General features: G+C 41.4%; 103 protein-coding genes, 6 tRNA genes and 1 other RNA gene (2 of these 110 cut by a window edge). 81 read left to right on the top strand and 29 right to left on the bottom strand.

The window, feature by feature from the left end; all coding sequences use genetic code 11:
* Positions 1–13: the start of a cryptochrome/photolyase family protein gene (locus tag L1264_RS03030; protein ID WP_199527852.1), read on the bottom strand. It extends 1,541 nt beyond the left edge of the window; 13 of the gene's 1,554 nt are visible here — the first part of the coding sequence; its start codon is at positions 11–13; its stop codon lies beyond the left edge, outside the window.
* Between the two features lie 129 nt (positions 14–142).
* Between L1264_RS03030 and L1264_RS03025 the strand changes: the two genes are divergently transcribed.
* Positions 143–922 (top strand): DUF4124 domain-containing protein, encoded by a 780-nt coding sequence (locus L1264_RS03025; RefSeq protein ID WP_199527851.1) that lies wholly within the window; start codon positions 143–145, stop codon positions 920–922.
* Here the strand turns inward: L1264_RS03025 and L1264_RS03020 are convergent.
* Complete coding sequence (locus L1264_RS03020; RefSeq protein WP_135923954.1) at positions 917–1,378, bottom strand: globin; 462 nt, start codon at positions 1,376–1,378, stop codon at positions 917–919. The two genes, L1264_RS03025 and L1264_RS03020, sit on opposite strands and share 6 nt — an antisense overlap.
* Positions 1,379–1,623: 245 nt before the next feature.
* On the opposite strand from L1264_RS03020, the gene L1264_RS03015 reads away from it, so the two are divergent.
* The 22 genes from L1264_RS03015 to purF all read left to right on the top strand — a co-directional run bounded on the left by L1264_RS03015 (position 1,624) and on the right by purF (position 25,454).
* Positions 1,624–1,700 (top strand) — tRNA-Met (locus L1264_RS03015).
* Between the two features lie 295 nt (positions 1,701–1,995).
* On the top strand, positions 1,996–2,451 hold the full coding sequence (rimP, locus tag L1264_RS03010; protein WP_062569821.1) for a ribosome maturation factor RimP: 456 nt from the start codon (positions 1,996–1,998) through the stop codon (positions 2,449–2,451).
* Between the two features lie 38 nt (positions 2,452–2,489).
* Entirely contained in the window at positions 2,490–3,989 is a 1,500-nt protein-coding gene (gene nusA / locus L1264_RS03005; protein ID WP_135923955.1) for a transcription termination factor NusA, read from the top strand.
* A gap of 25 nt (positions 3,990–4,014) precedes the next feature.
* Positions 4,015–6,672: a translation initiation factor IF-2 gene (gene infB / locus L1264_RS03000; RefSeq protein WP_135923956.1), complete on the top strand. Its 2,658-nt coding sequence runs from the start codon at positions 4,015–4,017 to the stop codon at positions 6,670–6,672.
* A 110-nt stretch (positions 6,673–6,782) separates the two neighbouring features.
* Positions 6,783–7,187, top strand: coding sequence for a 30S ribosome-binding factor RbfA (rbfA, locus tag L1264_RS02995; RefSeq protein WP_036969898.1), 405 nt, complete (start codon positions 6,783–6,785; stop codon positions 7,185–7,187).
* On the top strand, positions 7,187–8,131 hold the full coding sequence (truB, locus tag L1264_RS02990; protein WP_135923957.1) for a tRNA pseudouridine(55) synthase TruB: 945 nt from the start codon (positions 7,187–7,189) through the stop codon (positions 8,129–8,131). The genes rbfA and truB overlap by 1 nt, the downstream gene beginning before the upstream one ends.
* A gap of 108 nt (positions 8,132–8,239) precedes the next feature.
* Positions 8,240–8,509, top strand: a complete 270-nt coding sequence (gene rpsO, locus L1264_RS02985; RefSeq protein ID WP_036969894.1) for a 30S ribosomal protein S15 — start codon at positions 8,240–8,242, stop codon at positions 8,507–8,509.
* A gap of 243 nt (positions 8,510–8,752) precedes the next feature.
* Positions 8,753–10,882, top strand: coding sequence for a polyribonucleotide nucleotidyltransferase (pnp, locus tag L1264_RS02980; protein ID WP_138557813.1), 2,130 nt, complete (start codon positions 8,753–8,755; stop codon positions 10,880–10,882).
* A gap of 128 nt (positions 10,883–11,010) precedes the next feature.
* The gene (gene nlpI, locus L1264_RS02975; RefSeq protein WP_199527849.1) at positions 11,011–11,889 is read left to right on the top strand and encodes a lipoprotein NlpI; all 879 of its coding nucleotides are present in this window, start codon (positions 11,011–11,013) and stop codon (positions 11,887–11,889) included.
* A 226-nt stretch (positions 11,890–12,115) separates the two neighbouring features.
* A complete protein-coding gene (locus L1264_RS02970; RefSeq protein ID WP_135923960.1) occupies positions 12,116–13,075 on the top strand; it encodes a hypothetical protein in 960 nt (319 codons plus the stop codon).
* Between the two features lie 212 nt (positions 13,076–13,287).
* Entirely contained in the window at positions 13,288–16,080 is a 2,793-nt protein-coding gene (locus L1264_RS02965) for a monovalent cation/H+ antiporter subunit A (RefSeq protein WP_199527848.1), read from the top strand.
* A complete protein-coding gene (locus L1264_RS02960; RefSeq protein WP_135923962.1) occupies positions 16,080–16,424 on the top strand; it encodes a Na+/H+ antiporter subunit C in 345 nt (114 codons plus the stop codon). The genes L1264_RS02965 and L1264_RS02960 overlap by 1 nt, the downstream gene beginning before the upstream one ends.
* Positions 16,421–17,938: a monovalent cation/H+ antiporter subunit D gene (locus L1264_RS02955; RefSeq protein ID WP_199527847.1), complete on the top strand. Its 1,518-nt coding sequence runs from the start codon at positions 16,421–16,423 to the stop codon at positions 17,936–17,938. Before L1264_RS02960 ends, L1264_RS02955 begins: the two co-directional genes overlap by 4 nt.
* The gene (locus tag L1264_RS02950; RefSeq protein WP_135923964.1) at positions 17,938–18,474 is read left to right on the top strand and encodes a Na+/H+ antiporter subunit E; all 537 of its coding nucleotides are present in this window, start codon (positions 17,938–17,940) and stop codon (positions 18,472–18,474) included. Before L1264_RS02955 ends, L1264_RS02950 begins: the two co-directional genes overlap by 1 nt.
* Entirely contained in the window at positions 18,468–18,737 is a 270-nt protein-coding gene (locus L1264_RS02945; protein ID WP_135923965.1) for a K+/H+ antiporter subunit F, read from the top strand. The genes L1264_RS02950 and L1264_RS02945 overlap by 7 nt, the downstream gene beginning before the upstream one ends.
* An 8-nt stretch (positions 18,738–18,745) precedes the next feature.
* Entirely contained in the window at positions 18,746–19,078 is a 333-nt protein-coding gene (locus tag L1264_RS02940) for a Na+/H+ antiporter subunit G (RefSeq protein WP_135923966.1), read from the top strand.
* A 102-nt stretch (positions 19,079–19,180) separates the two neighbouring features.
* A complete protein-coding gene (truA, locus tag L1264_RS02935; RefSeq protein WP_135923967.1) occupies positions 19,181–19,975 on the top strand; it encodes a tRNA pseudouridine(38-40) synthase TruA in 795 nt (264 codons plus the stop codon).
* 158 nt (positions 19,976–20,133) lie between these two features.
* A complete protein-coding gene (accD, locus tag L1264_RS02930; protein WP_135923968.1) occupies positions 20,134–21,009 on the top strand; it encodes an acetyl-CoA carboxylase, carboxyltransferase subunit beta in 876 nt (291 codons plus the stop codon).
* A 25-nt stretch (positions 21,010–21,034) separates the two neighbouring features.
* Positions 21,035–22,300 carry a bifunctional tetrahydrofolate synthase/dihydrofolate synthase gene (folC, locus tag L1264_RS02925; protein ID WP_235403618.1) on the top strand — a complete coding sequence of 422 codons (1,266 nt, stop codon included), beginning with the start codon at positions 21,035–21,037 and terminating at the stop codon, positions 22,298–22,300.
* An 11-nt stretch (positions 22,301–22,311) separates the two neighbouring features.
* Positions 22,312–22,965 carry an SPOR domain-containing protein gene (locus L1264_RS02920; RefSeq protein WP_199527845.1) on the top strand — a complete coding sequence of 218 codons (654 nt, stop codon included), beginning with the start codon at positions 22,312–22,314 and terminating at the stop codon, positions 22,963–22,965.
* A 449-nt stretch (positions 22,966–23,414) separates the two neighbouring features.
* On the top strand, positions 23,415–23,909 hold the full coding sequence (locus L1264_RS02915; protein ID WP_135923971.1) for a CvpA family protein: 495 nt from the start codon (positions 23,415–23,417) through the stop codon (positions 23,907–23,909).
* 18 nt (positions 23,910–23,927) lie between these two features.
* On the top strand, positions 23,928–25,454 hold the full coding sequence (purF, locus tag L1264_RS02910; protein WP_135923972.1) for an amidophosphoribosyltransferase: 1,527 nt from the start codon (positions 23,928–23,930) through the stop codon (positions 25,452–25,454).
* A gap of 77 nt (positions 25,455–25,531) precedes the next feature.
* On the opposite strand, the gene L1264_RS02905 is transcribed toward purF, so the two are convergent.
* Positions 25,532–26,131: a Yip1 family protein gene (locus L1264_RS02905; protein WP_135923973.1), complete on the bottom strand. Its 600-nt coding sequence runs from the start codon at positions 26,129–26,131 to the stop codon at positions 25,532–25,534.
* Between the two features lie 230 nt (positions 26,132–26,361).
* On the opposite strand from L1264_RS02905, the gene miaE reads away from it, so the two are divergent.
* The 3 genes from miaE (at position 26,362) to L1264_RS02890 (ending at position 31,514) form a co-directional block, all read left to right on the top strand.
* Positions 26,362–27,120, top strand: coding sequence for a tRNA isopentenyl-2-thiomethyl-A-37 hydroxylase MiaE (gene miaE / locus L1264_RS02900; protein WP_199527928.1), 759 nt, complete (start codon positions 26,362–26,364; stop codon positions 27,118–27,120).
* Positions 27,121–27,366: 246 nt separating this feature from the next.
* Positions 27,367–29,586, top strand: coding sequence for an EAL domain-containing response regulator (locus L1264_RS02895; RefSeq protein ID WP_199527844.1), 2,220 nt, complete (start codon positions 27,367–27,369; stop codon positions 29,584–29,586).
* Entirely contained in the window at positions 29,586–31,514 is a 1,929-nt protein-coding gene (locus L1264_RS02890) for a sensor histidine kinase (RefSeq protein WP_199527843.1), read from the top strand. The genes L1264_RS02895 and L1264_RS02890 overlap by 1 nt, the downstream gene beginning before the upstream one ends.
* On the opposite strand, the gene L1264_RS02885 is transcribed toward L1264_RS02890, so the two are convergent.
* From L1264_RS02885 to ppiB, 3 genes are read right to left on the bottom strand one after another with little or no spacing between them, the layout of a single operon-like run.
* Positions 31,515–32,300, bottom strand: a complete 786-nt coding sequence (locus tag L1264_RS02885) for a substrate-binding periplasmic protein (RefSeq protein ID WP_235403616.1) — start codon at positions 32,298–32,300, stop codon at positions 31,515–31,517.
* A 57-nt stretch (positions 32,301–32,357) separates the two neighbouring features.
* Positions 32,358–33,089 carry a UDP-2,3-diacylglucosamine diphosphatase gene (locus L1264_RS02880; RefSeq protein ID WP_199527841.1) on the bottom strand — a complete coding sequence of 244 codons (732 nt, stop codon included), beginning with the start codon at positions 33,087–33,089 and terminating at the stop codon, positions 32,358–32,360.
* Positions 33,090–33,145: 56 nt separating this feature from the next.
* Positions 33,146–33,637 carry a peptidylprolyl isomerase B gene (ppiB, locus tag L1264_RS02875; RefSeq protein ID WP_135923978.1) on the bottom strand — a complete coding sequence of 164 codons (492 nt, stop codon included), beginning with the start codon at positions 33,635–33,637 and terminating at the stop codon, positions 33,146–33,148.
* Positions 33,638–33,814: 177 nt separating this feature from the next.
* Between ppiB and cysS the strand changes: the two genes are divergently transcribed.
* Positions 33,815–35,194, top strand: coding sequence for a cysteine--tRNA ligase (gene cysS / locus L1264_RS02870; RefSeq protein WP_135923979.1), 1,380 nt, complete (start codon positions 33,815–33,817; stop codon positions 35,192–35,194).
* Positions 35,195–35,329: 135 nt separating this feature from the next.
* Positions 35,330–36,214, top strand: a complete 885-nt coding sequence (locus tag L1264_RS02865) for a DMT family transporter (RefSeq protein WP_199527840.1) — start codon at positions 35,330–35,332, stop codon at positions 36,212–36,214.
* Between the two features lie 212 nt (positions 36,215–36,426).
* Here L1264_RS02865 and folD read toward each other — a convergent pair whose 3' ends face one another.
* Positions 36,427–37,281 (bottom strand): bifunctional methylenetetrahydrofolate dehydrogenase/methenyltetrahydrofolate cyclohydrolase FolD, encoded by an 855-nt coding sequence (folD, locus tag L1264_RS02860; RefSeq protein ID WP_135923981.1) that lies wholly within the window; start codon positions 37,279–37,281, stop codon positions 36,427–36,429.
* Positions 37,282–37,622: 341 nt separating this feature from the next.
* Between folD and L1264_RS02855 the strand changes: the two genes are divergently transcribed.
* From L1264_RS02855 to L1264_RS02800, 12 genes are all read left to right on the top strand, one after another.
* Positions 37,623–37,699: transfer RNA gene (locus L1264_RS02855), tRNA-Pro, on the top strand.
* Positions 37,700–37,749: 50 nt separating this feature from the next.
* Positions 37,750–37,826, top strand: a tRNA-Arg gene (locus L1264_RS02850).
* Positions 37,827–37,849: 23 nt separating this feature from the next.
* Positions 37,850–37,925 (top strand) — tRNA-His (locus L1264_RS02845).
* Between the two features lie 15 nt (positions 37,926–37,940).
* Positions 37,941–38,017, top strand: a tRNA-Pro gene (locus L1264_RS02840).
* A gap of 42 nt (positions 38,018–38,059) precedes the next feature.
* Positions 38,060–38,136: transfer RNA gene (locus L1264_RS02835), tRNA-Pro, on the top strand.
* A gap of 492 nt (positions 38,137–38,628) precedes the next feature.
* Positions 38,629–39,933 (top strand): trigger factor, encoded by a 1,305-nt coding sequence (gene tig, locus L1264_RS02830; protein WP_135923982.1) that lies wholly within the window; start codon positions 38,629–38,631, stop codon positions 39,931–39,933.
* 275 nt (positions 39,934–40,208) lie between these two features.
* On the top strand, positions 40,209–40,826 hold the full coding sequence (gene clpP, locus L1264_RS02825; protein ID WP_135923983.1) for an ATP-dependent Clp endopeptidase proteolytic subunit ClpP: 618 nt from the start codon (positions 40,209–40,211) through the stop codon (positions 40,824–40,826).
* A gap of 135 nt (positions 40,827–40,961) precedes the next feature.
* A complete protein-coding gene (gene clpX, locus L1264_RS02820; RefSeq protein ID WP_135923984.1) occupies positions 40,962–42,245 on the top strand; it encodes an ATP-dependent protease ATP-binding subunit ClpX in 1,284 nt (427 codons plus the stop codon).
* Between the two features lie 143 nt (positions 42,246–42,388).
* The gene (lon, locus tag L1264_RS02815) at positions 42,389–44,749 is read left to right on the top strand and encodes an endopeptidase La (protein WP_199525858.1); all 2,361 of its coding nucleotides are present in this window, start codon (positions 42,389–42,391) and stop codon (positions 44,747–44,749) included.
* Between the two features lie 196 nt (positions 44,750–44,945).
* Positions 44,946–45,236 (top strand): HU family DNA-binding protein, encoded by a 291-nt coding sequence (locus L1264_RS02810; protein WP_175580427.1) that lies wholly within the window; start codon positions 44,946–44,948, stop codon positions 45,234–45,236.
* 197 nt (positions 45,237–45,433) lie between these two features.
* Positions 45,434–47,335, top strand: a complete 1,902-nt coding sequence (gene ppiD / locus L1264_RS02805; RefSeq protein ID WP_135923986.1) for a peptidylprolyl isomerase — start codon at positions 45,434–45,436, stop codon at positions 47,333–47,335.
* A gap of 89 nt (positions 47,336–47,424) precedes the next feature.
* Positions 47,425–47,823, top strand: a complete 399-nt coding sequence (locus L1264_RS02800) for a GNAT family N-acetyltransferase (RefSeq protein ID WP_199525859.1) — start codon at positions 47,425–47,427, stop codon at positions 47,821–47,823.
* A 119-nt stretch (positions 47,824–47,942) separates the two neighbouring features.
* On the opposite strand, the gene L1264_RS02795 is transcribed toward L1264_RS02800, so the two are convergent.
* From L1264_RS02795 to pspF, 6 genes are read right to left on the bottom strand one after another with little or no spacing between them, the layout of a single operon-like run.
* The gene (locus L1264_RS02795) at positions 47,943–48,704 is read right to left on the bottom strand and encodes an ATP-binding cassette domain-containing protein (RefSeq protein ID WP_135923989.1); all 762 of its coding nucleotides are present in this window, start codon (positions 48,702–48,704) and stop codon (positions 47,943–47,945) included.
* The gene (locus L1264_RS02790; protein ID WP_135923990.1) at positions 48,704–49,696 is read right to left on the bottom strand and encodes a peptide ABC transporter ATP-binding protein; all 993 of its coding nucleotides are present in this window, start codon (positions 49,694–49,696) and stop codon (positions 48,704–48,706) included. Before L1264_RS02790 ends, L1264_RS02795 begins: the two co-directional genes overlap by 1 nt.
* Before the next feature lie 2 nt (positions 49,697–49,698).
* A complete protein-coding gene (locus tag L1264_RS02785; RefSeq protein WP_135923991.1) occupies positions 49,699–50,592 on the bottom strand; it encodes an ABC transporter permease subunit in 894 nt (297 codons plus the stop codon).
* Positions 50,579–51,613, bottom strand: coding sequence for an ABC transporter permease (locus L1264_RS02780; protein ID WP_199525860.1), 1,035 nt, complete (start codon positions 51,611–51,613; stop codon positions 50,579–50,581). The genes L1264_RS02785 and L1264_RS02780 overlap by 14 nt, the downstream gene beginning before the upstream one ends.
* Positions 51,613–53,220, bottom strand: coding sequence for an ABC transporter substrate-binding protein (locus L1264_RS02775; protein ID WP_135923993.1), 1,608 nt, complete (start codon positions 53,218–53,220; stop codon positions 51,613–51,615). The genes L1264_RS02780 and L1264_RS02775 overlap by 1 nt, the downstream gene beginning before the upstream one ends.
* Before the next feature lie 15 nt (positions 53,221–53,235).
* Positions 53,236–54,312: a phage shock protein operon transcriptional activator gene (gene pspF / locus L1264_RS02770; RefSeq protein WP_135923994.1), complete on the bottom strand. Its 1,077-nt coding sequence runs from the start codon at positions 54,310–54,312 to the stop codon at positions 53,236–53,238.
* Between the two features lie 188 nt (positions 54,313–54,500).
* Between pspF and pspA the strand changes: the two genes are divergently transcribed.
* From pspA to L1264_RS02720, 10 genes are all read left to right on the top strand, one after another.
* Positions 54,501–55,163, top strand: coding sequence for a phage shock protein PspA (gene pspA / locus L1264_RS02765; protein WP_135923995.1), 663 nt, complete (start codon positions 54,501–54,503; stop codon positions 55,161–55,163).
* A 57-nt stretch (positions 55,164–55,220) separates the two neighbouring features.
* Positions 55,221–55,454, top strand: coding sequence for an envelope stress response membrane protein PspB (pspB, locus tag L1264_RS02760; RefSeq protein ID WP_036969793.1), 234 nt, complete (start codon positions 55,221–55,223; stop codon positions 55,452–55,454).
* A complete protein-coding gene (gene pspC, locus L1264_RS02755; protein ID WP_135923996.1) occupies positions 55,451–55,852 on the top strand; it encodes an envelope stress response membrane protein PspC in 402 nt (133 codons plus the stop codon). The genes pspB and pspC overlap by 4 nt, the downstream gene beginning before the upstream one ends.
* A gap of 62 nt (positions 55,853–55,914) precedes the next feature.
* Positions 55,915–57,327 (top strand): YcjX family protein, encoded by a 1,413-nt coding sequence (locus L1264_RS02750; protein ID WP_199525861.1) that lies wholly within the window; start codon positions 55,915–55,917, stop codon positions 57,325–57,327.
* On the top strand, positions 57,324–58,358 hold the full coding sequence (locus L1264_RS02745) for a TIGR01620 family protein (protein ID WP_199525862.1): 1,035 nt from the start codon (positions 57,324–57,326) through the stop codon (positions 58,356–58,358). The genes L1264_RS02750 and L1264_RS02745 overlap by 4 nt, the downstream gene beginning before the upstream one ends.
* Positions 58,359–58,492: 134 nt before the next feature.
* Positions 58,493–59,674, top strand: a complete 1,182-nt coding sequence (gene megL / locus L1264_RS02740) for a methionine gamma-lyase (RefSeq protein ID WP_199525863.1) — start codon at positions 58,493–58,495, stop codon at positions 59,672–59,674.
* Positions 59,675–59,900: 226 nt separating this feature from the next.
* Entirely contained in the window at positions 59,901–60,698 is a 798-nt protein-coding gene (gene phhA, locus L1264_RS02735; protein ID WP_054553132.1) for a phenylalanine 4-monooxygenase, read from the top strand.
* Positions 60,699–60,707: 9 nt separating this feature from the next.
* Positions 60,708–61,052, top strand: coding sequence for a 4a-hydroxytetrahydrobiopterin dehydratase (locus L1264_RS02730; protein WP_199525864.1), 345 nt, complete (start codon positions 60,708–60,710; stop codon positions 61,050–61,052).
* A gap of 278 nt (positions 61,053–61,330) precedes the next feature.
* Complete coding sequence (locus L1264_RS02725) at positions 61,331–61,846, top strand: DUF6795 domain-containing protein (protein WP_199525866.1); 516 nt, start codon at positions 61,331–61,333, stop codon at positions 61,844–61,846.
* 113 nt (positions 61,847–61,959) lie between these two features.
* Positions 61,960–62,529: a hypothetical protein gene (locus L1264_RS02720; protein ID WP_199525868.1), complete on the top strand. Its 570-nt coding sequence runs from the start codon at positions 61,960–61,962 to the stop codon at positions 62,527–62,529.
* Between the two features lie 212 nt (positions 62,530–62,741).
* Here L1264_RS02720 and L1264_RS02710 read toward each other — a convergent pair whose 3' ends face one another.
* Positions 62,742–62,984, bottom strand: coding sequence for a type II toxin-antitoxin system Phd/YefM family antitoxin (locus tag L1264_RS02710; protein ID WP_199525982.1), 243 nt, complete (start codon positions 62,982–62,984; stop codon positions 62,742–62,744).
* A 305-nt stretch (positions 62,985–63,289) separates the two neighbouring features.
* Between L1264_RS02710 and L1264_RS02705 the strand changes: the two genes are divergently transcribed.
* The 5 genes from L1264_RS02705 to L1264_RS02690 all read left to right on the top strand — a co-directional run bounded on the left by L1264_RS02705 (position 63,290) and on the right by L1264_RS02690 (position 65,666).
* A complete protein-coding gene (locus L1264_RS02705) occupies positions 63,290–63,712 on the top strand; it encodes a hypothetical protein (protein WP_199525870.1) in 423 nt (140 codons plus the stop codon).
* Positions 63,713–63,893: 181 nt separating this feature from the next.
* Complete coding sequence (locus tag L1264_RS21530) at positions 63,894–64,067, top strand: RHS repeat-associated core domain-containing protein (protein ID WP_199525983.1); 174 nt, start codon at positions 63,894–63,896, stop codon at positions 64,065–64,067.
* A gap of 96 nt (positions 64,068–64,163) precedes the next feature.
* Positions 64,164–64,532 carry a hypothetical protein gene (locus L1264_RS02700; protein ID WP_199525872.1) on the top strand — a complete coding sequence of 123 codons (369 nt, stop codon included), beginning with the start codon at positions 64,164–64,166 and terminating at the stop codon, positions 64,530–64,532.
* Positions 64,533–64,646: 114 nt separating this feature from the next.
* Complete coding sequence (locus tag L1264_RS02695) at positions 64,647–65,198, top strand: phosphoglycerate mutase family protein (RefSeq protein ID WP_199525874.1); 552 nt, start codon at positions 64,647–64,649, stop codon at positions 65,196–65,198.
* A 123-nt stretch (positions 65,199–65,321) separates the two neighbouring features.
* The gene (locus L1264_RS02690; protein ID WP_199525876.1) at positions 65,322–65,666 is read left to right on the top strand and encodes a 5-carboxymethyl-2-hydroxymuconate Delta-isomerase; all 345 of its coding nucleotides are present in this window, start codon (positions 65,322–65,324) and stop codon (positions 65,664–65,666) included.
* A gap of 84 nt (positions 65,667–65,750) precedes the next feature.
* Here the strand turns inward: L1264_RS02690 and L1264_RS02685 are convergent, their stop codons facing one another.
* From L1264_RS02685 to map, 5 genes are all read right to left on the bottom strand, one after another.
* Positions 65,751–66,842: an efflux RND transporter periplasmic adaptor subunit gene (locus tag L1264_RS02685; RefSeq protein ID WP_425343229.1), complete on the bottom strand. Its 1,092-nt coding sequence runs from the start codon at positions 66,840–66,842 to the stop codon at positions 65,751–65,753.
* Positions 66,839–69,949 (bottom strand): efflux RND transporter permease subunit, encoded by a 3,111-nt coding sequence (locus L1264_RS02680; protein WP_199525878.1) that lies wholly within the window; start codon positions 69,947–69,949, stop codon positions 66,839–66,841. The genes L1264_RS02685 and L1264_RS02680 overlap by 4 nt, the downstream gene beginning before the upstream one ends.
* A 288-nt stretch (positions 69,950–70,237) precedes the next feature.
* Positions 70,238–71,065, bottom strand: coding sequence for a 2,3,4,5-tetrahydropyridine-2,6-dicarboxylate N-succinyltransferase (dapD, locus tag L1264_RS02675; RefSeq protein ID WP_063706839.1), 828 nt, complete (start codon positions 71,063–71,065; stop codon positions 70,238–70,240).
* A gap of 9 nt (positions 71,066–71,074) precedes the next feature.
* Positions 71,075–73,693, bottom strand: coding sequence for a [protein-PII] uridylyltransferase (gene glnD, locus L1264_RS02670; protein WP_135924003.1), 2,619 nt, complete (start codon positions 73,691–73,693; stop codon positions 71,075–71,077).
* Positions 73,694–73,705: 12 nt separating this feature from the next.
* On the bottom strand, positions 73,706–74,515 hold the full coding sequence (gene map / locus L1264_RS02665) for a type I methionyl aminopeptidase (protein WP_268833789.1): 810 nt from the start codon (positions 74,513–74,515) through the stop codon (positions 73,706–73,708).
* A gap of 246 nt (positions 74,516–74,761) precedes the next feature.
* On the opposite strand from map, the gene rpsB reads away from it, so the two are divergent.
* The 14 genes from rpsB to L1264_RS02595 all read left to right on the top strand — a co-directional run bounded on the left by rpsB (position 74,762) and on the right by L1264_RS02595 (position 88,146).
* Positions 74,762–75,490 (top strand): 30S ribosomal protein S2, encoded by a 729-nt coding sequence (rpsB, locus tag L1264_RS02660; protein ID WP_054562046.1) that lies wholly within the window; start codon positions 74,762–74,764, stop codon positions 75,488–75,490.
* Between the two features lie 103 nt (positions 75,491–75,593).
* A complete protein-coding gene (gene tsf / locus L1264_RS02655; RefSeq protein ID WP_135924005.1) occupies positions 75,594–76,445 on the top strand; it encodes a translation elongation factor Ts in 852 nt (283 codons plus the stop codon).
* Positions 76,446–76,596: 151 nt separating this feature from the next.
* Complete coding sequence (gene pyrH / locus L1264_RS02650; RefSeq protein WP_135924006.1) at positions 76,597–77,346, top strand: UMP kinase; 750 nt, start codon at positions 76,597–76,599, stop codon at positions 77,344–77,346.
* 14 nt (positions 77,347–77,360) lie between these two features.
* Positions 77,361–77,918, top strand: coding sequence for a ribosome recycling factor (gene frr / locus L1264_RS02645; RefSeq protein ID WP_135924007.1), 558 nt, complete (start codon positions 77,361–77,363; stop codon positions 77,916–77,918).
* Between the two features lie 105 nt (positions 77,919–78,023).
* Positions 78,024–78,803, top strand: a complete 780-nt coding sequence (locus L1264_RS02640; RefSeq protein WP_135924008.1) for an isoprenyl transferase — start codon at positions 78,024–78,026, stop codon at positions 78,801–78,803.
* A gap of 22 nt (positions 78,804–78,825) precedes the next feature.
* Positions 78,826–79,692, top strand: coding sequence for a phosphatidate cytidylyltransferase (locus L1264_RS02635; protein WP_135924009.1), 867 nt, complete (start codon positions 78,826–78,828; stop codon positions 79,690–79,692).
* The gene (gene ispC / locus L1264_RS02630) at positions 79,689–80,888 is read left to right on the top strand and encodes a 1-deoxy-D-xylulose-5-phosphate reductoisomerase (protein ID WP_199525882.1); all 1,200 of its coding nucleotides are present in this window, start codon (positions 79,689–79,691) and stop codon (positions 80,886–80,888) included. Before L1264_RS02635 ends, ispC begins: the two co-directional genes overlap by 4 nt.
* A gap of 1 nt (position 80,889) precedes the next feature.
* Positions 80,890–82,242 (top strand): sigma E protease regulator RseP, encoded by a 1,353-nt coding sequence (gene rseP / locus L1264_RS02625; protein ID WP_199525883.1) that lies wholly within the window; start codon positions 80,890–80,892, stop codon positions 82,240–82,242.
* 106 nt (positions 82,243–82,348) lie between these two features.
* Positions 82,349–84,820, top strand: coding sequence for an outer membrane protein assembly factor BamA (gene bamA, locus L1264_RS02620; RefSeq protein WP_199525885.1), 2,472 nt, complete (start codon positions 82,349–82,351; stop codon positions 84,818–84,820).
* A 12-nt stretch (positions 84,821–84,832) separates the two neighbouring features.
* Positions 84,833–85,351, top strand: a complete 519-nt coding sequence (locus L1264_RS02615) for an OmpH family outer membrane protein (RefSeq protein ID WP_138558148.1) — start codon at positions 84,833–84,835, stop codon at positions 85,349–85,351.
* A gap of 9 nt (positions 85,352–85,360) precedes the next feature.
* Positions 85,361–86,401 carry a UDP-3-O-(3-hydroxymyristoyl)glucosamine N-acyltransferase gene (gene lpxD / locus L1264_RS02610; RefSeq protein ID WP_135924014.1) on the top strand — a complete coding sequence of 347 codons (1,041 nt, stop codon included), beginning with the start codon at positions 85,361–85,363 and terminating at the stop codon, positions 86,399–86,401.
* 10 nt (positions 86,402–86,411) lie between these two features.
* Complete coding sequence (gene fabZ, locus L1264_RS02605; protein WP_135924015.1) at positions 86,412–86,864, top strand: 3-hydroxyacyl-ACP dehydratase FabZ; 453 nt, start codon at positions 86,412–86,414, stop codon at positions 86,862–86,864.
* A gap of 2 nt (positions 86,865–86,866) precedes the next feature.
* Positions 86,867–87,637: an acyl-ACP--UDP-N-acetylglucosamine O-acyltransferase gene (lpxA, locus tag L1264_RS02600; protein ID WP_199525887.1), complete on the top strand. Its 771-nt coding sequence runs from the start codon at positions 86,867–86,869 to the stop codon at positions 87,635–87,637.
* A gap of 140 nt (positions 87,638–87,777) precedes the next feature.
* The gene (locus L1264_RS02595) at positions 87,778–88,146 is read left to right on the top strand and encodes a septal ring lytic transglycosylase RlpA family protein (protein WP_199525889.1); all 369 of its coding nucleotides are present in this window, start codon (positions 87,778–87,780) and stop codon (positions 88,144–88,146) included.
* Here the strand turns inward: L1264_RS02595 and cydC are convergent.
* The 5 genes from cydC to L1264_RS02570 are packed head-to-tail and all read right to left on the bottom strand — an operon-like array spanning position 88,143 to position 94,512.
* Positions 88,143–89,882: a thiol reductant ABC exporter subunit CydC gene (gene cydC, locus L1264_RS02590; RefSeq protein ID WP_199525890.1), complete on the bottom strand. Its 1,740-nt coding sequence runs from the start codon at positions 89,880–89,882 to the stop codon at positions 88,143–88,145. The genes L1264_RS02595 and cydC overlap by 4 nt on opposite strands.
* Positions 89,875–91,635 (bottom strand): thiol reductant ABC exporter subunit CydD, encoded by a 1,761-nt coding sequence (gene cydD / locus L1264_RS02585; protein ID WP_199525892.1) that lies wholly within the window; start codon positions 91,633–91,635, stop codon positions 89,875–89,877. Before cydD ends, cydC begins: the two co-directional genes overlap by 8 nt.
* Complete coding sequence (gene cydX / locus L1264_RS02580) at positions 91,625–91,777, bottom strand: cytochrome bd-I oxidase subunit CydX (RefSeq protein WP_036969707.1); 153 nt, start codon at positions 91,775–91,777, stop codon at positions 91,625–91,627. Before cydX ends, cydD begins: the two co-directional genes overlap by 11 nt.
* 12 nt (positions 91,778–91,789) lie before the next feature.
* Positions 91,790–92,929, bottom strand: coding sequence for a cytochrome d ubiquinol oxidase subunit II (cydB, locus tag L1264_RS02575; RefSeq protein ID WP_135924020.1), 1,140 nt, complete (start codon positions 92,927–92,929; stop codon positions 91,790–91,792).
* Complete coding sequence (locus L1264_RS02570) at positions 92,926–94,512, bottom strand: cytochrome ubiquinol oxidase subunit I (protein ID WP_235403614.1); 1,587 nt, start codon at positions 94,510–94,512, stop codon at positions 92,926–92,928. The genes cydB and L1264_RS02570 overlap by 4 nt, the downstream gene beginning before the upstream one ends.
* 422 nt (positions 94,513–94,934) lie before the next feature.
* Here L1264_RS02570 and lpxB point away from each other — a divergent pair, with 422 nt between their 5' ends.
* The 6 genes from lpxB to L1264_RS02540 all read left to right on the top strand — a co-directional run bounded on the left by lpxB (position 94,935) and on the right by L1264_RS02540 (position 102,890).
* A complete protein-coding gene (gene lpxB, locus L1264_RS02565; RefSeq protein WP_199525894.1) occupies positions 94,935–96,092 on the top strand; it encodes a lipid-A-disaccharide synthase in 1,158 nt (385 codons plus the stop codon).
* The gene (gene rnhB, locus L1264_RS02560; protein WP_199525896.1) at positions 96,082–96,687 is read left to right on the top strand and encodes a ribonuclease HII; all 606 of its coding nucleotides are present in this window, start codon (positions 96,082–96,084) and stop codon (positions 96,685–96,687) included. The genes lpxB and rnhB overlap by 11 nt, the downstream gene beginning before the upstream one ends.
* Positions 96,687–100,178 (top strand): DNA polymerase III subunit alpha, encoded by a 3,492-nt coding sequence (gene dnaE, locus L1264_RS02555; RefSeq protein WP_199525898.1) that lies wholly within the window; start codon positions 96,687–96,689, stop codon positions 100,176–100,178. The genes rnhB and dnaE overlap by 1 nt, the downstream gene beginning before the upstream one ends.
* A gap of 16 nt (positions 100,179–100,194) precedes the next feature.
* Positions 100,195–101,151 (top strand): acetyl-CoA carboxylase carboxyl transferase subunit alpha, encoded by a 957-nt coding sequence (gene accA, locus L1264_RS02550; protein ID WP_135924025.1) that lies wholly within the window; start codon positions 100,195–100,197, stop codon positions 101,149–101,151.
* A gap of 91 nt (positions 101,152–101,242) precedes the next feature.
* Entirely contained in the window at positions 101,243–102,553 is a 1,311-nt protein-coding gene (gene tilS, locus L1264_RS02545) for a tRNA lysidine(34) synthetase TilS (protein WP_199525900.1), read from the top strand.
* On the top strand, positions 102,546–102,890 hold the full coding sequence (locus L1264_RS02540; protein ID WP_199525901.1) for a hypothetical protein: 345 nt from the start codon (positions 102,546–102,548) through the stop codon (positions 102,888–102,890). The genes tilS and L1264_RS02540 overlap by 8 nt, the downstream gene beginning before the upstream one ends.
* A gap of 25 nt (positions 102,891–102,915) precedes the next feature.
* Here L1264_RS02540 and L1264_RS02535 read toward each other — a convergent pair whose 3' ends face one another.
* Entirely contained in the window at positions 102,916–103,812 is an 897-nt protein-coding gene (locus tag L1264_RS02535) for a GGDEF domain-containing protein (protein ID WP_135924028.1), read from the bottom strand.
* A 139-nt stretch (positions 103,813–103,951) separates the two neighbouring features.
* Between L1264_RS02535 and L1264_RS02530 the strand changes: the two genes are divergently transcribed.
* A complete protein-coding gene (locus L1264_RS02530; RefSeq protein WP_199525903.1) occupies positions 103,952–105,925 on the top strand; it encodes a monovalent cation:proton antiporter family protein in 1,974 nt (657 codons plus the stop codon).
* Here the strand turns inward: L1264_RS02530 and L1264_RS02525 are convergent, their stop codons facing one another.
* Positions 105,926–107,071: a patatin-like phospholipase family protein gene (locus L1264_RS02525; RefSeq protein WP_135924030.1), complete on the bottom strand. Its 1,146-nt coding sequence runs from the start codon at positions 107,069–107,071 to the stop codon at positions 105,926–105,928.
* A 130-nt stretch (positions 107,072–107,201) separates the two neighbouring features.
* On the opposite strand from L1264_RS02525, the gene L1264_RS02520 reads away from it, so the two are divergent.
* Together L1264_RS02520 and ffs are read left to right on the top strand one after the other, a co-directional pair.
* Positions 107,202–108,065, top strand: a complete 864-nt coding sequence (locus L1264_RS02520) for a DUF3014 domain-containing protein (RefSeq protein WP_235403613.1) — start codon at positions 107,202–107,204, stop codon at positions 108,063–108,065.
* 138 nt (positions 108,066–108,203) lie between these two features.
* An RNA gene (gene ffs / locus L1264_RS02515) (signal recognition particle sRNA small type) lies at positions 108,204–108,300 on the top strand.
* A 164-nt stretch (positions 108,301–108,464) separates the two neighbouring features.
* On the opposite strand, the gene L1264_RS02510 is transcribed toward ffs, so the two are convergent.
* The 3 genes from L1264_RS02510 to L1264_RS02500 form a co-directional block, all read right to left on the bottom strand.
* Complete coding sequence (locus L1264_RS02510) at positions 108,465–109,841, bottom strand: alpha-amylase family glycosyl hydrolase (RefSeq protein ID WP_235403611.1); 1,377 nt, start codon at positions 109,839–109,841, stop codon at positions 108,465–108,467.
* 244 nt (positions 109,842–110,085) lie between these two features.
* Positions 110,086–110,286: a hypothetical protein gene (locus L1264_RS02505; RefSeq protein ID WP_135924033.1), complete on the bottom strand. Its 201-nt coding sequence runs from the start codon at positions 110,284–110,286 to the stop codon at positions 110,086–110,088.
* A gap of 229 nt (positions 110,287–110,515) precedes the next feature.
* On the bottom strand, positions 110,516–112,300 hold the full coding sequence (locus L1264_RS02500; RefSeq protein WP_199525907.1) for an ATP-binding protein: 1,785 nt from the start codon (positions 112,298–112,300) through the stop codon (positions 110,516–110,518).
* Between the two features lie 278 nt (positions 112,301–112,578).
* Here L1264_RS02500 and L1264_RS02495 point away from each other — a divergent pair, with 278 nt between their 5' ends.
* The 3 genes from L1264_RS02495 to L1264_RS02485 all read left to right on the top strand — a co-directional run.
* Positions 112,579–112,878, top strand: coding sequence for a hypothetical protein (locus tag L1264_RS02495; RefSeq protein WP_135924035.1), 300 nt, complete (start codon positions 112,579–112,581; stop codon positions 112,876–112,878).
* Between the two features lie 179 nt (positions 112,879–113,057).
* Positions 113,058–113,903: an HDOD domain-containing protein gene (locus L1264_RS02490; protein WP_199525909.1), complete on the top strand. Its 846-nt coding sequence runs from the start codon at positions 113,058–113,060 to the stop codon at positions 113,901–113,903.
* 564 nt (positions 113,904–114,467) lie between these two features.
* A protein-coding gene (locus L1264_RS02485) for a TonB-dependent receptor (RefSeq protein ID WP_199525911.1) crosses the window boundary here: on the top strand, positions 114,468–115,343 show its start. 1,743 nt of this gene lie beyond the right edge of the window; the window shows 876 of its 2,619 coding nt (coding positions 1–876); it begins with the start codon at positions 114,468–114,470; its stop codon lies off the right edge, out of view.

The raw sequence follows: 115,343 nt of genomic DNA, 5'->3' as shown, positions 1-115,343 counted from the left end.
TAGAAAATTGCACGCTGTCTATACCCAGTCTGAGGTAAATTATTCTTTACGACGTAAACCTGAATATCGATCTATTATAGAGTATGAATAGCTATTAGGGTGTTACCATTTAATTGATGTACACCACTACGGAAGGTGAAATATGAACAATAATGTCATTCAATTAGTAATTGCCATCACAGGGGTGTTGGCAAGTTCAATTGCAAATGCGGCCATTTACAAGTGCGAGCATGATGGTACTGTTGAATTTAGTCAGCAACCATGTGGTGTTGATGCAAAGCTGATAGTTATCGAAGACCATCAGCTTCAAACTAACCCTAACTCAGTACCTAAACCTGTCGCACTTGCTAAGCAAAATGATGAGCTTGATAGATATATTCGTTTGAAACAAATCGCTGTGAAAAAGGCTGAGCATTTCGATAAGATAGATACCTATACCGCGCGATTAAATAGTGAAATAGCTGCATTGAATAATCAGGCAGATGAGTACTTTCGCTCTTCATTTGGAGCAAAAAAGGCAGCCGCAGTTGCTGAACAAATGACTGCTGTTTCAGAGCGTTATAATTTATTAATCGATAATGAACAACGTAATATTGATAGATTAAATGCAGAGCAAGCTAGCTTAGAGTCAACGCTATCAAAGACTGAAAACACCGAGATTGATAGCTATATTCGCAGTGAACAGATAAAGCGAAAAATGACTGAACACAAGAACAAGATAGACAGCTATTACGATGAATTGAATCAACAGATAGCCAAATTACAACAGCAAGCTGATAAACAGGCAATTAATCTTAGTACTGAGAATAAAGATTATGCGTTGTCCGCCAAAATGAGTGCAGTAACTAAAAAGTACAATACTCTAATTGCGGTAGAACAACGCCAATTAGACAGATTGAGTAATGAGCTGGTTAAATTATGAAGTTCTTCTTACTGCGAAATTATCTTGCAGTGGTATGACATTGCTGTATGAAAACAAATAGCACTTAACGATATTTGCAAAAAGGCGAGTTGCTAATTGCCACGCATCTTTAAGTTGTTCACTCATAGGTTCTTGCATTGATTCAACGGTTTTCATAAAAGCATTCGTTAAATTATCTATATCTTGACTTGTTACGTTTAAAAAACTGAGGTTGTTGGCTAAGTATTCTATGAAAGGTGTTACTTGTTTCAAATCATCTAAGTGCATGACAACTTTATTCAAAGCACAAAAAAGCAGATAACTACGCCTATTAATACTTTCTTGACTGGGCAGGGTCATGTGTAAACTGTGCTTATTTGCCAGTGTGTGGAACTGTAAAGTAAATTGATGGAAATTAGGTTTTAAATGTTTAATGTTTTGCTGTAAAAGCCTTTTTTGTGCAGTGGATAAACTCATCGCAGCTCACTTATATAGTCTTGGCTATAGGTTGTTCTTATTATATGACTTAATATAGACCAGATTTAATAAAACAATAAATTTTATGACAATGCTGTCATAAAATTTTTAGGTAAAAAATAGTCTAACTAATTCATGCTGGAAGGTTGCTAATTGAGCGCTACATGCTTATAATGGCCGCCATTGAATTGAGGTGTTAATACTCGATTAGATGATATTAAGTAATTTACTTTAATATCGATTGGCGCGGGATGGAGCAGCCTGGTAGCTCGTCGGGCTCATAACCCGAAGGTCGTCGGTTCAAATCCGGCTCCCGCAACCAACTACATACTAAGGCATTTAAAATGCGCTTAGTGTGCTCAGTAATTAATTTACTGTATGAAGTCGCGCATTCTGGGTAATGCGCGTTTTGCGTTTAGGCTATCTAGTTTAATTTAGTCAGATATTTGACTCGCAACCAAGCTTGGCCCTAGGCCACACAGTTTTATGCTTTAGGTGTGACGCCCCGCTTGGTTCGGGGCGTTGTTGTATCTGGTCTAGCATGATGTGTTTTAATCATCATTAAACTCAGTATTTCAGGGCTTTATGCCCTTTTTTTGTTTGTATGGAGGATTTTCGTGACAAAACTTGAGCAAGATTTAGTAACCATGCTCTCACCAGCCGTAGAAATGTTAGGCTTTGAGTTACATGGTCTTGAGTTTGTGCAAGCTGGTCGCCACTCTACATTACGTGTTTATATCGATCACGATGCAGGGATTACGGTTGACAATTGTGCCGACGTAAGTCGTCAAGTTAGCGCAATTTTGGATGTCGAAGATCCAATTACAAATGAATATGATTTGGAAGTGTCGTCTCCTGGTGTTGATCGTCCATTATTCAAACAAGATCATTACGAGAAGGCGCAAGGAGAAGAAGTACGCGTGCGTACTAAGCTTCCACAAGATGGTCGTCGTAACTTTAAAGGCGACTTAGTATCAGTTAGCAGTGATATGATCACACTTTCGGCAGATGGCACTGAGCATATGATTATGCTTAGTAATATCGAACGTGCGAACATCATCGCAAAGTTTTAATTCGAGTGCGAAGGAATAGGGCAAGCGAGGCATAACCCATGGCAAAAGAAATATTATTGGTTGCTGAAGCCGTCTCCAATGAGAAAGCGGTTCCAAAAGAAAAGATTTTTGAAGCGTTAGAGTTCGCATTAGCGACTGCTACAAAGAAAAAACACGATGGCGAAATTGATGTTCGCGTAGCAATTGATCGTAAAACAGGTAATTACGATACATTCCGTCGTTGGAAAATTGCAGAAGTTCTTGAAGATGGTTCATTAGAACATCCTTACAGCGAAATCACATTAGAAGCAGCACAAGTTGAAGACCCGTCTTTACAACTTGGTGATTACGTTGAAGAGCAAATCGAATCAATTAAATTTGACCGTATTACAACGCAAATGGCGAAGCAAGTTATCGTACAAAAAGTACGTGAAGCTGAGCGCGCACTTGTTGTTGAAGAATATAAAGATCAACAAGGTGAATTAGTAACAGGTGTTGTAAAAAAAGCAACACGTGATGCTATTATCCTTGACCTAGGTAACAATGCTGAAGCGGTTATTTACCGTGACGACATGCTACCGCGTGAAAACTTCCGTCCGGGTGACCGTATTCGTGGTTTACTTTACGAAGTAAAACCAGAAGCACGTGGAGCACAATTGTTCGTTACACGTTCTAAGCCTGAGATGCTAATGGAGTTATTCCGCATTGAGGTGCCAGAGATTGGCGAAGAAATGATTGAATTACGTGCTGCGGCGCGTGATCCTGGTTCTCGTGCAAAGATCGCTGTTAAATCAAACGACAAACGTATTGACCCTGTGGGTGCGTGTGTTGGTATGCGTGGTGCACGTGTACAAGCTGTTTCTACAGAGCTTGGCGGTGAGCGTGTTGATATCGTTCTTTACGATGACAACCCAGCTCAATTCGTTATTAATGCGATGGCACCAGCAGAAGTTGCGTCAATCGTAATGGACGAAGACACGCATTCAATGGATATCGCTGTAGAAGCAGATAACCTAGCGCAAGCAATCGGTCGTAACGGTCAGAACGTACGTCTTGCTAGCCAATTAACTGGCTGGGAATTAAACGTAATGACAGTTGATGAAATGCGTGAAAAGAATGAAGCTGAGTCTGATAAACTAATCAACTTATTCACTGAGTACCTAGATATTGATGATGAGTTTGCAACATTACTTATCAACGAAGGTTTCTCAACACTTGAAGAAGTTGCTTACGTTCCAGCATCAGAATTCTTAGAAATCGACGGTTTAGATGAAGAAACAGTTGATATCTTACGTTCACGTGCAAAAGACGCGTTAACAACAAAAGCGCTTAAGACAGAAGAAAGCCTTGAAGGTGCAGAGCCTGCAGAGGACTTACTTGCACTTGAAGGTCTTGAGCGTCACCTTGCATTTGTTATGGCAAGTAAAGGTGTAGTAACACTAGAAGATTTAGCAGAGCAAGGTATTGATGAGTTAGTGGATATCACTGAACTTTCAGAAGAAGAAGCTGGCAAGCTAATTATGGCTGCGCGTAACATTTGTTGGTTCGCAGAAGAGTAATTTATTAACGGAGGTATTACACACTATGGCAGAAGTAAATGTTGAAAAACTAGCCGGAGATATTGGTACAACTGTTGATAAACTACTACAGCAGCTTGAGCAAGCCGGTATTTCTAAAAAAGCAGGTGATATGGTAACTGAGTCTGAAAAGTCGACGTTACTTGACCACTTGAGCAAGCAGCATGGCGGTACGGGTTCTGAAGGCCCAGCCCGCATGACTTTGCAACGTAAAAGCAAAAGCACGCTTAGCGTGACTGGCTCAACAGGTAAAGCAAAGTCTGTCCAAGTTGAAGTACGTAAAACTCGTACTTATGTTAAGAAAAGCGCCATTGAGCAACAGCAAGAAGAAGAGCGTTTAGCTGCAGAAGAAGCTGCCCGTAAGGCAGCAGAGCTTAAAGCCCAGCAAGAAGCTGAGGAGCTTAAAGCGAAACAAGAGGCAGAACGTAAAGCGAAAGAAGAAGCTGACCGTAAAGCCAAAGAAGAGGCTAAACGCAAAGCTGAAGCTGAGCGTAAAGCGAAACAGAAGCAGATGACCCCAGAGCAAAGTGCTAAGTCTGAAAAAGATCGCGCCGAAGCTGAGCGTCTGCAAAAAGAAGCAGAAGAGGCCGCATTGAGAAAAGCTGAAGAAGAAGCGAAACGTCAAGCAGAAGAGGCAAGAAAGCTAGCTGAAGAAAATGAAGCTCGCTGGAAAAAGGAAGAAGAAGAGCGTAAGCAGCGTGAAGAAAACGCTGATCACCACCTTACAACTTCAACTTACGCACGTGAAGCAGAAGATGAGTCTGATGCACGTGAAGAGCAAAGCGCTCGTCGTAAGAAAAAGAAAAAAGGACCTCAAAAAGAGAAAATGCCTGTTGGTCCTAAAGGCAAAAAAGGCAAGCTTAAAGCACCAACGTCTTTACAACATGGTTTCCAAAAACCAACGGCTGACGTGAAAAACGAAGTTCGTATCAGTGAAACAATCACTGTTGCAGAGCTTGCATCACGTATGGCGGTTAAAGGTGCTGAAGTTGTTAAAACAATGATGAAGATGGGTGACATGGTTACCATCAACCAAGTGATCGACCAAGAAACAGCACAACTAGTTGCTGAAGAAATGGGCCACAAGGTTATCATCGTTAAAGAAAACGAATTAGAAGAGAAAGTACTAAGCGACCGTAGCGAAGAAGGTAAAGCCATTCCTCGTGCACCGGTTGTGACAGTAATGGGTCACGTTGACCACGGTAAAACGTCAACACTTGATTACATTCGTTCAGCAAAAGTTGCTTCTGGCGAAGCCGGTGGTATTACTCAGCACATTGGTGCATACCACGTTGAAACAAATGGTCACATGATCACATTCTTAGATACTCCGGGCCACGCCGCGTTTACATCAATGCGTGCTCGTGGTGCGAAAGCAACAGATATCGTTATTCTAGTTGTTGCTGCGGATGATGGTGTAATGCCACAAACTAAAGAAGCGGTTCAGCACGCCCGTGCTGCAGGCGTTCCTTTAATCATCGCAGTTAACAAGATGGATAAAGAAGGTATCGACCCAGATCGCGTTAAGAACGAGTTAGCTCAGTTAGACGTTATCCCTGAAGAGTGGGGCGGTGATACGCAATTTGTACACATCTCTGCAAAAACTGGTTTAGGTATCGATGACTTACTTGAAGCTGTATTAATGCAAGCTGAGATCTTAGAACTTACTGCACCAGCAGAAGGCATGGCGGCAGGTGTTGTAATTGAGTCACGTCTTGATAAAGGCCGTGGTCCAGTTGCGTCAATCCTAGTTCAGTCTGGTACGCTTAACCAAGGTGATATCGTACTTTGTGGTCTTGAATATGGCCGTGTACGTGCGATGAAAGATGAGAACGGTAAAGACATCAAGTCTGCAGGTCCATCTATCCCAGTTGAGATTTTAGGTCTATCTGGTATCCCTGCTGCGGGTGATGAAGCTACTGTTGTTAAAGATGAGCGTAAAGCGCGTGAAGTAGCACTTTATCGTCAAGGTAAATTCCGTGAAGTGAAGCTTGCTCGTCAACAAAAAGCGAAGCTTGAAAACATGTTTACTAACATGACGGAAGGCGATGTTTCAGAAGTTAACATCGTACTTAAAGCTGACGTACAAGGTTCGATTGAAGCGATTGCTGATTCACTAACTAAGCTTTCTACTGATGAAGTTAAAGTGAAGATTGTTGGTTCAGGTGTAGGTGGTATCACTGAAACTGATGCAACGCTTGCTGCGGCATCTAACGCAATCGTTGTTGGCTTTAACGTACGTGCTGATGCTTCAGCTCGTAAAGTGATTGAGTCAGAAAACCTAGACTTACGTTACTACAGCGTAATCTACAGCCTGATTGAAGAAGTTAAACAAGCGATGTCAGGTATGCTTGCTCCAGAATTTAAGCAAGAGATCATTGGTCTTGCTGAAGTTCGTGACGTGTTCAAGTCACCTAAGATTGGTGCAATCGCAGGTTGTATGGTTACTGAAGGTATCGTTAAGCGTAGCGCGCCTATCCGTGTACTTCGTGATAACGTGGTTATCTATGAAGGTGAACTTGAGTCACTACGTCGCTTTAAAGATGACGTACAAGAAGTACGTAACGGTATGGAATGTGGTATCGGCGTTAAGAACTACAACGATGTTAAAGTTGGCGACCAAATCGAGGTATTCGAGACGGTTGAAGTACAACGTTCACTTTAATTTCGTTTAAGTCACTATTTTAAATGGGGGCCTAGCCCCCATTTGTGTATTCGTAATTAAATTAACTTATTGTTTAACATCAATAAGTTATTATTTTAGAGTGAAATGAAATGAGAGAATTTTCTCGCACTGATCGTGTTGCTCAGCAAATTCAAAAAGAGATTGCTGTTATTCTTCAACGCGAAATCAAAGATCCACGCTTAGGCATGGTGACAGTGTCTGCGGTTGAGGTATCTCGCGACTTATCTTATGCAAAAGTATTTATCACAGTGTTTAATACTGATGATGAAGATAAAGCCAAGCAAAGCGCTAAAATCTTAAATGAAGCAACGGGTTATATTCGTTCTTTATTAGGTAAACGCATTCGTGCGCGCATCATGCCTGAGTTACGATTTGTAATCGACAACTCGCTAATGGAAGGTATGCGTATTTCAAACTTGGTTGACTCAGTTATTCGTGAAGATAATGCCAAGCATGTAAACGAAGATGATAGCGAAGAAGGCACTAAAGACTAATGGCTAGACGCAGTAAAGGTCGTGCTATTGACGGCATTTTATTACTTAATAAGCCGCAAGGTATTTCATCAAACAAAGCATTGCAGCAGGCAAAGGGTATTTACTTTGCACAAAAAGCAGGCCATACAGGTGCGCTTGATCCGCTTGCAACGGGTATGCTGCCAATTTGTTTTGGTGAAGCGACTAAGTTTACCCAGTTTTTGCTTGATACAGACAAAACTTATGTTGTACGCGCAAAACTTGGCGAGCGAACTACCACCTCTGATTCAGATGGTGAAATCGTTGAGACGCGTGAAGTATCAGTTACGCGTGAGCAATTAGCTGAGCAAATTGCCAGTTTTATAGGTGAGTCGGATCAATATCCTTCAATGTATTCAGCGCTTAAATATCAAGGTCAGCCTTTGTATAAATATGCGCGAGAGGGCATTGAAGTGCCACGCAAGTGTCGAAAAATTAATGTATTTAGTTTAACGCTTGATGAGTTTGACGAAGCGAACAACGAAGTGCAAATGACGGCGCATGTGTCTAAAGGTACCTATATTCGTACAATTGTTGACGACTTAGGTGAAAAGCTAGGCTGTGGTGCACATGTTATCATGTTACATCGCAGTGCTGTGGGCCATTATCCTAGTGAGAAAATGGTCACTCTTGAGCAACTTGAAGAAAAGCTACAGCAAGCAAAAGCAGATGATGTGGCACCTTCAAGCTACCTAGATGAGCTACTTTTGCCAATGGATACCGCACTGGTTGATTTACCTGTGATTGAAATTACACAAGAGCAGGGTGTGGCGTTTAGCCATGGTCAAACGGTGGTAATTGGTAAACCTGTGCCTGATGGCGTGGTAAAAGTTATGGCTGATGGCGTGTTTATTGGCACTGGTGAGCGTCATAAAGATGGGCACCTAAAATCAAAGCGCGGTTTATCAAATCAATTGCCTGAGTAAAGATTACCTTGTAGTTATTACTAAAGCTGGTAGAATACGCCCGCTCAATCGTTTTGGCTGAATTAGTGATCGGCTAAAACACAATTTAAATTAATTTTTGGAGTTACTATGTCACTAAGCAATCAAGAAAAAGTTGAAATCATCGCTAAATTTGCACGCGCTGAAGGCGACACTGGTTCACCTGAAGTACAAGTTGCACTTCTAACTTTCGATATCAACAAGCTTCAAGGTCACTTTGCTGATCACAAGCACGACTTCCACTCACGTCGTGGTCTTTTACGCAAAGTAAGCCAACGCCGTAAACTGCTTGATTACCTTAAAGGTAAAGACATTGCACGTTACACTGCGTTAATCCAAGAGCTTGGCCTACGTCGCTAAGAACTAGATTACGAGAAAAGGGGCTATATAGCCCCTTTTTTTGTGCGCTTATGAAAGGTATACTAGCGCACATCTTAGTAGGCAAATCTGCTAAGTGATTGAAAAAACATCATTGCCAATTGTAGTACTTAATTAATTTTTCTTAAGTTTAATTAAGTACTGTAATTGGTACTTTGATGGACTATTTTTTACCAATTCGGAGCACTGCTCTGAGTTGCTTTTACATTTAAAGGACATTTTTAAGTGCAAGCAATTATTAAAGAATTTCAACTAGGTCAACACACTGTGACTCTAGAAACAGGTGCTATCGCTCGTCAAGCTGACGGCGCAGTACTAGCAAGCATTGGCGACACTTCAGTATTAGTTACTGTTGTTGGTAAGCGTGATGCACAACCAGGTCAAGACTTCTTCCCACTAACAGTTAACTATCAAGAGCGTATGTACGCTGCGGGTCGTATCCCTGGTGGTTTCCTTAAGCGTGAAGGTCGTCCAAACGATGGCGAAACACTTATCGCTCGTCTAATCGACCGTCCGATTCGTCCACTTTTCCCAGACGGTTTCGTAAACGAAGTACAAGTAATCGCGACAGTTGTTTCTGTTAACCCAGAAATCCAACCTGACATGGTTGCTATGATTGGTACTTCAGCAGCACTTGCTATCTCTGGTATTCCATTTAATGGTCCTATCGGTGCAGCACGTGTTGGTTTCATCAACGGTGAATACGTACTTAACCCAACACTAGCTGAGCTTGAAGAAAGCCAATTAGACCTAGTTGTTGCTGGTACTGATAACGCAGTACTTATGGTTGAATCAGAAGCTGAAACACTATCTGAAGACGTCATGTTAGGTGCGGTTGTTTATGGTCATGAGCAATCTCAAGCTATCATAAACGCAATCAACGAGTTCAAAGCAGAAGCTGGTAAACCAGCTTGGGATTGGACTGCACCAGAGAAAAACGTAACTCTTGCTGAGAAAATCTCTGCAATCGCTGCTGAAAAAGTAGGTGAAGCTTACCGCATCACTGACAAAGTAGCGCGTAAAGAAGCACTTGGTGTTGCGAAAGAAGAAGTTGTTGCTAAATTAACAGCGGAACTTGCTGAAGGCGAAGAGCTAGATACACAAGAAGTTGGCAAACTATTCGGTTCTTTAGAAAAAGAAATCGTTCGTGGCCGTATCATCGCTGGTGAAAAGCGTATCGATGGTCGTGAACCAGACATGGTTCGTGCACTAGATGTAATGACGGGTGTTTTACCACGTACTCACGGTTCTGCAATCTTCACTCGTGGTGAGACGCAAGCACTTGTGACTGCAACACTTGGTACTGAGCGTGATTCACAGTTAATCGACGACTTAACTGGTACTAACAAGCATCACTTCATGCTTCACTATAACTTCCCTCCGTTCTGCGTAGGTGAAACAGGTTTTGTAGGTTCTCCTAAGCGTCGTGAAATCGGTCACGGTAACCTAGCTAAGCGTGGTATTGCTGCGGTATTACCAACACTAGCTGACTTCCCATATTCAATCCGTGTTGTTTCAGAAATCACTGAATCAAACGGTTCATCGTCTATGGCATCAGTATGTGGTACATCACTAGCACTTATGAACGCTGGTGTACCAATCAAAGCATCTGTTGCTGGTATTGCGATGGGTCTAGTTAAAGAAGGCGACGATTTCGTTGTTCTTTCTGACATCTTAGGTGATGAAGATCACTTAGGTGATATGGACTTTAAAGTAGCGGGTACTTCAAACGGTATCACAGCACTACAAATGGATATCAAGATCGAAGGTATCACTAAAGAAATCATGCAAATCGCGCTTAAACAAGCGAAAGCTGCACGTTTACACATCTTAGGTGTTATGGACGAAGCGATTTCTGCTCCTTCTGAAGAGTTATCTCAGTTCGCACCACGCATCTACACAATGCAAATCCCTGCTAAGAAAATCGCTGAAGTTATCGGTAAAGGTGGCGCAACTATCCGTCAACTTACTGAAGAAACTGGCACAACGATTGAAATCGAAGATGACGGTACAATCAAGATCGCTGCAACTGATGGCATGAGTGCAAACGAAGCTATTAAGCGTATTGAGCAATTAACTGCTGAACTAGAAGTAGGTGCAATCTACACTGGTAAAGTTGTACGTATCGTTGATTTTGGTGCGTTCGTTAATATCCTTCCGGGTAAAGACGGTCTAGTGCACATTTCACAAATCAGCACTGAGCGTGTTAACAACGTAACTGACCACCTAAGCGAAGGCCAAGAAGTTAAAGTTAAAGTTCTTGAAGTAGATCGCCAAGGTCGTGTACGTTTAAGCATCAAAGAAGCAATGGAACCAGCTGCTGAAGAAAAAGCTGAAGAGCCAAAAGACGCTTAATGATGATTGAGTAGCCAGTTATTTGCTGGTTATAAGAAAAAGGGGCTGTTTAGCCCCTTTTTTTATGCTTTAATGAAACCTATTAGCTTCGATTTTGTCTACAGAAAATTCAGGTATTAAGGAATTTAATGATTTTTAAACACTTAGCATTGACCGCAGTGGCTATTTTTTCTTTAAGTGCGTGTCAAACAACCTCACAACCTGAGTCAGTTCCGATTGTTAATGTTCCATTTACTGCGCCGCTACTGCCTGATTTCCGCAATGAAATTACGATTGCGCGCTACTCTGAACTTTTAAATCGTGCAGATTTGAGTGCAGAACAACAAGCCAAACTTTATTATGACCGCGGTGTATTATTTGACAGCTTAGGCATGTCGACACTGGCACGTATCGATTTTAACCGTGCGATTAAGCTTAAACCTGATTTAGCTGAGGTGTATAACTTTTTAGGTATTCACCACACACTCATGCAACAGTATGAACAAGCTTATGAGTTTTTTGATTCAGCACTAGAATTAAATGAGCAGCATGAATATGCTTATTTAAACAGAGGGATTGCGCTCTACTATGCTGATCGCCCGTTACTTGCTCAAGATGATTTGCAACAGTTTTTAAATCGCTCACCAAGCGACCCATACCGTGTACTTTGGCTTTACTTAGCACAATCAGAAGCCGATAAAGCACAGGCCTTAATTGACTTAAAAGCAAATGCACAAGGTGTTGACGAGTCTCAATGGGGTTACCAGTTACTTGCACTGTATCTAGGCGATGTCAGTGAGTTTGAATTCTTGTCTGGTATCATCGAAGGGGTTACCTCTGAACAAGAGTATGCACACCGCTTATGTGAAGCCTATTTTTACCTCGCTAAGATGCATCAAGCGACAGGTGATAATTACTTGGCTGCTGATTACTTTAGACTTGCCCTTGCCACCAATGTGCATGAGTTTGTTGAATATAAATACGCTCGCTTAGAACTTGAGTTAATGGCTGGTGAAGACGCGAGCTAGTGTTTATTTGCTGGTTATTACTTTACTGAGCTTGGGCTGTGTTTCAAGCTCAGTATCATTGTTTTCTCCAAGTTACGTTTTTTACGCTCAGAAGAGACCTTCCCAAGCCGTTGCTATTTATCACCTAGCGCCTAATGCCCTCAACACGCAATTGGACACACTTTCAACCCTGCAATTACGAAGGCTCGCTGAACTTAAAAATATTAATGCAACCTATCAACTTGCCATGCGATTTTTACAAAAGGGTGATTACTCTGCTGCGCAATTATGGTGGCAAACTCGGTTTGATAGCTTCAATCCTTTACAGCAACAACGCTTAGCTGATTATCTGGCAGCGGATCAACAATGGCAGGCTATTTCTATGCTTTGGCGTAGCGGTCAATTACCAAATGGCAATGCCAAACAATCTTGGTATTTACGACAAGGCATGGCAACAGCAAATATAAGTCCTCAATATGCTGAACAACATCAATTTGTGTTATCGCTAAATGAATTGAAAGCACAGCCACAGTGCCATTTTAATGTGCTGATGATGACTGATCACGCTGATGGAATTGCTACGCTGAAGTTGTTTAAGCAACGTTACGAGTCAAAGCCAGAACCTTCGCTCAACAGTTTTTGTTTTAGCGAAGTTGTTTATGTAGCAGACCAGTTTCAATGTAACAGCAGTGATAATGTGCTGGAGTGTGATTGGTATCAGGCAGAAGATTACACGTGGCCCGCTGGATTTGATTTTATTGTTATGATGTCTGAACAGGGCAGTGCTAACGTGCGTGGCGGAATAATGCATATTAATTCAACACAGCCTTATGCTGTGTTTTTACATGAGTTGATGCATTTTAATGGCTTTGAAGATGAATACACATTGCCAACTCAAAAGCAGCAGTGGCTATGTCAGCAGCAGGGTCATGTTGCACCAAATTTATTTATAGCGCGTCAGCTTAAACCTCCAATAGGCTGGCAAAAGAGTATCGCTTGTAATAATAATTTGGCCTATAAGCCAAGCCCTGATTGGTCAATTATGCAGTATCAGTTAATGGGGCTGTCTGAACAGTATCGACAACTTTGGCAAAAGCAAATTAACCAGCCCTTAACAAAGCCTGTTCGATTTTTAGATTACTTTGCTTTTTTGGGCTTAAAACCTTCAATTACAATGGCTTCAACTAAACATAGTTTTTCTGACTAATCGTCAATTTATTGCTATTTTAGTATGTAAAGTGGTTAAAACTTGTGCGAATAGGTGTGGCTGCTATAGACAAAATAGCCCCTGATCAGTATAACTATACGCATTGTAAGCTTTTTTTGAAGCCAACTTTTAACCATCCAAATGAACAGTACGCAACTAATTATAACTAGCAGCAGTATTGATATTCTTATGACACTAAAAGGCTCTTAATTATGACTTTGCTCTGGATACCCCTGTTATCCTTAATCGGCAGTGTTATTTCATCCTGCACCTCAAAACTAACGCGTAATCAAAGTACCGCTTTGACTATGCTAGCGCCTTTGCTTGCCCTTGGAATAGTATTCTCGTACACACCTGCGGTATTTTCTGGTGAAATGATTCGCTACAGCGCAGAGTGGATCCCGTTATTAAACATGCAAGTGTCTTTTAGACTTGATGGTTTAACCTTACTTTTTTTATACATGATCTTAGGTATTGGTACCTTAGTGATTTTCTATGCGCGTTATTATTTAAGTAATAACGACTCCCTGCCTAAGCTTTATTGCTACTTAATGCTATTTATGACCGCGATGGTCGGAATAGTAATGTCGAATAATGTTATCCAGCTTTGGCTATTCTGGGAGCTTACCAGTATTAGTTCCTTTTTGCTTATTAGCTATTGGTGGCATAAATCTGAAGCCCGTAAGGGTGCGCGCATGGCGCTTGCTATTACAGGGGCGGGCGGTCTTGCGCTATTGGCAGGCTTATTATTGATTGGTGACATCGTTGGTAGTTATGATCTGGATGTTATCTTAGCGAGTAAAGCACTCATTCAATCTCATGCGCTCTACGAAGTAGCGTTAGTATTGGTGCTTTTGGGGGCGTTTACTAAATCGGCGCAATTCCCGTTTCATTTTTGGTTGCCGCATGCAATGGCTGCACCTACACCTGTGAGTGCCTATCTACATTCGGCTACCATGGTTAAAGCTGGTATCTTTTTGCTTGCCCGTTTCTACCCAGCATTAGCAGGCACTGATACGTGGTTTATCTTGGTTGCTATGACTGGTCTTGCTACTTTATTGGTTGGCGCTTATATCGCATTATTCAAGCATGACTTAAAAGGTTTACTTGCTTATTCAACCATCAGTCATTTGGGTCTTATCACGTTATTACTTGGTTTAGATACTGAACTTGCCACGGTTGCAGCGATTTTCCATATTATTAACCATGCAACGTTTAAAGCCTCATTGTTTATGGCAACCGGTATTATTGATCATGAAACGGGGACTCGTGACATGCGCAAACTAAACGGTATGTGGCGCTTTATGCCTTATACTGCCACGCTTGCAATGGTTGCTGCGGCTGCGATGGCTGGTGTGCCATTGTTAAATGGTTTCTTATCGAAAGAAATGTTCTTTGCTGAAACCTTGCATCAGCAAGTACTAGGTTCGATGTCGTGGCTCATTCCGGTTTTAGCAACTGTAGCTGGTGCTTTATCGGTCGCTTATTCTGCACGTTTTATTCATGACGTGTTCTTTAATGGTGACCCGATTGATTTACCTAAACAGCCACACGAGCCACCACGTTACATGCGTGTGCCAATCGAAATTTTAGTGGTGTTATGTTTATTAGTGGGTATGTTCCCTCACTTTGCTGTGAGCGATATTTTAGCGTCTGCTTCGTATGCGGTACTTGGTGATGCAGCTCCAGATTATAAGCTCTCGGTATGGCATGGATTCAACTTACCTTTATTAATGAGCTTTATTGCTACTTGCTGTGGTGTGCTTATTTATGTGCAACGTAAGCACCTGTTCCATTTCCAAGCTTCATTACCGACATTAAATGCTAAAAAAGGCTTTGAACGAGGCCTGTATTCTGTGATCAAGTGGTCACAAGCAAAAGTTAACCGTATTGAAAATGGTTCATTGCAACGATACGCTTTTGTAATGATTGTGGTTGTTTTGATGTGTGCTGGTTGGCCATTGTTTGAGATGCAACAACTTGCGGGCACAAGTGAATTAACACCTATTGATTTTCATAACGCCATTGGCGCGGGTCTGTTAATTATCGGTGCGCTTGTCACTGTTATTTGGCATCGTTCACGAATGATATCTTTGATTATGATTTCAATTGTAGGTCTGATGGTATCTGTAGCTTTCACTCGATTCTCTGCGCCAGACTTAGCACTGACTCAGTTAACAGTTGAAGTTGTCACTGTGATGCTACTGATGCTCGCATTATTCTTTTTACCGCAGCGTACCCCTAAAGAATCTAGTTCATTGCGTGTCTTGCGTGACTTAGGGATTTCCTCTGCTGTTGGTGTTGTTGTGGCCAGTATCTGCTACGCGCTGTTGACCAGACCGCTTGAATCAATTTCTGATTTCTTTATTGCCAATGCTAAAACAGGCGGTGGCGGTACTAACGTTGTAAACGTGATTTTAGTTGACTTCAGGGGCTTTGATACCCTTGGAGAAATAACCGTACTGGGTATTGCCGCATTAGGTATTTATAAATTACTTATTAATCTGCCATTGTTTATGCCGGCAAGTGATAGCGAAGGGCGCCCATGGGCTAGAGAGCGTTATCCAATCTTACTGTCGAGTATTTCGCAAAGTCTATTACCACTGGCATTATTGGTGTCTGCTTATATTTTCTTACGAGGTCACAATTTACCGGGTGGTGGTTTTATTGCAGGTCTAGTAACGGCGATTGCGTTTATTTTGCAATATATGGCAAATGGTTCACACTGGATTGCAGACAGATTTGATGTGAATTATCGCAAAATTATTGCATCAGGTATTGCCATTGCGTTGTTCACAGGTGTGGGTAGTTGGTTCTTTGACCGTCCGTTCTTAACAACGTGGTTTGATTATTTTGATATTCCGTTAGTCGGCAAAACAGAACTTGCCAGTGCTATCGTATTTGATTTAGGTGTGTATTTAACTGTTGTAGGTGCAACGCTGATGATTTTGGCAAGTTTAGGTAAATTGACTGCCGATACACCCAAGCGAGAGGTAAATATTTAATGGAAGTATTGTACGCATCATGCGTGGGCGTGCTGGTTGCATGCGGGATTTTCTTAATATTAAGAGCACGTACCTTTCCGGTTGTGCTTGGTTTAACCATGTTATCGTACGCGGTTAACCTATTTTTATTCTCGTCAGGTCGCTTAACGATTAATAAAGCTGCAGTACTAGGCAGTGCTAGTGAGTATGCGGATCCATTACCGCAGGCACTTGTGCTTACCGCTATAGTTATCGGTTTTGCGATGACCGCCTTTGTTGTTATTTTAGCTATTCGTGGTCGTGCTGATTTGGGTAATGATCATGTTGACGGTCATTTATTAAAATCATCTAAGGAGCAAAAATGATTCAGCATTTAGCTTCTTTACCCATTTTAGTCCCTATGTTGGCGGGCGTTATTTTATTAATGCCACCGTGCGGTAAAAACTTACATATTCGTCGTGTAGCTTCCGTTATTTTATCGATAGTTACGTTGCTAATAAGTGCTTATTTGCTATTTCATGTTAATACTACTGCATCACTGGTTTATGCTATCGGTGATTGGTCAGCACCTTTTGGTATTGTGCTTGTGGCCGATAGGCTCTCTGCACTACTGGTGCTACTAACCAGCCTATTGGGCGCGGTGATTGTGCTTTATAGCTGTGCAGGTGACGACAAAAAAGGCAGCTTTTTTCACCCGCTGGTCCATTTTTTAATTCTGGGTGTGAATGGTGCTTTTCTAACTGGTGATGTGTTTAACCTATTTGTATTTTTTGAGGTCTTACTGATTGCCTCTTATTCGCTATTGATGCATGCCGGTGACAAACACAAAACACGAGCAGCACTGCAGTACGTGATATTAAACCTAATTGGTTCAAGTGTATTCTTAATCGCGTTAGGTATTCTATATGGTGTCCTAGGAACATTAAATATCGCTGATTTAGCACAAAAAGTCCCTTTACTAAAAGGTGATGATGTATACCTTGCGAAAATAGGTGGCTTGTTACTGATTGTCGTGTTTGCACTAAAGGGCGCGCTCTTACCTTTACATTTATGGCTACCGAATACTTACGCAAGTGCAATGCCATTGGTGGCTGCATTATTTGCGATTATGACTAAGGTAGGTGTCTATGCCATGCTGCGTGTATACACCGTTATATTTGGTGAGAATGCAGGTGAGCTTGCTCATATGGCACAGCCTTGGTTGTGGGGCTTAGCACTGGCGACAATTGTGATGGGCGCTATTGGTGTTTTAGCTAGCCAAGATTTCCGTAAGTTGATTGCCAACTTGGTGGTGGTGTCGGTTGGTACTCTCGTTGCGTTGGTGGCCATTCAAAATGTCTCTGCTACAGCTGCGTTACTCTACTACTTAGTTCATTCAACTGTAATTTGTGCTGTCCTGTTTTTATTGGCTGATTTAATTGCGCAGCAGCGCGGTAAGGTCGCTGACCGCTTAGTGGCGGGGCGTGCAGTTGCTCAGCCATTCTTGTTAGGTATTTGTTTTGTGATTGCGGCACTTGCCGTGGTGGGGATGCCACCATTGTCAGGTTTTGTCGGTAAAATTTGGATTTTAAAGAGTACTCTAGATAGCGAAAAAGCCATGTTGTTTTGGCCTATTTATATTTTATCTAGTTTGGCACTGTTGGTTGCGATATCGCGTGCTGGTACAAGCCTTTTTTGGGATCACAAATATAAAGATAGTGAAGCAATTGAGGGCGTAAAAGCACACCCTTTACAAGTGACTGCGGTCATTGTGCTGTTAGCATGCTCGCCGTTAATGGTTATTTTTGCAGGGCCAATATCTGAATATATGCTAGCAACCTCTGAGCAATTGTTTGATATAAACCAAGGCATTCAGAATGTATTACAAGGAGGCCAATAATGCGTTTAGAAGCTCGTTTTCGTTGGCTACCGACTCCATTTCGTAGTGTATTACTTTTTGTTGTTTGGTTATTACTCAACAATAGCGTGTCGCCAGGGCATCTGCTGTTAGCTACTTTTTTTGCTATAACAATTCCGTGGATCACTTTTCCATTTCGCGATCCACAGCCCCTTATTGTTAGACCAGGATTGGCGTTTAAGTACTTACTTTTAGTGTTGTACGATATTGTCACTGCCAATTTACAAGTTGCTCTTTTAATACTCGGGCCGACTAAAAAGTTGCGTCCGGGCTTTATAAAAGTACCACTTGATTTAAGTCATGAAATGCCAATCACTATTTTGGCAAGCACTGTGTCACTAACCCCAGGCACTGTGAGTGCAGAGGTTTATCCTATTCCTGAGTCACTCGAAGAGGGCGAAGAAATTGAGCAGCGCTATTTACTGATCCATGTGCTCGATTTAGCAGATGAACAGGCGTTAATTAATACTATTAAGCAGCGCTATGAAGCACCGCTTAAGGAGATTTTTAGATGCTAGATACCGTATTTTTAATTGTCTATGCGATGATCGCCATCTCGTTATTACTAAATTTATGGCGCTTAATAGTGGGTCCATCGGTACCTGACCGTATATTAGCGCTAGATACGATGTTTATTAACACCATTGCGCTGATAATTCTTTATGGCATGAGTATGGATACCGGGCTTTATTTTGAGGCCGCTTTATTAATTGCCATGCTTGGTTTTGTTAGTACCGTTGCAGTATGTAAATATTTGCTGCGCGGCGATATTATTGAATAAGGTAACAAATAATGAGTGAATGGATTGTATCAATCTTACTGTTAATTGGTGGTTGCTTTATTTTGATTGGTTCGATTGGCTTAGTGAAAATGCCAGACTTTTTTATGCGTTTACATGGGCCAACTAAAGCCACTACTTTAGGAATGGCATCATTACTTATCGCTGCAATGGTGTATTTTAGCTATCACCATGATGGAGTGAGCGTTAAAGAGATCCTAATTTCAATTTTCTTACTGATCACCGCACCTATCAGTGGTTACATGTTGATTAAGTCAGCTATTCATCACAAACTTCGCGCTAAAGAAGGTACCAAGGGCTTAGACAACGTCGAGGACGATTAAAAACTAATCGTGCTAACAGGGTGAAGTACAAGGGTGCTTTTATTGCGCGAGCAGATCGCATAAAATGCCCCGTCATTTAGCACAGTAGGTAAATAGGTCATTATGCGAGTAGCACTTGGAGTAGAGTACAACGGCGCCCGTTACAGTGGTTGGCAACGTCAATCACATGTCAATAGCGTACAGCAAGAAGTAGAAACGGCGTTGTCGCGGATTTGTAATCACCCAGTCGAAATCGTATGTGCTGGCCGCACTGATGCTGGTGTTCACGGCACAGGGCAAGTGGTTCACTTTGACACTCATGCAGAACGTGAAATGGTTGCATTCACAATGGGCATGAATACCCTGTTACCGAAAGATATTTCTATTCGGTTTGCCGAGCCTGTCAGTGAAGATTTTCATGCTCGTTTTAGCGCCACAGCTCGTCGCTATCGTTACGTTATTTATAATTACACCTATCGCGGTGCAATCATGAGCGAAGGGGTGACGCATTTTCATCACCCACTCGATGAAACTAAAATGCAAGAAGCCTGTCAGTATTTAATTGGTGAGCATGACTTTACCTCTTTTAGGGCACTGCATTGCCAAGCGAATACAGCAAATCGTACGATTCACCATTTGTCGGTAAAACGCCAAGGTGACTATGTGATAATTGATATTAAAGCGAATGCATTTTTACATCATATGGTACGAAATATTACTGGCTGTTTGATGGATATTGGTCTGCATAAACATGAACCAGTCTGGTTAAAAGAATTACTTGATTTAAAAGAACGCGCTAAGGCAAGTGCCACAGCAAAGGCTGCTGGTCTTTACTTAGTGGATGTGGATTACCCTGAACACTTTGGTATTCCTAAAACACCATTAGGACCTCTGTTTTTACCTGATTCAGATAGTTAACTGAAAGTGCTGCACTACTAAGACCAGTTTTTTATATCGTCTACGGGTAATTCATGTTTTAATTGAAAAAATCTGTCTGTTTAATTACTAGAAGTAGTGCATCGAGCATACTTGATTAAACAGACTGCGACACAGAACAGCATTTAAGAGAGTTGCAAATGAGTTGGTTAGAAAAAATCTTACCTAAAACGACTAAATCATCAGGTCGTAAAGAAATCCCTGAAGGGGTTTGGGCTAAGTGTACAGACTGTGATTCAATTTTATACAAAGCAGAATTAGAAAAAGCACTCAACGTATGTCCTAAGTGTGATCATCACATGCGTTTAAGTGGCCGTAAACGTTTAGAAAACTTTTTAGATGATGCTGATCGTCACGAAATTGGTGCTGAACACGAACCAAAAGACGTATTAAAGTTTAAAGACTCTAAAAAATACTCTGACCGCATCACCCAAGCACAAAAAGCAAGTGGTGAAAAAGACGCACTTGTTGCAATGAAAGGCCGTTTAAAAGGCATTCCTGTTGCTGCTGTTGCATTTGAATTCTCATTTATGGGTGGTTCAATGGCGTCAGTAGTAGGTGCACGTTTTGTTGAAGCTGTTGACCAATGCTTAGAGCATGATATGCCACTTATCTGTTTTTCTGCATCGGGTGGTGCACGTATGCAAGAAGCCCTTATGTCATTAATGCAAATGGCTAAAACAAGTGCTGCGCTTGCAAAGATGAGCGAAAAAGGTTTACCGTTTATTTCAGTATTAACTGATCCAACAATGGGTGGCGTATCTGCATCGCTGGCAATGCTTGGTGATGTGAACGTTGCAGAGCCTAAAGCATTAATTGGTTTTGCGGGTCCTCGCGTAATCGAGCAAACAGTACGTGAAACGCTACCAGAAGGTTTTCAACGCAGTGAATTCTTGCTAGAGCATGGTGCAATCGACATGATTGTTGACCGCCGTGAAATGCGTGACACCCTTGCACGTATCTTAGCGAAATTTATGAACTTGCCTTCTACTGAACAAGAGCATAGAGTAGCGTAAATTTCAGCTTAACTGATTAAACGCTATGACAGAAATCCTTCCTAGCCAATCATCAAGCCTTGATGATTGGCTTTGTTATTTAGAAAGTGTACATCCAGCCAATATCGAAATGGGGCTTGAGCGCGTAGAGCGTGTGGCAAACCAAGTCGGCTTACTCGATACATCAAGCAAAATAATTCTTATTGCAGGTACGAATGGTAAAGGAACGACAGCTCGTTGCTTAGAAAGCTTACTGCTTGCACAAGGTTTTAGTGTGGGGACTTATGCTTCTCCGCATCTTATTCGTTACAACGAGCGCGTGCGTATTAATGGCCAAGAGCTTGATGATCAATACCATGTTGATGCTTTCGATATGCTCGAAAAAGGTCGTGGTGACACACCACTGACTTATTTTGAATACGGAACACTGGGCGCTTTAGCTATTTTTAAACGCCATGCGGTTGATTATGCACTCTTAGAAGTGGGTCTAGGTGGTCGTTATGATGCTACTAATATAGTCAACCCATATGCTTGTGTGATCACTACGATAGATCTAGACCATAAAGAATACCTTGGTGATACTCGTGAGTTAGTTGGCTACGATAAAGCAGGTATATTCCGTACCAATACGCCCGCAATCGTTGGCGATTTAGCTATTCCACACACAGTAACTGATTACGGTAATGAAATTAACGCCGATATGGTGTTATCAGGTCGCGACTTTAAATTCACAGAAGACAGTGAAGGCTTTAATTGGCAATACAAAGCCAATGACTGGCGTTTAGCTAAACCTGCGATCCCTTGTCAAAATGCTGCCACAGCATTGACTCTACTTAGTAAGCTTGATTTATTACCAAATGAACAACAAGTAAGAGACTGTTTAGCAAACTTAACGGTTGAAGGTCGCTTTCAGCAGCTAAGTGAGCAACCACTTATTTTTACTGATGTAGCTCATAACCCAGAGTCGGCTCGTTATTTAGCACGTAAATTAAGCGTGTATAAAGATCAAGGGTTTAAAATTCATGCATTAGTCGCTATGCTTGCAGATAAAGATAAAGTGGCTGCTATGTCGGCTGTGGCCGATGTAGTTGATGAATGGTCGTTGGCGAGTTTAGACTGTTTTCGTGGAGATACCGTCGAAAACCTTGCCAGCGCATTAGCAGAAACGCCATCAACAGCGACTAGCACCCATTATAAGAGTGTTGAAGCTGCATTAGATGCAATGTTACCAAAGCTAGATAAAAGCACCTTATTGATTGTGTTTGGGTCATTTATAACTGTGGCTGCTGCTATCAATTACTTTAAAGAATAGAGAGGAAATCGGTGAACGCAGGGTTTATTAATCGCTTAGTAGGAACCACCATTGTGGTTGTAGCGGCTATTGTCTTCATTCCAAATATTTTGGACGGAGAGAAAGTTCATCATGCAGAAAACTTTAAAGCGATCCCTGACCGCCCTGAGTTCACCACGATTGACTTACAACAAGCTATAGACAATAAAGTGGCATCAGCTGAGCAACCCTCCGAAGTTGCTGTTGAAGATGTTAAAGCTAATGATGCCGAGTTAACGGCAACAGAACAGCAATCATTTAGCGATGCCCCGAAAATGATTGAAGCATCAACAGATGAGCCTGTGATTAATAAAGCTGAGCCAAAAGTTGCAGTGCAAGAGCCTGCAAAGCCGGTCGCTAATACTCCTGAGCCAACCCGTAAGCCAGAAGAAAACCTCACCAAAATGGCGTATGTTATTCAATTGGGCAGTTTTTCTCATGCACCTAATGTGAAATCGCTTCAAGAAAAACTAAAAGCGAATGGTTTCAAAACTTTCACGCGCCCGATAAAAACCCCGAACGGCACACTGACAAAAGTCTTTGTAGGTCCTTCACTTAACAAGAAAGAGTTAGAGAGTAAGCTTCCTGAGTTAAAGCAGTTAACCAAGTTAAATGGTAAAGTTACTCAGTTTGAAATTACAAAGTGATTTAACTTTGAAGCGCCCGAAGGGCATGGCTAAAACGCATTTATTCTGCGTTATTGATTTTGCTAATGGGTACACCATTACCTACAATCAATGCCTTGCCTAAATACGTTTTATCTCATGCTGAATTCTTGCATCTACAGGTGGTTCTTATACCCAAACCACCTGTAGATCCATGATTCAGCGCTATCACAGGGCTTTCAATACACGGCGTGGCAATACAGGAATGTAGGTACCTTTCAAGTTGCCACAACACAGTAGTGGAAGCCCTGTGAAGCGCCCGAAGGGCATGGCTAAAACGTATTTATTCTGCGTTATTGATTTTGCTAATGGGTACACCATTACCTACAATCAATGCCTTGCCTAAATACGTTTTATCTCATGCTGAATTCTTGCATCTACAGGTGGTTTGGGTATAGAATGCGCCCCAAATTAACGACTAGTTGGTTCTTATGATCTGGGTTGATTACGCCATACTTGGCATTATTGCACTATCCACTATCATCGGTTTAATACGTGGCTTTATAAAAGAAGCAATGTCTTTAGCGGTGTGGGCTGGCGCATTTATCATCTCTAGTTTGTTTTACCAATATTTAGCATCCTTCCTAACAAGTATTTCAGAACCCCTTTTAAGAAATGCAGCCGCAATTGCCATATTATTTTTTGCGACACTCCTGTTGGGTGGTTTACTAAACTATATTTTAGGTGAACTTGTACAGCGTACTGGTTTATCTGGCACAGACCGTGTTTTTGGCATTGTGTTTGGTGCTCTTCGTGGCGTGTTGGTCGTGAGCGCGTTACTTTTCTTTCTTGATGCTTTTACCGGTGCACCAAATACGCATTGGTGGGGCAACTCTATTTTGATTCCAGAATTTGGCTTTGTTGTTGAGTGGTTCTTTTCGTACCTTGAAAACAACTCAAGCTTTTTAAATTCGGTAAACCGTTAATCGGCGAGGATAAATTTAATGTGTGGTATCGTTGGCATAGTCGGCACTTCTCCTGTTAATCAGGCGTTATATGACGGCTTAACTGTTTTGCAACACCGTGGTCAAGATGCAGCGGGCATCATTACCATTGAAAACAACACGTTTAGCTTACGCAAAGCCAATGGCCTAGTGAAAGATGTGTTTCATACCCGTCATATGAAACGTCTGCAAGGCACTATTGGTATTGGCCATGTACGCTATCCGACAGCTGGTTCATCTAGCTCGTCTGAGGCGCAACCTTTCTATGTTAACTCGCCATTTGGTATTGCGCTTGCGCACAATGGTAACTTAACAAATGCAGAAGCATTAAAGCAGCAATTATTTTCAGAAGCTCGCCGTCATGTTAATACAACATCAGACTCTGAAATCTTACTTAATATCGTGGCGCATGAGTTAAGTAAGTCAAATAAGCTTAAGTTAGATGCAGAAGATATTTTCACCGCGGTAACCGAAGTTAATAACAAAGTGACAGGTGGTTATGCAACGATTGCAATGATCATTGGCCACGGTATTGTTGCTTTTCGTGACCCTAACGGTATTCGTCCATTAGTTTTTGGTAAGCGTGAAACTGCAAATGGCACTGAATATATGTTTGCATCTGAAAGCGTTGCATTAAAAACTGATGGTTTTGAGTTTGTGCGTGATGTTGCGCCAGGTGAAGCAATTTACGTTACTGAAGACGGTCAGTTTTTCTCGCAAGCGTGTGCAGAAAAAGCTACTTACTCACCATGTATCTTCGAGTTTGTTTACTTTGCGCGCCCAGATTCAACAATTGACCGTATGTCTGTTTATGCAACGCGTGTAAACATGGGTACTAAGTTAGGTGAAAAAATCGCTCGCGAATGGGCCGACAAAGACATCGACGTTGTTATTCCAATTCCTGAAACATCATGTGATGTAGCACTTGAGATTGCCTCAGCTCTTAACTTGCCATACCGCCAAGGTTTTGTTAAAAACCGTTACATTGGCCGTACTTTCATTATGCCTGGTCAAGAGATGCGTAAGAAATCAGTTCGTCAAAAACTGAATGCTATTGACCGTGAGTTCAAAGGTAAAAACGTATTACTTGTTGATGACTCAATTGTTCGTGGTACAACGTCAGCACAAATCGTCGAGATGGCTCGTGAGTCAGGTGCAAAGAACGTTTACTTCGCTTCAGCTGCGCCTGAGATTCGTTTCCCGAACGTGTATGGTATCGACATGCCATCGGCTGCAGAGTTAATTGCTCATGGTCGTGAAGTTGAAGATATCAATGCTAGCATTGGTGCGGATGGTCTTATCTATCAATCGCTAGATGACTTGATTGCGGCGGTTAGCCAAGAGAACCCTGAAATCACTCGTTTCGAAACGTCTGTATTTGATGGCCAGTACATCACTGGCGATATTGATCAAGAGTACCTAAACCACATTGACCGTTTACGTAACGATTCAGCAAAATCAACGCGTGAAAATGCTATGTCTGCGGGTTTAGAACTTCATAATCAAGAAGAAAATAGCGCTGACTAGTCACTGTTTTCAAGATGATAAAAAAGGAGCTTTACAGCTCCTTTTTTGTTTTGGAAAGAAAGGAAATAATAATGAAATCAAGTAAACATGGGGTGAACAATACCGTTTGTCCAGAGTATAGCTGTTGCAGCTAAAATAATTACTAACAGAATAAGCCCGCAAGTAACGACCGAGCTTGCATAAATAAAACCTCGTTCCTCAGGAATATGCATGAGAATAGGCACGCCTGTGTAAAGTAGGTAAACAGAATAGGCCAGTGCAACTAAGCCAACACACACTACAAACCAAAGCTCTGGCAAAAATGCTGCAAATGACGACATGAACACTGGCGTTGCTGTATAAGCGGCAAGTTCTAGCGTTTGTGTAAAAGTGGGTTTAGCACCAAATGTTACTGCCATCCAATGAGCTAGATAAGCAAGCGCAAATACGCCTACTATGAGTGCAAAATACATCGCTACTGCGATCATCAATGCACTATCATGGGTTAAAAATACAGCTTCACCAGAACCAATACTCCATCCTAAGTGAACCGACGAATAGTAGCCCATAATTGAAGGGATACATGCAATTAATAGGATATGAGATAGGCTATAGCGCAAACTCTCATGGCGATTATCAATCGTTTGCCATTCTTCGAGTGGATGGGCGTATAAGCCCCATAAGTGGTTTAAAATCATAATTGTTGCCCCTGTAAAAAAGGAATAGTAGCTGTTTTATTTTTGTACAGCTTTGATTAAGTTATGGTTCAGTAATTAAATCTTGTCAAGAAGCTGAAATAATCGAAACAGTCGATTGAATGTAACTCTTTAGTGCATATAGGAAATTACTTTGCACTGATATGGGTCATGGAATGCAGGCTTAATTATGTGGTAAAATCAAACCAAGATTTTTGATGAGAAGTTATTCAGTGCCTTATTCTGATTTGTTAGCGCCAATTCATTCTTTTTTAAAGTGCGAAACGCCTGATGAGTGGATTGCTGCGGCAACCAAAAAAGAAAACTTAGATATAGTTTTAATCGATCACCTTATTTGTGAGTTAAAAGCGGCGCAAAGCGCGATGTTCTTAATTCGCAAATATGCCGTTGATAAAGAAAGTAGCGACGCTTTACTTGAATGGTTGAAGCCTTTTGAGACACTTATTTACAAGCGTGAAGGTGATTGGCGAGAGCTTGCAGATAAAAACAAGCTGACTAAGTCGATGATCCCAAAATCAAACTCTCCTTATGGGCAAGATCTCATTGATAAAATGGTGATGCTTATTAAAGAGGAGCTGCACCACTTCTATCAAGTGTTGGAGATCATGGATGAGTACGGCATTGAATATAAAAGTATTACCCCATGTCGTTATGCCAAAGGGATGCTGCGCCACGTAAAAACTTACGAGCCAGATGCCTTGGTAGATAAGTTAATTATCGGTGCTTACATCGAAGCCCGCTCTTGTGAGCGTTTTGCTAAATTAGCCCCGCATGTTGATAAGCGTTTAGGTGATTTTTATATCTCACTCCTGCGCTCTGAAGCGCGCCACTATCAAGATTATCTAACCCTTGCCCAAGAAATCAGTGAGTTTGATATCACAGAGCGTGTTGAGTTCTTTGCTCAACTAGAAGCCGATCTTATTTTAACACCTGATGAAGATTTTAAGTTTCACAGTGGTGTGCCCGCATAAACAGCTTCCCATCAAGTTCTGTAATAATTTGGTGGGATCTGTGTACTTTTCTATATTTTTTACAACTCCTTGCTGTCGCATGTTGTAAGTGTAAATACTCACTAACATGTAGTTTTATAAGTGTTTATTCCTACTTAATTTGGTTAATTGGTTTTATCTTTTTGGTTTAGTGTACTATTTTTTAGTTATATTTGATGTTCCCAAATCATAATTGTTTGCATCGTGTGCTTAAAAAATGGAGAAGCCATGCTAGATCCGCAATCAACTTTTAAATTTATAGAGCCAAGCGTAAAACCCCAAAAAAAAGTAACAACTTGGAAAATTTTAACTGTTGAAGATGATGCTGACTATCAGCAAGCACTGTTAAATAGTTTTAAAGCTATCAGTCTTGACAGTGGAGATGAGTTACATGTTTTGACTGCAGGTTCTGCGTTAGAAGCTGCGTCAATTCTATCCCAGCATAAAGATATCGCGTTGGTATTTATAGATGTTGTGATGGAAGAGGATGATTCTGGTTTAAGATTGGTCAACAGTATCCGTAATGTGCTGGGTAGAAATGATATGCGTATTGTTCTACTAACAGGCCAACCAAGTTTTGCACCTGAGCAGCAGGTCATGGATACACTCGATATTGATGAGTACTGGAACAAGTCAGATATGACTGCGGAAAAGCTAAAATCTATTGTTAGCAGTCATCTTCGTACTTATCACTATATTTCGCAAATTTCGAATGCCAAACAAGGGCTACAGCTGGTACTTGATGCGGCAAGAAGTATTAATAATAAAAATAACATTCACTCATTTTCTCAAGCTGTTTTAGACGAAATTGGCAAAATTTTACAATTATCGAATGGTGGGGGAGTGATATGTGTTGGAAATAGCAAATTAGCTTTAGCTGAGGTTATTTCTTGCAGTGGTTGCTATAAAGGACTTGAAGGCAAAAGTCTTTCATCAGAATTTTTAAGCTCTGAGGTGCAAGATAATATCGAAAAAGCAGTTGAAACTCGCCAGCACGTATTTTCAACGCACTATAGTGTCTTTTATTTTACCACGCAGAATGTTGATGTGAATTACTACATCACAATTGTTAAATCTGATAACCAAATAGAAGAACATAATATCTATCTATTGCAGGTATTTAGTGAGAATGTGAGCACTGGCTTTGCAAACATTGCATTAATGAACCGGTTAACAGAGCTTGCCTATACAGATGTTACGCTGAATATGCCTAATCGAAATTGGCTGTTACGTGAAATTGATATGATGAATGCAGAGGAGCTGGCAAATACTCATTTAGTTATCTTTGAAATTTTGCAGTTTGATGAAAAGTCATTTCGTTTTGGTTATGAGTTTTGTAAGAAAACCCATAAAAAAATGCAAAGTAATATTCAGCAACAACTTCAAGCCTATTATCCTCGCATAGCGTTATTTAAAAATGACAGCTTGGGAGTATTGGTTGCTAGCGAGGTATTCAAAGATGAGCAGTTAATTGACTCGCTAAAACAGCAATCTTTCGAAATTGACGGGGTAAAGCAGTTTTTAAATGTGCGCATTTTGGTTATGCAACTAGATGCGTTTCCTGAGCATTCAGCCGAGCAAATTTTCAATCTTGCAGAATCAACACTTAGTGAAGAAAAGTCGCAAATGGCTGAGCTACTTTGTTATTCTGCTAAAAGCACTGAAGCAATCACACGCCGTTACTCATTAATGCAAGAGCTGCGCACTGCGATTCGTAAAAAACAACTTAAAGTGGCATTACAGCCTAAAGTTAGTTTAAGCACAAATGAAGTGGTAGGCTTTGAGGCGCTAGCACGTTGGCAGCTAGATAGTGGTGCTTTTGTCCCTCCTGACGAGTTTATTGAGCTTGCTGAAACAGCTGGACTAATAAGTGAATTAGATAAGCTTATTTTTGATAAAATCTTACAAATAATATATCAGTTAACAGAACGAGGTTTCACCATACCTATTGCGTTTAATGTATCTACGTATGATTTGTTGTCAGCAAGTTATTTTGATGAAATTCAAGCGCGCTTAGCTGAGCATCAAATATCCCCAGAACTACTTGAGCTAGAAGTGACAGAGACTCAAGCTATCTTTAATTATGAAAAAATAAATGCACGTTTGTGTCAATTTGCTGCGCTTGGCATGAAAATTAGTATTGATGATTTTGGTACGGGCTACTCCTCACTTGAACATATTAGTAGAATTCCTGCACAGGTCATCAAAATAGATAGGTGTTTCGTAGACAAAATTAATGAATCAATATCAAACCAGCATATTATTGAAATGATTATGATGCTGGCTGAAAAATTTGCTTTTCAAGTAACCGCTGAAGGTATTGAAACAGAAGCTGAGCACCAATGGCTTAAACAGTTAGGTTGTAGCTTTGGGCAAGGATATTACTACGCAAAGCCAATGTTTTTTGAAGATGCACTTGAGTGGCTGCAAAGTTGGTCTGAAAAGTAATGGTAGAAAAAGCGGTTTCGCAACTAAATGCGCTGCGTAAAAAGTCCATTATTAAATTAGCTATTGCGCTTGGGGTATGTGTAGCAATTAGCTTACTTGTGTTTTTACTTTTTTATCAAATAAAAAAAACTAATGTAGGTCTTTTGCAAGATAACACTTTGCATGCGACACATAGTATTTTTAGCCGGGAGCTCGGTGATGTTAGAAAAGTAGTAAAGTTACTAGTTGCAGATCAGTCATTAAAGCGCAATGACGTGTCAACGGTATCAGCAGAACAAGTTCGTTATTTAAATAACGTACTAAATCATTTTACTGATTTTGGCTTGGCTGCAGGCACAATTTCACAGATCCGCTGGTTAGATACACAAGGGCAGGAGCGACTGCGAGTTAATTTCAAAGCTGGAATTGCAGAGGTTGTACCTGAGCAACAGTTACAAAATAAACGAAACCGATATTATTTTACTGAGGGAATGCAGCTAAAAAATAATAATATCTACATCTCTCCTATTGATCTAAATGTTGAGTTTGGTGAGGTAGTGACTCCTTTTCAGCCAACCTTAAGAGCTTCGTTTCGAACCTTGCCTGATGATTATCTTTTAGATGGCTTAATTGTGGTTAATTTTGATTTATCGTCGACATTAAATCATATCAAGGAACTTGGTTCTGCGAAGGCTCAGGTACAATTTATTAATGGTGAAGGATATTGGTTACTTCATCCTAATAAAGCAATGGAATGGGGCTTTATGTTAGCGCAGCCCGATTTAAGCTTAAAAAAAAATGACCCAGCGCTGTGGAACACAATGATTAGCGCGGCGAGTTCAAAACAGCTCGTTATTTCAAAGAGCATGTCGGCTAGTTTCTTAAAAATGAACTTGGGTAACGCTAATAGCCAACCCGTTGAAAATGATATTTTCATGTTAGTGAGTGCTAGTGACGGGGTTGTTGATGCGGTATTTATTCAGTCTTTAGTAACCGCTTTAGTTTTTGGCTTACTTCTTGTTGCTTTATCAATATATTATCAACTGCGTAGTTTTCGTTATCAGAGCAAGATTATTCAAACCTCAATCAACTTGGAAATTGAGCAGCAAGAATTACTAACGGCTAACACTAAATTACAGCGGTATATAAAACAGCAACACGAATTACAGGGAGAATTGATTGAGGCAAAAAGGCTTTCATCGCTTGGTTTAATGGTTGCGGGTGTTGCCCACGAAATGAATACTCCTCTGGGCGGGGCTGCGATTTCACTGTCTAATGCCGAAATGATAAACCAAAAATTACAAAAGCAAATTGAGCAGGGGCTAACTAAAGAGTTTTTAGAAACGAGTATCGAGGGGATCGATGTTAACTTAAAATTGTCTAAAGTAAATTTAGATAAAGCTATTTGTCATGTTAAAAGCTTTAAAGAAATGGCGCACGACAGAACAAATGATAACCATATAAAATGTGATATAAATAAAGTCATTGAAGACTTATTACTCGGATTAAAGTCACGATTAAAGACCTTCAATGTGACAGTGCAAACTGATATAGAAATTAACAGAGAGATCGTTACGCGGCCAGGTGTCATTTCCCAAATTATTGAGAGCTTAATTGTTAATGCCATTTCACATGCATTCACAGAGCAAGACAATAAATTGATAGTTGTACGGGTGTTCGAAGAAAAATATAATAGCTTGTGTATCACTTTATCTGATAATGGTGTTGGTATTGATGATTCATTACGCAGCAATCTATTTGAGCCCTTTGTAACAACTTCAAGAAAACATGGCCATACAGGTCTTGGGCTGTACTTAGTTTATCAATGGGTAACAGAGATATTAGGGGGGCGAATAAGCTTAATTAGTCGTCACGATTTACCCGCTAATATTGCCACACAATTTAAAATAACTATTCCCTTGAAAGCCCAAGAGACAGTGGTTAAATAGTCAAATTTTACTAAGCAAGCGTTTAATTTTGTTGATCTCGATATCACTGAATTCATAGTGACGTAAAATTTTCTCAAGTCCACCACTGGCAAGTAATTCTTCTACGCCAATTCGTAGGCTATTTTGAAAGTGGAGTGCTTGAGGATGGCTTTTAGCGCTTATTACATGTAAATACTGGCTGGCTAAATAAGGCTTAAGCACACTAACTTGCTTTTCTTTGAATGCGCGCAAACGCTCATTATTAGCTAACCAATATTGGCCGACTTCTTTGCTGCCAGCAACAAGATCAACTCGTCCATTAAGTAAAAGCAGTAAGCTGTCAGCAAGGCTATCTGCGGTAACAATCGTTAGCTGAGGATGGCTTTCAAAGCTATCACTCACTACATAATCTTCCCTTTTACTAATTGTATAAGGAGCAAGCGAATATAAAGATCCCGTATAGAGAATGTCAGTATCGGCACGTTTAAATAATACCGTATTGGCAACGGCTAAAGGGTGTGAATAATAATAATCAGCTGCTCTGGCATGATTATGAAATGCACCGAGTACCGCAACACGCTTATTTCGTTTAGCAAGTTTCAGTGCGCGAGCCCAATGTGTATATTCTATGCTGGCTTTTTGCCCTTGAGTTTTTAATGCGGCAACAATAACTTCATGTAACCAACCAGGCTTACTCTGCTCACCAATAAAATAGGGAGGAAAAGGCTCAGTGACCAACTGCCAGGTTTGGCTATTAATCGAAAAGCTAAGCACTAAACAGCTACACAAGTATATAAATCGGTTCACCTAACATGCCCGTTTTTATTTGATACACAACTAAAGCATAGCTAATAAACTGATGATTTAAAGCGGAGTGTAAATTAGCTCTTGTTTATCTGGAGTTACTCTTAGGTATGACCCTTGTTCATACCAATCACCCAGCACGGTGCGAGTATGGGTCTCGCCATTAACATTATAGTAGTGAACATTAGGGCGGTGGGTATGACCATGGATCATATTCTTAACCTGATGTTTTTTAAACATGGCTAATACCGCATCTTCTGTAACATCTAAGATTTCTAATGCTTTACCAGCTTGGCTTTGTTTTGATTTTTCGCGGGCGTTGCGAGCAATCTTCTTGCGATACCAAAGCGGCATAGCAAGCATTAATTTTGGCCACCACCAACCACGGCTTTTTTTGCGAAACTTTTGATATTCAACATCTTGGGTGCACATTTCATCACCATGCAGGATAACCGTTGGGGTGCCGTATAAATCAATAACAACTTGTTCGGGTAATAAAGTCATACTCGCGCTTTTGGCATAGCCTTCACGCATAATGAAATCGCGGTTACCATGAATAAAAAACACCTTAGTACCACTTTCACTTACCTGGCTTAAACGTGTGGCAACGCTCACTGAAAGGTCAGTTTGATAGTCATCACCTACCCATACTTCAAAAAAGTCACCTAAAATATACAGGGCATCAACGTCATCATTAATAATCTTGCTATCAAGAAAATCAAAAAATGCCGCAGTGATGTCTGGGCGGTTTTCTGTTAAGTGGAGATCGGCAATAAAATAACTTTGTTTCATGGTTACTCGCAAAAAAGCGGGCAAAGGCCCGCTTAAAAAAGTACTAAACGATTAAATTAGCTAACCGTTACTTTTTCGATAATTACATCTTCAAGTGGTACGTCTTGGTGGAAACCTGCGCTGCCAGTTGCAACACCTTTGATTTTGTTTACCACGTCCATACCTTCAACAACTTCTGCAAACACGCAGTAGCCCCAGCCTTGTGAAGTTTCACTGCTGAAGTTTAAGAAGTCATTGTCGTTAACGTTAATGAAGAACTGCGCAGTTGCTGAATGTGGATCCGGCGTGCGCGCCATTGCTAATGTGCCTACTTTATTCGCAAGACCATTGTTTGCTTCGTTTTCGATAGGGTTGTTTACTTCTTTTTGAACCATACCTGGCTCAAAGCCACCGCCTTGTACCATAAAACCATCAATTACACGGTGAAAGATAGTGCCGTTGTAAAAGCCAGAGTTTGCATACTCTAAGAAGTTTTTAACTGTGTTTGGTGCATCGTTTTCGTGCATTTTGATGGTGATGTCACCAAAGTTTGTGTGTAGTACAACCATGAGGTTTCCTATATCTGGTTTAATAATGGGGCTATTTTATAGTAGTTGTCTTTGATTAACAAAGAGCTTGTTTAAAACGATTAACAAAGTGCTTATTCAATTGATAAAGCGCTAGAGCAGCGGCTTTGCAAGTGTTAACATAGAGAATCTCGAAACACCGTTAAGGACATTTTATAAATGGTACAAATTTACAACACACTTACGCGACAAAAAGAGCAGTTTAAACCCCTTGTTGATGGCAAAATCGACATGTATGTGTGTGGTATCACCATTTATGATTACTGCCATATCGGTCATGCACGTACATTTGTAGGGTTTGACGTAATTGTTCGTTACCTTCGTCACATCGGCTACGATTTAAAATATGTACGTAACATCACCGATGTTGACGACAAAATTATCAAACGTGCTAACGAAAACGGCGAGTCTATCAATGATTTAACGACTCGCATGACTAAAGCAATGCATGAAGACTTCGACAGCTTAAATATGTTGCGTCCTGATGTTGAGCCAACCGTAACAAACCATATGGATGAAATCATCGCTATGGTTGAACGTTTAATTGCGAAAGGCCATGCCTACATTGCAGCTGATGGTGATGTATTGTTTGATGTCTCTACATTTGAGCAATACGGTGCTTTATCACAACAAGACTTAACCATGCTACAAGCAGGTTCACGCGTTGAAGTTGCTCAAGATAAGCAAGATCCACTTGATTTCGTGCTATGGAAAAAAGCCAAGCCAGGTGAGCCTTCGTGGTCATCACCATGGGGTGAGGGTCGTCCAGGATGGCACATCGAATGTTCGGCAATGAGCTCTAAGCATTTAGGTGAGCATTTTGATATTCACGGTGGTGGTTCAGATTTACAATTCCCACACCATGAAAACGAAATTGCTCAGTCATGCTGTGCAAATAACGGCAAGTACGTTAATACGTGGATCCACACGGGTATGGTACAGGTTAATAAAGAGAAGATGTCTAAGTCATTAAACAACTTCTTTACCGTGCGTGACGTATTGAAAGAGTACGATGCTGAGTCAGTTCGTTACTTCTTAATTTCAGGTCATTACCGTAGCCAGCTTAACTATTCGCAAGAAAATTTAGAGCAAGCGCGTTCGTCACTTGAGCGTATTTACACTGCACTGCGCGGGGTAACACCAATCGAATGCGATTTAGCCAGCAATGAATACGTGGCTAAATTCAGAAAAGCAATGGATGATGACTTTAATACGCCAGAAGCACTACCTGTGTTATTTGAGCTTGCGAAAGAACTAAATCGTGTTAAAGACAGCGATGCAGAACAAGCTGGTAAGTTGGCTTATGTACTTCGCAGTGTTGCAGAGGTATTAGGCGTTGCACAACAAGACCCAGAAGCCTTTTTACAAGGTGGCCAAGCAGATGACGAAGTCGCACACATCGAAGCCTTGATTGCAAAACGTAACGAAGCTCGTGCCAGCAAAGATTGGGCAGCTGCTGATGAAGCCCGTGATGCACTTAATGCACTCGGTGTTGTACTCGAAGATTCTGCGGGTAAAACAACATGGCGTAAAGCTTAAGTATCCACCGAGGTATTACAAATTGAAAAGGTTGCCAAGAGGCAACCTTTTTTGTTTTTAACTGGGTATAGCTATTGACCTAAACCTTACTTGAGGTTTTATTTTTACGCTACTTTTCACTAACAAGGACTTACATTGAATATCTTACTTGCCATGATCCCTGCTTTTTTATGGGGCACTACCTATGCTGTGACTAAATATGCCACTCCAGATTGGCCGCCATTATTATTAGGTGCATTGCGCGCATTGCCTGCAGGATTATTACTTTTATTACTTAAGCCTAGTTTACCAACTCGATCGCAGTGGCCAAGTTTATTGACTTTAGGTGCTGTGAATATAGCGCTGTTTTTTGCGTTTATTTTTATCATGGCGGTGAATCTTCCTGCAGCTATTGCTGGGGTGGGGATGGTGTCAGTGCCGGTTGTCGCTTTGCTGTATGCATGGATTGTAAAAGGACAGCGTCCAGCAAGAGTTCAAGCATTTTGCGCCATAGCCTTGGTTGTACTGGCGTGGTTATTGTTTGATCCAGCTTACGTCACATTAAATGTATTGGGAGTGGCGGCTTTATTGGGTGCCTTACTTACTATTGTGATTGGTAGCACCTTAGTACAAAGTTTGTCGGTGCATATACATTGGTGGGTTGTGCTTACTTGGCAATTAATCATTGGTGGCAGCATATTATTGCTAGCTGCTTTTATCGATGGAAGTTTGCTAAACCCAGAGCAATACCAAGTGGTATTTGAGCCTATTTCAGCGCTGCAATACTCTGTGCTATTTTGGTTAATCGTGCCCAATACTGCCATTGCCTATACTCTGTATGTTTGGTTATTAGGGCGCATGAGTGTGGCTGAGTTTTCATTTGGCACCATTGCCAACCCAATCGCGGGAATAGTATGCGCTGTTTTGCTCATAAACGAACAATACCAAGACTGGCAATACCTATTGATGTTTATGATGATTGTATTTTCAGTGCTACCTCAGATGCTAAAGCTTAAGCAGTTAAAACTACAGCGCTCTTAATACCAACCCGCAATAATACTTAATCATTTTGAGGGATAAAACCTGTCGCTAACTGCGTTAAAAATTTCTCATTTAGAACAACTAAATAACGAAATTTTTGCCTTGTTATCAACGAGGTTTTATTGCCTCAAAATAGACTACTTAATTAAGCGGATTGGTATAAACCAAAAAAGGCTGCCCATTGGCAGCCTTTTGCAATAATTTAGCTCTTCTTAGCTGTGATATTTTTCACATGCTTCAAGCGTATTTTCAATTAAGCTTGCAACAGTCATCGGGCCAACACCACCTGGTACAGGTGTAATGAAATGCGCTTTTTGTTCAGCAACATCATATTGAACATCACCAACAAGTTTACCTGATTCAAGACGGTTAATACCCACATCAATCACAATAGCGCCTTCTTTCACCCAGTCACCCGGAATAAATTCAGGTTTACCAACCGCAACCACTAATAAATCAGCGCGGCGAACATGTGTTTCTAAATCTTGTGTAAACTTGTGACATACCGTTGTTGTACAGCCAGCAAGTAAAAGCTCAAGCGACATAGGACGACCAACAATGTTAGAAGCACCAACAACGACTGCATGCATCCCTTTATAGCGAACACCTGTAGAGTCGAGTAGGGTGATGATCCCCTTTGGCGTACAAGGACGAAGTGCCGGCATACGCTGTGCTAAACGACCAATATTGTAAGGGTGGAAACCATCAACATCTTTATGAGGAGTAATACGCTCAAGAATTTTTTCAGCATCAAGGCCTTGTGGTAAAGGCAGTTGCACTAAGATACCGTCTACTTCTTTGTCTTCATTAAGTTGGTCAATTAAAGCAAGTAAGTCGTGTTCTGTGGTGTCGCCAGGTAAATCGTAAGACTTAGATACAAAGCCGACTTCTTCACATGCTTTACGCTTAGAGCCTACATAGACTTGGCTTGCTGGGTCTTGACCAACTAACACTACTGCTAGTCCTGGTGCACGTAAACCGTTTGCTACACGCTCTGCAACACGTTCAGCTACATTACTGCGTACTTGTTTAGCTATTGCTTTACCATCGATGATGTTTGCCGTCATGGGTGACCTTTCATTGGGGTTAGTTAACTTGATACTGATACATCAAAATATGATCATCCAATAAAGGGGGCGTGGATACACAAATCATGTTTGTTTGATCATATTTATTAATGTTGTGTATTTTCGCAGAAAAGCATCATAGCGCCAAGATGCAATTGTATATAAAGCGATACTTTATAAAAAAGAGTTCAAATTTTAGCTTATATTTGCAATATTTAACCATTATGAACTAAAAGTGACCGATTGAATTATTTTCTTAAAAAAAAGTTTGACCTAACACGGCCAAATCACTATTATGCACCCCGTTGTTAACGAGGTCACTCGCAAACAACAGTAAGCATCGGCGATTAGCGCAGTTTGGTAGCGCACTTGGTTTGGGTCCAAGGGGTCGCAGGTTCAAATCCTGCATCGCCGACCACTTCTTCTTTAAGAAGCGGTGCTTACAGGCAAACTTTTGAAGTTTTCGATGCGCCCGTAGCTCAGCTGGATAGAGCAACGCCCTTCTAAGGCGTTGGTCGAAGGTTCGAATCCTTCCGGGTGCGCCATTTGAAAATATGTAAATGCCGTGGTGATTGTAGCTCAGTTGGTAGAGCCCCGGATTGTGATTCCGGTTGTCGTGGGTTCGAGCCCCATCAGTCACCCCAATTTACTTAAGATATCGGCGATTAGCGCAGTTTGGTAGCGCACTTGGTTTGGGTCCAAGGGGTCGCAGGTTCAAATCCTGCATCGCCGACCACTTTTCTAAAGTGGTCTTAATTTTCAAAGCTTCTCTCAGTATCGGCGATTAGCGCAGTTTGGTAGCGCACTTGGTTTGGGTCCAAGGGGTCGCAGGTTCAAATCCTGCATCGCCGACCACTTTTAAAGATTTTTGGTCAAAGAACGATTGGTTTGGGTATGTCCAATTCAGTCGCAGGTTCAAATCCTGCATCGCCGACCACTTTTAAAGATTTATGGTCAAAGAACGATTGGTTTGGGTATATCCAATTCAGTCTCAGGTTCAAATCCTGCATTGCCGACCACTTCTTAATATCTAAATACCTCCTTTAAATCAGCCTAATTTAACTTTGTTATTTTACTGCGTTCGTTTTTTCAGCACTTAAACGCTGAATGCTGCTATATACGCCAAATAATTGCCCCCTAGACTCGACTATCATAAATATTAGGTTATAATGCCGCGTCTATTGTTTAACATAGTGCCCATAGAGGCAAAGCAGCAATGGTATCTCATGGTTACAATGCGCCGTTTTAAGTTGAATTTTTCAGCATTAAAACTTGCTATCACTCATGGAGATCACCTTGTTTGTAAGGAAGGCGAACAGTCGCCAAAATTGAAGATTGAGGTAAATCATGCAAGTTTCTGTTGAGACGACTCAAGGCCTTGAGCGCCGTCTGACCATCACCGTTCCTGCAGAGAACGTTGAGACTGAAGTTAAAAAACGCTTACAACAACTGTCTAAAACCCAGCGTATCGATGGTTTCCGCCCAGGTAAAGTACCTGCGTCTATCATCAACAAGCGTTACGGTGCAGCAGTGCGTCAAGAAGTTGCTGGCGAATTAATGCAACGCAACTACATCGAAGCAATCGTTTCAGAAAAAATTAACCCAGCGGGTGCTCCAACTTTCGCACCTAAAGCATTAGAAGCTGGTAAAGATTTAGAATTCGATGCAACGTTTGAAGTTTACCCAGAAGTTGAAATCCAAGGTTTAGATAAAATTGCTGTTGAAAAACCAGCAGTATCTGTAACTGACGAAGACCTAGCTAACATGCTAGAAACTTTACGTAAGCAACACGCTTCTTGGGCTGAAGTTGATGCAGCTGCAGGCGAGAACGATCGCGTAACTATCGACTTCGTTGGTTCTATCGACGGTGAAGAGTTCGAAGGCGGTAAAGCTGAAGACTTCCCACTAGAACTTGGTCAAGGTCGTATGATCCCAGGTTTTGAAGACAACATCGTTGGTAAAAAAGCGGGCGAAGAAGTTGTTGCTGAAGTAACTTTCCCTGAAGAGTACCATGCTGAAAACCTTAAAGGTAAAGCTGCTTCTTTCGCAATCACTGTTAAGAAAGTTGAAACTCAAGAGCTTCCTGAGCTTAACGATGAGTTCGCAACTAAATTCGGTGTAGCTGAAGGCGGTGTTGACGCTCTTAAAGAAGAAGTTAAAAAGAACATGACACGTGAGCTTGACCAAGCGGTTAAAGCTAACGTTAAAGACCAAGCTATCAAAGGTCTTTTAGCTAACAACGAAATCGAAGTGCCTAAAGCGCTAGTTGATCAAGAAATTGATGCACTACGTCAGCAAGCTGCACAACGTTTTGGTGGCGATGCTAAAAACATGCCTGAGCTTCCAGCTGAATTATTCCACGAGCAAGCTGTAACTCGTGTTAAGACTGGCCTATTACTAGGTGAAGTTATCAAGGCGAACGAGCTTAAAGTTGACGACGCTAAAGTTGAAGAGTTAATCGCAACTGTAGCTTCTGCATACGAAGATCCAACTGAAGTTGTAGAATACTACAAGTCAAATGATCAACTTATGCAACAAATGCGTAACGTAGCGATGGAAGAGCAAGCAGTTGAAGCTATCCTAGCTAAAGCAAACGTGACTGAAGTTGAAAAAGCATTCGACGACATCATGAATCCACAGCAAGGTGCTTAATAAGTCATTGACTTAAGCTCTCGCTAGCGATTAAATGGCTCGTGTTACTCTGTATATTTACAGCGTACCCGGGCCATTTTAGTTTGTGGTAGCAAGTTTCACAAAAACCGACAATACTAGATGTTATTTCAGAACATTTTTCAGTAAAGATTGAAATAGTGCCGAACCGTTCACATATAGTTAAAAAGATTGAACAGTTACTTTAATTAACATTAGTATTAATGTGCTTTCCTTATAGTAAGGATGAGTCGCAGCGGATAAGGAATTAAATAAGAATGAATAGCGGTATGATAGACCCTCTAAACGCATTAGTCCCTATGGTTGTTGAGCAAACAGCAAAAGGGGAGCGCTCATATGATATTTACTCACGTCTTTTAAAAGAGCGCATTATTTTCTTAACAGGCCAAGTTGAAGATAACATGGCAAACCTGATTCTTGCACAAATGCTGTTTTTAGAATCAGAAAACCCAGAAAAAGATATTTATCTATATATCAATTCGCCAGGTGGCTCTGTAACTGCTGGTATGGCAATCTACGATACAATGAATTTCATTAAACCTGATGTAAGCACTATTTGTGTGGGTCAAGCAGCTAGTATGGGTGCTTTTTTGTTATCAGGTGGCGCTAAAGGTAAGCGTTTTTGTTTACCTAACTCACGCGTGATGATCCACCAACCATTAGGTGGTTTCCAAGGTCAAGCATCTGACTTCGAAATTCATGCGCGCGAAATCTTATCGATTAAAGATAAGTTAAACCGTTTGATGGCAGAGCACACAGGTCAACCATTAGAGGTCGTATCACGCGATACTGACCGTGATAACTTTATGACCGCAAGCGAAGCGGTTGAATACGGCCTAGTTGACTCTGTATTCTCTAGCCGCGAAACGAAGTAATCTGAATAGCTAATAATAACGTATTGTTAGCTATCACCCTTTACTATGCGAAAACTGATATTCTTTGATATAGTTAAACATAGTGAATTAGCAGTAGCCAAGTGCTGCTGCCAACGTAATAAATGAGGTAGCTGAATGTCTGACACTCCTACAGACGGCGACAAAAGTAATAAATTGTTATACTGCTCTTTTTGTGGCAAAAGCCAGCATGAAGTTCGTAAACTTATTGCCGGCCCTTCAGTATACATTTGTGATGAATGTGTTGAGCTGTGTAATGATATCATCAGGGAAGAAATCAAAGACATTGCGCCAAAGCATAATGCGTCTGATAAATTGCCTGTTCCAAAAGAAATTCGTAATCACTTAGATGATTATGTTATTGGCCAAGATCATGCAAAAAAAGTGCTGTCGGTAGCGGTATACAATCACTACAAACGCCTTCGCAATCAAAGTATTAATGCAGAAATTGAGCTAGGTAAGAGTAACATCCTATTAATTGGTCCTACTGGTAGTGGTAAAACATTACTTGCTGAAACCATGGCTCGTTTGCTCGATGTACCTTTCACTATGGCTGATGCGACTACGCTAACAGAAGCAGGTTATGTTGGTGAAGATGTTGAAAACATCATTCAAAAGCTACTGCAAAAATGTGACTACGACGTTGAGAAAGCGCAGCGTGGTATTGTTTACATTGATGAAATTGACAAGATTTCTCGTAAGTCTGATAACCCATCGATCACTCGTGACGTATCGGGCGAAGGTGTGCAACAAGCGTTACTTAAACTGATTGAAGGTACGGTTGCTTCTGTACCACCACAAGGTGGACGTAAGCATCCGCAGCAAGAATTCTTGCAAGTTGATACATCGAAGATTCTATTTATTTGTGGCGGTGCATTTGCTGGCCTTGATAAAGTGATCGAACAGCGTAGCCACAAAAATACAGGTATTGGTTTTGGCGCTCAAGTTAAGCAATCGGCAAGTAGCCGTAGTTTAAGCGAAACGTTTAAAGATGTAGAGCCAGAAGATCTTGTTAAATACGGCTTAATACCGGAATTTATTGGTCGTCTTCCTGTTGTCGCTACACTGACAGAACTAGATGAAGCGGCACTTATTCAAATTCTTAGCGAACCAAAGAATGCTCTAACTAAGCAATTCTCTGCATTATTTGCAATGGAAGATGTTGAGCTTGAGTTCCGTGAAGATGCGCTCAGTGCGATTGCTCACAAAGCAATGGAGCGTAAAACAGGTGCACGTGGCTTGCGTTCAATTGTTGAGGGTGTGTTACTTGATACTATGTATGAGTTGCCTTCAATGGATGATGTAAGCAAAGTGGTTATTGATGAAACCGTTATTAAAGGTGAATCAGACCCAATCTTAATTTACCAAAGTGGTAATCAAGACAAAGCTGCATCAGAATAAAGCTTTAATAGATTAATATTTAATCAGTTAAGTATAAAAAAGGAGCCAAAGGCTCCTTTTTTTACAAATATGTTGAACTTTCCCTTACATATCCCCATATACTTGAGTAATCTTTAAAATAAATGAAGTGCGAAGAGAATATAATGACGCTTGAGAGAACCGATCGAGTCGAAATCCCCGTGTTGGCACTGCGCGATGTTGTGGTATACCCGCACATGGTGATCCCGCTATTTGTTGGTCGTGAAAAATCAATAAAATGCCTAGAAGCGGCGATGGACAAGGACAAACAAATTTTCCTAGTGGCGCAAAAAGACGCCTCTGTTGATGATCCGCAGCAAGACGATATCTACCGTGTTGGCACCATTGCCACAGTACTTCAGTTATTAAAACTACCTGATGGCACCGTTAAAGTGTTGGTTGAAGGCACTCAACGCGCGAAAGTAGAAACATTTCTAGACAATGATGATTTCTTTGTAGCTGAAGCGCAGTTTATTGAGTCAAACCATATTGATGAACAAGAGCAGGATGTCTTCATACGCAGCGCAATTAGCCAATTTGAAGGCTATGTAAAGCTTAATAAGAAGATTCCACCAGAAGTACTCACTTCTGTATCAGGTATTGATGAAGCCGCACGTCTTGCAGATACTATGGCAGCTCATATGCCACTGAAAGTGCCTGAAAAGCAAAAAGTACTTGAGATAGCTGATGTCACTGAGCGTCTTGAATACCTAATGGCGCTGATGGAAGGTGAAATTGACTTACTGCAAGTTGAGAAGAAAATCCGTACTCGCGTTAAAAAGCAGATGGAAAAATCGCAGCGAGAGTATTACCTCAACGAGCAAATGAAAGCGATTCAAAAAGAGCTTGGCGAACTTGATGATGTACCCGATGAATTCGAAGCAATTAAAAAGCGCATCGAAGAGTCAGGTATGCCTAAAGAAGCGCAAGAAAAAGCGAACGCAGAGTTATCGAAATTAAAAATGATGTCGCCTATGTCGGCTGAAGCAACCGTAGTGCGCTCGTACATTGATACGCTTATCAATGTGCCTTGGAAAAAACGCTCTAAGGTGAAAAAAGACTTAGCTGGCGCACAAAAGATTTTAGACAGCGATCATCATGGTCTAGATAAAGTAAAAGAACGCATTATTGAGTATCTTGCGGTACAACAACGTACTAATAAACTCAAAGGCCCAATTTTATGTTTAGTCGGCCCTCCTGGTGTGGGTAAAACCTCATTAGGTCAGTCAATTGCACGTTCTACTGGTCGTAAATATGTTCGTATGGCCCTTGGTGGCGTTCGTGATGAAGCTGAAATTCGTGGTCATCGTCGTACTTACATTGGTTCTATGCCTGGTAAGTTAATCCAGAATATGACCAAAGTCGGCGTGAAAAACCCATTATTCTTATTAGATGAAATCGATAAGATGTCTTCTGATATGCGTGGTGACCCAGCATCAGCATTACTTGAGGTGCTTGATCCTGAGCAAAATAGTCATTTTGCTGATCATTACCTAGAAGTTGATTACGATTTATCAGACGTAATGTTCGTTGCAACATCAAATAGCTTCAACATTCCAGGCCCATTACTAGACCGTATGGAGGTTATTCGTCTATCGGGTTACACCGAAGACGAGAAGCTGAATATTGCTAAGCAGCATTTAATTCCAAAGCAAGTGAAGCGTAATGGCCTAAAAGAGGGTGAAGTTGAAATAGCTGATAGTGCAATTATTGGCATTATTCGCTACTACACTCGCGAAGCTGGTGTGCGTAACCTAGAGCGTGAAGTATCTAAACTTTGCCGTAAAGCTGTTAAGAATATCTTGTTAGATAAAGACACTAAAAAAGTGACTATCGATGAAGATAATCTAGAAGAGTTTTTAGGTGTACAACGCTTTGACTATGGTAAAGCTGAAGATGGTGACCGCATTGGTCAAGTAACCGGATTAGCGTGGACTGAAGTAGGTGGTGATTTACTGACTATCGAATCAGCTGCTGTTCCAGGTAAAGGTAAACTTACTTTCACCGGTTCACTTGGTGATGTAATGCAAGAGTCGATTCAAGCGGCCATGACGGTTGTTCGTAATCGTGCTGAAAAATTACGTATTAATAGCGACTTCCATGAAAAACGTGATATCCATGTTCACGTACCAGAAGGAGCAACACCAAAAGATGGCCCAAGTGCGGGTATTGCAATGGTAACTGGTTTAGTCTCGAGCTTAACAGGTAACCCGGTACGTTCTGATGTTGCTATGACAGGTGAAATCACTTTACGTGGTGAAGTGTTACCGATTGGTGGCTTAAAAGAAAAGTTACTAGCGGCTCATCGTGGTGGTATTAAAACCGTTATTATTCCAAAAATTAACGAACGTGACTTAAAAGAGATCCCAGACAATGTATTAGAGGGCCTTGAAATTCACCCAGTTACATGGATTGATGACGTTTTAAAACTGGCTTTAAAGCACCCAGTTGAGAGTTTTTCTGTCGAAACTGAAAAAAACCAGTAAAAAACCGCAAAAAAGTGCATTTAGGGGCTTTTCAAATACTAAGGGTATGATAAGTTAAGCACTAGTTTTCAAGCCTAGGCCTTATGTGGCCTAGGGTTGAGAAAAATATAATAAACTGAGCATAAATTTAATTTGCTTATAAATTTTCAAAACAGTGATGTTATTTTTTAAAAAATAATCGCTCTTGATAATAACAATGAAAGAGGATGATATTGTGAATAAATCTCAATTAATCGATCAAATCGCAGCTGACGCTGACATTTCTAAAGCGGCTGCAGGTCGTGCACTAGATTCATTCATCGAGGCTGTTTCAGGCGCTCTTAAAGATGGCGACTCAGTGGCGCTTGTTGGCTTTGGTACTTTCTCAGTACGTGAGCGTGCAGCACGTTCAGGTCGTAACCCGCAAACTGGTGAGACTATCCAGATTGCTGCGGCAAATATCCCTTCTTTCAAAGCAGGTAAAGCGCTGAAAGACGCAGTAAACTAATCAATAAGATTAGTTGGTGAGGATACCTGAGGACACTTAAATAGAATTTAGGTAACTTATCACCAGTTACTTCAAGTGAAAAAGCGTATCTGGTAAGATACGCTTTTTTTACATGAGCAGGGTTGATATCAATCAGCAATCATCCTTGATTATGCTAATTGGTATATTTTGTACCTGATCAGAATAGAGATAGATAAATGCTTGAGAAAATCAGAGAAGGTTCGCAGGGACCTGCAGCCAAAATTATTTTAGGCGCGGTGATTTTATCTTTTGCTTTAGCTGGGATTGGTGGTTATTTAGGACAAACCACAGAGCAACCCGTTGCAGAAGTAAATGGAGTTAAAATTAGCCAAACCGAGTTCAGCCGTGCTTACCAAAATGAACGCAATCGTTTAGAGCAACAGTTTGGTGAATACTTTGCACAAATCGCAGCTGATCCAAATTACATGGCACAAATTCGCCAAGGCGTGATTGACCGCTTAGTACAACAAGAATTGCAAACTCAACTAGCGGCAGAGTTAGGCCTTCGTGTAAGTGATGAGAGTGTTCGTAAAGCTATTTTAGAAATGCCTTACTTCCAAGTTGGCGGCCAATTTAGCAACGATCGTTACTTACAAGTTATTCGTCAGATGAACTTCCAGCCAGACGCTTTCCGAGAGTACTTACGTAAAGACATGACTCGCAGCCAACTTGTTGGTGCAGTTGCTGGTACTGACTTTATTCTTGAAAACGAATTAAATAATACTGTAGCGCTTCAACAGCAAACTCGTAGTATTGACTATTTAGTTGTGTCAAAAGAATCATTACAAGCGGGTATTGAAGTAACAGAGCAAGAAATTGCAGATTACTATGAATTAAATCAACCGCAATTTTTAGCGCCTGAACAAGTATCTGTCAGCTATATTGATTTAAATGCTGCAAACTTAACGTTGGATTCAAGTGTTTCAGAAGAAGATATCAAAGCATACTACGATCAAAACAGCGCACAATATATTGAGCCTGAAAAGCGTCGTGTATCACACATCTTAATTGATAACAGTGAAGACGATGATGCAGCAAAAGCGAAAGCTGAAGAGCTATTAGCACAACTGCAAAACGGTGCTGATTTTGCTGAGCTAGCTGAATCATCTTCGGATGACGTTGTGAGTGCTGAAATGGGCGGTGATCTTGATTGGATCGAACGTGACATGATGGACCCAGCTTTTGAAGATGCAACGTATGCACTTGAGAACAAAGGTGACATTTCTGACGTTGTTGAATCAGAATTCGGCTATCACATCATCAAGCTCACTGATATTCAAAATCAGCAAGTTAAACCGTATGCTGACGTAAAAGATGAGCTTCGTGCTGAACTTGAACGTACTAAGAAAGTGAATGCGTTTTATGAAAAGCAAACTCAAATGGGAGAAATTGCTTTTGAAATTTCTGATACATTAACAGACGCTGCAGACGCAGCCGGTGTTGAAGTACAGAAAACAGAACTTGTGACACGTAACTCATTACCAGAGCCTTTAAATAACCCGCAAGTTGTTACTGCAATTTTCTCTCCTGAAGTGTTAGAAGATCGTATGAACTCAGAGGTTATTGAAGTGGGTGATGAGCACGCTGTTGTTGTTCGTGTAAACGACCATAAACCAGCAACGACTAAGCCACTTGAAGATGTATCAGAGCAAATTAAAGCAACACTGGTTGCACAGAAAGCCTCTGAACTTGCTAAAGAAAAAGCACGTACTTTATTTGCAGATATCGAAGCAGGTAAGAGCTTAAATGATGTTGCTACTGCCGAAGGTATTGAAGTGCGTCAAGAGTCTGCACTTGCTCGTCAAGCGTATACTGTGTCTCCGGCAATTGTACAGCAAGTATTTAAAATGCCGCATCCTCAGGATACGCCAGTGGTAGATGTTGTTGATCTGAATAATGGTGACTCTGCTATCGTTGCTTTAAAAGCAGTGAATGAAGCACAAAGCACCGATATTAACGAACAACAAAAACAAAACATCACTATGGCTCAAGTGAATAAAAACTACATGGTATTCATTGCTGCACTTAAAGCGCAAGCAGATGTAAAAGTACCAAAAGTTGTACAAGCTGCTGAATAAGTAGCAAAACAACTTAAATAAAAGGCGCCTTATGGCGCCTTTTTTGTTACCGTTGAAGGTAATCGCACTCGCAACTACAAGGAGTATTTATGGAGTATCGCCTAATAGAGCAGTTACCAAGTGCAGAAGAATACTGTGCAATGCGCCTTAAGGCCGGCTTATCAGCTCGTTCATTAGCAGCAGCGAAGGCGGGATTGCCAAACTCTCTCTATGCTATTTGTGTTCGCAAAGACGATGAGTTGATTGGCATGGGCCGTGTTATTGGTGATGGTGGTTGTAATTTTGAGGTAGTTGATATTGCTGTATCACCAGAATATCAAGGGCAAGGGTTAGGGCGTGTGATTATGGAACATGTTGACCGCTACATTGAAGCTGCCGCTTTTGAAGGCAGCTATGTCACTATGGTCGCTGACAAACCAGGTTTTTACGAAAAGCTTGGCTACAAGTTTGTCGCACCACAAAGCCAAGGGATGTATAAAAAGTTTTGATAAGAGTAAAGCTGCAAGGGGAAAGAGTAAAGTTAATTGAGTGATCAAATCACCCCGTGGGAGGCGTTTTAACGCCGACTCAAACTGACAGCTTACGGCTGATAGCTGACAGCTCACTATCAGCAGTTCAACAATTTCTGTGTCACTTTAGATTGTGGGTCTTGGAAAATTGCTTCGGTTTGGCCGTATTCAACAATCTCGCCGTGATCAAGTACCACGAGCTGGTCGCTGATGTGGCGCACCAGACTTAGATGATGGGTAATAAGTACATAGCTAAGTCCAGTATCTTTTTGTAGGCGTAGTAATAAGTTTACCGTTTGTGCGCGCACAGAAGGGTCTAGAGACGATAACGCTTCATCAAGCACTACAACCTTGGGATCTAAAATTAAAGCCCGTGCAAGTGCTATACGTTGCAATTGGCCACTACTAAACATGTGCGGGTAATAATGTTGATGATCTAACAGCAAGCCCACTTTTGCGAGAGTTTGTTTAATTTTTTCTTCTCGCTCATCTTTATTTAAATCAGTGTTGTACTGTAAACAATCGTTCAGCATGTCGCCGATAGTTAAACCCGGATTTAATGACGCCTCAGAATCTTGGAAAATCAAGCGAATGTGGCGGCAGTCGTTATCACGTATGCCATCATTTTCTATAATATTGCCATCGAGCAATATCTGTCCTTTATCGGCACTGTCAGCGCCCGCTAATAACTTTGCAAGAGTACTTTTGCCTGAGCCGGTTTCACCGATAATAGCAATGGTCTCACCTTGGCTTAAGCAAAACGAAATATCTTTTAAAACAGAAAAGCGTTTTCGAGCAAACAAACCTGCTCGCAAGTTAAAACTTTTCGATAACGCTTGAACTTTTAGCAGCGGTTGCATTATTTCATCGCCTTAATTAACGGAAAATGACAGGCATAACTGTGACTATGGTGTTTAGTTAATTTTGGTGTAACCACACACTCTTTTTGCGCTTGCGGACAGCGCGGCCCTAGTCGGCAGCCTATTGGTAAATGCTGCAATGTAGGTATTGTGCCTTTAAGCGCATAAAAAGGTTCTTTATGAGCAAGGCCTTGTTCGTAGTCAGGTAAGCTTTTTAATAGCGCTTGTGTATAGGGGTGATGTGGCTGGCTAAAAATACGGTTCGTAGGGCCTGCTTCAACCATTTGTCCGCAGTACAAAACATGCATACCGTGAGACCACTCAATAATCTCTTCAAGCTCGTGAGAGATCATCAAAATCGACATATTCTTTAGCTGATTCAAGCTTTTTAATAGTCTAAATACTTGCGCACGCGTGGTGCTCTCAAGGGCGGTAGTTGGCTCATCGGCAATCAATAGTTTTGGGGTACGCGCAATGGCCATGGCAATCATCACTTTTTGACAAATACCTTCAGAGAGCTCATGAGGGTAGCTGTCGAGTACCTTTTTATGATCTTTAATACCTACCTTGTGGATTAACGCTTTTACTCTGTCTTTACGCTGTTTATTACGTTTTAAGAAAAAGCCACTGGTCGCTTGTGTAGGTAAAGTTTCGGCAATTTGGTCAAATATTTTAGCAGTTGGGTCAAGGCAGCGGCTTGGATCTTGGTAAATCATTGCAATGTCTTGACCAACTAGTTTACGGCGCTGTTCGTTTGATAAACGCATTAAGTCAACACCACGCCAGTGCATGCGATCAGCCGTAATATGCCAACGTTTATTTAATACACCGACAATAGCTTTAGCGATGAGACTTTTACCTGAACCTGATTCACCAACTAATGCGTGTACTTCACCTTCTTTTAAGGTCAAACTGACCCTATCAACCGCACGAATAACGGTATCTGAGGTGCGTAACTCTATCGTTAGATTGCGAATGTCGAGTAATTGCATAGTTAGTCGGCCTTACGTTCTTTAAGCACTTGGCGTAACCCATCACCCACTAAATTGGTAGACAGTACCGCTAAAAATAATAATACGCCCGGTAAGCCTACAGTCCAAGGGGCAAGGTAAATTAAACCAAGGTTTTCTGCCAAAATTGCTCCCCACTCAGTGGTGGGTGGCTGTGCCCCCAGTTTTAAAAAGCCAAGTGCCGAAATATCCAAGATGGCTGTAGAGAGCGCCATGGTAAAAATAACCACAATGTGTTCGTAAATGTTCGGAAAGATCCCACGAGCAAGAATATGCCAGTTTGAGGCGCCATCAAGTTTAAACGCTGTAATGTAGTCTTTGTTGAGTTCTTCAACAATCAAATTACGTACCGAGTGAATGAACTGTGGCAATAAGGCTAAAATAATCGCCCAAACGGTATTCATCAGGCCAGGGCCTAAAATTGCAATAATAATGATGGCCAGCAACAGCGATGGAATTGATAAGGTAATATCGAGTAAGTGGTTCAAAAAGCTTGAGCGAATACCACGGCTGATACCTGCAAAGGTGCCTACTAACACACCAATCACAGTAGTAATTAAGGCCGCAACAACCGACAAACCAAAGGTGTAGGTTGCGCCATTCATTAGCCGTGAGAGTACATCCCGGCCTAAATCATCGGTACCTAATAAAAAGCGCACATCGCCTGCGTCATGCCATGAGGGGGGCAGCAATAGGGCGTCGCTATGTTGTTGATTCACACCATATGGCGCAAGTAATGGTGCTGAAATCGCCAGTAGTGCAAAAGCAATAAACAACCATAAGCCAACAAGGGCTGGGTGATTATTTTTGAATTTCCGCCAAAATCGCGCTAGTGGCGATTTATTCGACTCTTCAGAGAATAAATTAAACTTTGCCATGAGCTTGATTCCGCGAGAGTGGGTCGAAAAGGGTATAGGTTAACTCGGCAACGATAGTTGCTAAAATTACAAACATAGACACAGCCAACAACCCACCTTGGATTGCGGGGTAATCACGTTGATAAATGCTGTCTATTAACCAACGACCAATGCCCGGCCATGAGAAAATAACTTCGGTGATCATTGCAAGGGTGATCAAAGTACTAAACTGTAAACCGATTTGTTTGATAACCGGTAAAAGAGCATTACGAAGCGCATGGTGGAGGATTAATTGTGCACGGTTTAAGCCTTTTGCACGGGCTGTTTTGATGTAGCTTTGATCTAAAACTTTAAGCATAGAGTCACGGGTAAAGCGCACCAGTACGGTGGTTGGGTACATTGCAAGGACAATTGTTGGCAGTGTTAGATGATGTAGCGCATCTAAAAATGCCATACCGTGATAGGGAAAATCAGTCGCAATAATATCAATAAGAATAAAGCCAGTAACCGGCTCTATTTCGTAAAGTAAGCCCATGCGACCAGACATAGGAAACCAGCCTAGTTGCAGTGAAAAAACCATGATTAATAGCAGCGCTAACCAAAAAACAGGCATCGAATAGCCAATAAGTGTGCCAGAGTTAATCAGTTTATCAGGCCAACGCTTGTAGTAGGCTGATGCTAAAATACCGCTTGGCACACCAACAGCCACAGATACAAATAACGCATAAAGGCTTAATTCAAGTGTGGCAGGGAATAGGTCTTTTATGTGTTGGAAAACACTCTCGCCAGATGCAAAAGAGACACCCCAATCGCCCTGAATAATTCGCTCTAAGAATGCAAAATACTGCACCACATAGTTTTCAGTAAAATGAAACCTTTCTTCAAGCGCATTAGTTTGTGAAAAGGTACTGTTTGTAATACCACTTAAGTTAGTAAGGGCATCACCGGGAAATAAAAAACTTAATGAAAACGTAAAGACGCTCAGAGTCAGCATCATAAACATTAATAGCGCTAGGCGGCGAAGAATATAATCGAGTATCATTATTCTTTCCTCGCATTAGCCAGTGATATACCGCCAAACGGGCTTAAATTGATACCTTTAACATCGCTACTTGCAGCTTGAAAGCGCATACCATGGGCTATCGGTAAAATAGGAAGTTCTTGCACGATAATACGCTGTGCCTGATTATAAAATTGCTTACGCTTTTCCAAATCAGTGGTATCAAGCGCTTGGGTCAGTAATAAATCGAATTCAGGGTTACACCAGTTAGCTGGGTTTTTACCGCTAAAGGTAGCAGTACAACTTAATAATGGACTCATAAAGTTATCAGGGTCAGGAGTGTCGGCAGCCCAGCCCAGTAAAACGCTGTCGTGGCGGTGTTCACCAACCCGTTGTAAAAAAGTATTCCACTCGTATTCGACGATATTAACGTTCACACCAATTTTGCGTAAATCGCTTTGCATTAGCTCTGCCATTTTACGAGCGTTGGGATTATAAATACGGCTTACCGGCATGGCCCAAATATTCATATCAAAGCCATTTTTATAGCCAGCTTCGGCGAGTAATGTTTTGGCAAGTGCAGGGTTAAATTCAGGCATGGCTTTTTGCGCTTCAAATGCCCAAGAGGCCGGAGGCAGTAATGACTGCGCCTTAATGCCGTTGCCGTAATAAACCGCTTGCATTATTTTGTCTATATCGATGGCACTGGCCAGTGCTTGACGAACGCGTACGTCATCAAAAGGTGGTCGCTCAGTGTTAAAGGCCCAATAACCAATATTTAAGTTTTGTTCTTTTTGAACAGTGATGTCGTCTCGCTGCGATAAAATACTAAGCTGTGCACTGCTTGGGTGCGCAGTTACATCGCATTCTTTAGTGAGCATTTTCGCAACCCGTGTTGTGCCGTTTGGTGTTATGTCATACACCAATTGCTCAAGTACTACTGGGTGTTTCCAATAATCGGGGTGACGATAATAGCGAATTAGACGATCGCGACGATACTCTTTGTACACATAAGGCCCGGTACCCACTGGGTATTGGTCAAATAAGTTTTCTTGGTTTCGTGCTTTAAGCTGCATGGCGTATTCTTCAGATAACACCACGGCAAAATCGGTTGCAAGGTTTGCTAAAAAGCTGCTTTCTGCATTATAGAGCTCAAACCGTACTTGATAATCAGAAACACGGACTATGCGACGAATTAGCTGATCAATACCCACACTTTGAAAGTAAGGGTAACTGGCATCGCCAACAAAGTGATAAGGGTTGTATACGTCAAATAGGCGACTGAAGGTAAAAATAACGTCGTCAGCATTAAACTCCCGAGTAGGAGTGAAGTATTTTGTAGTATGAAACTTTACCCCTTTACGAAGTGTAAAGGTAATGGCTTTACCATCAGGACTAATTTTCCAATCACTTGCCAACTCAGGCTGAAACTCAGCGGTGACAGGATCAATACTCAGCAAGCGGTCATACAACTGATTAGCGATAATATCGATAGTCGAACCTGTCGTTGTAACTTGCGGATTAAACGACACAGGGTTTGCTTCAGCGCAATAGACTAAGCCCTGGTTTTTTTGTTCTGTGGTTTTTTCTTCGCTGTCTAGGCAGCCGACTAAGCACACCAAAGACAAAGCAAGTAACGGTTTAAACACCTGATTAGCCTCTAACTATTGCTGCTGATCTAATAAATTGTATTTTTTCAAATAGCCACGTAATTGATGATACGTTAATTCTAAGTGTTCTGCAGTTTTCTTTTGATTAAATTGGCTATGTTCAAGCGCTTTTTTAATGACATCAATTTCAAAGTCGTTAGACAGCTGCTTTAAATTACAAGGAAATTGAATTTCAGGTTTATTCAGTGTCACCGTTTCTTGATTTTGAACTGTAGCAATAGGGGCGGCATGTTCGACACTAGCAACTGGAGCACTTGCAACCGCAGCTTTAACCCGTTGTTTAGGTCTAAATTTACTCGCGAATGGGTCTAAAATAATCTGGTGAACGGGAATATGTTCATTACCATGGCGATATAAGCTACGTTCAACCACATTCTTTAACTCACGGATATTACCGGGCCACTCATAAGATTGCAGTGTTTCGATGGCGCTACGAGTAAAGCCACTGAATAGCTCCCATTCAAGGTCGCGAGCCATATTAATTGCAAATTGTTCTGCTAGTAGCATGATATCTTCTTGGCGTTCACGAAGTGGAGGCAAGGTAATAACATCAAAGGCAAGACGGTCAAGTAAGTCGCTTCTAAATTCGCCTTGTTCAGCAAGCGTAGGTAAGTCTTCATTGGTGGCACACACTAAACGAGTATCTACTTTAACCGTTTGCTTACCACCAACGCGTTCAAATTCGCCATATTCAATAACGCGTAGAAGTTTTTCTTGCACCATAGCAGAGGTATTGGCTAATTCATCAAGGAATAGCGTACCGCCGTTAGCACGCTCAAAGCGGCCTTCGTGACGTTTGCTAGCACCGGTAAACGCGCCGCTTTCATGACCAAATAATTCGCTTTCGAGTAGGTTTTCGTTAAGCGCTGCACAGTTAAGCTTTATATAGTTTTGATCCCAACGCTTAGATAAAAAGTGCAAACGGGCAGCTATAAGTTCTTTACCCGTACCGCGCTCACCAATAATAAGGACAGGCTTTTCTAAACTTGCTAGTTGTGAAACTTGATCAAGCACACTTAAAAAACTGTCAGATTGGCCGAGTAAGTTATCCTGTTGGCGAAATTGGCTCATATTCCCTAACTCTTAGTCATTTTTACTAAGATCTAGTGTATTTCATTATCTTTGAGAACTAAAGAAATTTATAAATTTAGTTTAACTATTTGAATTTATTTGGTTATTCTAGGTTTATAAAAGTTGGCAAGCATATTGATACTAGATATACCAACTGATTAAGTTAAAACACCAAAGAGGTAAATGTTATGGGAATTTTTTCACGTTTTGCAGACATCGTTAATTCTAATATCAATGCCATCTTAGATAAAGCAGAAGACCCAGAAAAAATGGTTCGCCTGATCATCCAAGAGATGGAAGATACATTAGTAGAAGTTCGCTCTACATCAGCAAAAACACTTGCTGAGAAAAAAGAGCTAGTACGTCGCGTTGACACGTTAAAAGTTCAAGTTGCAGATTGGCAAGAAAAAGCTGAATTAGCACTCAGTAAAGACCGTGATGATTTAGCACGTGCAGCACTGATTGAAAAGCAAAAGTCAGCAGATGCAGTCGCAGCAGTTGAAACTGAGCTTGAACATGTAGAGTCTCACATCGAGAAACTACAGCAAGAAGTAAGCACGTTACAAGAGAAGCTAGCTGATGCAAAAGCGCGTCAAAAAGCAATCATCTTACGCCAACGCTCTGCTGAGTCTCGTCTTGAAGTTAAAAAAGCACTCGACAGCTCAAAAGTCGAAGACGCTTTAAACCGCTTCGAACGTTACGAAAACAAGATCGATGGTCTAGAATCACAAATAGAGTCTTATGATCTTGGTAAAAAATCATTAGCTGACGAAATTGCTGGTCTTCAGCAAGACGAAAAGATTGATGATGAGCTAGCTGAGCTTAAGAAAAAACTAGCAGATAAAAAATAATAAATGGGGGCGTGTCCCCCAATGCTTAAACACATGACGGATTGACAGGAGAGTAGCATGTTTGATGCAGAAGTTTTGATGGCACCCATTATCGTTTTTATGGTGGTTGTTGCCCCACTTTGGTTAATTTTACATTACCGTAGTAAAAAGCAAGTTAGCCAAGGTTTAAGTGAACATGAGCACCGCCAACTGTTAGAGCTTGCACAAAAAGCAGACAAAATGGCAGAGCGTGTTGAAACCTTAGAAGCCTTATTAGACCAAGAGGCTCCACAGTGGAGACGTAAAGTATGAGTACCAAACGCGAATTATTTAGAGACCCTGAGCGTGGCAAAATAGCAGGTGTATGCGCAGGTATCAGCGATTACTTTAACATGGAGCTTTGGCTGGTACGTATTTTAGTGGTGACAGCAGTACTATTATCAGGCGGCCCGTTTATTGTTGTTGCTTATATCGCAGCGTGGTTTATTTTAGATAAAAAACCAACTGAAAAAACAGTGAAAAGCGCAGATAGCATTCACCAAGACCCGCTTGAAGTAAAATTTAAAGTATGGCAAAAAGGGGAACCACCTCGCCGTGCATTGCAAGACTTAAAAGATCGTCTTGCTCGAGTTGATGGTCGTTTACAAGAGATGGAACGCTATGTCACATCAACAGAATTTACGGTTAGCCGTGAAATCAACAAACTTTAAAGGATATAAACGCACCTTGTTTGCATCGTGATACCAAGCGCAAATAAGGTGCCAGACACTTTATGAGCCAATCATTTGCAAAGAACACCTTTAATTCGTTAAAAAATAAAGCGGAAAAAGCCCTTCATCGTAGTTTAGACCAACACGTGAAGTTAGCCGTCACGGGGTTAAGTGGCAGTGGCAAAACCGCGTTTATTACAGCCTTAGTTAAACACCTAACAAGTCAAGCTGACGAAAAAAACTTACCTTTTTTTGATGTGATGCGCGAAAAGCGTCATATCGCTACAAAAATTGTGCCGCAGCAAGCACTGACAATACCGACATTTGAATATAACAATGCATTATCGGCGTTGTTACCTGTTGAAGGTGAGCCAACATGGCCTGCCTCTACCGAGCGCATAAATACGCTACGTTTAGCAATTAAGTACCAAAGTAACTCGGGGCTACGTGGTCACTTCGCACCGCAATCAACACTTTATTTAGACATCATAGATTACCCAGGTGAATGGCTACTTGATTTACCAATGCTAGAGCAATCATTTGCTGATTGGTGTGAGTCACAATACTCACTGTTGCAGCAAACAGCCCGTAACGAAAAGGCTAAGCCATTTTTAACAGCCCTTGCTGAACTTGATTTATCAGCCAGTGTTGATGAAAGTAAACTTGCTGATGTTGCTTCGCTCTATCAGCAGCTATTGCTCGGCCTTAAAAAAGACACCAAACTTGCCATGTTACAACCTGGTCGCATGCTGATGCCCGGTGAGCTAAAAGGCGCGCCGTTATTACAGTTTTTCCCGGTTGCGAATGTGCCTGACGATATAAGCGAAGGGTCAAATCTAGCGCATCTTAAAAAGCGCTATAAGGCCTATGTAAAAGAGGTTGTAAAACCTTTTTACGAGCAGCATTTTCGTCATTTTGACCGACAAATTGTGCTGGTGGATGTGCTCAGTGCCTTGAATGAAGGTAGCGAAACGCTGCATGAGCAAAGTCGTGTTATTAACCAGTTGCTGGCGCACTTTAATTATGGTGAAGCAAGCTTCTTTAAACGTTTGTTTAAACCAAACATCGACAAGCTACTGTTTGCGGCCAATAAGTCAGATCATATTAGTGCTCAGTATCACAAAGATTTAGCGCTATTGCTTGATTCAATCGTGCATGACCAAACGAATCACTTAAAGTTCGAAGGCGTGCAAATCGAAACCATGGCAATGTCATCTATCTGCGCTACAGAGCCGCGCCAAGTGGCTGAAAAAGGCCAGCAGTTAGCCTGTATTTATGGCAAACCTTTGGGCGAGCAAGAATGGCTAACGTATTTACCGCCGCAGCCACCGTCACGCCTTCTCAACAAACAAGAGTGGCCAAAACAGGGCTTTGAGTTCTTATCGTTTTCGCCACTGCCATGCCCTGATAAACGGTTAAAGCATATTCGTTTAGATCATGTCATGCAGTACCTGATAGGAGACAAACTAACATGAGTGAGCAACCAAAGGAGATGAACTTTCAGGCTGGTCGTCGTATTTCAAGCTCTGCAAGCAATGAGGTTACAGCAGAGGAGTTAACTGTTGCTAAAGTCATAGAAAACGCCGAATTTATCGACACTGAAGAAGATCAGCAAGATAGCATTGAGCTTGAGCCTGTGTATAAAAAGTCGAAATGGCAAACCCTAAAAGGGGTGTTTATTTTTAGCTTTTTAGCGTTAGTGTTACTTGAATTTGCGATGTCATTGTTTGTGACGTTTCAGCAATCAATTATTTTAGGCTCGGTGTATTTAACGGCAGTTCTTAGTGGTGTACTACTAATTGCTCGTGTTATTTGGCGCGAGTACCGCATGCTAAGAAGTTTAAAGCGTAATCAATTGCATCGTACCGAAGCCGACCGTTTACTCAATAGCGAGCAAGTAGGTGAAGCACTACCGTGGCTTGAAAAGCTTAATAAACATCAGGAGCTTACAGGGTTTGAAGAGTTTAAGCAGCAAATAGCGAGTCACCATACCGATAAAGAAATCATGACCTTATACGCCGATAGTTTATTGGTAAGCCAAGATCAGCAAGCGAAAAAACTGATAAACCGTTTTGCCACTGAGTCTGGCTTATTGGTGGCGCTAAGCCCACTGGCTTTAGTCGATATGATGGCCGTGCTATGGCGTGGCACTAAGCTCATTGAGCAAATTGGCCGTATTTACGGTATTGGTTTTGGTTATGCAAGCCGTATTAAATTGTATCGCTTATTAGTGAAACAGGTGCTGTTTGTTGGTAGTGCAGAGTTAGTCTCAGATTTAGCTGCGACGGCACTAAGCGCTGAATTACTGGGGAAATTGTCGGGCCGTGCAGCGCAAGGGCTAAGTGCAGGTATTTTTACCGCGCGTATAGGCTATAAAGCGATGGAGCTTAGCCGCCCGTTACCTCGTTTAGAGCATAAGCGAAGCTTGTTAAAAGAAACCGCCAATAGTATTGCCCGTAAAATTGCCTCACGCACGGGTGACAAAGAGACCGAAAATACAAAATGACAACTTTTGTGTACAGTTAATAAAAACAGCTGAGTGATATTTAGCCATCTGAGCATCCGGCATGCTTGTGCATTGTGGGTATCTACGTTTTATTTATGAGTATGAAGTACTGATAATAAAAACGAGAACACACAATGACTAAGCATCACTTACATACACAATGTATTCATGGTCCAGAAAAACCAAACGATCCTCACGGCGCACTGAGTGCGCCACTTTACCAAACCTCTACCTTCTCCTTTGCTAATGCCGCCCAAGGTGCAGCCCGATTTGCCGGTGAAGAGCAGGGCTTTATTTATACCCGTTTAGGTAACCCAACAACCCAAGAGCTAGAACAAAAAGTGGCTCAGTTAGAAAACTGTGAAGCAGCGGCTGCCACAGCGACCGGTATGGGGGCTGTGTCTGCGTCTGTGCTTAGCTTTTTACAACAAGGTGACCACCTAGTCGCATCAAGTGCGTTATACGGTTGTACTTTTGCATTTTTTGCTCACATGTTGCCGCGCTTTGGTATCGAAGTTACTTTTGTTGATATGACCAACGAGGCTGAACTTCGCGGCGCGGTTAAAGCCAATTCAAAAATGATTTTTGCAGAAACGCCAATTAATCCGACCATGGCGGTGCTTGATCTAAGTTTAATTGCTGATGTTGCCAAGCAGCATCAACTGATAAGCGTTATCGACAATACCTTCTTAACGCCTTTGCTACAGCAACCTACATCGTTTGGCATCGATATTGTGGTGCATAGCGCAACTAAATACCTAAATGGCCATGGTGATGTGGTAGCAGGGCTTGTGTGTGGCACAGAGGAGCATATCAACCTAATCAAAATGACGGTGCTAAAAGATATTGGTGCAACGATTAGCCCTCATGATGCATGGTTAATTAATCGCGGTTTAAAAACCCTTGCTGTGCGCATGGAGCGCCACTGTGCGAGTGCCCAGATAGTTGCTGAATATTTAGAGCAACACCCGTTAGTAAGCCAAGTTTATTACCCAGGACTTAAATCACATCCGGGTCATCAATTTATTGGCTCACAGATGAAAGCCGCTGGTGGTGTTATTGCCTTTGAAATTAAAGGCAGCCTAGAAGATGGCGAAACATTCATAAATAACACCCAGCTTTGCACTCTGGCGGTCAGTTTAGGGGATGCTGAAACCCTCATTCAACATCCTGCATCGATGACACATTCGCCTTATACACCCGAAGAAAGAGCAGCTGCAGGGATCAGTGATGGCTTAATTCGATTATCAGTTGGTCTTGAGGATGTTAACGACATTATTAACGATCTTAAAACTGCATTTACATTTATTGGTTAGCTTGTAATTTTAAGTTTACGGTTTTGCTTGCCTTAACACCTTTAAAAACGGGATGTGTAAACTTTTAGAGCTTTTGGTGTAATTTAATCTTTACGTTAGATCTGTTTCTGCAAACCTTAGAAACAGCCAAAACTATTAAAATTTAGCTTACTTTTACATAGTATCGTCTTAACAAGTTAATGAGATTCTGATCAATGCTGATCAAGATTTAACGAAGAAGGTTATTATGGCTAAAGCAAGTAATTACACCTCTAAGCAACCTGATGAAAATGGGGTTATCCATTGGAGCGAAGAAGAAAATAAAATATGGTCTGAGCTAGTTGCTCGCCAACTCGCTTGCATAGAAGGTAAAGCCTGTGATGAATATTTAGCAGGTCTTAAGAAAATTAATTTACCAACAGATCGTATTCCACAACTTAGCGAACTCAACGAAGTGCTACTTGAAACAACAGGCTGGCAAGTTGCGCCTGTTCCAGCACTGATCGATTTTGATGAGTTCTTTCGATTACTAGCAAACAAGCAGTTCCCAGTAGCGACTTTTATTCGCAGCCGTGAAGAGTTTGACTACTTACAAGAGCCAGATATTTTCCACGAAATTTTTGGCCATTGTGCCATGCTTACCAACCCAGCATTTGCTGAGTTTACACACAAATATGGTCAGTTAGGTTATGCCGCTGAAAAGAAAGATCGTGTTTATTTAGCACGCCTTTACTGGTTTACTGTAGAGTTTGGTTTAATGCAAACCGAACAGGGTCTGCGTATTTATGGTGGTGGTATTTTATCGAGCCCAGGCGAAACACAGTATGTGTATTCAGATAAGCCAGAAATCAATGCGATGAATGTGCTAGATGTATTACGTACACCTTATCGTATTGATATTATGCAGCCTGTGTACTACACCATTAACTCAATCAATGACTTATTTGATATTTCACAAATGGATATCATGTCGCTGGTGAGTAAAGCAAAAGAATTAGGGCTACATGAGCCAAAGTTTCCTCCTAAAGAAAAATTAGCAAGTTAAGGATTTATAATGTCTTCATTAAGCACACAAAAGTGTGAAGCGTGTCGTGCGGATGCGCCAAAAGTTTCTGATGCTGAATTAGCAGAATTGATCAAAATGATCCCAGATTGGGTTCCTGAAGTGCGCGACGGCATTATGCAACTAGAGCGTGTTTACAAGTTTAAAAACTTCAAGCAAGCACTTGATTTCACTAATAAAGTGGGCGATATGGCTGAAGAAGAAGGTCACCACCCAGGTCTGTTAACCGAGTGGGGCAAAGTAACCGTTACTTGGTGGAGCCACTCTATCAAAGGGTTACACAAAAATGATTTTATCTGTGCCGCTAAAACAGACGATGTATTCGCTGCACTATAATTTTTAAGTTCTGCCCAGAACGATAAAAGGCGTAACCTCAGGTTGCGCCTTTTTGTTTTTTTAGTTCTGATTTCAGCACCCTACTTGAAGGGACTTCATAAAAAGGCTAGCATGAACCTCATATAGGTAAATACTAGGGAAGGTGGTTTATCGTTTATTCCTCTAAGGTTATAGAAAGCACTCAAACCCAGAGCTTTTATTTTTTACGCCATATCATATTATCAGCTTATATTTGCCTTTATCTTTTACTTTTACTAAAGCCACTTGAGGTACAAGCTATGTTTGGTCGATTTAAATTGCATACTGTAGAAATGTCGCCGGAGGTATCAGGTCGAATAACTGATGGGGGTAAGCCATTATCAGGTGTGCAAGTAGCAAGAAGCCTAGCATATGATGGGTACAAAGATGGTAAAGAGCAACTGGAGCATACATTTACAAATGAAAATGGTGAGTTTTCGTTTACAAAAATGGTAATCAAATCTCGTAAGCCAGGCAGTATCTTTGGACAGAACATGCCAGTATTACAAGCAATTTATGTTGAGCGCGACGATAAGTTATATCAACTATGGTATACAAGTAAGGTGTGGGAACCAGTTAAGCCGTTAAGTGATTTGTTATTAAGATTGAATGCAGATCTACAAAATAAAGAAATACACCATGAAGTCGATACAAGAAGTTATGGTGGTATGCGCTCTCAAGTCGTTTTATCTATATGCTATTACCAAGATAGACTCATAACATCTTTTTATAATAATCAAGAGATATCTACTTATGCAGATATTGATTTATTTTAAGTTCTGCCCAGAACGATAAAAGGCGTAACCTCAGGTTGCGCCTTTTTGCTTTTTTAGAGTCCAAGAATTAACATTGAACTCTTATCTTTGCGAGAACACTAGAAAAGTAAATAATGAAAAACAAAGCGCTTATTCTGCCATTCCTACTCATTTTGCTGCCCTTAATTGATAGTTTGTTTATCCCGCAAACATTTGGCATTCAATGGCACAGCCCTAAGCTGATGTATCAAGCAGGCGTGGCGCTGATGATTATAAAGCTCACTATGGTTGCCATTGGGCTTTGGTTATTACTCAAAGCAAAGCGCCTTTATATGGAAGCCAGTAAATCGACCCGTATTCTCAAATTTTCAGTATTTTTACTCGGCGGCTTACAAGTGGTGATAATGACAGCAATATGCTTTTGGTATTTAGTAGCGGGCACGCAAGCGAAACACTTTATGCTGCAAGACAACATTGCTGTATTTACCGCTGATTATGGCGTATTTGCCCCGGTACATCATGAGTTTTCATTTATATGCTTTGATGCCAATGGTTTTTACCACCTGCAACCAATTGCCCAGCTACCTTGGCTCGGAACCTTTACCTTTACTAGCCAAGATTCACGTTTAATCATTCAACATAAAAACCAAAGCGGCGCGAATACTCAAGAAATTTCATTAAAAGGGGTTGGCTGTTTGCAGTGAGAGGTGTTGGCCTTGTGAAAGGAGGCAGCGATTATAAGTGGTTTTCTGGAAGCTGAGATTGGCTTAGTACGGCAACAATCATTATAAAACCATCTTCTTTAATAAAATAAGCGGTATTTTTACCAACAGGAAAGTAAAAATCATTTGAATAAATGTCATTACAACTACACCCAATTTCTGGATTTTTTGTACCTTATCTTTTGCAAAGTGTTTTATAAAGTATCCAAGAAGTCTTTACCATTAACTACATTACCTTGAGCTAAGTCTCTTTTTGCGTTTTCAAAGCAATGCTTAATATAGTCAACTTTCTTAGCTTTTAATTCTTCATAATCCTTTATAGACATAACAACTACGGCGTCCTTGTTGTTTTTACTAATTATAATAGGTTCACGTTGAGTATTTAAAATTAGTTCACAAAAATTACGTTTTGCATCATTTACTGTTAGTGTATTTATGGCTGTTCCCTAAAATAAAGTCATTGGGAGTTATAAGTAAAATGTATGAAATGATCAAAATAATTAAATTGTGTGACTAATTTTAGCCCGCAGGTAAGAGGTTTTGGTGGAGATACTGACAACTTAATTAGTATTTTTAAATTGGCTTTAATATAGCTGTTAAGTAATTTTATGATGTAGGAACAAAAGAAACCACCTACTAATAGAAATAATCAATGAACTTGAAAACATATACAATAAAACTGAAATTGAATGTGTCATATTTAATGAAATTTTTTAGGCTAATATAAATATAGGATTAATAAATGACTCTTTTACGTGTTTTTCTAACTGTTATTTTCGTTATATCTATTTCAGGGTGTGTTGGTGCTGGAGTTATGTATTCTAACGATAAAGAGGAGAGTGTTTCTTTAACTAAATCAGAAATTAAAAAGCAATTTGGTGAACCCTTAAAAATAAAATCAGGGCAAAATAGAGAAGTTTGGTATTACAAAGCCAAAGATGAAAGCATAAATGGTTTTTTTATAGGGCTTGGTATCCCCTTACCACTTTTTATTTCTGTAGATGAAAAAGTTATCGTCGAATTTGAAGGTGAAACTGCAACGAAATTAATACACAAGAATTCACAGCAGAAAACGATTGGGGCATTTTGTAAGTATGTACCAGCTCTACATCATGGTTCAGATACTTGGTCTTGCCATTTGGGTGAAAAAAATGGTGCATTTTGAGTTGTATTGCCAATTTAGAAAGTTAGTTGGGGCAGGTCTTTCTTTTTGCCCTTGGTAAGTCTGTAGGGGCAACTTATTAGTGAAAACGAATGGCTCAGGTTTAAGAGTGGTAATTCATAAGTAAGGTTCACTTGGTGAGCCGATTAATACCAGCTCATCGCGTTTCCGTTAGACTGGGCAAATCTTAATCCCAGGTACTAAGTTTTATCACTACAAAGTATGGGTTTATTATCCAAGGCTAGGTCGTTTCTTACAAACTGACCCTGTGGGTTATGAAGATCAGATGAATCTTTATGCTTATGTGAGGAATGATCCGGTAAATCCAATCGCATACAGGCGGTGTTTCACCTGCTAAATTTGAGGAAGCGTATTTTCTGAGTTAGATACTGTCTAGTGAAAGCTTGGAAGTCCACCTAGCACTTATGCATTTTATGGAGCTACGGAGGCTAGTGTGAATAAAGTAGTAAGCATACTGGATGATAAAGGGGTTAAATTAAAGCTAGAAATAGAGTTATTAGAAAGTAACTTAGAAAAAGTAGAGCAACGTATTGATGCTCGAGTGAAGTTTTATAAATGGGTGATTGGAGCCTTTTGGGGTTTATACTTATTAAGTGTTAACTTTCAACTTCGTTTTTTTGGAACAGCTAATAAATTGGATGAGGTATTTCTTAGAAGTATTTTTGAAGATTTCTTGCTTGTAACCTTATTTACATTACTCGCTCTAATAGCCATGATAAGTTACAAACGGGCGTCTAATATGTTAATAGCAAATATCCAATTTGCATGTGTTGAGCAGAAGACACGTAAACCTATCACTTAGTATGTAGCTCATGGCGTATTTGTTAGTAAACTTACGAGGCTTTGTTATATGGTAATAGTCACAATTTGAAATTGTATTGATTTTCAAATATTTCTTTCTATTAATGGAATTTCAATGAAAATTACTTTAGTAAGGCACGGAAAACCAGTTTCTAGCACTAATCCTAAAGTTACTGCTGTAGGTTTTGCTTATTGGGTTCGGGCATACAATCGTTCATTGGTTTGCCGTGATAATTTTCCGCCTAAAGAGTTTTATCATAAGTTTCGTGACAGTTACATAATTTCAAGCGACTTAATTCGAGCCATTCACTCTACCAAAATATGTCTGGGAAGAGATGCTGATTTAGTTTCACGTAACTTCAGAGAAATGGATATCCCTAGGTTGAAGCTCCCCTTTTTTATGACAGTTAACAGCTGGCTAGCTGTTGCTAGACTATGTTGGTTCATCGGAATATCCGGCAAGGGAGAATCTTATAAGTCAGGCCTTGAGCGAGTTTTATCCGCGGTTGACTATATCACCTTAAAAGTTAATGAACATGGGCATATTGTTGTATTCGGTCATGGTATTTTTAATCGGTTCGTTACTAGAGAGCTGAAACGGCGAGGGTGGTGTGTTAAAAGTAATCAAATGGGTTTTTGGGGAGAAACGGTACTCATAAGAAATTAATGTTTACTCACATTTGCTATGGCTTGAAAATTAGCTTTCACGATAAACTCATCAGGCATTATTTGTGTTAAGGTCTTTGCTGCTATTAAATATTTTTATTAGAAATGTCATAAGGAAAGATAAATGCCTCACTTTATAATGGATTGTTCAGATCAGGTCTTTAAAGTCCATGAAGAGAAATTTCTCATAAATCAAATTCATCAGGTCGCGAACTCAACGGGTTTATTTGACGAAAATGATATAAAAGTCAGGCTTAACCCTTATAAAGTTTATTCAGTTGGAAATAAACAAGAAGATTTCATTCATGTGTTTGCACATATAATGCAAGGAAGAACATCAGCTCAAAAAGCAAAGCTATCTAAATTAATGGTTAATAAACTTATTGAATTGTTTCCTAATGTGCCAAATATAGCCATGAATATTAGTGACTTTGAGAAAGCGACTTATTGTAATCGTGCTATGTTGTAGGTACAGGCTTTTTTGATTGATTTATAACTGCCAGCTCACGACATATTCATTTGCTGGCAGTCTATTACTTACATAGCTAACTAGTTATTGCTTTACCTGAACTTCGACTTCTTGCCCGGTTTGTAGTTGCTCGGCGCCGCGTACTGCGACTTTATCGCCCGCATTTAAAGCGATGTTTGAAGTCGGGGTGACTTCAACCAGTTTATCTTTTCCATTACCGACTTTTACGGGAATTTGCAGGGCTTTGTTGTCGTTGTCGATTTTGACGATATGGGTGCCTTTTTTGCGTAAGATCAGCGCATCGCGATTCACCAGTAGTACATCCCCTTTGCTTTTTAGTGGCACGGCTACATCAACAAGTTGGCCAATTGCCCATGTTTGCTCGGCGTTATTTGCTAGTAAGGCACGTACTTCTACGGTTTGTGAACGCGGATCGGTTGATGGGATCACCGCTGTTACGGTGGCTGTTGTCATATCTGGGGCTGATAAGTCGCCGGCTTGAATTGGTAACTCTATGCCTTTGTGTAAAAACTTTAAGTATTTAACAGGCACGTACAAACGCACTTCTAAGTTATTAATATCAAGCAGGGTGACCAGTTCATCTGCGCGATTTATTTCGCGACCAGCGCGTTTAAAACGCTCGCTGATCACGCCATCAAATGGGGCGCGAACGGTTGCACGCGAAAGTTGATCGTCTATCACTTTTAATTCAACCTTCGCCAGTGCAATATCAGATAACGCAAGGTCATGCTTATTTTGCATATCATCGACTTGGCTTGCTGCAGCACTGCTGGCTTTGGCGAGTTTTTGTAAACGAGCCAGCTCTTGTTGATATAAACGTAAGTTTATTTTGGCACGGTTGAGCATTTCTTGCTGGCGTGCTTTTTCAAGTTCAAGCGGTAAGGTGTCCATACGAACTAGGGTGTCGCCACTTTTAACCAGAGTACCTGGCTCAACAACATATAATAAACGGCCGCTTACGCCTGCTGTTAGGGTTACATCATCTTTACCATACAAAGTGCCGCTGACTTCAATTTCGCTTGTCAGCGGGGCTTGTGTGACGGTTTCTACTGTAACCGGCACGACTGCAAAGGCGTTAAATGCGATAAGACTGAATAGCGCACAAAAGCGAGCGGTTAATTTACGAAAAGGTGTGTTCATTGTTTTAATACTCATTGATTCGATACCAAGCTTAAAGGCGTTTTTTCTGGTTGCTGTTTGTTATTAGCGGGCGGCAGTTGTCTGCCAAGTTGCAATAAACTTGGCATTAATATCAGGGTAAATAGGGCACTAATGGCCATGCCGCCGACAATCACAGTGGCAAGACCACGGTAAATTTCTGATCCTACCCCCGGCATTAGCATCAGTGGCAGCATGCCAAATAAGCTGGTTAAGGTACTTAAGTAAACGGGTCTTGCGCGCAATAGCACAGCTTGGCGAACGGCGTCTTCTCGGCTAAGCCCTGCGGCCATCGCGACACGGGTTTGGTCAACCAATAAAATGGCATTATTTACCACCAGACCCAGCAGGATAATAAAGCCAATCATGGTCAGTAAATCGAGCGATTGGAAGGTAAATAAGTTAAGTACAAATAAAGCCAGTACACCGCCTGCAATTGCCAATGGCATGACGAGTAAAACTAACGCGCTGTCTTTGGCTGACTTAAACAATGCGGTCATTAGCAAGAATAAAATAAACAGAGCCAAGATAAAGTTGATTGTCATTTCTTGCATGGCCGAATTCATCTTTTGTGCGTTACCCGCCAAAATCGCGCCAGAGCTGTCGGGTAAGCTTGCACGAACTTTTGGCATAACTTGCTCTGAGAGAATGGTTTGCGCTTGTTGCAAGCTCATGTCTGCTGGTGGCGTGACAACAATACTTACGGTACGGCGGCCATTAACACGTCTAAGCTGGGTTGGCCCTACGGTGCGTTCAATATTGGCAAGCTCGCCTAAGGTTTGAATACCTGATTGTGGGGTCACAATGGGAAGGGCTTTAAGCTCCTCTGGGGTTTGCCACGGAATACCGCGCAAAATCACGTTCATGCGTTCGTTGCCATCAAAGTATTCATTAACAAATAACCCACCTGTATAGGCTTGCACTGCTTGAGATACATCACGGCGAGTTAGCCCTGCTTGGGTTATACGACGGTCGTTGGGTGTGAGCCTAAGTTCTGGCTCTGCCATATCGAGTCGTGGTTGTGGCCTTGCTGTAGCATTTGGCATTGCTTCTGTAACTGCTTGCAGCGCAACATTAGCACCGGCTATTAGCTCGTCCATATTCGGGCCAGTTAAATCGATATTGATATTGCGACCATCACCGCCATTAGCAACTTGGATCATCGACCCTCTAAAGAAGAATACTTGGGTGTCGGGCAAATCAATGAAGATCTCTTCTCGGGCTACCTTCATTAATTCCTCAACACGTTGCGGATCGGCAGAATAAATAAAACCGCCAGCATTCGAACCAAATGCATAAAAGTTAAAATCTTTTATCCCCGGCTCTTTTTCACCTGTGTAATAAGGCATTAAGCGCTTTTTAATACGCATCAGCAGCTCTTCTTCCATAAACTGTACATTGCCGCCAGGTGGGGTATTTAAGTTAAAGAAAAAGCCATCAGTTGGTGCGCGCGGCATAAAATCAGTTTTCGGGAGCATGGTCATGGTCGCGACGAGTGAGCCACCTAATAACGACACTATCCACACTATTTGTTTAACGCGGGTATTGGTAAGCGCCATGATGAAGTTAGTCAGCTTATGCCAATATTCACGATAAGGATCCGCTTTTAGCTCTTTGTCTGGCCAAAAGTGGTTAGCCAACGGAATCAGTGTAATTGCGCAAATCATCGAGGCAATTACAGCAATGGATAAGGTGAGCGCTAAGTCAGAGAATAACTGCCCTTCAATACCTGCCATAAATAAAATTGGCAAGAAGATAGCAACGCTGGTGGTGGTTGAGGCAAATAAGGCACCTGTTACTTGAGCAGCGCCTTTTAGCGCGGCTTTTTTACTATCAAAGCCTTCGCTTCTGAGCCTTGCGATATTTTCTTGCACTATGATGGCGGCATCAAGTACTAAGCCAACAGCAAAGGCAAGGCCCGCCAGTGAAATAACATTTAAACTGCGGTCAAAAATGTTCAATGTTAAAAACGCCACTAACAAAGAGACAGGAATTGTCGCTGCAATCACAAACGTGGCCTTTAAGCCCCTAAAGAACAGCCATAAGATTAAACACGACAGCAGAACACCCAAGCCTAAGTTACTTTTTACCAACGACAAGGCATTACGAATATGCACAGAGGCATCAAAACTTAATTCAATCGATAAGCCATTTTCAGCCAGCGGCCCTTCGTTTAGTTCTTTAATAGCAAGGTTAATGTCGTCGAGTAGGGCAACGGTGTTGGCTTCGTTAGCGCGCGAAATACGAATGTAATACGCGGGTTTACCATTTCGACCACTCATCCCTAAACGGTCAGAAAAAGTGCGCTCTACACTTGCGATATCGCCAAGGTAAATGGGTCTATCGCCTGAATAACCAACGCGCATTTGTGCCATGCTCGATAAATCATATTGCCCAGTAAAGCGCACGGTATATTGACGACGGCCAACATTGGCAAGGCCACCAGAGGTATCGCGTGAGCTGGCTAATACGTTACTAATTTGGTCAAGGCTGACGCCAAGTGCAGCGGCTTTGTGAGGGTCAAAGGTAATACGTAATTCTTTTGGTCGTTCACTGGCTAAGTCAACGCGGGCAACACCTGGGATACGTGCCAAACGGGGCTCAACAAATTCATCAATTTGTTTTTGGAACTGCGCCATGTCTAAATCAAGGCTGTCGCTATTAAAATCTTTCGGGGTGACCAGTAACGTTGCTGCGGCTTCCCCATTATTACCGCCAGCAAAAACCACAGGATCAAATGCATCTAACGGCAGAGGTGGCGCTTGGTTAAGGCTAGTTAATACATCAAGCATCGCCTGTTGCATGTTTTGCCCAACAGCAAAAGTTAACGTGATAGAGCCATTGCCACGGTTAATGTAAGTATTAACCTCTAAGGCACCCGGGGTGTTTTTTACTGCGTTCTCGAGCGGCTCAATGATCACCGATTCAATCTCTTCAGGTGCAGCTTGGCGCCAGCCAGAGAAAATAGTGATCTGCGGTTGCTCAATATCTGGTGTGAGCTGAATTGGCAACTTAAAAATACTTAACATGCCAAACAACATAATCAACACCAAGATGACAATAACACTCGCAGGGTTCTTCAGCGAACTACGTGTCAGGTTCATTGTGTGTGTTCCAAAATCAGTTTGTGTGCATTGTAGTGCGATGTAAAAAAAGTGCCAGTGAGGTAAATGAAATGTATATCAGAAGTAACGCTGAATAGCCGTTAATTCGCGATAAAATGTGTATTTGAAATAAGATGTAACAATTTAACGTCCGGAGCTTTAAGTTTTAAGTCCTAAGTTTAAAAAAAAGCGCGAAACTAGCTAGCATCGCGCTTCTTAATCTCTAAAACTTAAAGCTGACGGCTGACGGCTGACGGCTGACGGCTGACAGCTGACAGCTCAGCTTAGTTACTCATCAATCGAGCGAAGTAGGGCATTAATACCTACTTTTTCGCGAGTTTGCTGGTCAACTTTTTTCACGATGATAGCTGCGTATAGGCTGTGCGAACCATCTTTTGACGGTAAAGAACCTGGAACAACAACTGCGCCGGCTGGTACTCGGCCGTAATGAGTTTCGCCTGTTTCACGGTCATAGATGCGCGTGCTTTGGCTGATGTAAACACCCATTGAAATAACCGCACCTTCTTCTACCACAACGCCTTCAACAATCTCAGAGCGTGCACCGATAAAACAGTTATCTTCGATAATCGTTGGGTTTGCTTGCAGTGGCTCAAGTACACCACCAATGCCTACACCGCCCGACAAGTGAACGTTTTTACCAATTTGTGCACATGAGCCAACCGTTGCCCATGTATCAACCATCGTACCTTCATCAACGTAGGCACCAATGTTGACATAAGATGGCATTAGCACCACGTTTTTACCTACAAAGCTGCCTTTACGCGCCACTGCATTAGGCACAACACGCATCCCGCCTTGTTGGAATTGCTCTGGTGTATAGTCGCTAAATTTAAGTGGTACTTTGTCGTAAAACTGATTAACACCATCGCTCATTGGTTGGTTATCACGAATACGAAAAGACAGTAGCACCGCTTTTTTCAACCATTGATGTACAACCCACTCACCACTGATTTTTTCAGCAACACGGGCAGCGCCGCTATCAAGTAATTCAAGCGCATCGATAATCGCTTGCTTTACTTCACTTGATACCGTGCTTGGGCTGATGCTATCGCGGTTGTCCCAGGCGTTTTCGATCATGGTTTTTAAATCTGACATAAGATCCTCTTATTCGGTTTCTGCGTTGAGTTTTTTACGCAATGCTTGATGAATTTTAGCCTGTTCTTCGTCTGTTAATGCTTGGTACTCGTTATTTGATACCACGAAGAAATCTTCTGCACGTTCACCAACAGTGGTGATCCGCGCGGCATGAATATGTAATAAGTGTGCTTGAAATACTTCAGCAATTTTCGTTAATAGACCCGGAATATCCACCGCTTGGATTTCAATTAAGCTGCGATCTTTACGAGCATGCGGTCTAAGCACAATTTTTGGTTTGATATTAAAGTCTTTAAAGCGCTGTGAGCGGTTCTTTTTGATGCGAATTTTCTTTTTCGGATCGCTAATCGCAAGCTCTAATGCACGCTTAATGCCTTGCGCACGGCTACTTGCAATCGGGTCACCATTAACTTCTAAAATAACAAAGCTAAAAATCACATAGCCATCTTTAGTCGTTAACACCTGGGCATGTTGGATTTGCGCTTTTTTCGAACCAATTACACTCACCAAGCGTGCAAATAAACCCCCTGAGTATGGGCTGTAAGCGAATACTTGCGTCCCCCCGTGCATTGCGGTGTCAGAAACAGTGACACTTGGTAGGCTTAAATCTTCACAATTTAATAAGTGCTCTGTTTGCCATGAAATTTGTTGCTCACTAAAGGCGGTAAAATAATTCGCTTTAAAGCGGCTCCAAATTAAGTCGATTTGGTCTTCATTGCAGCCGTGATTCAATAAGCGCTGCTTGGCTTGCTGTTTTTTATCACGAATTTGGTCGCGCTGATCCATTGGGTTTTCAAGACCTAAACGCAGTGCTCGCTGGGTATGTAAATACAGCTCACGTAGTAGGGTGTTTTTCCAATCGTTCCATAGATTATCGTTAGTGGCACGAATATCGGCCAAGGTTAAGCAATATAAATAATCTAGCTGGCGCTCATTTTTTACTTTGCTTGCAAAGTCTTTAATTACGTCTGGGTCATTAATATCTTTACGCTGTGCTGTAACCGACATAAGTAAGTGATTAGCCACTAACCATGAAATAAGCTTGCCGTCTGATGACGGGAAACGGTGCAATTTAGCAAACGCAATCGCATCAACCGAGCCTAGTTCAGAGTGGTCGCCGCCACGGCCTTTGGCGATATCATGGAATATACCCGCTAGATAAAGTAACTCAGGTTTATCCATGCGAGTGACAATTTCACTACAAAGTGGAAACTCGCTGACTTTTGACTTATCAAAATATTTATAAATATTGTTGATTAGTTTGTGGGTGTGCTCATCTACGGTATAGGCGTGGAATAAATCAAATTGCATTTGCCCAAAGATATTACGCCACTGCGGTAAATAGGCCGCGATAATGCCGTGCTTGTGCATTAAGGTAAATGCGCGACCCATACCATTTGGGTGTTTAATTAAGCGTAAAAATGCTTCACGGCAAGCGGCGTAATCTTGTAAATCACCGAGTAACCGGCGACGTACTTGACGCATTGTGCGTATAGTACTTGGGTAGATATGGGTAATTTCAGGGTTATCAGCAATATGCTCGAACAACACAAATAGCTGATCTCGGCGGAAAAATACCGACGGGTTTTTTACGCGAATTTGATGGCCAATACGTTCAAAGTTACGGTCAAGCTCAACCACTGGTAACTCACCGGCACCCGGTAAAATACTTTGCTCGAAGTATGAAAGTAGCATTTGGTTGAGTTCACGCACGCGGCTCATAATACGGAATAAGCGCTTCATCATGCGCTCAACTGAGGCCTTACCTTCACTACCAAAGCCAAGAATTTCTGCTGCGTGAGGTTGGTGGTCGAACAGTAAACGGTTTTCAGATCGCCCCGCAGCGATGTGCAGCGCAAAACGAATGTTCCAAAGGTTTTCTAAACATTCAGAAAGCTCTTGGTATTCTTCGTGAGTAAGATAGCCGTGATTTATTAATTCTTGTAATGTTTCGGCTCTAAAGTGCTTTTTAGCTACCCAAATAATGGTCTGTAAATCGCGCAGGCCACCTGGGTTTTCTTTGATGTTTGGTTCAAGATTATAAGCCGTACCATGACATTTTTTATGGCGTAAACTTTGTTCTTGTACTTTTGCCAAAAAGAATTCGTCTGAGCGCCAAATTGGTGTATCAATCAAATGATTTTTGAGTTTTTCAAATTCAATGTGATTACCAAAAATTAATCGGCTTTCGAGCAAGCTGGTGGCAAATGTCACATCTTCGCGTTTTTGTTCTAATGCTTGTTCTATTGTACGAACGCTGTGACCAATTTCTAAATTAAGATCCCAAAGCATAGTGACGAACTGGCCAATTTTCTCGCATACGGCTTCACTGGGCTGTTCACTAACCAGCAGCATAAAGTCGATATCGGAGTAGGGATGTAGTTCGCCACGACCATATCCACCCACAGCGATAAGTGCTAAGTCACTTTCGTGAGCAAGGTCGTAATCATGAAACAGTTTAATTAATAAGCGGTCGATAAACTCAGCACGGGCATTAATTAAGTTGCTAACGGGTTGTTTTGAGAATTCGTTCTGTAGCCATTTATAAAAATAACTAGAACAGTCGCGATAATCGCTAAGTTGCTCAGCTTGGCTGAGCAACTTTTTTACTTTATTGGGTAATGCCACAGGGGCTGGCTCCTAGTGTTCGATGATCCTGTCGATAGTATCATCTGATCGGAGCGTTAAAATTTCAACACCATTTTCAGTCACTAGTAGTGTGTGTTCCCACTGCGCAGACAAAGAACGGTCTTTTGTTACAACTGTCCAGTTGTCTTTTAGTAATTTACACTGACGTTTACCGGCATTGACCATTGGCTCGATTGTTAAGCACATACCAGCTTTCAATACTTCGCCAGTACCTGCTTTTCCATAGTGCATTACTTGTGGCTCTTCGTGGAACTCAGCACCAATACCGTGACCACAGTATTCGCGAACAATTGAATAGTTAAAGCTTTCAGCGTACTTTTGAATTGCAGCACCGATATCACCTAAGCGCACGCCAGGTTTAACCATTTTAATAGCAAGGTATAGGCTTTCTTGCGTGATATCCGCAAGGCGCTTACCTTGAATATTAGGTGTACCTACATGGAACATCTTAGAAGTATCACCGTGATAGCCATCTTTGATCACAGTAACGTCAATATTTACGCTATCACCTTCTTTGAGCGGTTTGTCATTCGGAATACCGTGACAAATTACATGGTTCACTGAGGTGCAAATTGATTTTGGGAAACCGTGATAATTAAGCGGTGCTGGAATAGCATCTTGAACATTAACAATATAATCATGACAAATTGTATTTAGTTCATCTGTGGTTACACCTGGCACCACATGCGGTTCTATCATTTCAAGTACCTCGGCGGCTAAGCGCCCGGCAACACGCATTTTTTCGATTTCTTCAGGGGTCTTGATCACAGCACTCATTGAGGCTCCAAAGTTGTTTTTCAGGTCAGTTTTTAGTGCACAAATTTTGCACTAGACGTTGAGTTTTCAATTTTAATATGGTATAAAGCGCGCCGTCTTTTTACAAATAAATTCTTAACTGATTTTTTGTATTTAAGACAAACACAATTTTATTTTAACACACACACGTATCGTCACATACACTTGGGTGCACTTAAGTTACAAATTAACTACGGTGTTGGTGCTATGGGATATGTGGAGGCCTAACCCTAAATTATAGAGGATTATAAAATGGCAAACGTTTCAATGCGCGATATGCTTCAAGCTGGTGTTCACTTTGGTCACCAGGCACGTTACTGGAACCCTAAGATGAAGCCTTTCATCTTCGGCGCTCGTAACCGTGTTCATATCATCAACCTAGAGCAAACTGTACCAATGTTCAACGAAGCACTTAAGTTCTTATCGAACGCAGCTTCTAACAAAGGTAAAGTACTTTTCGTTGGTACTAAGCGCGCAGCAAGCGAAGCAGTTAAAGAAGCAGCTATTCAAAGCGAGCAGTTCTACGTAAACCACCGTTGGTTAGGTGGTATGTTGACTAACTGGAAAACAGTTCGTCAATCAATCAAGCGTCTTAAAGACCTTGAAGCGCAGAGCCAAGACGGCACTTTCGAGAAGTTAACTAAGAAAGAAGCGTTAATGCTTACTCGTGAAATGGAAAAGCTTGAAAAGAGCCTTGGTGGTATCAAAGATATGGGCGGTCTTCCTGACGCACTTTTCGTTATCGATGCAGACCACGAGCACATCGCTATCCGTGAAGCTAACAACCTAGGTATTCCAGTTGTTGCTATCGTTGATACTAACTCTAACCCAGACGGTGTTGATTACATCGTACCTGGTAACGACGATGCGATCCGTGCTATTCAACTTTACACTGGCGCTGTATCAGCTGCGATCACTGAAGGTCGTGAGAACAACATCGTTGCTCAAGCTGAAAAAGACGACTTCGTAGAAGCTGAATAATTAGCTGTCATCAAGTCTTCATCTAATCAAGGTGAAGACTTGTTATTCTTGTCAAGCGGCCCATACCGCTTCCCTATAACAGAATTCAATTGAGGATATTCTAATGGCTGTAACTGCTGCCCTAGTTAAAGAATTACGCGAGCGTACTGGCGCTGGCATGATGGATTGTAAAAAAGCGTTAACTGAAACTAACGGTGACATCGAGTTAGCGATTGAAAACATGCGTAAGAGCGGTGCTGCAAAGGCTGCTAAAAAAGCAGGTAACATCGCTGCTGAAGGTACAATCTTAATCAAAGAAGGTAACGGTTTCGCTGCGCTTCTTGAAGTTAACTGTCAAACTGACTTCGTTGCTAAAGATTCAAACTTCCTTGGCTTCGCGAATGAAGTATTAGACGCTGCTGCAGAATCTAAAGCAGACATCGATGCACTTAAAGCACAGTTCGAAGAAACGCGTGTTGCACTAGTTGCTAAAATCGGTGAAAACATCAATGTTCGTCGCGTTGAGTACATCGACGGTGACAAGCTTTCTTCTTACCGCCACGGCGACCGTATCGGTGTTGTTGTAGTTGGTGAAGCTGACGAAGAAACACTTAAGCAAGTTGCTATGCACGTAGCTGCGTCTAAGCCTGAGTTCGTAAACCCAGAAGACGTACCAGCTGACGTTGTTGAAAAAGAAAAAGCAGTTCAAATCGACATCGCGATGAACGAAGGCAAGCCTGCTGAAATCGCTGAGAAAATGGTTGTTGGTCGTATGAAGAAATTCACTGGTGAGATCTCTCTTACTGGTCAAGCTTTCATCATGGAACCTAAGAAAACTGTTGGCGAAATTCTTAAAGAGAAAGGCGCAACAGTTACTAACTTCATCCGTTTAGAAGTTGGTGAAGGTATCGAGCGTAAAGAAGAAGACTTCGCTGCTGAAGTAGCTGCTCAAATCGCTGCTGCAAAAGGCGAGTAATTTTCTAACTTAGTGACGTAGGACAATTAGATGAAATTAATCTGTTATTAGCTTTTGCGTCACTGATGAAAATTCTTTAAAATAACCGCGTTTTATGTGTAACCATAGCGCGGTTATTTTTTATCTCATTATTAAGGCTGGCCCAAATATTATGACTATCAATCGTAAACCTATTTTTAGACGTGTTCTTCTTAAACTTAGCGGTGAAGCATTAATGGGAGACGAAGGCTTCGGCATCGACCCGAAAGTACTTGACCGTATGGCTCAAGAAATTAAAGAACTTGTAGAGCTCGACGTAGAAGTAGGTTTAGTTATCGGTGGCGGTAACTTCTTGCGTGGTGGTTCATTAGCAGAAGCAGGTATGAACCGCGTAGTGGGCGACCACATGGGTATGCTTGCTACGGTAATGAATGGTTTGGCAATGCGTGATGCCCTGCATCGTGCATTTGTAAATTGTCGCTTAATGTCTGCCATTCCATTAAATGGCGTGTGTGATGCTTACAACTGGGCAGAAGCTATCAGCTTATTAAAGTCTGGTCGTGTTGTTATCTTTTCTGCAGGCACAGGTAACCCATTCTTTACCACTGATTCTGCAGCGTGTTTACGCGGTATTGAAATTGAAGCTGATACCGTAATTAAAGCGACAAAAGTTGATGGTGTTTATTCAGATGACCCAGTGAAAAACCCAGACGCGACATTATATCGCCACTTAAGCTACAATGAGATCATTGATAAAGAACTAAAGGTTATGGACTTAGCGGCATTCACGCTTGCCCGTGATCATAATATGCCTTTAAGTGTATTTAACATGAATAAATCAGGCGCGCTTAAGCGTGTAATTATGGGCGAAGATGAAGGAACGCTTATCTCTTCACAAGCCTCGGATGAAATTAATAAATAGATTAGGATTGAACCGTGATTAACGATATCAAAAAAGATGCGTCAGAACGTATGCAAAAAAGTGTTGCGGCACTAGGCAGTCAATTATCTAAAATTCGCACAGGCCGTGCTCACCCTGCATTACTTGACGGTATTCAAGTGTCTTACTACGGTGCTGACACGCCACTAAACCAAGTAGCTAATGTAACAATTGAAGACTCGCGTACACTTGCAATCAGCGTGTTCGACAAGTCATTAGCGCAAGCGGTAGAAAAAGCAATAATGGCATCAGATTTAGGTTTAAACCCTATGTCTGCTGGTACTGTGATCCGTGTTCCACTTCCTCCACTTACTGAAGAGCGTCGTAAAGACCTTATCAAAATTGTACGTGGTGAAGTTGAAGGCGGCCGTGTTGCTGTTCGTAACATTCGTCGTGACGCAAATGGCGACATTAAGAGCTTATTGAAAGACAAAGAAATTTCTGAAGATGAAGCGCGTCAAGCAGAAGACGAAATCCAAAAGCTTACAGATAAGTTCATCAAAGAGATGGATACACAATTAACAGCGAAAGAAGCTGAATTGATGGAAATCTAAAAGCTCTTGTTTTTCTTTTCGGGATGAATCCTGAAAGGCAAGCAGGTCATTGCAAATTTATTAGTTTTGAAACGCCGGCTGGGGTATACTAGACGGCGTTTTTTTATGGAATACTCGATATTTATGGTTCTTAACGCTGATAAAATTTCCCAGCAAAGTTTGCCTAAGCATGTCGCTATAATCATGGATGGTAACGGTCGTTGGGCTCAAGCGAAAAATCGCCCACGTGTTTATGGGCATAAAAAAGGCGTTGATGCGGTTCGTCAATCAGTGCAATTTTGTACTCGCTTAGGTATACAGTCGTTAACACTATTCGCATTTAGTAGCGAAAATTGGCGACGCCCAGAGGACGAAGTAAATACGCTCATGGAGCTATTTTTATTCGTGTTGGGCAAAGAAGTTAAAAAGCTTCATAAAAATAATGTAAAGCTCAATATAATTGGTGATTTATCACGCTTTTCTGAGAATTTGCGTAATAAAGTTGATGCAGCACACGAGTTAACCCGTAATAATACGGGCTTGCAATTAAACGTTGCTGCTAATTATGGTGGCCGTTGGGATATTACCAATGCTGCAACCATGCTTGCAAAAAAAGTCGCAGCCGGTGAAATGGCCGCTGAAGAGATTACCGAAGAGCTCATGAGTGAACACATGAGCATGGCAGATCAAGTTGAGCTTGATTTAATGATCCGCACAGGTGGTGATTTGCGCATTAGTAACTTTCTTTTATGGCAAGCAGCTTACGCTGAGCTTTACTTTACCGATACGCTTTGGCCAGACTTTAATGAAGCTGCTTTTGCCGATGCTATCGCATGTTACGTTGCCAGAGAGCGACGATTTGGTTGTACAGGCGAACAAATAAAACAATTACTCGCTGAGACCTAATTACTAGTTGAAGGTACACACATTGCTAAAACAACGAATTTTAACCTCGCTCGTGTTGGCACCACTTGCACTTGTATTGGTATTTTATACCCCATTAACTCTATTTAGTTATATCGCCGCCGGTATCGTATTACTCGGTGCATGGGAATGGTCTGCGTTTATGGGGCTATGCGATAAAGTTAAACGTTTTGGATTTGTCGCTGCAACAGCGGTGTTTCTTGCATTATTAAATTGGCATTGGCCGATTGACTCGCTTTGGCAAAATGGTCAACTGGTAGGTGATGCAAACTATCTGTTCACGCTATCGTTTGCTTGGTGGATTGTAGCTACTTACTTAGTTTGGCGTTATCCCGCTATGGCAAAAGCGTGGAATGAAGGCATTGTGATGCGTGCCATTGCCGGATTTTTAACACTCGTACCACTTTGGTTAGCTTTAAATACCCTGCGTAGTGCAGGCTATGGCGAATCAACCCATTTCGGCTCTATGCTTATTCTTGTGGTTTTAGGCATTGTTTGGAGCGCAGACATCGGTGCATATTTTACTGGTAAAAACTTAGGCAAACACAAACTAATGCCAAAAGTGAGCCCAAATAAGACCATTGAAGGCCTACTTGGTGGCGTGGTGGCCTCAGTTATTTTTGTTTTAGTATTTTGTCATTACAGCAATGTTGATATGGCTGTGTGGCCAATTTATGCGATTATGACAGCATTTATTGCGCTGTTTTCAGCGGTAGGCGATTTATTAGAAAGTATGTTTAAACGTGAAGTTGGCTTGAAAGACAGCGGTTCATGTTTACCAGGTCATGGCGGTATTCTAGACCGCATCGATAGCTTAACAGCTGCTGCACCTATTTTTGTACTTTGCTACGCATGGACATTGAGTTTATGAGCAAAGTAGAACAACTCGTCGTATTAGGCGCAACTGGTTCAATCGGTTTAAGCACCTTAGATGTTGTTGCTCGTAACCCAGAGCGCTTTGCTGTTTTTGCCTTAGCTGCTGGTAAAAATGCCGAGAAAATGGCTGAACTATGTATTGCACATCAACCTAAGTTTGCCGTAATGGCAGATCAACATGCCGCGGCTGCGCTGTCTAACTTACTTGCCAGTAGCTCTTGTAAAACAGAGATTCTTGCTGGTACAAGTGCTATGAGCGAGCTTGCTGCTCATACTGATGTTGACACTGTTATGTCGGCTATTGTCGGTGCAGCAGGCTTGTTACCTACTTTAAGCGCCGTTGAGGCGGGCAAAAAAGTATTGCTTGCTAATAAAGAGTCTCTAGTTATGTCGGGGCAGCTGTTTATTGATAAAGTAAAACAGCATGGTGCTACTTTATTGCCTATCGACAGTGAACATAACGCGATTTTTCAATGTATGCCTGCGGCTTTACAAAACGGGTCGGGTTTACTGGCCGATAATGGCGTTAGCAAAATTTTATTAACAGGGTCTGGTGGGCCATTTTTAACTCGCGATGTCGCAACATTATCAGATGTGACCGTGACTGAAGCTGTGGCGCACCCTAATTGGTCGATGGGCCAAAAAATATCTGTTGATTCAGCAACCATGATGAATAAAGGTCTTGAATTTATTGAGGCTAAGTGGTTATTTAATTGCCAAGCAAGCGATATTGAAGTGGTGATACACCCGCAAAGTATTATTCACTCTATGGTGCAATATCAAGATGGCTCAGTGCTTGCGCAAATGGGTAATCCAGATATGCGCACTCCTATAGCTCACGCTTTAGCATTTCCTGAGCGCGTTGATGCTGGGGTTAAACCTCTCGACTTTGCACAGATTGCAGACTTTACTTTCACTAAGCCAGATTATGCACGATATCCAAATTTAAAACTTGCGATTGAAGCATGCGAAATGGGGCAGGGTGCAACAACCACTGTCAACGCTGCAAATGAAGTTGCAGTTGCTGCATTTTTAGCTGGCCAGATTAAGTTTACAGATATCTTTCGTATTAACTCACAAACCCTAGCAGCAACACAGGATGTTAATGTGCATACATTAGACGAGATCCTGGCTTGTGATGAAGCTGCTCGCATTAAAGCCACTGAGTTTGTTAGAAGAGGCATTAATTAGCATGTTTGATTTTTTTTGGAATCTGGGTTCATTTATTCTTGCCTTAGGCATTTTAGTGACAGTGCATGAATATGGTCACTTTTGGGTTGCACGTAAGGCAGGTGTCAAAGTACTGCGTTTTTCAATTGGCTTTGGTAAGCCGTTGATCAAGTGGTATGACAAACAGCAAACAGAATATGTGATAGCGGCAATCCCACTAGGTGGTTATGTCAAAATGCTTGATGAGCGTGTAGATGAAGTGCCGCCAGAGCAGCGTCATTTATCATTTAATGCCAAATCAGTAAAAGCACGTATAGCGATAGTTGCAGCCGGACCAATGGCGAACTTTTTATTTGCTATTTTTGCTTTAGCTGTCATGTACATGGTGGGCGTTCAGTCATTAAAACCTGTGGTTGGGGAAGTGACTCAAGGAAGCCGTGCTGCAGCTGCTAATATTGAGCCGAACCAACAAATTATTAAAATCGGTGAAGACGATATCAGCACTTGGCAAGATGCCACCTTCTCATTGATGAGCCGTTTAGGCGAGCAAAGCGTTGTTGTTACGCTTCGTGACCAAAACTATCAAAAGCATGTGCGTACCCTTAACTTAGATGGCTGGAAATTAGATCAGCAAGATGTACCACCACTAACATCGATTGGTATAGTACCTTTTCGACCTAACGCCTTACTGCAGGTAGCGATGATCAGTAAAGGGTCAGCTGCAGAACAGGCAGGATTACAGGTAAATGATAAAATTATTGCCGTAAATGGTGAAAATATCAGCACTTGGAACGAGTTAGTTTCACTAATTCAGCAATCACCTAACAAATCCTTACAAATTAGTGTACAAAGACAAGATAGTATTAAAGAGCTTATTGTTACACCTAAAGGCCAAATCAATGATTCAGGTGTTCAACAAGGTTTCTTAGGTGTGTCTCCAGTGGTTGAGCCATGGCCAGAAAATTATATTGAAACTAGACATTATGGCCCTGTCGATAGTATTGTGCTGGGCATACAAGAAACATGGCGTTTAATCACACTAAGTTTCGACATGATTGGTAATTTAATTACCGGTCAGGTGTCGGTTAAAAATTTAAGTGGCCCTGTAGGCATTGCAGTCGGTGCGGGAACTAGCGTAAGCTATGGTTTGGTTGCTTTTTTAAGCTTCTTAGCATTAATAAGTGTAAACCTAGGTGTATTTAACTTATTACCGTTGCCAGTGCTTGATGGTGGGCACTTAATGTATTACATAATTGAACTTTTTCGCAAAAAGCCGGTCTCTGAAAAGACGCAAGAATTTGGTTTTAAAGTGGGTGCGTTGCTGCTCCTGTTTTTAACATGTTTCGCTTTGTTCAATGATGTATCGCGTTTATAACAAATGAGCGAAAAATTCCAATTTGAACACGATTGTAAAACACCGCAAAAGTTTAACTTACAAGGTGTTGAGCGGTAATACAGTTGTAAAGGATAAAGATAATAAAATGGCTATAAAAAAACATTTGGCAGTTTCAAGTTTATTAGGTGCAAGCTTTGCAGCCCTAGGCCAAAACTCCTTTATTGTAGATGATTTAAAAGTTGAAGGTTTACAACGTGTTGCTCTAGGTGCAGCGCTAACGCATATTCCAATCAACGTGGGCGATAATATTGATGAGTATACAATTTCAAGAACCATAAAGGCTCTCTATCGTTCAGGTCACTTTGATAATATTAAAGCATTACGCGATGGCAACAGTGTTATTTTCCGCGTAACAGAGCGCCCAACGATCAGCATGATCGAATTTGATGGTAATAAAGACATCAAAGATGAGCAGTTAAATGAGTCGCTCGATCAGCAAGATATTCGTACAGGCGAGCCGCTTGATAAAACTGTTCTTGATAATATAGAAAAAGGTTTAGTTGAGTTTTTCCATAGTATTGGTAAGTACAATGCTAAAGTGGATGTAACTATCACTAAGCTGCCACGTAACCGTGTGAAGCTATTGTTTAAATTTGATGAAGGCGATGCCGCTTCTATTCGTCAAATTAACCTCGTTGGTAACGAATTATTCTCTGATGAAGAGCTACTTAAATTAGCTGAGTCACAACAAGATTTGCCGTGGTGGAAGTTCATGTCGAGCGACCGCTATCAAAAGCAAACCATTGAAGGCGACTTAGAAAAAATTCGTAGTTACTATTTAGACCGTGGTTACCTTCGTTTTAATATCGATTCAACCCAAGTTTCAGTTAGTCCTGAACGTGACTCAGTTTACGTAACAGCTAATATCACTGAAGGTGTAAAGTACACCGTAAAAGGGTTTGATTTTATTGGTGACTTGCTTGGTCGCGAAGAGTTAATCAAAAGTGTTATCCCGCTGAAAACGGGTGAGCTTTATAATGGCTCGGTGGTTACGTCTTCTGAAGAATTCATTAAAAGCTATTTAGCGCGTTTTGGTTATGCCAACGCTGAAGTACGCACAATCCCAGAGATTGATGACGAGAAAAAAGAAGTTCAATTAACCTTGTCAGTTAACCCAGGTAAGCGCGTCTATGTTCGTCGTATTATCGTAGGTGGTAACCAAAATACCTCTGATGAAGTAGTACGCCGTGAAATGACTCAGCTTGAAGGTGCGTGGTTATCAAATCAAAGCTTAGAGCGCTCTAAACTACAAATTCAACGTTTACCTTATATGGAAAGTGTTGATTTTAATGTTGTGCCAGTACCGGGAGTTGATGACCAAGTAGATGTTGATTTTACTGTTAAAGAACAATCAGCTGGTAGCTTTAACGCTGGCCTTGCTTATGGTTCTTACTTAGGTCTGCAATTTAATATCGGTGTTAGTGAATCAAATTTCTTAGGTACCGGTAACCAGATTGGTTTCAATATTAATACCTCACGTGGTTCTGAACGCATCAGTGTTTCTTATACAGACCCTTACTTTACGCCAGATGGTGTATCGCAAGGAAGTAGTATCTTCTACAGCAACTATGATGCAAGTAAATTCAGTCTAATCGACTATAAATCAAAGAGCTATGGTATTGGTACCAATATTGGCTTCCCAATCGATGCTGTTAACCGTATCAATTTTGGTGTTCGTTGGATCCAAGAAGAGTTATCTGACATTGCTGAATACGAGCAAACTCGTGTAATGCGTGAAACTTTCTTAGATCCAGAAAACCCTGATGCAGGTTTTGACTTTACTAAGTATGAGCTTAGTGCAGGTTGGTCGCGTGTTACCGTAAACCGTGGTTTATTCCCAACGGCTGGTTCGCGTCAATCACTTAACTTAACAGCGACAACGCCGAACTCTGATTTACAGTACTTTAAGATAAATTATGATTCGCGTTTCTACTGGCCAATTAGTAATGATCACCGTTGGGTATTCTCAACACGTGCAGCACTTGGTTATGGTAATGGTTATGGTACAACCAATGGTTATGACCAAACATTGCCGTTCCAGGAGTTCTTCAGAATTACCGAAATGGAATTACGTGGCTTCGATCGAAATACGATTCTACCACGTGCTGTTTCTCGTGTTCCGCAAAGTATTCCTGGTACACCATTACCTGATGGTACTACAACAGGCAGCATTGGTGGTGCATCAGAGTTTGACGAGTTATACACAGCAGGCCGAATTGGTGGTAACGCCAAAGCGGTAGCAGGGATGGAGCTAATCGTTCCAACACCTTTCTTAGATGAAGAAAACACCAGCTCTGTACGTACTAGCTTCTTCGTAGATGCAGCAAACGTATGGGATACAGAGTTTAACATTGACCGTTATCAAAACCTGTCTACCGATCAACGCGCAAAATTGGATGATTATTCAGATCCAATGCGCTTTAGGGTTTCAACGGGTCTTTCATTACAATGGATCTCTCCAATGGGTCCAATGCTGATTAGTTTTGCGTATCCATTGCAAAAAGAAGAAGATGACGATACGAAGACCATCAGCTTTAATATTAGTAATACATTCTAAAGGAGTTTTTACGTGAAAAAATCAATCAAATCAACAGCCTTCGCATTGCTTGCTACTTTATCTATGGGCCTTTCAACAAGTGCATTTGCGCACAAAGTAGGTGTTGTTGATATGCAAGAAATTTACAAGCAAATCCCTCAAATGGCGAAAGTAGAGCAGTCACTTGAAGCTGAGTTTTCTGAGCGTCGTCAAGAGTTAGAAAAGTTACAAGGCGATATTCGTTTTGAAGCTGAAAAGTTCAAGCGTGAATCAACAACGATGAGCGATAAGCAGAAAGATGAATTACGTACTAAGATTCAAGGTATGCAGCAGCAACTTGCTGAAAAAGGCCGTCCTTTAGAGCAAGAAATCAAGATGCGTCAAAACCAAGAGTTAGCTAAAGTTCAAAAGCTAATCTTAGATGCAATCGAAGAAGTGGCTAAAGCTGGCAAGTTTGATGAAGTTAAAGTTAAAGAAACAACAATTTATTTTAACCCTAAAACAGTATCTGATTTATCAGATAAAGTAGTTGAAAAAGTAAGTAAGCAATAGAAATCATATATGCATAATTACACGCTTTCGCAGATTGCGGATCTTTTAGGCGCCGAACTTCAGGGTGATGGCGCCACAGAGATTACAAAAATATCAACACTTGCAAATGCCCAACCTGGGCATATTGCATTTTTAGCGAACAAGAAATATCGCTCACAATTGAACGACACATTAGCCAGTGCGGTGATTTTATCCGAGGCTGATGCAGCGTTTTTTACAGGCAATAAGCTTGTGGTTGCTAACCCCTATGTATGTTACGCCAAGCTTGCCCAGCTTATGGATACCACGCCGCGTTCAGCTGCTACTGGTATTCACCCAAGTGCAGTCATTCACGATTCAGCCAGTATTGGTGATAATGTCGCGATCGCTGCTAATGTGGTGATTGAAGCGGGGGCTGTTATCGGCAACGACGTACAACTTGGTCCAGGCTGCTTTATCGGTGAAAATACAAAAATTGGCCAAGGCACTAAGCTTTGGGCAAATGTATGTGTTTACCATGAAGTCGAAATCGGCAGTGATTGCTTATTTCAAGCGAATACAGTTGTGGGTAGCGATGGTTTTGGCTATGCGAATGAGCGTGGTGAGTGGATTAAAATTCCACAGCTAGGCCGTGTAATTATTGGTAACAAAGTTGAAGTAGGTGCATCAACGACCATTGACCGTGGTGCACTTGACGATACTATCATTCATAGTAATGTAATTATCGATAATCAATGTCAAATAGCGCATAATGTCGAGATCGGTTCGGGTACTGCAGTTGCTGGCTGTACGGTATTTGCTGGCAGTACAGTTATTGGTCGGAATTGTCAGATTGGTGGCATGGTTGCAATTAATGGTCACATTAGCGTATGCGATGGTGCTATAATCACCGGTATGAGTATGGTGACTAAGGCAATCACAGAACCTGGGATTTATTCTTCGGGCTTGCCACATCTAACCAATAAAGAATGGCGACGTAGTATTGCCCATATCCGAAACCTCGGTGATATGAAAGACCGCATTAAAGCACTTGAGTCTCTAACAAAGTCACTCAATATTGAAGACAAATAAGGATGCTATTTTGGCAAATGAATTAAATAGTCTTGATATCCAAGATATCTTGAGTTTACTTCCGCATCGTTATCCGATGCTACTTGTTGACCGTGTATTAGATTACACGCCAGGCAAGTCGTTACATGCAATTAAAAATGTAACAGTGAACGAACCTATTTTTACGGGTCATTTCCCTAACCAACCAATTTTTCCTGGTGTGTTGATCCTAGAAGCAATGGCTCAAGCTACGGGCTTGTTAGGTTTTAAAACAGTTGAAAACCGTAGTGACAATGAACTGTATTTATTTGCTGCGATTGATAATGCACGATTCAAACAGCCGGTATTACCTGGCGATACCATGCATTTGCATGTAGAGTTTGTAAAAGAGCGCCGCAATATATGGAAGTTTGCAGCAGAAGCAAAAGTTGACGGCAAAGTGGTGTGTACTGCCGAAATCATGTGTGCGAGAAGAGAGTTTTAATAGTGATTCATCCTACGGCAATAATCGAACCAGGTGCAAAACTTGGCAAAAATGTGTCAGTTGGCCCTTATAGCTATATCGGAAACGATGTAACTATTGGTGACAACTGTATCATCGAATCTCATGTGGTTGTTAAAGGCCCATCGACGATTGGTTCTGGTAACCATATTTTTCAATTTGCATCGGTTGGTGAAGCTTGCCAAGACAAAAAATACGCGAATGAACCAACTACGCTGATCATGGGTGATAACAATGTGATCCGTGAGTGTGCAACAATTCACCGTGGTACTATCCAAGACCAAGGTGTGACAAAAATTGGTAGTAACAACTTATTTATGGCGTACACCCATGTTGCACATGATGCTGTAATTGGTGATAACGTTATATTTGCTAACAATGCCTCTGTTGCTGGTCACGTACACGTAGGTGACTGGGTTATTCTTGCGGGTAACTCTGGTGTTCATCAATTTTGTAAAATTGGTGCTCATGCCTTTGTAGGTATGTACTCTGGCGTAAATAAAGATGTACCACCATTTGTAACTACTATTGGCACGCCGGCTGGCCCTGTAGCAATCAATACTGAAGGCATGAAACGCCGAGGTTTTGAAAGTGATGAAGTTATGGCAACCCGTCGTGCATATAAAACGCTTTACCGTAAGAGTTTAGGTGTTGAAGAAGCTATCGCCGAGTTAGCTGAAGATGCAGTAAAGTATCCTGCTGTTCAGCTGATGATAGACTTTGTGAAAAGCTCTGAGCGCGGCATTATTCGCTAATTATAAGTGATACACAAAAAGCCACCGTAAGGTGGCTTTTTTGTTTTTATACTAATTCTCTTAATTAGGTAAATCAGTATAGTTCAGGTTTCGCTAAGTAAGCGCTTGCTACCTTTATGGCAAAAAAAGGATTCAATAATATGAACAAACTTATCCTGTTTGCTTTATTAAGTTTAATTATAACTGGTTGTAGTACTGCGCCTTCGGTAACTAAGGGAACGATAGAAAAAGGCAAAGCCAGTTATTACGCTGATAAATATCATGGCCGAACTACTGCAAGTGGTGAGGTGTTTAATCAACAGGCATTGAGCGCGGCTCATCAAACACTTGGCTTTGGTAGCAAAGTAAAAGTCACTAATATTGCTAATAATAAAAGCGTGATTGTGACCATTAATGACCGCGGCCCATTTATCCGCGGTCGTATTATTGATTTATCAAAAAAGGCGTTTTCACAAATCTCATCAACAAAGCAAGGTGTGATTGACGTTACCGTTGAGCAGCTAGATTAAAAGCGGGTAATAAGCTCTACGTAGTCAGCTTCATTAGCAACTAATTCAGCATGACTTGCAAGGGCTCTCACTTGTCCTTGTTCTAACCAAATCACTTTATCAACACGACTTAGCATTGCTGGGTCGTGAGTAATGGTTAGCATGGTTTTATCTGCCCATATTTTCTCAAGCGTAGTCAGCAAGTTTTGCTTAGTGTGGTTATCTAGACTCTCTGTTGGCTCATCAAGAATGATTAAATTACCTTGCCTTAATAGAGCTTGGGCAATGGCAACACGACGTGACTGACCATGAGATAGCTTTCTGCCTGCGGTGCCTAAACGAGTGTTTAGCCCATCTTTTAAATTGCTTAACCATGAGCCAAGCTCTGCTTGTTCACAGGCTTCAATAAGCATTTCATCTGTCGCATCAAAAGCTGCATAGCGAAGATTCTCCCGAAGCGTGCCATCAAAAATATGATGCTGCTGAGCCACGATAGTCATGCATTTGAAGCGCTGCTGATGACTAAGCTTGCTTAGCTCAAAAGTATTTTCTTTAGTGGTTAGTTCAAGCGTGCCTGATTGGATAGGCCAAAGCCCTGTAAGTAAGTTAACCAGAGTGGTTTTGCCACTGCCGCTGGCACCAACTAGAGCTAATTTACTGCCTGAAGCAATTGATAAGTTAATTTCATTCAGTGCGTTACTGGTTGCGCCTTGGTATCGGTAATTAACATTTTTGAACTCAAGGCCAAGAGCACTGTGTGGTATTGCATGTGCTTGCTTCTGTTCATTATGCTCTTCGAGTTTGTCTTCAAGTGTAAATAGTCGCTGTGCTGCGCTTAAAGCATTTGGTAATTCTATAAACGCACTTGGCAAAGTTAGTACAGTCTCAAAGCTGGCTAATACAAATAACGCGAGCATAGCTAGTTCAACGTTTTTCATAGTAGCTGTTGCGACCAGTGGAATTATTATAAATACACTGGCAAGCATGGTGAGTTGGATCACCAAAGTGCTTAAGCCATTACTGTTTGCTATGGCTTTGTGTCGATTATATAGCAAGCTGTTGTATTGCTTACTGAGTGAATCACAATGGGCAAGCTGCGCGGCGTGTGCTTGATATACTGCAAGCTCTCTGGCACCTGATAGTGTATCAGCAAGCTCAGATCTTAACTCTGCTGAAAGCAGTGTTTCAGCATGTGCTTGTTGGCGAAGTTTATGGCTCAATAGAGCCGGAAGTAACACGCCAATAATCATCAATGAAATAAAGCATAACAATGCAACATCAGCGTTATACATTGCCATGAATGCCATTACGATAGGAATGCTGATAAGAGCGACGATAATTGGCAGCAGCACATTTAGGTAAAACTTATCTAAAGCATCAACATCGTTTTGTAGGCGGTTGAACAAGTCGCTACTACGAGTCATTGCTAAGTCAACGTTGTTGAGTTGGCTAAGAGTCTTGAACATTTTTACGCGAATTTCGCTCAGTAACAAAAAGGTAGCGTTATGAGTTATCATTCGCTCGCAGTAACGAGACGCTGTGCGCACGATAGCTAAAAAGCGGATCACCCCTGCAGGGGTAAAGTAGTTCATCTGCACACCGGCAATACCCGCCGCTGCCATGGCTGCTAAAAACCAGCCCGAGATGGCGAGTAAACCGACATTTGCAAGTACTGTTAAGCTTGCTAAAAAAGCCCCCAAAAGCAGCATGCCTGCATGAGGTTTGCAAAGTTTTAATAAACGTATGAAGTTATGCATGGGCTTCACCTTGGCTCACAAGCTTAGCAAATAGGCCTGCTTGTTCGGTGAGTTGCTGATAATGACCAGACTCAACAATTTGACCTTGTTGCATAACGTAAATGGTGTCGGCATGTTTAACCGTATTCAGTCGGTGAGCAATAACCAGCACTAAATGATCTTTTGCATAATCTCGGATTGCTTGGTTGATTAAATGCTCTGTTTGGCTGTCTAAGTGAGCTGTAGGCTCATCAAGCATTAGCACAGGGGCATTTTTTAAAAATGCACGGGCAAGGGCAATACGCTGCTTTTGCCCCCCTGAGAGGCCTTCTCCTTGTTCACCAAGCTGTGTATCAAAGCCATTTGGTAGGGCGTTTATAAACTCAAGCGCACCAGCTTTACTAGCCGCTTCCTCAAGTTCAGCTTGGCTTGCATCTGGTTTTGCTAATCGTAGGTTATCTGCAACGGTTCGATAAAATAATGTGGCTTGTTGTGGGATCCACGCAAGCTGTGCTTGCCAATCAGCTAAGGCGGTATCGCTCAGTGGCTGTCCGTTAATGTGAATGGCATTGTTGGCTTGATGATGAAAACCCAATAGGCAATCAAACAAAGTACTTTTACCCGAGCCGCTTTCACCTACAAAGGCAACTAAGCCTGTGTTTGGCAGGCTTAAGTTGATATCAGTCACCCCTTCGTTTGTCTCAGGGTAGTGAAAAGTAAGCGCATTTAGCTGTATGTCTTTTATCGGTAACTCAAGTTTAGAGGTACCTAAATGTTCATCGGCGTCGCTTTGATTGATTATATCGACCATATCAGCAGCGGCGCTGATCCCTTCGAGCTTTGCATGATAATGAGTGCCCATTTGCCGAAGTGGTAAGTAAAACTCAGGGGCCAGTAATAGCACCACAAAACCGGTCGCAAAATCGAGCGTACCAAAAAATAATCTAAAGCCAATGATCACAGCAACAAGGGCAACACTAATGGTGGCTAAAAACTCAAGAGCGAAAGATGATAAAAAGGCGACTTTCAGCACCCCCATGGTTGCACCACGGTAATCATCAGATATCTGACTTATGCTATTTAGCTCACGCTTGGTTGCATTAAAAAGCTTAAGTTGAGTCAGTCCTTGTAATCGGTCAAAAAAGTAATTGCCAAGTACCGCTAGCTGTTGCCAGCGTTCTTGGTTTAACTGCTCCGCTTTATGGCCCACTAAAATCATAAAAAAGGGGATAAGTGGCGCTGTTAAAAGGAATATGAGGCCTGCTTTGTAATCGGTTGGAAAAATTACGACCAATATGGCTAATGGAATAAGCGCACTGTAAGCCGCACTTGGAATGTAGTTGGCGTAATATTGATGCAGTGCTTCAACCCCATTATGTAAGGTGTTAAGTGTTGCGCCATGGCCTTTTTGTTCAGTGTATGCTGGCCCAAGTTTGCTGAGCTTTTCTAGCAATGTATTACGCATCATGTTCTTTATTTTTAACGCGGCAAGGTTACTCACCCGTTCACTTAGCGCAACCAACAAAGCACGAACTAAAATGAGCCCCGCAAGAGGCCATAACAATGGGCTTACGGCTTGCAAGTTTGCTTGTTCAAACATAACTTGATGAACCGCGTTCGCAAGAAGGTAACAAGAGGCAATCATTAACAGGGCATTGAGTGTGCCCAGACTAATGCTTAATTTAAGAAGCCCTGAAGCGGACTGGCTATACTGCTTTAAAAAAGCGCGCAGCGTTTGCTGCTGCGCGCGATTTGGTCGGGGTTTAGTTGTCATCGTTGTTTTTGAGTCTCGCGTATAGCTCTAGCTCATCATCAGCGATTGAATCTTTATGTTGGTGAAATTCGTACCACATTACGTTGATCACCCCCAGTGTACAGGCTAATAGAACACCTAAAATCCAGGCAAAATACCACATATTTTAATCTCCTTAATAGCTACCGTGAGTGTTGTTTTCAATTTCACTGATGGTTACTTTGCGCCACATCTTCACATAACACCATGTTGTGTAGATAAGAATAAGTGGTACAAAAATAACTGCAGCAATAAACATCACGTTAAGTGTCATATGGCTCGAAACCGCATCCCACATGGTTAAACTAATATTAGGGTTGTTGCTCGAAGGCATAACAAACGGGAACATTGACATACCCGCAGTGAGTATCACGCCAGCAAGCATTAGGCTTGAAGCGATCAGTGCCATCGCTGGTTTTTGTAATTTAGATAACACTATTGCCAGTGCCGCCATAACGAATGCAAGGGCAGGGAACAGCATGGTTAATGGCATTTTTGTATAGTTATCAAGCCATGCCCCCGGTGCTTGCGTTACTGTTTTAGCCAGTGGGTTGGCATAGCCTTGAGTATCGCCCATGCTGACGATTGTATAACCATCAAGTTGAGATACCCACACACCTGCTAAAGCAAACAATACAATAAACGCCATCAGTGCATATCGGCCATATTGTGCTGAGCGTTTTGCAACCTCCGCATCAGTTCGAAGTTGTAGCCACATACCAGCGTGGCCAACGAGCATAAGTACACTCACAAGGCCTGCAACAATGGCAAATGGATTTAATAGCGCGAAGAATGAGCCTTGGTAGCTAACACGCAGTAGGTCATCAATGTGATAAGGCACACCTTGTAGCAAGTTACCAAATGCCACACCAAATACTAGAGCCGGAATAAAACTACCTGCAAATAGGCCCCAATCCCAGTTATTACGCCAGCGCGGTGAATCTATTTTTGAGCGGTAATCAAAGCCAAGTGGTCTGAAAAATAGCGCAAATAATACCAGCATCATGGCAAAGTAAAAGCCAGAGAACGCAGCCGCGTAGACCATAGGCCAGGCTGCAAAAAGCGCCCCCCCAGCAGTGATGAACCAAACTTGGTTACCATCCCAGTGAGCACCGATGGTGTTAATAACCGTTCGGCGTTCAACATCGGTTTTACCCACTAGGCGAAGCAAAATTGCCACACCCATGTCCATACCATCGGTCACTGCAAAGCCAATCAGTAATACACCAATTAACAGCCACCAAATTAGTTTAAGAGTTTCGTAATCAAAAATCATGATTGAGCTCCTTGGCTTGCAAGACTATCTGCTTTGACAAGTTCATGGTGATATTTACCAGTATGAAGCGAGCTTGGCCCTTGTTTTATAAAGCGCAGCATCAGCCAACCTTCAACCGCAGCAAGACCTGTGTAGAATACTAAGAAACCAGTAATACTAATCAATAGGTCATTGACCGTCAGTGATGAGGTTGCCAAGAAGGTCGGTAAAATTTCCGAAATTGCCCACGGTTGACGGCCGTATTCAGCAACAATCCAACCAAACTCAATAGCAATCCAAGGCAGTGGAATACTCCATACCGCAGCCCACAATAACCAACGCTTTTGCTCAATAATTCGGTGTGCGTTGTAATAAAACGATAAGACAAATACGCCAAGCATGATCACACCGCAACCAACCATGATCCTAAATGACCAGAACATTGGGCCCACTTGAGGGATTGAATCTTTCACTGCTTTTTGAATGTGCTCTTCTGTTGCATCAACCACGTTAGGCGTATAGCGCTTAAGTAGCAAACCATAGCCTAAATCAGCTTTTAAGGTATCGAATTTTGCAATGTTTTCAGGAGTGTCTTCACCGCTGCGAAGCTTTTCTAAGTATTCGTATGCAATCATACCATTACGAATACGCTTTTCATGCTGCTCTTCAAGGTCTTTAATGCCCGTTACTTGCTCATCAATTGAGCGAGTAGCAATAATACCCAGTGCGTAGGGGATTTTTACAGCGGCATGAGTGACTTGCTCTTCTGAGTCAGGAATACCTACCAGCGTAAATGCGGCAGGGGCTTCTTCGGTGTGCCACTCAGCTTCAATGGTTGCGAGTTTTACTTTTTGTACCTCGCCAACTTCGTAGCCAGATTCATCACCCAGTAAAATCACACACAAAATAGACGCTAAACCAAACCCTGATACGACCGAAAATGAGCGTTTGGCAAAAGCAAGGTCACGACCTTTTAAGATGTACCAACTACTAATACCCAGTACAAACATAGATGCTGCAACATAACCAGCTGATACAGTATGAATAAACTTAACTTGTGCAACAGGGTTAAATACTAGTTCAGCAAAGCTGGTCATTTCCATACGCATGGTTTGGTAATTGAATTCAGCACCTACCGGATTTTGCATCCAACCATTTGCGACTAAAATCCATAGTGCAGATAAATTAGTCCCTAATGCCATTAAGAAGGTTGCACCTAGATGCTGACGTTTACTCAAACGCTCCCAGCCTAAAAAGAACATACCCACAAAAGTTGACTCTAAAAAGAAAGCCATTAAGCCTTCAATGGCCAGTGGTGCGCCAAAAATATCGCCCACATAGTGAGAGTAATAAGACCAATTGGTACCAAACTCAAACTCCATAGTTAGACCCGTGGCCACACCAATCGCAAAGTTGATACCAAACAATTTCCCCCAGAACTTAGTCATATCACGATAAATTTCGCGACCAGTCATCACGTAAACGGATTCCATGATCACCAAAATCCACGTCATACCTAAGGTAAGTGGAACAAATAGGAAGTGAAATAGGGCAGTGATTGCAAATTGCAATCGCGATAGATCCACAAATGTTTCATCTATCATCGTTTAGCTCCTTGTTAGCGGGTGCGGTAGACACGACAAAAATCTGTCATAAAGTTTCAGTAATTATTGAAACTTTGTGAATTCTAACCTTGTATCCATTTTAGTCAATAGAAAAGTACGAAAAAAAGACAGACAGCCTCTATATATCTTTTCTACAGGTTAGAGATAATGCTCTACACTTTCAAATATTTAATCGTTATAAAAAGCTCATTTACTATGGCTTACTTAGTTAATTTTTATTATTTTTAAGAATCTGACTAATTATCTACCGCTACTTTGAGCGGTAAACTGTGTATAAAGAATCGACGACTTTTTAGCGTAATTTCGATTTCTAGTATTTATTAACTCTGTGACATTTATCCGACTGCTAAAACACGGTAAACTCATTTTCATTAGTGCCAAAAGTTGCGAATTATCAACGAATGAAAGAACAAACAAAGCCGTTACGTATTGCCTTGGTGGCAGGTGAGTTATCAGGTGATATTTTAGGTGAAGGGTTAATAAAAGCACTTAAACGCCGTTTTCCTGATGCTATTTTTGAGGGGATTGCGGGCCCGCGTATGCAAGCGGCTGGTTGCAATACATTATTCGATATGGACGAATTATCAGTGATGGGCCTAGTCGAAGTGCTAGGCCGATTACCGCGCCTACTCAAAATACGCAAACAATTGGTGCAGCATTTTATCGACAACCCACCGGATGTATTTATTGGCATTGATGCGCCTGATTTTAATTTACGTGTTGAAAAACCGTTAAAAGATGCAGGTATCAAAACGATTCAATATGTTAGCCCATCAGTGTGGGCGTGGCGTGAAAAACGTATTCATAAAATCAGTGCGGCTACTAATTTAGTGCTGGCATTATTGCCGTTCGAAAAAGCCTTTTACGATAAACACAATGTACCTTGTACATTTGTGGGTCACACATTGGCTGATGATATTGCGCTTGAGCACGACCAAACCGAAGCGCGTAACCAGCTTGGTTTATCACAAACTGATAAAGTGCTTGCTTTGTTACCAGGTAGCCGGGGTTCTGAAGTAGGGCTTTTAAGCGAAACCTATATTCAAACAGCAGCGAAATTACAGACGCAAAATCCTGATCTTAAAATTGTAGTGCCGTTAGTCAATGAAAAACGAAAAGCACAGTTTTGTGAGATTTTAGAAAAAACAGCCCCTGATTTAAAACTGCAATTATTGGATGGTCAATCAAACCTTGCAATGCAAGCTGCTGATGCCATTTTACTTGCCTCAGGTACCGCAACGCTTGAAGGCATGCTGTATAAAAAGCCGATGGTCGTGGGCTACAAAATTAAGCCACTGAGTTATTGGATTTTTAAAACACTATTCACTTTTAACATTAAATATTTTTCGTTGCCTAATTTATTAGCCGATGAAGAACTTGTTCCAGAATACTTACAAACTGAGTGTAATGTTGAAAACTTATCAGCTGCGCTAACACCTATGTTGAATACGGATAACAGCGAATTAAAAGCGCGCTTTTTAGCTATTCATAAAGACATAAGATTAAATGCCAACGAACAAGCTGCAGCTGCAGTCGCGGAGTTACTAAATGCAAATTGAACGACCGAATGTTAATTATATAGCAGGTGTAGATGAAGTTGGCCGTGGCCCATTAGTGGGTGATGTTGTTACCGCTGCGGTAATACTTGATCCGAATAAGCCAATAGCAGGTTTAGCTGATTCTAAAAAGTTAACAGATAAAAAACGCCAATTATTAGCGATAGAAATAAAAGAAAAAGCTCTGTGCTATGCCATTGGCCGTTGCAGCCCAACTGAAATTGACGAGTTAAATATTCTTCATGCCACTATGCTTGCAATGAGCCGTGCGGTTGAAGGCTTAAGTGTAAAGCCTGAGTTTGTTTTTATTGATGGTAATCGTGTGCCTAGCCAGTTAACTGTGCCAGCACAGGCGGTAGTAAAAGGTGACAGCCTCGTTGAAGAGATTTCTGCGGCATCTATTTTAGCGAAAGTTGCCCGTGACGAAGAAATGATTGAGCTTGATAAGCGTTATCCTGACTATGGCTTTGCAGGTCATAAAGGCTATCCAACTAAAGCGCACTTTGCGGCACTCGAACAATACGGGGCAATTGCAGAGCATCGTAAGAGCTTTAAACCTGTTCAGCGCATTTTGGCGTTGAAAGGAGAGCAATTGTAATGCCTGCGCCGCAATTTGTTCACTTACGTGTTCACTCAGATTTCTCAATGGTGGACGGCCTTGCTAAAACCAAGCCGATTGTAGCTAAAGCTGAAGAGTTGCAAATGCCAGCGCTGGCAATCACTGACCAGATGAACTTATGTGGTTTGGTGCGATTTTATGGTGCGGCGCATGGCGCTGGGATTAAGCCTATTGTTGGTGCTGACTTTTGGTTAAGAAGCCCTGAATTTGAGGATGAACCAAGTCGCATTACCATCTTAGCGAAAGATAACGAAGGCTATAAAAACCTTACCTTATTGATCTCTAAAGCGTACCAGCGTGGGCATTTATTTCATCGCCCTGTGGTTGATCGCGAATGGTTGGTAGAGAATAAAAATGGCCTGATTTTATTATCAGGCGCTAAAGATGGCGACTTAGGTAAAGCCCTACTAAAAGGCAACCCTGGTCTTATTGAGTCTGTGGTTAGCTTTTATAAGCAGCACTTTAGCGATCATTATTATATTGAGCTTATTCGTACTGAACGCCCCCTAGAAGAAGATTATCTGCATCTGGCTGTTGAGCTTGCCGCAAAAGAGCAGTTACCAGTGGTAGCAACGAATGAAGTGGTGTTTTTAAAACCAGAAAACTTTGAAGCCCACGAAATCCGAGTGGCAATCCATGACGGATATACCCTAGAAGATAAACGCAGACCAAAACGTTTTTCTGAGCAGCAATATCTAAAAACAGCGGAGCAAATGGCTGAGCTATTTAGCGATATTCCAGAAGCGTTAGAAAACACCGTAGAAATTGCCAAGCGCTGTAATGTAACCGTGCAGCTAGGAACTTACTTCTTACCTGATTACCCAACCGGTTCACTGAAAATTGAAGACTTCTTGGTTAAAGTCTCTGAAGATGGTCTTGAAGAGCGTTTACAGTTTTTATTCCCTGATGAGCAAGAGCGTAAAGAAAAACGGGGTGAGTATGATGAGCGTCTGAAAATAGAGCTCGACGTAATCAACCAAATGGGTTTCCCGGGTTACTTCTTGATCGTAATGGAGTTCATTCAGTGGAGTAAAGATAACAATATTCCAGTAGGTCCAGGACGTGGTTCGGGTGCCGGTTCACTGGTTGCTTATGCTTTGAAGATTACCGATCTTGATCCGCTAGAGTTTGACCTACTATTCGAACGTTTCTTGAACCCTGAGCGTATTTCAATGCCCGATTTCGACGTCGACTTCTGTATGGATAGGCGCGATGAGGTAATTGACCACGTAGCGGCGCTTTATGGCCGTGACGCGGTATCTCAGATCATCACCTTTGGTACCATGGCTGCAAAAGCGGTTATCCGTGACGTAGGCCGTGTACTTGGTCACCCTTACGGCTTTGTTGATCGTATTTCAAAATTAGTACCGGGCGATCCGGGCATGACCTTGGCTAAAGCGTTTGATGTTGAGCCGCGTTTACAAGAAGCCTACGACGGTGATGAAGAGGTAAAAGAGCTTATCGATATGTGTCGCATCCTTGAAGGGTGTACACGTAACGCCGGTAAACACGCTGGTGGTGTTGTAATATCACCAACCACTATCACTGACTTTGCTGCCCTTTATTGTGATGATGAAGGTAAATTCCCTGTTACTCAATTTGATAAAAACGACGTTGAGACGGCGGGCTTAGTTAAGTTTGACTTCTTAGGTTTAAGAACGCTTACCATCTTGCAGTGGGCGCTTGATATGACCAATGAGCGCTTAGCCCGCGAGGGTAAAGAGCCGGTTGATATTAACGCCATTCCACTTGATGACAAGCCAAGTATTGAGTTATTGCTACGCGCCGAAACCACCGCGGTATTCCAGCTCGAATCTCGTGGTATGAAAGATCTTATTCGTCGTCTAAAGCCCGACTGCTTCGAAGATATGATCGCACTGGTGGCACTGTTCCGCCCAGGTCCATTGCAATCAGGCATGGTAGATAACTTTATCGACCGTAAGCACGGACGAGAAGAAATATCTTACCCAGACGTTCAGTGGCAACATGAAAGCCTACAGCCTATTCTTGAGCCGACCTACGGTATCATTCTTTATCAAGAACAAGTAATGCAAATTGCGCAGGTACTTGCCGGTTATACCCTTGGTGGCGCTGACATGCTGCGTCGTGCAATGGGTAAGAAAAAGCCTGAAGAGATGGCAAAGCAACGTTCGACTTTTGAAGAAGGCGCTATAAATAATGGCGTTGACGGCGAACTTGCAATGAAAATCTTCGACTTGGTAGAGAAATTCGCGGGTTATGGTTTTAACAAATCGCACTCTGCTGCTTATGCACTGGTGTCGTATCAAACACTGTGGATGAAGACCCATTATCCAGCTGAGTTTATGGCGGCAGTAATGTCGGCGGATATGGATAACACCGATAAAATTGTTACCTTGGTTGATGAATGTGAAAACATGAAACTGACCTTGTTACCGCCTGATGTAAATGCCGGTGAGTACAAGTTTACTGTTAATCTAAAAGGTGAGATTGTTTATGGCATTGGTGCCATTAAAGGCGTGGGTGAAGCACCGGTTGAAGCTATTTTAGAAGCTCGAAGTGAAGGCGGTCCGTTTAAAGACTTATTTGATTTTTGTGCCAGAGTTGACTTAAAACGCTTAAACAAGCGCGTGGTCGAAAAACTTATCTATGCAGGCGCACTTGATCAACTTGGCCCAGATAAAACCCAGCCAGGTCGTGCGACCTTATTAGCGAGCTTAAAAGATGCCATGCGAGCAGCTGATCAACATCATAAAGCAGAGTCATTAGGGCAAGCAGATTTGTTTGGTTTATTGGCTACTGAACCAGACGAAGTTGAACAGGCGTTTATCAAAGCGACAGACTTAACTGATAAGCAATGGCTAGACGGTGAAAAAGAGACCTTAGGGCTTTACTTAACTGGCCATCCAATTAACCAGTACCGTAAAGAACTAAAGCATTACACCTCGGGAAGGCTAGTAGACTTGCAGCCCACAAATCGTGATGTGCAATCAACAGCGGCTGGCCTTGTTATCAATGCCCGAACCCTGATAAATAAAAAGGGAAATCGTTGGGGTCTTATAACTTTAGATGACAAGAGTGCCCGTATTGATGTACGCTTATTCCCAGAACAGTTTGAAATGTACCAAGATATGCTGCAAGTTAACAATATCTTGGTAATATCCGGACAGGTCAGCTTTGATAACTTCTCTGGTGGCATTACAATGACCGCTAGAGACATATGCACCATTGCCGAAGCGCGAGAAAAACGTATAAAAGCGATTAAAATGACGCTGAATATGGTGCAGATCGAGGCAAACTTCTTCGATAATTTACAAAAAGTACTTGAACCTTATAAGTTTGGTACATGTCCTATCAAAGTATTCTATCAACGTCCGGATGCGTTGGCTGAGATTACCTTAGGGACTGAATGGTGTGTTACGCCTAGTGATGACTTAATTCATAAGTTGTCATTGATGGCGGCGCAAGATGTAGAACTAGAATTTAATTAATTAGGTAGTTTAGAGCATGAGCCTCAATTATCTTGATTTTGAGCTTCCAATCGCAGAATTAGAAGCAAAAATTGAAGAATTACAAAATGTAAGCCGCGCTGGCGAATTAGACCTTGGATTAGAAGAGGAAGTCAGTCGATTAAAAGAAAAAAGTGCTGAAATGAAAGAGAAAATTTTCTCTGAATTAGGTGCTTGGCAGGTTTCTCAGTTAGCCCGTCATCCGTTGCGTCCTTATACTCGTGATTACATCGAGCGCATTTTCACGGAATTTGACGAACTAGCAGGCGACCGTACCTTCGCTAACGACCCAGCTATATTAGGTGGTATTGCACGTTTTGAAGGTCAACCTGTAATGGTTATCGGCCAACAAAAAGGTCGTGACACGGCTGAAAAAATCAAACGCAACTTTGGTATGCCAAAGCCAGAAGGTTACCGTAAAGCATTACGCTTAATGGAAATGGCTGAGCGCTTTAAAATGCCAATTATGACATTTATCGACACACCAGGGGCATACCCAGGTGTTGGTGCTGAAGAGCGTGGTCAAAGTGAGGCTATCGCACGTAACCTTAAAGTTATGGCTGCGTTAAAAGTACCAACAATCTGTACTGTAATTGGTGAAGGTGGTTCAGGTGGTGCACTTGCAATTGGTGTGGGTGACCGCGTTAACATGTTGCAATACAGCACTTACTCTGTGATCTCGCCAGAAGGTTGTGCATCAATCTTATGGAAAAGCGCAGATAAAGCACCATTAGCAGCAGAGGCAATGGGTGTAACCGCAGCACGCGTTAAAGAGCTTGATTTAATCAACAATGTGATTGAAGAGCCTTTAGGTGGTGCGCACCGCAATTACGATGCGATGGCACGTAACCTTAAAAACCAACTTAAACGCGACCTAGCTGAATTACAAGGCCTTTCACTTGATGAAATGCTTGATCAGCGTTACAAACGTTTAATGTCGTTTGGTTATTGCTAAACACTGCTTAAAATTGAAAAAAGCCGCTTTTGCGGCTTTTTTTGTTTTATAATGCTGATAACACAGACGCTTGTATACTCATTGGTTTTTAATGCAAACATCAGACTTATATCACCATTTTTTAGCACAATTACAGCCGTTGCTGAACGCTGAACACAGCTGCTTTAGTGTTGCCTTATCAGGCGGTGTTGACTCTGTTGTGTTGTTACATTTAATGAACCAAGTTCAAAAGCAGCGCTCAGAGCTTAAGCTTGAAGCTGTGTATGTTAATCATGGTTTGAGTGAGTATGCCGATGAGTGGCAAGGATTTTGTAAGTCACTATGTGAAGATCTCGGTGTAGCATTTAAAGCGGTGCGCGTTGAAATCCAAGAGCGCTCGCGCACTTCACTCGAGGCACAAGCGCGAGAGGCAAGATACCAAGCTCTTGACGAAAACTGCGAGGTAGGCAGTGTAATACTGCTTGGTCAGCACTTAAATGACCAACTCGAAACCTTCTTGTTGCGGCTTAAACGCGGCTCAGGCTTGCAAGGCTTAGCATCAATGCCACAAACGCGGTTATTAGCGTCTGGGCGAGTATGTTTTCGACCGCTGATTAATATCACTCGTGAGCAAATTGAACAGTTTGCCGTTAAATTTGCCATTAGCCATATCACCGATGACTCAAATATTGATGAGCGCTTTGACCGCAATTTTTTACGTCATCAAGTTTTGCCTATTTTAATGGAGCGTTTTCAAGGGTTTGAAAAGAGTGCAGCGCGCAGTATTCGGCTGTTACAACAACAGCAATCGCTGCTCGATGAATATACGCAAAGTGACCTTGCACACTGCCAAAATTCACAGGGTGGTTTAAGCTGTGTTGCAATTGCGGAGTTTAGTAAGCCTAGACAAGCAAATCTTGTGCGTGCGTGGCTAAATCAGTTTACCCATCAACTACCTTCTGAGAATCAGCTACAGCAAATTATTGAACAAGGTTTAACGGCACAAGCTGATGCGCAGCTAAAAATTTGTTTGCAAAGCGGCGATGTTCGTCGTCATCAGCAACATTGGTACTTTGTGACTGAGCAGGCAATACCACAGGCAATGGATATTAACTTACAGCCTATAGAGCTCACTGATGGCCGTAAACTTATCGTTAGGCAGGGAAAGGGCATCAGAAAGCCTTTAAAAAATGAGCAAGTAAGGGTTGAATTTAATAAGCCGCAAGCACGTATAAAACCCTTAAAAAAACCCGGCTCAAACACCTTAAAACATTGGTTTAAAGATGCCAAAGTGGCCCCTTGGTTACGTGCGCAAACACCACTTATTTTTTATAACGATCAACTCGTGCAAGTAGTGGGCTATTTCACTAGCGCTGAGCACAGTGTTGATGAAGGAATTTTTTGGGAGATATTCTATGAGTGAACAACCACATGTTGGTTTATCACTAGTTAATAAGGCACCACTAGGTTTGGTGTTGTCACTGTTAGTTGCTGTTATTGCTGGTTTTGTTTATACAGGCTTGAGCTTACTGACACTACTTTATGCCTTAGCTGGCGGCCTGTTGTGTTCAGTATTGCTACTAGGATATTGGTCAGGTAAAGGTGGTATATTCTTTATTTTAGGCGTACTTACGCCATTGGCTTTAGTGATGGTATCACCCCTTACCACCATGGCCGCATTGCTCTACTTGTTAAGCGGCTTTTTTGCTGGCTTTTGGCTGGTATTACTTTGCTATAAGTTTAAAGTTAAAAAAGCCTAGCGGGGGATGCTAGGCTTTCTGTTAATTAAAAAGCTCTGGCGCAGTTTCTTCCTGCTGCTTTAGCTTTGTACAGACCTTTATCTGCACGGGCAAATACATCATTTTCGCAATCTTGGTTAGTTGCTAAAGTATAACCAATACTAGAAGTTACGCGGTATTGTGTCATCAAGTTAGACTTTTTCACCAGCCGCATAATTCGCTCTGCAACTACTTTGTTAGTTGTGAATTCTGGGTCGTCAATTAATAGTGCAAACTCGTCGCCACCAAAGCGAAAAATTGAGTCTGTTCCTCTAACACTACTGCATAGTACTTCTGAGAACTCTTGTAAAACATCATCACCAATTTTATGACCGAAACTATCGTTCACTTGTTTGAAATTATCTAAATCAAGCAACATTAGGCTAAATGGTCGGTTTTGGCGACGACAACGTTCAAGCTTTTGCGCCAAACTGTCATTAAATTGACTTCGGTTATTTAAGCCTGTTAGGGCATCTTTCGTTGCCAAACGTAATACGCGGTTATACATAATGGCATTACGAAGTGGATAAACCAGCGCACTGTGTAACTGTTCTAATTTAGCTTCTATGCCTTTACCCATTGGGAATTGGCTAAAGTAAATTAATTGCCCTAAACGCTCACTTTCGATATCTAAATCAAAAGAGTAAGGCGTTTGAGATGTATCACTCCCTGCACTCTGAGACACGCCGAGTGAAGACTGGAACTGTAATCCCGATAAATTAATCAGTTGTTTTGCATGATTAGCAAAAATTGTCAGTATATTCTCAATTGAAAGTGTGGTTTGCAGCTTAGCAATTAAGTCATGTGGATTATTTGTTTCATTTATTCGGTAATGCTCTGCCGAAAACGGCAGAAATTCGCCTCGCGCAGACACTCGCTGCGTCAAAATATGGACATTTTCCATTAAAATTCTCCCCCCGGAGTGTTTAGTTACTCCTACTTAGCGAGATTTGTGCCACTTTTTTAAACTGGCTGAAAAACAAATGGTTGCTATAGTTAAAGAAGGCTACAGCTTTATCATCAAGTAGAAGGGAGTTTATTGCTTGCAAAATGTGCTGATTCAAGTGTTTGGCTTGCTAGTTGCTGCCGTATTATTTGTTTGGTTCTTCAAACGAATTGGCTTACCACCTATTCTTGCGTACCTGGCAACTGGGGTGTTGGCGGGGAGTCACGGTATTGGCTGGATGGCGCAAAGCCATGAAATGCACTTTGTGGCTGAGCTAGGTATTGTGTTTTTATTATTTAGTTTAGGTCTAGAGTTTTCGTTACCCCGTTTAAGGGCTATGCGTAATATCGTATTCGGCCTTGGCTCATTACAAGTGGTTGTCACCAGCATTGTGTTTATGCTGATTTTGTTGCTGCTTGATTACAGCTTACTAAATAGTTTTACTATTGCCAGCTTAATGGCGCTATCTTCAACCGCAGTGGTTGTAAAGCTACTTAAAGAATCTGGAGAGCTTAACCAACGACGAGGCCAACTTGCCATTGGCGTATTGCTATTCCAAGACATCGCGGTTGTGCCACTACTTATTGTTTATCCACTGCTAGCACAAAGCGGCTCAGAAGAAATTGTAGGCGCATTGGCGTTTGCACTCACTAAAGGCGCATTGGTTTGTGTTTTACTCTTTGCTATAGGTAAGTGGATACTCCCCAAGGTATTTAGCGAAATCGCATTAGTGAGAACCGATGAGCTATTTATGTTAACCACGCTATTGGTTGCATTATTCGCAGCTGGGCTTACATACTTGTTTGGCTTATCAATGGCATTAGGCGCTTTTTTAGCAGGGATGATGTTAGGAGAAAGTCATTACCGTCACCAGCTAGAGGCGGATATTCGGCCATTTCGCGATATTTTAATGGGGCTGTTCTTTGTCACAGTCGGTATGCAGCTTGATGTACTTTATGTGCTTAGTAGTTGGTATTGGATCATCACTGTACTGGTTGGCTTGTTGTTCTTTAAAATAGCGGTGTTATCGATTGCTGCTCAAGTAATGGGTGAGCGTAAGCAAGATGCTGTTTCTGCGGGGATCATGCTTTGGCAAATGGGGGAGTTTGGTTTTGTACTTATTGCCCTTGCTTCGCAGCACCTTTTAATCAGTGCAGAGCAAGCATCGTTTTTAATTGCAGTAGGGGTGCTATCGATGGCACTCACGCCTTATCTTATTGAAAAAACACCGTTAATTATTAAAAAACTCGGCCTTTTAAGTCAAACTGGGCAACATTGGCAGCAACCCGCTGCGAGTAGTCCGTTGTACCATAACCATGTTGTGATCTGTGGGTTTTCACGGGTTGGACAAACCATCGCGCGGTTTTTAAAGCCCGAGGCAATTGAGTACGTAGCAGTAGAGAGTAATCCTATCTTATTGCAAGAAGCAAAAGCCGCTGGCGAGCCTGTTATATTTGGTCATGTAAATCAAAAAGATATTTTAAAGTCAGCTGGGGTAGAGCGAGCAAGGCTAGTGATCATTACCTTTACCGACTTTGAGCAAACACAAATAGTGGTTGATGCCATCAAGCAAATCGCTCCCAAGGTCAAGATTCTTGTGCGTATGCGTGATGATAGTGAGCTCGAAACACTAAAAGAACTGGGTGTGACAGAAGTGGTGCCCGAAACCCTTGAGGCAAGCTTGATGCTAGTTTCTCATGTGCTTTATATGTCGGGAGTGCCTATGACTCGCATTATCCGCAGAGTAAGTAAAGAACGTCGTAACCGCTACCAATTTTTAAATGGCTTTTTTACCGGCGACAAGCTCGATGGAGAAGAAGCAAGTTCAGACCGCTTAGAATATTTGCATGTTATTGCTTTACCCGAGCGAGCTTATGCTGTGAACCAAAAAATCAGCGAATTAAAACTTGAACAGCGCCGTGTATCTGTAAGGGCACTTCGTAGGCAAGACCGTGAAATTGACGCTCCATCATCGCAAACTATTTTACTGGCTGGCGACATTTTAGTGCTACAAGGTAAACCGCGCCGAGTAGAGCGAGTAGAGCGGTTTTTGCTGGATGGTTTGGAGTAGCTAATCTAGCTCTAAGAATTTACGAATTTCAGGGAGTTTATTAAGGCCATCTTGGTAGCCAATCTCGATGAGCTTTTGTGTGTAACGCTTCTCAAACAGTAAGTAGCTGGTTAAGCTTGATTGCGAGCGTTTTTTTACCCCGATAAGACGTAATAACACTTTAATCGCCATTGGCATATCGTCATAAAACTGTGCGGCAATTACATTAAAGTTCTGTGAGGGGTTAATCACGCAGGTTTCGATTTGCTTTAATTCTTGATGTTTGTCGCGAGCAGGTAACAGGCTCAAGGTTCGGTTGATACGTTGTAAACGCTCTAAATCAGACTGCAAGGTATCGGTAAATACACTGTCGAGTAAGTGACCCGCAATATTTGAAAGTCCTGGATAGTGTGGTTGATAGCCCGGAGGATGTGGTGCTTTTGGTTCGTCTACACCAATGATAAAAATTTTCTCAGCGCCTAAATGCACAGAAGGGCTCAAGGGCGATAGCTGGTGGATTGAGCCATCACCAAAATAATGGTTATGTACATTCACACTTGGAAAAACCATAGGAATGGCACTTGATGCCATTAAATGCTCTACATTTATACGTGTTGCTTGTCCCTCGCGCTTCGCTCGGCGCCAAGGCTTTTGAGTAAGCGACTGAAAAAACGCCACAGAGTCACCCGTGGTATAACTAGAAGCAGTAATAGACACAGCATCTAAATAATTTTTATGCAGATTTCGCTCAATACGTGATAAATCGAGTATTTCATTGAGCAGTTTTCTCAGCGGCTTGTTGTTCAATAAGCTCGCTGGTGGGTGGTTTATATGCTCTGACTGGAAGCTTGTTAGCATATTGCGCAGAATATGCAGAAAAACGCTGATGAAGTCGCTTTTATAAACTTGCGAAGTAGAAAAGTTCTTCCATACCCATTCTAGTTTTTTGCTCGCTAAATGAGCACAAGAAGCATAACATGCTAATGCAGCGGAATTAATTGCGCCTGCTGATGTCCCATTAATTATAGTAAACGGTAAAGGGGCAGTACGCGGCATGCTTTGAGTAACTGCTTTTAGCACGCCCACTTGATAAGCAGCACGAGCACCACCACCTGTAAGTAGTAAGGCGACTTTTGAATGCTGTGTTTTTTTTAACTTAGTACCCATATTTGCATTTAACTAGTTGTGCGTCTTTACTTTATTTATCAACTGTAAGTCTTTAAGCTAGAAGAAGCAAAGTTTAGCTCGCGAGTTACGTTAATTTTCGTCTTTTTGTTTGTTTTTAAAGGGAGTGTGTATGTCTGAGCATTCGTCAGAGCCTACAGTTAAATCAGGTTCATCAAATAATAATCTTATTTTTGCGGTTGTTATATTAATTATTATCGCCGGTGTTGCGGCGTTTATTTTATTGAAACCAGAAGAGCAGCCAGTGCAAGTTGTTGAAGATATTGTCACTGAAGAAGTGCCTGTGGTTGAGTATCAAAACCCTGAGCCTGAACCTGAAACCTCAGAGCCAGAACCAGAGCTAGTTGTGGTTGAAACGGCTCCAGAGCGAACCCCAGAGCCAGTACCAGAGGTAGAGCCACTGCCTACGCTCAATGAAAGCGATGAAGTGGTTGTAGCACGTATGGATGAGTTATTAAGCGATCAAGTGATGAGCTTAATGGTGACCGATGACCTTATTCGTCGCGGTGTTGTGTATGTTGATAATATCGCCAAAGGTAAAGTGGCATTGAGCCATGCGCCTGTTGAGCGCCCTAAAGAGTCATTTAAAGTGATTGAAGGGGATATTTTAACAATCGATCCAAATAGCTATGAGCGTTACACCCCTTACGTAAAACTATTTACTAGTTTAAGTGCTGCACAAGTTATACGTATGTATGACGAATACAAGCCACTGATTAACGAAGCTTATGCTGAAATTGGCTACGAAGGTGATGCATTCACTGGCACGCTAGAAGAGGCGATTGACGTTCTGCTTGGTACTCCAGAACCAAAAGGTGAAATGCCGTTAGTACGTAACTCAGTTACTTATCAATATGCTTATTCTGAGTGGGAAAATTTACCTGATGCGCAAAAACAATTGCTGCGTATGGGTCCAGAGAACATGAAAAAAGTAAAAGCAGCTCTGCGCAACATTAAAGCTGAGCTTGAAAAGTAATTAACGAAAATCACTTATTTACTGTGCGATTGTATACTAAGCATGCAATCGCACTTTCTTTTTCGAATACCCCTTGAATAACAGGCTAAAACTAGAGATAATCCCTCCCGCGCCGAACGAGGCTCTCAATGGTAGTCTTATTGGTCCTCTCGCAACACTAGCAGGTGAATCTGGTCAGGCCCGGAAGGGAGCAGCCACAGCGTGTGACGTGTGTGCCGAGATGTGGCTGGTAAGACTGCCACCCAAAATCTTCTTTGGGTGACTTTCTTCATACTTATCTCTTTTTTAAACACGCTTTCGATACCCGCTTTAATTTTCTATTAAATTACACCGATTTATTAGCTGGTATGAATGATGACTTCTTTCTTACAATTTACTTTAGAACCTAGGCTCTTAAAACTATTTCACAAACACTCTAAATCCCCACGCTGGAATTGTGAGTTCTGTTGTTTCAGTAAATTCTATTAGCTGTTTTGAAAAAGCATCAGTGTACTTACCTAAATATAATGGTTCCTCAAAACTGACTGTTTTTGGTTCTTTCGAGAAATTAAATACGGCAAATACTTTATCGTTGCCTTTTGCGCGAACAAAGCTAAGTACTGTTTTTGGTGCAGTGTTTGGTACATGTACCATGCGTCCACCAAATTGGCCATTCCATAGTGCTTCATTATTATGTTTGAGTTCAAACAGTGACTGATACAAGTCACCAATAGGGTGCTTTTGCCATTTTATAGGGTCACGTTCGAAAAATTCGAGTCGTTTATCGTTGCCTGCTTCTTGGCCGTTGTAAATCATCGGGAAGCCTTCGCCAACTACAGACAGCGCAATGACAGATTCAAGCGCCTCACCGTAATGTTCAAACATGGTACCTTCCCAAGCATTGGTGTCATGGTTGGCAACACCTACAAGGCGGTAAGCTTCAGCTGGGAATGCGCTTTCATTCCATGAATAATAAATAAATAGGGCGCTGACATCTGCATGACCATTTACAATTTTGCGCATGTGTTCAGACCATGACCAAGCGTATGTCATGTCAAAGGCTTCGGCATGTAAATCGCGCGATTCCCATTCAGCAAGCATTAAAACAGGCTTTATGTCATCAAGCTCACGGCGTACATTGTTCCAAAAGTCTACGGGTACAAAGCCTGCTACATCACAACGATAGCCATCAATACCGACTTCTTTTACCCAGTATTTCATCGACTCTGTCATGTACTCACGAAGCGCTGGTTTTGAATAATCAAAGTCGATAATGTCAGACCAATCCCACCAAGGCGTCGGTCTAAATTGGCCTTGATAATCTCTATCGTACCAATCGGGGTGTTCATATCTAAGCCAGTTATCCCATGCGCTGTGGTTTGCTACCCAATCTAAAATAACGTACATGCCCATGTCATGTGCTTTATTCACAAAGGCTTTAAGATCATCTAGTGTGCCAAATTCAGGGTTTACTTTTCGGTAGTCTTTTACTGAGTAGGGGCTGCCTAAACTGCCTTTGCGATTTTCTTCACCAATAGGGTGAGTTGGCATTAACCAAATAACATCGACACCTAATTTCTTTAAGCGCGGCAGTTGTTGCTGTGCGGCATTAAAAGTGCCTTCTTTAGTAAACTGGCGAGTATTTAGCTGATACATCACTGCATTTTTTGACCATGCCGGATGCGTTATCTTTACATAGGGATTTGGTTGGTAGGCACTATTTGTTGTTTGAGTACACGCCGAAGCGAGTAAACAAAGTATGAATATAAATAAGCACTTTTTTGTAATATGAGTCATTTTAAGGCCTTGTTGTCTAGTTTTATATGCTGATTGAAAAATCAGCAGGTGTCCTTACTATAGCCTTCGCGTTTAGCTACAACAATAAAGTGCATACGTATTCACTTTGTGTTTACATAATCGATTAAGTTGATTATTGCTATTCGCTGAGAGTAAGCAACTAATAAAGTACTTAAATGATTAAATAAATGTGTTGAACAAAAGCCACTGCTAACAACCAAATAGTCAGTGGCTTGGTCCGCTTTTAAGCGGATAGTTGAAAAGTTGATTTGCTGGGATCCCAGCTAATGAGTTGGTTGATTTCAAGCTCTTTTAAAACGGTTAGCAATTCGGACTCACTTAAACAACAGCCTTGTTTTAGCTTATCAAGTGAAATCGCTTTGTCACGGCTATGAAACTTAGAGGCCAACATAATACGGTATATTAGTTTAGACTTACGGTTCATAACGCACCCCTCCACATTTTAATTTTGATAGCAGCGGTTGCTACTAATTGGTTTTATAATTAGGTTCAATGTGTACCGATGATTAATGACTATGGGCGATCTTTTTTTGTAAGTCAATCGTTATATAAAGGTTAAATAAGTGTTTTGGAGTGGGCTGTTCATTTGTCATTTTTTGAAAATCTATAGCTTATTGAAATAGCAAAATAAGCTGTGAATTTTGATGAAAACTTTAATCTAAGCCTTCATTTTGGTTAATTTCGAGTACATCATTAATCGTGTTAAACAGCAGGTGTTTTTCAATAGGCTTACCAACGTGACCGTTAAAGCCGCAGTTCATATACTCGATAATATTTTCTTTCATTACATTGGCAGTAAGAGCGATAATAGGAACTGCTTCGTTAACTCTTCGTATATGAGCACACGCTTCAATGCCCCCCATATTTGGCATTTGTATGTCCATAAGTACTAGCCTAGGATTGAGCTTATTAAATAACTCTATAGCTTGTTTACCATCTTGTGCGAAGTGTAGTTCAGCATTGGTTTCTCCTAGCATTGATTTAATAATCATGGTGTTTAAAGGGTTATCCTCTGCTATTAATACCGTCTGATTTGTTAAGTCAGGTACTTTAATGTGAGTAATTGTTTCATCAATATGAGCTTTTTGAGATAGCTTAAGTGGTAAATACACTGTAAAACGGGTGCCCTTACCAAGTTCACTTTTTACATCAATACTACCACCCATGCGGTTTATTAAATTAACTGTAATCGACATGCCAAGACCTGTACCTCCAAAGCGCCTGGTAATGCTGTTATCGGCTTGCTGAAATCGATTGAAAAGATGAGACAGTCCTTCTTTGCTCATGCCAATACCCGTGTCGATAACATCTAATTCTATTCCCTCGCGCTGAGCAGCTTTTTTGACAATAACTTTTACACCTCCTTGTTCAGTGAATTTAACTGCATTAGATACTAGGTTTAACAGTATTTGTCTTATGCGTACCGGATCGCCAATCCATAAATCCTCTATATCATCACTAACTTCAATTTTTAAATAGATAGATTTTTCATTACAGACAGGCAAAAAATCAGAATTAATTGACTCAACGACCCGCGAGAGAGAGAAGTCTATTCGTTCAACTGATAGCTCGTTCGCCTCCATTTTAGAAAAGTCTAAAATATCGTTGATGATGGTAAGTAGTGATCGACAAGAAAACAGCGCCTTAGCAACAACTTCTATATTGTTCGGTTTTTGAATGTTTGGCTGCAAGATTTGTAATAGCCCCATAATACCGTTTAAAGGGGTGCGGATTTCATGACTCATGTTAGCTAAAAACTCTGATTTTATTCGTGTGCCTTCTAAAGCACGCTCGGTGAGTTCAATCTGTTGTTTATAAGAGTTTGAAAGCTTTCTAAAGTAAACAAGCAATATGCTGGCAAGCAAGATGATGGTTAAAATGTGTACGATGTAAGCGAGTTGAAAGTTGTTATTGATAGCAAGGCTTTTGTCCTTCAGTATCGTACTTATGTATGTTTCGAATTCTGAAAGAGCCTTTAAGGCCGCAGCATCATCCACTTTAGCCACTAAATCGATTTGCTCACTTGTAGCGCCTTCAGCAATCATTTTTATTGCAATGTCGAGTTTAGCTTCATACTCACTAACTGTTTTTGTAACGTCAGTAAGCGCTGTTTGATCGTATTCTTCTATTGCGCTGAGTTTGGATAGTAAGTCTTTTATTGCGGCAAGTTCATTTTTAATTTTGGGAAGGTAAAGCTCAGTGTTTTTTCTTAGCACCAAGTTTTTAAAATGATGAATAAAACCACCATAACCTAGTTTTTGAATAAGCTTGTCGTGAAGGACATAAACATTTGCTGCTGTTTCAGAATAATCATGCCATTGCGAGTCGACATTTTTATAAGAGAATAAAGAAGTAAAAGTAAGCAATATGACTAATGCAATCACGATAGATGCATTCATTTTTAACTTTTTTTTAGTTTGCAGCAGCGCTTTTGTCATTAGATTAATGCATCTATCCTATTATTATTTTAAGCATAGCAGCATTTTTTTTGTTCACATAAGAATGGACTAAAGTCAGAATGGCTTTTTATGTGAATAATAAAAAGCCTTAACGAATAACATGAAATAACCTAAAGCGATTAATAAGCTATTTATAAAAATATTTTAAATCAATAGCACTGTACTTTTTTCGTACTTGTTGTATCTTAAGTTGGTACGGGATTTTAAGGTTTAATTGAGTGTAAGCTAACACTCATTTGTTAAGTGGAGTAAAGGATATGCAAGCGCAAACAGTCAAAGAATCAATGGCAACTATTCAATCAGGTGTTGCAAAAGCAGATGGGAAGCTTTTAGTTACAGAGCAAGACATTGTTTTTGAGCCATTTAACAAAGAGTTAGGCCTAGGTCCATACACATTTTCACGATCGCAAATCAAAAACATTGATAAGTGTTCAGGTAAAGGCGCGGGTATTTTACCAATTACAGCTGATGGAATTCGTATTACGTTAAATAACCATGATGTATTTGAGTTTATTTTAGCAAACCCTGATGAGTGGCTAAGCGTACTTTCTCACTAAGTAAATAGCCAATAGGCGGCATATTAATTGACGTATTACTATGCCGTTTTTTTACGCAATGAATACTCTTTCTGCGCAACTAGTTGATCTCAAACAATACTAAGGTAAACCTCTTAGGCTACTTTACACATCTAAACCATTAAATTGCTCGTTGCTTATTAAAGGAGGCTCTTGGGCAAATGATCAACTTAGATGAACAACGCCTAGTTTCGCTTGAACGCGGTTTTCATATTCCACCTAAACCTGAATTATTGAGCCAAATTGCTGATGAAATGCAAAAGTCGGATGCAAGTTTAGATAAAATAGCCCTACTAATTTCAAAAGACATTAGCCTTTCGGCCTTATTGTTAAAAACTATAAACAGCCCGGTGTTTGGCTTGCAACGCACTATAAGTGATATACGCCAAGCCGCGATGTTTTTGGGGTTAGAGCAGCTTAATCGGTTGGTAACGATGGCCTTACTTAAGCAAAATTTTAAAGGCAATGCCTGCATAAGCCTAGAGCGCTTCTGGGATGAGTCGCTTGAAGTTGCTAATGCTTGTGTGCTGCTCGGTAATAGTTATAAGTCATTAATGCCAGTAGATGAGCTTTACTCTTTAGGGCTTTTTCATAATGTGGGTATTGCCGCAATGGCATTAAAATTTACAGATTATGTCGAGGTACTTAAACAAGCAAATCTAGCTAAAGAGCATGCGATTACAGACCTTGAACAAGCACGTTACCAGTGCGACCACGCGGTGATTGGTTACTTTATCTCTGTTTCTTGGCATTTACCTAAGCCACTTTGTCACGTTATTTTAAACCATCATAACACGCACTTTTTAGCGCAAAATAATGATGAACAACAACGTATGGCCTATGCCATTTTAAAATGTGCAGAAAGTGCTGTGGATTATGCCCGTCACCAACAGTATTCAAGCGAATGGTTTAAAATCAAAGAGGCGTGTTTTACTGAGCTTGGTATTGTTGAGCAAGATTTTGCTGATATGGTCGAAGATTACGTCGACAATGCGATGGCAAGTTAAGGCCATTTAGTTTTATTTCCTCTTTTCTTAACTTCGATGAGTTTGCGAGTGGTGAGTTTTCATCACTCTTTTTTAATTAGGCAGAAACTATTCAATATTAAATTTTCTGGTGTTAGCTGAGTTTTATTTTTCCAAAGAGTGCTTAACATTTCATGTGCTTGTAATAGGCATTAGCAGCGTTTGTTTTATAGACGTTTTTTGCCCATTCCCATTGATTCTTAGTTTTGTTCTTGAATAAAAAATTCCCCAAAACAAACACGCGAATGTAATTCTTCAATTCTTAAAAAACACCTATTTTATAAAATATTAATATAAGTTAATGATTTTAAGTGTTTTTTAATCTCAAGGTTGCTTGTGCTGTGTTTTTTTGTCTCTTTTTTGGAATTTAATATTGTTAATATATAAAATTTAAAGAATAAAATATCTTGATTTTATAAAATATTACTACTATTGTAGCCGCAATGTAACAATAAAGTTGTTACCAATTGTTGTTCAAAAGAGCATTTATGTAGTTTGTAGTCACAAAATCTCTCACTTTTTAAAAAACGATAGGGTTACATTTCCATGAATAAAAAATTCTCCACGCTAACTGTTTGCATCAAAAAAGCATTGCTCCCAACTCTTTTACTTGGAACATGTGCACCAGCCTTTGCAGCTGATCAACAAGATGAAAAAAAGAAAGTTACAAAAGAAGATATTGAGCTGATAGAAGTCCGCGGCTATGCGGCGTCAGTTGAGAAAAGTATTAATATGAAACGCTTTTCAAACAGCGTAGTTGATGCAGTTTCTGCTGAAGATATTGGTAAATTTCCTGATCAAACAGTTGCAGATGCATTGCAACGAATTCCTGGCGTGCAAGTAGAGAAAGACTTAGGTGGTGAAAGCGACCGAGTGAGTATTCGTGGTACAGCACCTCATTTAAATATAACTCTGTTAAATGGCCAAAATGTGGCTTCTGCAACGGCTTCGGCATCAATTACACGCCCGTCGCGTGGTTTTAATTACTCATTATTACCAGCAGAAATGGTCGATACTCTCGAGGTTTATAAGTCTGCTGAAGCTGACATTGATGAGGGGTCAATTGGTGGCACTGTTGTAGTAAAAACACGCAAACCGCTTGATAGTGAAGCTAACTATGCAGCGCTTTCAGTAAAAGCATTCCACTTTGAAAACGCAGATGAAACTAAGCCATACGTGTCTGGTTTATATTCATGGAAAAATGAAGCCCAAGATTTTGGTTTTAATGTTGGCTTCGTGCACAAAGAAACAGCAACGCAGCGTGATAGTAAAGAAGTACGTTTTGGATATCGCAGCACAGATGCTAACCAAGATGGTAATGCAGAATTTTATCCTGGGGCAGTGGGTTACAACCGCTACGCAAGTGATAGCGATTTAGATACCGCAACAGCGACATTCCAATACGCTGCAAATGATAACCTT

Source organism: Pseudoalteromonas sp. APAL1 (genome assembly GCF_021532475.1).
Lineage (GTDB): Bacteria > Pseudomonadota > Gammaproteobacteria > Enterobacterales > Alteromonadaceae > Pseudoalteromonas > Pseudoalteromonas lipolytica_C.
This window is presented reverse-complemented; position numbering and strand designations above follow the sequence as displayed.

Excerpts from the sequence above, each read along its gene's own strand:
- L1264_RS03025 (WP_199527851.1), top strand. The coding sequence starts at position 143 with ATGAACAATAATGTCATTCAATTAGTAATTGCCATCACAGGGGTGTTG.
- L1264_RS03020 (WP_135923954.1), bottom strand. The coding sequence starts at position 1,378 with ATGAGTTTATCCACTGCACAAAAAAGGCTTTTACAGCAAAACATTAAA.
- nusA (WP_135923955.1), top strand. The coding sequence starts at position 2,490 with ATGGCAAAAGAAATATTATTGGTTGCTGAAGCCGTCTCCAATGAGAAA.
- infB (WP_135923956.1), top strand. The coding sequence starts at position 4,015 with ATGGCAGAAGTAAATGTTGAAAAACTAGCCGGAGATATTGGTACAACT.
- rbfA (WP_036969898.1), top strand. The coding sequence starts at position 6,783 with ATGAGAGAATTTTCTCGCACTGATCGTGTTGCTCAGCAAATTCAAAAA.
- truB (WP_135923957.1), top strand. The coding sequence starts at position 7,187 with ATGGCTAGACGCAGTAAAGGTCGTGCTATTGACGGCATTTTATTACTT.
- rpsO (WP_036969894.1), top strand. The coding sequence starts at position 8,240 with ATGTCACTAAGCAATCAAGAAAAAGTTGAAATCATCGCTAAATTTGCA.
- nlpI (WP_199527849.1), top strand. The coding sequence starts at position 11,011 with ATGATTTTTAAACACTTAGCATTGACCGCAGTGGCTATTTTTTCTTTA.
- L1264_RS02970 (WP_135923960.1), top strand. The coding sequence starts at position 12,116 with ATGCGATTTTTACAAAAGGGTGATTACTCTGCTGCGCAATTATGGTGG.
- L1264_RS02965 (WP_199527848.1), top strand. The coding sequence starts at position 13,288 with ATGACTTTGCTCTGGATACCCCTGTTATCCTTAATCGGCAGTGTTATT.
- L1264_RS02960 (WP_135923962.1), top strand. The coding sequence starts at position 16,080 with ATGGAAGTATTGTACGCATCATGCGTGGGCGTGCTGGTTGCATGCGGG.
- L1264_RS02955 (WP_199527847.1), top strand. The coding sequence starts at position 16,421 with ATGATTCAGCATTTAGCTTCTTTACCCATTTTAGTCCCTATGTTGGCG.
- L1264_RS02950 (WP_135923964.1), top strand. The coding sequence starts at position 17,938 with ATGCGTTTAGAAGCTCGTTTTCGTTGGCTACCGACTCCATTTCGTAGT.
- L1264_RS02945 (WP_135923965.1), top strand. The coding sequence starts at position 18,468 with ATGCTAGATACCGTATTTTTAATTGTCTATGCGATGATCGCCATCTCG.
- truA (WP_135923967.1), top strand. The coding sequence starts at position 19,181 with ATGCGAGTAGCACTTGGAGTAGAGTACAACGGCGCCCGTTACAGTGGT.
- accD (WP_135923968.1), top strand. The coding sequence starts at position 20,134 with ATGAGTTGGTTAGAAAAAATCTTACCTAAAACGACTAAATCATCAGGT.
- folC (WP_235403618.1), top strand. The coding sequence starts at position 21,035 with ATGACAGAAATCCTTCCTAGCCAATCATCAAGCCTTGATGATTGGCTT.
- L1264_RS02915 (WP_135923971.1), top strand. The coding sequence starts at position 23,415 with ATGATCTGGGTTGATTACGCCATACTTGGCATTATTGCACTATCCACT.
- purF (WP_135923972.1), top strand. The coding sequence starts at position 23,928 with ATGTGTGGTATCGTTGGCATAGTCGGCACTTCTCCTGTTAATCAGGCG.
- L1264_RS02905 (WP_135923973.1), bottom strand. The coding sequence starts at position 26,131 with ATGATTTTAAACCACTTATGGGGCTTATACGCCCATCCACTCGAAGAA.
- L1264_RS02895 (WP_199527844.1), top strand. The coding sequence starts at position 27,367 with ATGCTAGATCCGCAATCAACTTTTAAATTTATAGAGCCAAGCGTAAAA.
- L1264_RS02890 (WP_199527843.1), top strand. The coding sequence starts at position 29,586 with ATGGTAGAAAAAGCGGTTTCGCAACTAAATGCGCTGCGTAAAAAGTCC.
- L1264_RS02880 (WP_199527841.1), bottom strand. The coding sequence starts at position 33,089 with ATGAAACAAAGTTATTTTATTGCCGATCTCCACTTAACAGAAAACCGC.
- ppiB (WP_135923978.1), bottom strand. The coding sequence starts at position 33,637 with ATGGTTGTACTACACACAAACTTTGGTGACATCACCATCAAAATGCAC.
- cysS (WP_135923979.1), top strand. The coding sequence starts at position 33,815 with ATGGTACAAATTTACAACACACTTACGCGACAAAAAGAGCAGTTTAAA.
- folD (WP_135923981.1), bottom strand. The coding sequence starts at position 37,281 with ATGACGGCAAACATCATCGATGGTAAAGCAATAGCTAAACAAGTACGC.
- tig (WP_135923982.1), top strand. The coding sequence starts at position 38,629 with ATGCAAGTTTCTGTTGAGACGACTCAAGGCCTTGAGCGCCGTCTGACC.
- clpP (WP_135923983.1), top strand. The coding sequence starts at position 40,209 with ATGAATAGCGGTATGATAGACCCTCTAAACGCATTAGTCCCTATGGTT.
- clpX (WP_135923984.1), top strand. The coding sequence starts at position 40,962 with ATGTCTGACACTCCTACAGACGGCGACAAAAGTAATAAATTGTTATAC.
- lon (WP_199525858.1), top strand. The coding sequence starts at position 42,389 with ATGACGCTTGAGAGAACCGATCGAGTCGAAATCCCCGTGTTGGCACTG.
- L1264_RS02810 (WP_175580427.1), top strand. The coding sequence starts at position 44,946 with ATGAAAGAGGATGATATTGTGAATAAATCTCAATTAATCGATCAAATC.
- ppiD (WP_135923986.1), top strand. The coding sequence starts at position 45,434 with ATGCTTGAGAAAATCAGAGAAGGTTCGCAGGGACCTGCAGCCAAAATT.
- L1264_RS02800 (WP_199525859.1), top strand. The coding sequence starts at position 47,425 with ATGGAGTATCGCCTAATAGAGCAGTTACCAAGTGCAGAAGAATACTGT.
- L1264_RS02795 (WP_135923989.1), bottom strand. The coding sequence starts at position 48,704 with ATGCAACCGCTGCTAAAAGTTCAAGCGTTATCGAAAAGTTTTAACTTG.
- L1264_RS02790 (WP_135923990.1), bottom strand. The coding sequence starts at position 49,696 with ATGCAATTACTCGACATTCGCAATCTAACGATAGAGTTACGCACCTCA.
- L1264_RS02785 (WP_135923991.1), bottom strand. The coding sequence starts at position 50,592 with ATGGCAAAGTTTAATTTATTCTCTGAAGAGTCGAATAAATCGCCACTA.
- L1264_RS02780 (WP_199525860.1), bottom strand. The coding sequence starts at position 51,613 with ATGATACTCGATTATATTCTTCGCCGCCTAGCGCTATTAATGTTTATG.
- pspF (WP_135923994.1), bottom strand. The coding sequence starts at position 54,312 with ATGAGCCAATTTCGCCAACAGGATAACTTACTCGGCCAATCTGACAGT.
- pspA (WP_135923995.1), top strand. The coding sequence starts at position 54,501 with ATGGGAATTTTTTCACGTTTTGCAGACATCGTTAATTCTAATATCAAT.
- pspB (WP_036969793.1), top strand. The coding sequence starts at position 55,221 with ATGTTTGATGCAGAAGTTTTGATGGCACCCATTATCGTTTTTATGGTG.
- pspC (WP_135923996.1), top strand. The coding sequence starts at position 55,451 with ATGAGTACCAAACGCGAATTATTTAGAGACCCTGAGCGTGGCAAAATA.
- L1264_RS02750 (WP_199525861.1), top strand. The coding sequence starts at position 55,915 with ATGAGCCAATCATTTGCAAAGAACACCTTTAATTCGTTAAAAAATAAA.
- L1264_RS02745 (WP_199525862.1), top strand. The coding sequence starts at position 57,324 with ATGAGTGAGCAACCAAAGGAGATGAACTTTCAGGCTGGTCGTCGTATT.
- megL (WP_199525863.1), top strand. The coding sequence starts at position 58,493 with ATGACTAAGCATCACTTACATACACAATGTATTCATGGTCCAGAAAAA.
- phhA (WP_054553132.1), top strand. The coding sequence starts at position 59,901 with ATGGCTAAAGCAAGTAATTACACCTCTAAGCAACCTGATGAAAATGGG.
- L1264_RS02730 (WP_199525864.1), top strand. The coding sequence starts at position 60,708 with ATGTCTTCATTAAGCACACAAAAGTGTGAAGCGTGTCGTGCGGATGCG.
- L1264_RS02725 (WP_199525866.1), top strand. The coding sequence starts at position 61,331 with ATGTTTGGTCGATTTAAATTGCATACTGTAGAAATGTCGCCGGAGGTA.
- L1264_RS02720 (WP_199525868.1), top strand. The coding sequence starts at position 61,960 with ATGAAAAACAAAGCGCTTATTCTGCCATTCCTACTCATTTTGCTGCCC.
- L1264_RS02705 (WP_199525870.1), top strand. The coding sequence starts at position 63,290 with ATGACTCTTTTACGTGTTTTTCTAACTGTTATTTTCGTTATATCTATT.
- L1264_RS02695 (WP_199525874.1), top strand. The coding sequence starts at position 64,647 with ATGAAAATTACTTTAGTAAGGCACGGAAAACCAGTTTCTAGCACTAAT.
- L1264_RS02690 (WP_199525876.1), top strand. The coding sequence starts at position 65,322 with ATGCCTCACTTTATAATGGATTGTTCAGATCAGGTCTTTAAAGTCCAT.
- L1264_RS02685 (WP_425343229.1), bottom strand. The coding sequence starts at position 66,842 with ATGAGTATTAAAACAATGAACACACCTTTTCGTAAATTAACCGCTCGC.
- L1264_RS02680 (WP_199525878.1), bottom strand. The coding sequence starts at position 69,949 with ATGAACCTGACACGTAGTTCGCTGAAGAACCCTGCGAGTGTTATTGTC.
- dapD (WP_063706839.1), bottom strand. The coding sequence starts at position 71,065 with ATGTCAGATTTAAAAACCATGATCGAAAACGCCTGGGACAACCGCGAT.
- rpsB (WP_054562046.1), top strand. The coding sequence starts at position 74,762 with ATGGCAAACGTTTCAATGCGCGATATGCTTCAAGCTGGTGTTCACTTT.
- tsf (WP_135924005.1), top strand. The coding sequence starts at position 75,594 with ATGGCTGTAACTGCTGCCCTAGTTAAAGAATTACGCGAGCGTACTGGC.
- pyrH (WP_135924006.1), top strand. The coding sequence starts at position 76,597 with ATGACTATCAATCGTAAACCTATTTTTAGACGTGTTCTTCTTAAACTT.
- L1264_RS02640 (WP_135924008.1), top strand. The coding sequence starts at position 78,024 with ATGGAATACTCGATATTTATGGTTCTTAACGCTGATAAAATTTCCCAG.
- ispC (WP_199525882.1), top strand. The coding sequence starts at position 79,689 with ATGAGCAAAGTAGAACAACTCGTCGTATTAGGCGCAACTGGTTCAATC.
- rseP (WP_199525883.1), top strand. The coding sequence starts at position 80,890 with ATGTTTGATTTTTTTTGGAATCTGGGTTCATTTATTCTTGCCTTAGGC.
- bamA (WP_199525885.1), top strand. The coding sequence starts at position 82,349 with ATGGCTATAAAAAAACATTTGGCAGTTTCAAGTTTATTAGGTGCAAGC.
- lpxD (WP_135924014.1), top strand. The coding sequence starts at position 85,361 with ATGCATAATTACACGCTTTCGCAGATTGCGGATCTTTTAGGCGCCGAA.
- L1264_RS02595 (WP_199525889.1), top strand. The coding sequence starts at position 87,778 with ATGAACAAACTTATCCTGTTTGCTTTATTAAGTTTAATTATAACTGGT.
- cydC (WP_199525890.1), bottom strand. The coding sequence starts at position 89,882 with ATGCATAACTTCATACGTTTATTAAAACTTTGCAAACCTCATGCAGGC.
- cydD (WP_199525892.1), bottom strand. The coding sequence starts at position 91,635 with ATGACAACTAAACCCCGACCAAATCGCGCGCAGCAGCAAACGCTGCGC.
- cydX (WP_036969707.1), bottom strand. The coding sequence starts at position 91,777 with ATGTGGTATTTTGCCTGGATTTTAGGTGTTCTATTAGCCTGTACACTG.
- cydB (WP_135924020.1), bottom strand. The coding sequence starts at position 92,929 with ATGATTTTTGATTACGAAACTCTTAAACTAATTTGGTGGCTGTTAATT.
- L1264_RS02570 (WP_235403614.1), bottom strand. The coding sequence starts at position 94,512 with ATGATAGATGAAACATTTGTGGATCTATCGCGATTGCAATTTGCAATC.
- lpxB (WP_199525894.1), top strand. The coding sequence starts at position 94,935 with ATGAAAGAACAAACAAAGCCGTTACGTATTGCCTTGGTGGCAGGTGAG.
- rnhB (WP_199525896.1), top strand. The coding sequence starts at position 96,082 with ATGCAAATTGAACGACCGAATGTTAATTATATAGCAGGTGTAGATGAA.
- dnaE (WP_199525898.1), top strand. The coding sequence starts at position 96,687 with ATGCCTGCGCCGCAATTTGTTCACTTACGTGTTCACTCAGATTTCTCA.
- accA (WP_135924025.1), top strand. The coding sequence starts at position 100,195 with ATGAGCCTCAATTATCTTGATTTTGAGCTTCCAATCGCAGAATTAGAA.
- tilS (WP_199525900.1), top strand. The coding sequence starts at position 101,243 with ATGCAAACATCAGACTTATATCACCATTTTTTAGCACAATTACAGCCG.
- L1264_RS02540 (WP_199525901.1), top strand. The coding sequence starts at position 102,546 with ATGAGTGAACAACCACATGTTGGTTTATCACTAGTTAATAAGGCACCA.
- L1264_RS02535 (WP_135924028.1), bottom strand. The coding sequence starts at position 103,812 with ATGGAAAATGTCCATATTTTGACGCAGCGAGTGTCTGCGCGAGGCGAA.
- L1264_RS02525 (WP_135924030.1), bottom strand. The coding sequence starts at position 107,071 with ATGGGTACTAAGTTAAAAAAAACACAGCATTCAAAAGTCGCCTTACTA.
- L1264_RS02520 (WP_235403613.1), top strand. The coding sequence starts at position 107,202 with ATGTCTGAGCATTCGTCAGAGCCTACAGTTAAATCAGGTTCATCAAAT.
- L1264_RS02510 (WP_235403611.1), bottom strand. The coding sequence starts at position 109,841 with ATGACTCATATTACAAAAAAGTGCTTATTTATATTCATACTTTGTTTA.
- L1264_RS02505 (WP_135924033.1), bottom strand. The coding sequence starts at position 110,286 with ATGAACCGTAAGTCTAAACTAATATACCGTATTATGTTGGCCTCTAAG.
- L1264_RS02500 (WP_199525907.1), bottom strand. The coding sequence starts at position 112,300 with ATGACAAAAGCGCTGCTGCAAACTAAAAAAAAGTTAAAAATGAATGCA.
- L1264_RS02495 (WP_135924035.1), top strand. The coding sequence starts at position 112,579 with ATGCAAGCGCAAACAGTCAAAGAATCAATGGCAACTATTCAATCAGGT.
- L1264_RS02490 (WP_199525909.1), top strand. The coding sequence starts at position 113,058 with ATGATCAACTTAGATGAACAACGCCTAGTTTCGCTTGAACGCGGTTTT.